Raw genomic sequence first — 114,847 nt, 5'->3', positions numbered from 1 at the left:
CAGCCGCGTCACGGTGCCCGGCAGCCGGCTGCTCGCCGAGGCGTGGGTGAACAACGCCGTCGGTATCGGCTCCACCGTACGGATCGACCTGGAACTGAACCGCACCGGCGCGGCCATCGGCACCATCTCCCTGACCCTCGACTTCACCAAGGGCACCATCCTGGCCACCTCGCTCAGCTCCGACCCGCAGGTCCCGGGCAGCGGCCTGCAGTGGGGCCAGAACGCCACCGCCATGCAGACGCAGCGTGGCATCTGGCACTTCGGCGCATACGTCGATGTCTACGCGTCGACGAACAACCAGGCCCTGCCCTCCGTGATCCCCCTGCTCACCGCCCCGAACGGCAGCACCTGGGTGGGCGGCGCCGCCGTCTTCACGGCCGCCACCGGCCCCCAGCCCGTCGCCGAGCTGCGCAAGGTCCGCCTGGTCACCTCCATGGCGACAGAAGGGGTCCAGGTGACCAGCGGTCTGACCGCGCTGCCGACCGTCGCCGAGTTCAGCCAGGCCGGCACCTGGACCAAGACCGCCGAGCTCGACGAGGCGATCCTGCCGCTGCGCACCATCCCCAAGATCTCGGGGTCGCAGTGGGACGCGATCGGACAGATCGCCAAGGCGAGCATGTCCACCGCCGAGATCGACGAACGCGGACGGTTCCGTTGGCGCAACTTCACCCGCTTCGCGACCGCGCCGACCGCCCCCGATCTGACCCTGACGTCGGTGCGCGACATCGCCGCACTCACGGTCACCGAGGAGATCGACGCCTGCCGCAACTTCTGTGTCCAGCCGGCCAAGGACTGGGGCGCGGTGCGCACGACCGCCGGGGACACGGTTGCCGACACCGTGGTGCGGGAGATCCCGGCGAACGGCTCGCTCACCATCTCGTACGTCTTCGGTGAGGAGGAGCTGGACGTGGGCCCGCCGGACACCGATGACGACTCGGTGGTCACCTCCGGTTCCTCCTTCCGCGTCGCCACGCAGAACGCGGCGGGCACGAAGGCCGTCAAGGGGGCGGTCGACGCGCTCGTCCGGCGCGAGGACGGCACGATCGTGCTGCGGCTGACCAACCGCACCGCGACCAAGCTCTACACCGTCGATCAGAGCGGCGGTCCTTCCATCCGCATCGTCCCGATCCGGCCCGACCGCGATCCTGTGGAGCGGCAGGGAGTCTCGTATGTCCCGGGGAGCGGCAGTGAGCGCTTCTACGGGCGCCAGGAGTTCTACGGCGAACAGTCCGACTGGGTCCAGGACCTCGGCGCGGCACAACAGTTGGCCCAGGCCATGCGCCTGGCCGGGGAGTACCCGGTGCCGGTTCTCGAGGATGTGCAGGTCCTGTACGACCCGCGGATCCAGCTCGGTGACGTGGTGCGGATTCTCGACACGACGGGCGCCACCCTCGACACGCTCGCCTGGGTCGTGGGCATCAGTACGTCCGCGTCCGCGGGCGGCGGGGTCCAGCAGACCCTGAGTCTGCGGGGCGTACGGGCGAACGGGGTGCCCGCCGACGCGGGGCTCACCCCGGACGCTCCCGCTCTGCCCCCGGTGCCGGACACCTCCGCGACCTACGCCGAGGTGGCGGCCGCGTATCCGACGCTCGCCACTCTGCTCACCGCGAATCCCACCTGGGGCGATGTGAAGGACGGCGCCCCGGCCTGACCGCCCCGCCCCCGCGCCGACGCGCCACCGATCCGCACCCCCCGCACGTCCCGACCCGAGACGGAGGTCCTCGCCATGTCCGAGCCCGCACCGGAACCCGTCGCCGTGCAGCCGTCCGAAGCGCTGCTGCGTGAACTCGCCGAGGCGATCGCCCGCGCATCCGACCCGTACCAGGACGATCCGCCCGCCCCCGCGCCGTCCGCCGCCGAGGAACTGCTGACCGTCACCCTCGACCCGGCCACCGCCCAGACCACGCTCCAGGAGGAGTCCGCATGACTACCCAGTACACGCCGATCAGCACGCTCCCCTACCCGCAGGCGACCGATCCCGCCGACCTGCCGGCCCATCTGAAGGCACTCGCCGACGCGGCGGACGGCCGCCTGGTGATGCGCTTCCCGGACTCGGCTACGCGCGATGCCAAGCTGACCGCGCCGGTTGCAGGCATGCTGGCCTGGATCGGCACTCCGGGCCGGATGATGTACTACACCGGGTCCGCCTGGGTGCCCGTGGCTCCGGTCCCGGTCTTCCGGGTCAACCTCGACGACGGTGACACCACGTCGACCGCGTACGTCGAAACTCTCAACAACGCCCTGGGTGACCCGATGGCCGCGACGTTCACCGTGCCCGCGTCCGGCCAGGTCATCGTCACCGTGGGCAGCTACATCCGGACCTCCACCACCGCCACGTCCTTCATGTCCGCCAACATCCGCAACTCTGCGGGCACGGTGCTGGTCCCGGCGGACGACAACCGCGCGGCCGCGGTGACCAGTACCAACCGGACCTCCGTCTCGGCGCAGTTCCTGGTCAGCGGGCTCGCCATCGGAACCACGCACACGGCCACGCCCGCATACCGCTCCAGCATCTCCACGAACACGTCGTTCTTCGACACGCGCTACATCCGCGTCGACCCCATCCCGTAGGAAACCAGAACCTCACCCGCCAAGGAGCCCCGGTGGCCACGCCCCTGACCCCCTACGCCTTCGCCCGCGCCCTGCGCGGCGAAGGCGTACGCATCTCCGAACACCCCAACTGGCAGACCCACAACCGCAACCACAAGGGCCCCTGGGGCCCGGTCCACGGCGTGATGCTGCACCACACCGCGGGCAGCAACAGTCTCACTCTGTGCCGCGACGGCACAGCCGTGCTCACCGGGCCGCTGTGCATCGGCCTGGTCGCGAAGGACGGCACGGTGCATCTGGTCGGCTACGGGCGCACGAATCACGCCGGCCTCGGTTCATCCGCGGTGCTCGATGCCGTACGTGCTGAGCGCACAGTCCCGCCCCCGGGCCCGGACGCCGAGGACGGCAATGCCCGCTTCTACGGCTTCGAGATCGAGAACCTCGGCAGCGGCAAAGACCCGTACCCCACCGCCCAACTCGCTGCTGCCGAACGCCTGTCGGCAGCGATCTGCCGAGCGCACGGCTGGTCGGCGGCGAGCGTCATCGGCCACAAGGAGTGGACGCGGCGCAAGATCGATCCGTCGTTCTCGATGGCGGGAATGCGGACGCGGATCGAGGCGCGGCTCGGCCTCAGACCCGTACCGCAGCCGGAGCCCCAGTCGTACGAGCCGTTTCCGGGCTCCGCGTACTTCACCCCTGGCCGTCGCAGCACACTCGTCACCGCCGTCGGCAAGCGTCTGGTCGCGGAAGGATGCGGGCGCTACCGCGTCGGACCCGGGCCCGTGTGGGGCGAGGCCGACGTCCTCTCGTACGCCGCCTGGCAGCGCAGGCTCGGCTATGTGGGAGCGGCCGCGGACGGCATTCCGGGACGCGCCAGCTGGGACAGGCTGCACGTGCCGCACGCCTGAGGAGGAGACGAGGATGAGTGATACGGGCACCGGGGGTGTCGCCGTCGAGCTGGAGCGGCTGCGGCGCAGCGTGGACGTCGGATTCGCCACCACCCGGGGCGACTTGGCGCTGCTTCTCCAACGCGCCGACCAGACCGACAAGACGCTCGTCGACCACGAGGAGCGGCTCGACGCCCTGGAGCGCACCCGCTGGCCCCTCCCGTCACTGGCCGCACTGACGTCGTGCACCGCGCTCGCCATCGCCCTGTGGGAGGCGACGGCAGGACGGTGAAGCGCAGGGGGACAGGCACGACAAAGGGGCCGGCAGGTTGAATCACTTCAACCTGCCGGCCCCTTCAGCCAGTTGTAAATACGCCTACTGCGCCGACGACCGTTGGGCCGCCAAACCACCAGCGCGCTCGCCTGCTGCACTTCCTGGTACGGCACCAGGTCCCTGCGGTACGACGCATGCACCGCTGCCTCGCGTTGCTGCATCGCCGCTGCCGCGCCTTCTACTGCCGAGGACAGTTCCGCCACGCGGGCCTGCAGCGCGGCGACCTGGTTTTCCAGTTCGATGATGCGCTTGATGCCCGCGAGGTTGACACAGCGGGTCTGTGCGAAGGGCTTCCAGGCAGCGGTGCGCGTTCGGCAGGGCCACCCGGCACAGCTCCTCCCAACCGGTCGCGGCCTCCGTGGTCCCGTGGATGACGTTCCAGCCGCTCAGCGGTGGGACGCTGACCCGATCGCCTTTCTTCGGGCTCACTCGTGCACGCTCCGCGTGTATGGCCGTGGTCAGCACCATGTCAGGCGCGTCGCGGTGCGTGACACGTAGACATCCCAGGGCGGCGGCCCTGGCAGCGACAGCCTTCGGATTCCGGGACAGATCGGTGAACGAGACGGATTCCGATTCGAATGCCAGCGCGGCACTCGCCGACGCCGGCTTCCGGGTCTTCCGGCCAGCCGGGACGTACTTCATCACGACCGACATCCGCCCGCTCGGCGAGAGCGACGGCGCCGCCTTCTGCCGCTCCCTCCCGCAGCGCGCGGGCGTGGTCGCAATCCCCAACGCGGTCTTCCACGACCACACGGAGGCGGGTGCCCCCTATGTCCGGTTCGCGTTCTGCAAACGCACCGAGGTACTGGTGGACGCGGCGGAACGGCTCCGCAAGGCATTCGCGCACTGACGTCGTACGGGGCTTCATCGTCGGCGCTGGGATCCGACTTTGGTTGCGGACCTGCGCAGCCGCTTGGCCAGCACCTTGTCCCGAGCCCTCAACTGTCGCCCTGCCGCTTCCAGGACGGCCCCGGTGGCGGGGTGGTCGCAGCGCCACAGATCGTCGGCAGCCTGCTCCAGGAGGGGCAGCACCAAGTCCTCCTCCTGGTCCAGAAACGCGGCAAGCGCCTCGTCCGCTACGCCCAGCGGGCCCCACAGATGGTCCACGAGCCCCCATAGCTGGAGTTCCCGACCGTGTCCCTCGAGGATCTCACCACGGCCGATCAGCGCGATCGCCGCGGTCTCGGCGCAGCCAGGGACCTGGGATGCCGCGGCTTTGCGCAGGACCGCGAGCGCTCTGGGTTCATCGAGCTCTGCCAGCACCGGTGCGGCGGCCAGGCGGCGGAGGGCCGCGTCGGCCTCCAACCCGGCGCAGGCGTCGATGAGCTGGACTGCGGCTGAGCCCTGACCCCGGTGGCTGATCCATCCGGCGATCTCGGCGTGGGCGGCGTCCTGGTCGTAGTCGAGCAGGGCGTCGAGCAGTGTCGGGGCGTCGGCGTCGGCCAGTTCGCCGATGAGCGGAGCGTGGACTCCCTCGGCGAGCAGGTACTCGCGCAGTCCGTGGCGTCCCAGTGGCGTGAGCCTGAGCCGTGCCCCGGCCGGCGGAGTGCCGTCGCTGTGTTCGGTGCTCGCCTCCATGCCGAGGCTTTCGAGGAGGATGTGATCGCGCCGCCGGCTCGTCTCCGGGCCGGTCTCGACCTCCGCTGCCCGGTACTCGGCGAGGGTAGGGGCCGCTTGGTCGAGGATCTGCAGGAGGAACAGCTCGACCAGTCGTGCCTCCTGCTTGGGGAGGCCCTCGCGGAGTGCACCGACGAGCAGCGCCGTGTCCAGCCATTCGCCGTCGGGAACCTCGTACAGCGCCCGCAGCACCACCGCTGCCAAGCCGTCGCCGTCCTCGTCCTGCATGCCCAGCGCGGCCAGCAGCACCGGAGGCAGGCCGAGGTTCCCGAGGTCGTTCAGGGCGTCGAGTTCGTCCTCGAGTGCCTGGCACCAGACATCCAGTACTCCCTCGTCTCCCACGGTGGCAGGCAGGTCAGTACCCGGACGGGCGGTGCCCGCGCTGATCTCCACCAGGTCCGCGTACAGAGCGAGCTGCCAGGGGTCGTCCAGGCAGGGCAGGTCGCCGGAGCTGCGCAGGCGGGCCAGCCGCTTGTCGCGCTCCGCGGGCCGGAGTGCGCTCAGCTCGTCGTCCTGGGCCCACAGTTGCAGTTCCTGGACGGCCTGGCGGCCCAGTGCGGGCTTGAGCACGTCCCGGGACGTGACGGCTCGTCCGCCCTGGCACCAGTGGGCCAGGCGGAGCGCGGAGGCGACCAGCGGCACCTGCCGCGCGGCCGCGGCGAGCTCCGCTCGCGGTGCCAGGGAGACGGGGCGCACGGGAACGGACTCCGCGTCCAGGTCCTCGTCGTCGTGGACCTCGCCACAGGAACAGCGCCACCCGCGGGGAGCGGCTTTGGCCGCGGCCCGGGCGGCCGTGGGCGGCCGCGGGTCCAGTCCGGCCAGTTCCTGGTCCAGGGCCTCGCGGTCGAAGCAGGCGGGGTCGAACCCCTCCTCACGCAGGGTTTCGACCAGGTCGGTCCACGGCTCGGGGGCCGGTGCGCCGCGGTCCGCGACGGCGTCGAGTACGGCCTGCAGCCCCCAGGCTCCGCCGGTGTCCTCGGCGTAGGGCATGGCGCGGCGTCCACCGGTGCAGCGGACGCGCCGGTCGGGGGTGGACGCGGGGAGGGTCTTCTCCAGGATGATCTGGTGCCGCCAGTCGTCGCCGAAGTCGTAGGTGTACTCCAGCCGACCGCCTTCGTAGGGCAGTACCTCGGCCACGGTCACGGACTCCTCGTCGGCATCGCGGAAAGGATCTCGGTCCAACGGTGCGTCGAAGTCGACGAACTGGCGGCCCGACCCTGGTTCGGTGAAGGAATGCAGGTGCGAGTCGTCCCAGCCGAAGCATGCCTGGATGATGTCGTGCAGGCAGCCGAGCGAGGTGTCGGCGGGCAGGGTTACCCTGCGCCAGACCGGCGGGCTGGTGTCTCGCAGGGCGATCTTCAACTGGTAGGTGGGCACGGGCTCGGCGGTCACGGTGAAAAAGTTCCCTCGAGGCGGAGACGGATTCCGGTCCGGCACGGGGCCCGCGACCACATATGCGTCGCAGCTGTCCGTGTCGAGTACCGGTGCCATCTTTCCGCACTGCGCCGAGTGAGTGAAGCCATTCCTGACACGTCCTGTCCGCCCGCGCGGATAACCTTGACCCGCCGAGGGCGCGCGGGGGACCCGCACCCTCCCGAACAGTCGCAGGAACGTGTGCCAGGAGTGGGTGTAGTGGCGAAGGTCTACCCGTCGGCAGAGTCCGCTGCCGCCCGCACGGCCGGATCCGGCGGGTCGGCTGCGACCGAGTTGGCAGTTCCGGACCGGGAACATCTGTTCGCCCGGTTGCCGGAGTTCACCACCGGCGAGGCGGTGTTCCTTCGCGCGGATCCGCCCCGGTCGGGACGGGTGGCGTTCTGGTCGCCCGGCGGTGAGCCGCCGGACCTCGGGGTGGAACCCGGGGAACTCACCGTGGTCCGCCCGCACGGCTCGTCCGTACGCCGGGCCAGGGTGGTCGCCGTACTGCTGCCGGTGGAGCAGGCGCTGCCGCTGCTGACCCGCTGCCGGGCGCTCTGTACGGACGGCAGCGGGCGGGCGTCGGCCAGCACGGCGTTCTGGGGTGCGGCGGCCATGCTCGGTCTGGCTCTGGTAGCCCGCGGCCGGGTGCTTCCAGGGGTGTCACCGGAAGGCTTCGACGCGTGGCGGGCCGGCCCGCTGGACGCCGAGGACCACGAGCGGCTGAGCTCCCTGGCAGCCGCCATGCCTCCCGAGGCCCGCGCGGTCGCGGTCCCCGGCTTCTCCCCCCTCATGCTTCCCCCGGCCGAGCCGCTGCTGCGGGCCTTCCTGGACGCCGTGGCCGATTCCCTCACCCGCCCTCCCGCCGCCCGCCAGGTGACCGGCGGACCGGCGTTCGCGGTCCGGGCTCCGCAGTCGGTGCCCGGGCAGCGCGCCTGGGCGGCGGAGGTCGCCGCCGGCCGCGACGCGGGTCTGGCGGTGTCGCTGCGGCTGGAACTGGGCCGCTCGGACTCCATCCGGGCCGTGGTCCAACTGCGCAGCCTGGCCGATCCCACGGTGCTCGCCGACGCCGCGGACCTGTGGTCCGGCAGGGCCACCGCTCCCGAACTGTTCGGCCCACGAGCCCAGGTGGACACGCTGCTGACGCTGCGCCGGGCCGCGCGCGCATGGCCCCCGGCTGGACGGCTGCTGGACGCGGCGGCCCCGACCGCCCTCGATCTGTCCGACGAGGAGGCCGAGGCGTTGCTGGGCGAGGCAGCCGAGAGTCTTGCCGCGGCCGGGGTCGCCGTGCACTGGCCCAAGGAGCTGGTTCGCGAGCTGACCGCCGCCGGGATCCTGGAACCCGCACGCCGCAAGGGGACGCAGTCCTCGGCCGAGTCCTTCCTGTCCTCCGGCGGGCTGTTGGAGTTCCGCTGGCGGGTCGCGCTCGGAGACCAGGAACTCACCGAGGAGGAACTGGAACGGTTGGTCCAGGCGCACCGGCCGATCGTGAGACTGCGCGACCAGTGGGTGGTCGTGGACCCGGAACTGGTCCGCCGCCTGCGACGGGCCGCACAGGCCAAGGCGCCCTCACTGACCGCTGTCGACGCCCTGGGTGCCGCGCTGACCGGCAGCGTCGAGGTGGACGGCGAAGAGATCGCGGTGACCGCGGGCGGCGTACTGGAGGAGCTGCGCTCCCGAATCACCGACCCCGAGGCCGGCACCGCGGGCGAGCCCCAGGGGCCGCCCAAGGCTCTTGTCGCGACCCTGCGCGACTACCAGCTGCGCGGCCTGAACTGGCTGCACCGGATGACCTCGCTCGGCCTGGGCGGCTGCCTCGCCGACGACATGGGCCTGGGTAAGACCGTCACCCTGATCGCACTCCACCTTCGCCGCCAGGAAGGACAGGAAGGACAGCCCACCGCCGGCCCGACCCTGGTGGTCTGCCCCGCCTCACTGCTCGGCAACTGGGAGCGCGAGATCCAACGCTTCGCACCGGGCACCCCGGTCCGCCGCTTCCACGGCCCCGGCCGCGACCTGGCCGGCCTCGACGACGGGGCAGGCGGCGGCTTCGTCCTGACCACCTACGGGACCATGCGCCGCGACGCCGAACGCCTCGCGGGGCAGCCCTGGGGACTGCTCGTCGCCGACGAGGCCCAGCACGTCAAGAACCCGCACGCGCACACCGCCCAGGCGCTGCGCAGGATCCCCTCGCAGGGGCGGGTCGCGCTGACCGGCACCCCCGTCGAGAACAACCTGTCCGAACTGTGGGCGCTGCTCGACTGGACCACCCCGGGCCTCCTCGGCACGCTCACCTCCTTCCGCGACCGCTACGCCAGGGCCGTCGAAGGCGACCGCGACGAGCAGGCCGCCCAGCGGCTGGGCGCCTTGGTCCGGCCCTTCCTGCTGCGGCGGCGCAAGTCCGACCCCGGCATCGCGCCCGAGCTGCCGCTCAAGACCGAGACCGACCAGCCTGTGTCACTGACGAAGGAACAGGTCTCGCTGTATGAGGCGCTGGTACGCGAGCTCATGGCCGAGATCGAGGAGAAGCAGGGCATCGCCCGACGCGGCCTGGTGATGAAGCTGCTCACCGGCCTGAAGCAGGTCTGCAACCACCCCGCGCAGTTCCTGAAGGAGCCTGCGAGCGCGAAGCTCCCGGGCCGCTCGGGGAAGCTGGAGCTGCTGGATGAACTCCTGGACACCGTCCTGGCAGAGGAGGGATCGGCCCTGGTCTTCACCCAGTACGTGGCCATGGGCAGGCTTATCGAGCGCCACTTGGCCGACCGCGGAGTGGACACTCTGTTCCTGCACGGAGGCACCACGGTCAAACGCCGCGAGGAGATGGTCGGTGCCTTCCAAGCCGGCGAGAAGAAGGTGTTCCTGCTGTCCCTCAAAGCCGCCGGGACCGGTCTGAACCTGACCCGGGCCGGACACGTCATCCACTACGACCGCTGGTGGAACCCGGCCGTGGAGGATCAGGCCACCGACCGCGCCTACCGGATCGGACAGACCCAGCCGGTACAGGTGCACAGGCTGATCGCCGAGGGGACCGTGGAGGACCGGATCGCCGAGATGCTCCGGCAGAAACGTGAGCTGGCCGACTCGGTGCTGGGTTCGGGCGAGGCGGCGTTCAGCGAGCTGAGCGACAGCGAACTGGCCGAGCTGGTCACGCTGCGAAGGACGGGCCAATGAGCAGGCGCATCCCGGCTCACAAGGAAGCCGCGCGCACCTTCGAGGCGCTCCCTCCGGCAAAGGGCAGTCGCGCACCCTTCGCTGCATCCTGGTGGGGCCGCGAATGGCTGCGCGCCCTGGAGGAGTCCTCCCTGGACTCCGGCCGGCTGCAGCGCGGCCGGACCTACGCGCGCGGCGGCGCGGTCGGCCAGGTCACTGTCGCCCCCGGCTCGGCCGCCGCCCCGGTGCAGGGCAGCCGCCGCACCCCGTACCGCTCCACGGTCCGGGTCGAACAGCTGACGGACCAGCAGTGGGACCAGCTGCTCGACATGATCGCCGAGCGGGCCGCCAACATCGCCGCGCTGCTCGACGGCGAGATGCCCGCAGGGCTCGCCGACGACGCCGCAGCCGCCGGCGTCCCGCTGCTGCCCGGTCCCCGGGACCTCGACCCCGAGTGCAGCTGCCCCGACTGGGGCTACCCCTGCAAACACGCCGCCGCCCTCTGCTACCAGGTCGCCCGGCTCCTGGACCGCGACCCCTTCGTGCTGCTGCTCCTGCGGGGGCGCGGCGAGCGGGAGCTGATGGACGAGCTCGGCCGCCGCAACACCGCCCGCGCCTCCGACGAAGCCGCGGTGTACGCGGCAACCGCGGGCGCGGGTCCGGACGCGTCCCCGGCCCGGACCGGCGATCCCGCCGGGCCCGCCTTCGCCTCACGCACCGAACTGCCGTCCCTGCCCGCCCCGCCGCCGCCGCCCGAACGGCCCGGCCGCGGCCCCGCGCTGGTGGACTCGGCCGTCCCGGAGCCCGGCGTGGACCCGGCCGCGCTCGAACTGCTCGCCGCCGACGCCGCGATGCGTGCCCACCACCTGCTCACCGGAGCTCTCGGCGCACAGCACGCCGACACGGCCCCACCCGTCCCGCTCACCGAATGGCAGGACGCCGTCCGCTTCGCCGCCGCTCACCCCACCCTGGAGGTCTTCGCCCGGATCGCCGCGAACTGCGGCCGCACCTCCCGCGAACTCGCCGCCGCCACCCGCGCGTGGCGGCACGGCGGCGCGGCATCCCTGGACGTGCTGGAGAGCTCCTGGAACCCACCCACCGCACGCATGGAACGCGACCGCGAGGCGCTGCGGGCGGACTGGGCCGACGGCGCACCACCCCGGCTCCGCTCCTGGCGCAACCGCTGGACCGTCGAGGGCCGCGATGCCCAACTGCGACTGGGCCGGGACGGACTGTGGTACCCGTACGCCAAGGACCGAGGCACCTGGTGGCCGGCGGGGCCACCGGACGCCGACCCCGCCGTCGTCCTGACCGCTCTCCTCGAAGGATGACACTCGGGTGCCCCGGCGATCCACCGGTTCCGTCCCGGCCGCACGGTGCGTTCGGTCGCGCGGCGGAGGTGCGCGGACTTCTCGGTCGGCGCCCCGACCGGCGACGGCTGACTCCGGTGGGCCCGGTGCGCCGCACGCGAATGAGTGTGTGAACAAGGCGTGGCCCGGGTGACCGCGGCCCCGGAGCTGGTGGCGGCGGTCCGCTCGGCGAAGCAGTTCCTGACCTACGTCTCCACGGGCCCGTTCCCGTACGCGGTCGCCGAGGCGCTGCGCCTGCCCGACAGCTACTTCGACGGGCTGCGCGCGGAATCTGCAGGCCAAGCGGGACCTGCTGAGCGCCGCGCTGGCCGAGGCCGGATTCGAGGTCTACCGGCCCGCCGGGACGTACTTCGTCACCACCGACATCCGTCCGCTCGGCGGCGAGACCGACGGATTCGCGTTCTGCCGCGCGCTGCCCGAGCGGTGCGGGGTCGTCGCCATCCCCAAACCGGTGTTCTACGACCATCAGAAGGCCGGCCGCAGCAAGATCCGCTTCGCCTTCTGCAAGCGGGAGGACGTGCTTCGCAAGGCCGTCGCTCGGCTCAAGGGGCTCTGCTCAACGGCCTGTCCGGCGCCGCCCGTCCGGCTCTGGCCTCTTCGGGTCCGAGCCGCGCTTCCTGCTGCCCGCGTTCGCGCTGCCGCCGGCGCACGCCCTGACAAAAACCCGGCCGAGGACGGCGGTCGTGTTGACCGTCGCCCCGGCCGGGCTGTCGTTCGCCTACGGGACGTATTCGCTGACGCCGTCCCGTAGGCGCTGTGAGCGGCTGTGCGCTCAGGCGCTCGGCGCGTCCGAGCCGTCGCCCGACTCCTTGTCGGCCGGCTCCAGGCCCAGACGCTCCCGCAGCCACTTGTCGAACTCGATCGAGGCCCGCACCCAGCTGACCGTCGACGAGACGAAGTGCTCCAGGCTGACGCCCGTACCGATGAGCATCTGCGCCTCACCGATCAGACGGACCGAGGTCTCGGTGTCCTCGGTGCCCTCCTCGGTCTCGTGGGTGTGGGTGTAGACCTTGGGCCACAGGGTGCGGCGGTTCCAGTCGTCGATCGCGTCGAGGAGAACCGGGCGCTGGTCCGCGGCGTGCGGGCGGTCGTAGAACGTACGGACCGAGAAGACCTGCTGCTCGTCCTCACCACGGAACATGAAGTACGTGCGGAAGTCCTCCCACGGCGCCGCGAGGTCACCCTCGTCGTCGACGACGTACTTCAGCTCCATCTGGTCGAGAAGCTGCTTGACGAGGTCCTGGTCAGGGACGACGGGGCCCTCCGGTCCTGCCGCCTGCGGTTCGGGCTGGCCCCCGAAATTCGGAATCGAGGACGGGTCGATGCTCACCGTGAATTTCCCTTCGTACGGTTGGCGCCATCCTCTCCCATCGCGGGCGGGGAATGGCAACCCCGGACTGGTCCGATCAGCTATCGGCTGACATGATCCCGCCTGTCGGGGAGGGGACCCGGGAGGGGATGTCATGGACGGAACACGCAGCAGGGCCGCCCGTCTGCGCTCCCCCTTGGCGCTTCCGGCACTGCCCGTGTTGGTGCTCCTGGCACTGCCCGTGCTCGTCGTCGCCTGGATCGGGTGGTCCGTCATCGGCTTCCTGACGAGCAACGATCCCCTCGACAGCGCGTCGAAGGTCCCCTGCGACGAGGCGACGGAATTCACCGGTGTCCCGTTGCCGGCCGGAGCGCGCGACCGGCAGTGCGTGAGGCGCGACTGGCTGGACACGACGTACGACGTCCGTTTCCGGATCACCCGTAAGGAGCTGGACGCCTGGCTGGAATCGGAGTTCCCCGGCACCGAGCTCGACCCGGAGTTCTGCGCCGACAAGGTCGACGCCTGCGCGGACATCCAGTTCGGCGACCCGAGGCCGAGCCGGGCGGTCGCGGCCGATGTGACAGTCGTGTACGAGGGCGGCGGCACCGCCCTCGTACACTTCATGCCTTTCGACGTCTGAGAACCACCCGGTGCGTTACCGCGCGGAACCCACGATCAGACCGCTCTCCTCGCCGTCCCCGAACGTGTCCACCCGCACGGTGTCCCCGTCCGTGACCTCGCCCGCGAGGATCTCCTTCGCGAGCCGGTCACCGATCGCGGTCTGGATGAGGCGACGCAGCGGCCGCGCCCCGTACGCCGGGTCGTTGCCCTCCTTCGCCAGCCAGGCCAGGGCGGCCGGGGTGACGTCAAGAGTGAGCCGCCGGTCGGCCAGCCGCTCGGCGAGCCGGCCGATCTGGAGCGCGGCGATGTGCGCGAGCTCCTCGCCGGAGAGGGCGGAGAAGACCACCAGGTCGTCGAGCCGGTTGAGGAACTCCGGCTTGAACGAGGCGCGTACGAGCTCCAGGACCCGCTCCTTCTTCTCCTCCGGCTTCATCAACGGATCGACCAGGAACTGGCTGCCCAGGTTCGACGTCAGGACCAGGATGGTGTTGCGGAAGTCCACCGTCCGGCCCTGGCCGTCGGTGAGCCGGCCGTCATCGAGCACCTGGAGCAGGATGTCGAAGACCTCGGGGTGGGCCTTCTCCACCTCGTCCAGCAGGATGACGCTGTACGGGCGGCGGCGGACCGCCTCCGTGAGCTGGCCGCCCTCCTCGTACCCCACATAGCCGGGCGGGGCACCGACCAGCCGGGCGACGTTGTGCTTCTCGCTGTACTCGCTCATGTCGATGCGGACCATGGCCCGCTCGTCGTCGAACAGGAAGTCGGCGAGCGCCTTCGCCAGTTCGGTCTTGCCGACACCGGTCGGGCCGAGGAAGAGGAACGATCCGGTGGGCCGGTCCGGGTCGGCGATACCGGCCCTGGTGCGGCGTACCGCGTCCGACACCGCCTGCACGGCCTCGGTCTGGCCGATCAGCCGCCTGCCCAGCTCCTCCTCCATGCGCAGCAGCTTCTGCGTCTCGCCCTCCAGGAGCCGGCCGGCCGGGATGCCGGTCCAGGCGCCGACGACATCGGCGATGTCGTCCGGGCCGACCTCGTCCTTGACCATCGTGTCCTTGGCGGCCTCCTGCTCGGCCTCGTCGGCCTCCGCGAGCTCCCGCTCGAGGCTCGGGATCTCCCCGTACAGCAGCTTGGAGGCGGTGTCGAAGTCGCCGTCGCGCTGGGCGCGCTCGGCCTGTCCGCGCAGGTCGTCGAGGCGCTCCTTCAGCTCACCGACGCGGTTGAGGCTCTGCTTCTCCTTCTCCCAGCGGGCGGTGAGGCCGCGCAGCTCCTCCTCCTTGTCGGCGAGGTCGCGGCGGAGCTTCTCCAGACGCTGGACGGAAGCGGCATCGGTCTCGTTCTTCAGCGCCAGCTCCTCCATCCGGAGGCGGTCGACGGCGCGCTGCAGTTCGTCGATCTCGACGGGTGAGGAGTCGATCTCCATGCGCAGCCGGGACGCCGCCTCGTCGACCAGGTCGATCGCCTTGTCGGGGAGGAAGCGGGAGGTGATGTAGCGGTCGGACAGGGTCGCGGCGGCGACCAGCGCGGAGTCCGCGATCTGCACCTTGTGGTGCGCCTCGTAACGGCCCTTGAGGCCGCGGAGGATCGCGATGGTGTCTTCCACGGACGGCTCGGCGACCAGGACCTGCTGGAAGCGGCGCTCCAGCGCGGCGTCCTTCTCAATGCGCTCGCGGTACTCGTCGAGCGTCGTCGCGCCGACCATCCGCAGCTCGCCACGGGCCAGCATCGGCTTGAGCATGTTGCCCGCGTCCATGGCGGAGTCCCCGCCGGCGCCCGCGCCCACGACGGTGTGGAGCTCGTCGATGAACGTGATGATCTGGCCGTCGCTCTCCTTGATCTCGGAGAGGACGGTCTTCAGGCGCTCCTCGAACTCGCCGCGGTACTTGGCGCCCGCGACCATGGCTCCCAGGTCCAGCGAGACGAGCCGCTTGTTCCGCAGACTCTCCGGCACATCGCCCTTGACGATGCGCTGGGCAAGCCCTTCGACGACGGCCGTCTTGCCGACGCCGGGCTCGCCGATGAGTACGGGGTTGTTCTTCGTACGCCGCGACAGGACCTGCACGACGCGCCGGATCTCGTGGTCACGCCCGATGACGGGGTCGAGCTTGCCCTCGCGCGCGGCCGCCGTGAAGTCGGTGCCGAACTTCTCCAGGGCCTTGTACTGACCCTCCGGGTCGGGTGTGCTCACCCGGCGCCCTCCCCTGCTCTTCTCGAATGCGTCCAGCAGCTTCTTCGTGCCGGCGCCCTGCCTGGTGAGGATCTCACCAACACGGCCGCCCTCGGCCGCGATGCCGATCAGCAGGTGTTCGGTGGAAAGGTAGTCGTCGCCGAGCTCCTTCGCGCGCTGCGCGGCGTCGGAGATGACGGCGAGCAGCTCACGGTTGGGCTGCGGCGGGGCGACGGTCGACCCGGTGACGCTGGGCAGCGACGCGAGCAGCTGCTCGGTCTCGCTGCGCACGGCGGCCTGGTCGGCCTCGACGGCGGCCAGCAGGTCGATGATGTTCTCGTTGTCCTCGCCCTGGAGCAGGGCGAGGAGCAGATGCCCAGGGGTCAGATCGGGGTGTCCGTCCTTCACGGCCCTGCTGGTTGCCGCGTTGATGGCGTCCCGGCTCCTGTTGGTCAGCTCGGCGTCCACGTGCGCTCTCTCCTCCTTGCGGTGACTGGCCTGTCCACAACTATGACCAGATCAACGTCCACAAAGTTGAGTCTATTCCACTCAAGGTGTGATCGGTTCCACGCCACACGGCCCACGCCCGGAACCCGGAGCGGAACAGGGCTCCCGACCGAGTGAACCGGCCGGACCGCTCCTCCGCCACCGCACCGCATCGGGGCACGGGCCCGCGGATGCCTACCCTTTCCCCATGGCCGTAGACGTACGCAACCCCAGCCCCGAGTACCTCACCTTCTGGCGCGAGTACCACGTGTGCACCCTGACCACGCCCCGCCCCGACGGCAGCCCGCACGTGGTGCCGGTCGGCGTGACGTACGACCCCGAGGCCGGACTCGCCCGCATCATCACCAACAAGAGCAGCAGAAAGGTCGCCAACGTCCTGGCCGCCGGTCCGGACGGGGCACGGGTGGCGGTCTGCCAGGTGGACCGGGGTCGCTGGGCGACGCTGGAGGGCCGCGCGACGATCCGTACGGAGCAGGACGTGGTCGACGACGCGGTACTCCGCTACGCGGAACGCTACGGGCGCACGCCGGCACCCAACCCGAACCGGGTCGTCATCGAGATCGCCCTCGAACGGGCGCTGGGCCGGGGCGCGCCGGTCCGCACGGCCTGACGGCCTCCCCCACTCCCTGTCGCGGGGGAGACCGTGAGCCCCGGCAGTACCCCACCATCCGCCCCCGGGCAGCACAGCGGCGCCACCGTGTTCAGGTCACGATGGCGCCGCTGTGTGGGGGAGTGTCCGAGCGACATGGAACGACGGGGGATCGCTCAGGCACTGCGGGGGGTGGCGGAGATGGTTTCTGGTTCGATCAGCTGGTGGTCACGCTGATCAAGATTGACGAAGATCATTCCGTACCGGATCGCACACCGGACGGGCTGCGGCGCCCCGCGGGGGCGACGGAGACACCGGTAGGCGCGGACCTCGTCGTCGTCCTCGAGGACGACGACGACAGGCTCTCCGAGCAAAGTGACCATCAACGAATCGCCATGGCGGGGGAGTGCCGTGAGCAGATCGATGAAGTGCCACCCTGAGCGATAGGCCGAGGCCATCTCCCGCCGGAAGACCCGGTCGTCCGGCGGGATGGTCACGCCTCCGCCAGATTCAGCGGAGAGCTGCCCCAGCCGACATCGGCCGGGTGGAGGTCGGTGACGGCGCCTGTCTGCACAATGCCCCAGCCGACATCGGCTTGGCGGAGGTCGGTGACAGCGCCTGCTTGCACACTGCCCCAACCGACATCGGCTTGGCGGAGGTCGACGACAGCGTCTGCCTGCACACTGCCCCATCCGACGTCCGGGGGAGAGACATTCGCCACGAGCAGCAGCGCAGCAGCGCCAAACACAGTGACAAGCACTGAGCGAAGCATTCGCTTGTACATAGTCGGCTTCGTCCTCACTTGATGGATTCCTCTCCCCCGCCCAACAAGACGATGGCTCATTCAGGCACGTCAATGCCACAGGAGCGATGCATCATGTTCCTGCATGTTCAGGACCCTGGGGGGTGGAGATTTGCCTACAAACAGCACCAAACCGACACATACTCACGCGGTCACGGACCTGTGCACGGAGGGGGCACGGCTGTACGCCAGCGCACTGAGCGTCGGACGCATCGCTCGCGCCGAGATGGGACCCGCACCCTGCCTCATCGAGTTCGGGCTCCTGCTTCCCGACCCGGACGACGCCTCGTGGCTCCGCCCGGTTCCGCCCTCCGCCGCCCTGGCGCAGCGGCTCCACCCGCTGGAACGTGAGATCCAGGACCGCAGACGGACGTCCGTGGAACTGACTGACGCCTTTGAACCGTTCATGGCCATCAGTGCCCAGAGTCCGGCACCCACGCATGCGATCACGGTGCTGGAAGGCATCGACCGGATCAACGCGGCGCTCGACCTGGCCATCGCCGAGAGCCGGACCGAGGTACTGACCATCCAGCCCGGAGGCGGACGCAGCGAGGAAGTCCTCAGCGAAGCCCTGACCCGCAGCAAGCCTCTAATAGATTCCGGTATCAGCGTCCGCACCCTCTACCAGCACACGGTCAGGCACAGCCAACGCACTTTCGCCTACGTGGAACTGATGGCCGGCGCCAGAATGGAGATCCGTACGCTCGAAGAGCTCATCGAGCGTCTCATCATCTGCGACGACACCGTCGCCTTCATCCCGGTCCGGGACACCCCCCCTATCGCCCTCGAACTGCGGCACCCCGGGCTGGTCGCGTACCTGACGAAGGTGTTCGAGCAATTCTGGCGCCGGGCGGTTCCGTTGAACGAAGCGGCCCCGTACGACCCGGCACGCGACGGCATCACCGGCGTCCAGCGCGCCATAGCCACGCTGTTGGTCGAGGGGTACGTCGACGAGGCCATAGCCCGCCGCCTCGGCATGAATGTCCGCACCTGCCGTGCGCATGTCGCCAAGCTCTCCTCCACCCTCGGCAGCAACAGCCGCGCCCAACTCGGATACCTGATAGCTCAGTCCGGGATACTGGACACCCCGGACGGCGGAACCCAGGATCTGGGCATGACGTCTTCCGGGACGCCCGACCAGGACGCCTGAAGGACACGCCGGGCCTCCCGGGCCCTGCCTTCCCGCCCCACTCAGCCGCGCGGCAGGCCGGTGATCGCCTCGGTGACGGCAAACCCCTTCGCGGGGCCTTCGAGGAGGGTGACCTCGGTGCCGTACGGGACGCGGAGCTCGCCCTCCCAGAGCACCTCCCGTGCCGTGGAGGGCGTGAAGGGGGCGGCCGCACAGGCCGCTCCCGCTCTCAATCGGGTCAAGACGGGGGCGGAATCGGCCGGTTCCTCGGTCGGCAAGCCGGCTTCGGCTTCAACATCCCGCAGATCCCGGTCCCCGCCCTCGCCCAGGGCGGCATCGTCCAGGCCCGCCGCGGCGGCACGCTCGCGCTGATCGGTGAGGCGGGCGAGCACGAAGCCGTCATCCCGCTGTCCAGGCTGGAGCGGATGCTCGGCCACCACCCCGGCGGCGGAGCCGCGCTGCACCGGCTCGCGCAGGCTGTGGAACGGCTCGCCGACCGTCCTCTACGCCTCCCTGCACGGCGGCGTCAACGCCAGCTACGGGCAGCCCGAGACGGCGCCGTGGATCGGCGACTACGACTGGATCCGTGACGGCGCGCCCTTCGAGATGGCGCTGATGCCGAAGGCGGCCGGGCTGAGCGCCTCCTGGACGCCGCGCTCGCGGTTCGTGGTGCCGGGCAAGGTCTTCCTGGTCGAATCCTGGGTCAACACCGCCATGGCAGGGGCAACAAGATCGAGCTCACGGCCCTGTTCGACCGCAGCGGAGGGGCGTACGGCCATGTGAGCGGCGTCTTCGACATCTCCGCGGGGACGATCAGGATCCATTCCGGCACCCAGGGCGGCGCGTACTGGTACTTCGAGTGGACCTCCAGCAAGCTGGCGGCCCTCAGGGGCAACTGGCACATCGGTTTCCTGGTCAACACCAAGTCGTCCGGGAGCAGTGTGCTGCCGACCGTGCAGCCGCTGATGACCGGGCCCGACGGCTCGTACTTCGTCGGCGGCATGAGCACCTACACGGATCCCTCGTCGAGCCAGCCTCGCGCCGAGCTCTACCGCATCGAGATGGTCACCGACATGGCGGTCGAGTGCCTCCAGGTGACCGACCGGATCGTGTGATGCTGCATCACACCGCGGGCACCGACAGCCTCGCCCTGTGCCGCACCGGCACACCGGACCTGCCCGGTCCGCTCTCGGCGCTGGCTCTCTCGCTCTGGCAATCCGCGGGGAAATGACCCGTGCACACCACGGAGGGCCGCCACCCGTTCCCGGGTGGCGGCCCTCCGTCATGCGCATCCGCGCCTATTCCTTGGGCCTCTTCGGCCGCCACACCACCAGCGCGCTCGCCTGCTGCACATCCGTGTACGGCACCAGATCGCGCCGGTACGACGCGCGCACCTGCGCCTCGCGCTGCTGCATCGCCGCCGCAGCGCCGTCCACCGCCGCGGAGAGTTCGGCGACGCGCTGCTGGAGCGCGGCGACCTGGTTCTCCAGTTCGATGATGCGCTTGATGCCCGCCAGGTTGATGCCCTCGTCCTGCGACAGCTGCTGCACCGTGCGCAGCAGCTCGATGTCGCGGGCCGAGTAGCGCCGGCCGCGGCCGGCCGTGCGGTCCGGGGAGACCAGACCGAGGCGGTCGTACTGGCGCAGTGTCTGCGGATGCAGGCCCGAGAGCTGGGCCGCGATCGAGATCACGTACACCGGTGAGTCATCGGTCAGTTCGTACGGATTACGTCGTCGGCCGTCCACCTCAAGCTCCCTTCGCAGCCTGGAACAGCTCCGCCCGCGGGTCCTCCCCCGCGGTCGCCTTCCGGTAGGCCTCCAGCGCGTCCTGGGCGTCGGAGGTGAGGCCCGTGGGGACCGCCACCTCGACGGTGACCAGGAGGTCGCCCCGGGTGCCGTCCTTGCGTACGGCGCCCTTGCCGCGGGCGCGCATCGTACGCCCATTGGGGGTGCCGGCCGGAAGTTTCAGGGTGACGGGCGGTCCGCCGAGCGTCGGAACCTTCACTTCGCCGCCGAGCGCCGCCTCCACGAAGGTGACGGGCACGGTGACCGTGAGGTTGTCGCCCTTGCGGCCGAAGACGGGGTGGGCGTCGACATGGACGACGACGTACAGGTCGCCGGCCGGTCCGCCGCGCTCGCCCGGGGCGCCCTTGCCGCGCAGCCGGATCCGCTGGTTGTCGGAGACGCCCGCCGGGATCCTGACCTGCATGGTGCGCGACGAACGGGCCCGCCCGCTGCCCTTGCAGACATCGCACGGGTCCTGGGCGATGAGGCCCCGGCCCTTGCACTCCACGCAGGGATCGGTGAGCGAGAAGCCGCCGCCGCTGCCGCGCGACACCTGTCCGGTGCCGACACAGGTCGGGCAGACCCTCGGGGTGCCGTTCTTGTCGCCGGTGCCCGAACACGCCTTGCAGGGCGCCTGGCTGGACATCCGCAGCGGGACCGTGGCCCCGTCGACCGCCTCGGTGAAGCTGAGCGTCACCTCGGACTCGATGTCCTGCCCGCGGCGCGGCTGCACGCGTGTCCCCGTACCGCCGCCCCGGTTGAACAGCCCGCCGAAGACATCGCCCAGACCGCCGCCGCCGCCGAATCCGCCGGGGCCGCCGGGACCTCCGCCCTGCGTGCCTCCGAAGAGGTCGCCCAGGTCGAAGTTGAAGTTGCCTCCCGCGCCGCCGGGACCGGCCCGGAAGCCGCCGTTGCCGAAGAGGGCGCGTGCCTCGTCGTACTCCTTGCGCTTCTTGGCGTCGCCGAGGATGTCATTGGCCTCGGAGATCTCCTTGAAGCGCTCCTCCGCCTTGTTGTCGCCCTTGTTCGCGTCCGGGTGGAACTCGCGGGCGAGCTTCCGGTACGACTTCTTGATCTCGGCTTCGGTGGCGTCCTTGGGGACGCCGAGGACCTTGTAGTAGTCCTTCTCGACGAAGTCCTTCGTGCTCATCGACGTCCCTCCTTCCGGACGATCGGCCGGGCGACCGGCCCGCAGGCCGGTCGCCGAACCGGGCGGTGGGTCCCGCGGTGGTCGGACGAAATGTCAGACCTCCTCGGTGCCACCGCTCTCCTCGTCGTCTGTCTTCTCTTCCTTTGCCGCCGCGGGGCTCGCGCCCGGCTGCGGCTCGGCCACTGCCACCCGCGCGGGGCGGATGGTGCGCTCGCCGATCCGATACCCCGGCTGCAGGATCGCCACGCAGGTCGTCTCGGTGACGTCCGGCGCGTACGAGTGCATCAGGGCTTCGTGGATCGTCGGGTCGAAGGGCTCGCCCTCCTTGCCGAACTGCTGCAGGCCCAGCTTGGCGACGACCGTCTCCAGCGATTCGGCCACCGACTTGAACCCGCCCACGAGCTCGCCGTGTTCCCTGGCGCGGCCGACGTCGTCGAGCACGGGCAGGAGCTCGCTCAGGAGACCCGCAACAGCGATCTCCTTGACCGTGACCCGGTCCCGCTCCACGCGGCGGCGGTAGTTCTGGTACTCGGCCTGGAGCCGCTGGAGGTCGCCGGTGCGCTCGGTGAGCGCACTGCGTGCCTGGTCCAGCTGTGCCGTCAGACCGGCGGTCTGGTTCACGTCCCCGGCCGGGGCCGCCCCCTCCTCCGTGGAGGGGGAGGCAGCCTTCGGATCGGCGTCGTCAGGGGTGGCGCCGGAGGGAACGTCGGGCTTCTCCTCGAAGCCCGGAGTCTCCTCGGTCACGCCGCACCGCCCTTGGCGTCCTTCTCGTCGTCCACGATCTCGGCGTCGACGACGTCGTCATCGGCCCTGGCCTGCTCGGCGCCCGGCTGGCCGTCGGCCTGCGGGCCACCCTCGGCCTGCGCATTGGCGTACATCGCCTGGCCCAGCTTCTGGGAGACGGCCGCGACCTTCTCGGTGGCGGTACGGATCTCGGCGGTGTCCTCGCCCTTGAGCTTCTCCTTCAGCTCGGTGAGCGCGGTCTCCACCTCCGTCTTCACGTCGCCGGGAACCTTGTCCTCGTTGTCCTTGAGGAACTTCTCCGTCTGGTAGACGAGCTGCTCGCCCTGGTTGCGGGACTCGGCGGCCTCGCGGCGGCGGTGGTCCTCCTCCGCGTACTGCTCGGCCTCCTCACGCATCCGGTTGACCTCGTCCTTCGGCAGCGAGGAGCCGCCGGTGACGGTCATCTTCTGCTCCTTGCCGGTGCCGAGGTCCTTGGCGGCGACGTGCATGATGCCGTTGGCGTCGATGTCGAACGCGACCTCGATCTGCGGGACACCACGCGGGGCCGGCGGCAGACCGGTCAGCTCGAACATGCCGAGCTTCTTGTTGTACGCCGCGATCTCGCGCTCGCCCTGGTAGACCTGGATCTGGACGGACGGCTGGTTGTCCTCGGCCGTCGTGAAGATCTCGGACCGCTTGGTCGGGATCGTCGTGTTGCGCTCGATGAGCTTCGTCATGATGCCGCCCTTGGTCTCGATACCGAGAGACAGCGGAGTGACATCGAGCAGCAGGACGTCCTTGACCTCGCCCTTGAGGACACCGGCCTGGAGCGAGGCGCCGATGGCGACGACCTCGTCCGGGTTCACGCCCTTGTTGGCCTCCTGGCCACCGGTGAGCTCCTTGACGAGCTCGGCGACGGCCGGCATACGGGTCGAGCCACCGACGAGAACGACGTGGTCGATCTCGGAGAGCTGGATGCCCGCGTCCTTGATGACGTTGTGGAACGGGGTCTTGCAGCGGTCCAGGAGGTCCGCGGTGAGCTGCTGGAACTGGGCGCGCGTGAGCTTCTCGTCCAGGTGCAGCGGGCCCTCGGCGGACGCCGTGATGTACGGCAGGTTGATCGTGGTCTCCGTCGAGGAGGACAGCTCGATCTTCGCCTTCTCCGCAGCTTCGCGGAGACGCTGGAGAGCCATCTTGTCCTTGGACAGGTCCACACCGTGACCGTTGGCGAACTGCTTCACCAGGTAGTCGACGACGCGCTGGTCCCAGTCGTCACCACCGAGGTGGTTGTCACCGTTGGTGGCCTTCACCTCGACGACGCCGTCACCGATCTCCAGGAGGGACACGTCGAAGGTGCCGCCACCGAGGTCGAAGACGAGGATCGTCTGGTCGTCCTTGTCGAGCCCGTACGCCAGCGCGGCGGCAGTCGGCTCGTTGACGATACGCAGGACGTTCAGACCCGCGATCTCGCCGGCCTCCTTCGTCGCCTGACGCTCGGAGTCGTTGAAGTACGCCGGAACGGTGATCACCGCGTCGGTGACCTTCTCGCCCAGGTACGCCTCGGCGTCGCGCTTCAGCTTCTGCAGGATGAAGGCGCTCATCTGCTGCGGGTTGAAGCTCTTGCCGTCGAGGTCGATCTTCCAGTCGGTGCCCATGTGGCGCTTGACCGACCGGATGGTCCTGTCGACGTTGGTCACCGCCTGGCGCTTGGCGACCTCGCCCACCAGAACCTCGCCGTTCTTCGCGAAGGCGACGACGGACGGCGTGGTCCTGGCGCCTTCGGCGTTGGTGATGACGGTGGGCTCGCCGCCTTCGAGAACGCTGACGACGGAGTTAGTCGTGCCCAGGTCGATGCCGACCGCACGTGCCATTTCAATTCCTCCAACTGACTACTTGAGCGGATCTGACTCAAGGATGCATGACACCCGCCTCAGAGTCAACAGAGGTGAGTCGGGTCGACTCAACTATCGTGCATGCATCCCGCGCCACCTGCACGCCATCGGACGACACCGGCCCGCCCGGCGGGCCACATACCCGGTCCATCATCATCGCGTGGGATCGTTCTGTCACAAAATGGCGAGAGCCGCATAAAACAGGCACTCGATCCGTCCGAGCCAGGCAGGTGTGAACGATGCGGATGCGCATGTGGATGCGGATGCGGATGCGGATGCAGGCACACGCGTGGACCGGACCGAGGGCACACATGACGACCAAGCGCACTCTGGATCTCGCCCTCGGCTCGGCCCTGCTGGCCCTGACCGCTCCCCTGCTCGCCGCCGGAGCCCTCACCCTCGCCGTACAGCGACGCCCCAGCTGTGTACTGACCCGCTCCACCCGGATCGGACTGGCCGGGCGCCCCTTCACGCTGCGCTCCCTGGGCACCCGCCGGCTGCGCCTCGACGTGCTGTCCCGGCTGCCCCACGTCGTACGGGGAGAGCTCTCGCTCGTCGGACCGGAACCGCTCACCCCTGACGACGAGCGGGCTGGCGCCTCGGCCGAGGCCGGTGCGCGACACTGGCGGCAGGAACTGAGACCCGGCCTCACCGGCCTGGCCCAGGTCCGCTCCCGCTCCGGAATGCCGTGGGACGAACCCGCCCTGCTCGACCAGCACTACGCCGAGCACCACTGGCTGGGACTCGACCTGGCGATCCTCGCGGAGGCCGTATATGCCCCAGTCCGCGCCACCCTCCGCGGACTCACCCACCACGGGAAGGCGCACCTGAGCGACACAGATCACCGGCTGCGCGGCTACAGCGCGGCGGAATAAGTGGATAGTGTCAGCACAGACCGATTAAGTTACTGCTTAGTAAGTGCTGGATCCCACCCTCGCAGGCCCGAGGAGCCCCCAAATGCAACTCGCCGCGATCATCGTGTCGCTGGTGCTGACTGTGGTCGGCGTTGCGCTCATCGCCCGAGCTGTCGCGCAGATCTACCGGTTCGTCAAGCTCGGACAGCCGGTCCCGGCAGGCAGCCGCACCGACAACCCGAAGCAGCGCACGATCACCCTGGTCAAGGAGTTCCTCGGCCATACCCGGATGAACCGGTGGGGGATCGTCGGCTTCGCACACTGGTTCGTCGCCATCGGCTTCCTGACGCTGCCGCCGACGCTGCTCCAGGCGTACGGACAGCTCTTCAAGGCCGACTGGGTGCTGCCGGTCATCGGCGACTGGCTGCCGTTCGAGTTCTACACCGAGTTCATCGGCCTGATGACGACGGTCGGCATCATCGTGCTGATCGCCATCCGGCTGCTGAACCTGCCCTCCCGGGCCGGCCGCAAGTCCCGGTTCGCGGGCTCCAAGGCCTGGCAGGCCTACTTCGTCGAGTACGTGATCCTCGTCATCGGCCTGGCGATCCTGACCCTGCGCGGTCTCGAGGGCGCGATCCACCACGTCGGGGGCTACGAGGCCGCGTACTTCGTCTCGTACCCCCTGGTCCTCGCCTTCAAGGGGCTCGGCCTCGGGGCCCTCCAGAACCTCATCTACCTCACCGCGATGATCAAGATCGGCGTCTCGCTGATCTGGATGATCACGGTCGCGCTCAACACCAACATGGGTGTCGCCTGGCACCGCTTCCTCGCCTTCCCCAACATCTGGTTCAAGCGGAACGCGGACGGCGACGTCGCGCTCGGCGCGCTGCAGCCGATGACATCCGGCGGCAAGGAGATCGACTTCGAGGACCCGGGCGAGGACGACGTCTTCGGCGTCTCCCAGGTCGAGCAGTTCTCCTGGAAGGGCATCCTCGACTTCTCCACGTGCACCGAGTGCGGTCGCTGCCAGTCGCAGTGCCCCGCCTGGAACACGGGCAAGCCGCTCTCCCCGAAGCTCCTGATCATGTCGCTGCGCGACCACGCGCACGCCAAGGCCCCGTACCTGCTCGCCGGTGGCGGCAAGGACATGGAGGGCAACGAGAAGGCGACCGAGGAGCAGCTGAAGGACGTACCGGCGGCCGCTCTCGCGGAGGCCGAGCGCCCGCTGATCGGCACCGTCGAGGAGAACGGCGTCATCGACCCGGACGTGCTCTGGTCCTGCACCACCTGCGGTGCGTGCGTGGAGCAGTGCCCGGTCGACATCGAGCACATCGACCACATCGTCGACATGCGCCGCTACCAGGTGATGATCGAGTCCGCGTTCCCGTCCGAGGCGGGCACGATGCTCAAGAACCTGGAGAAGAAGGGCAACCCCTGGGGCCTGGCCAAGAAGCAGCGCGTCGAGTGGACGAAGGAAGTCGACTTCGAGGTCCCGATCGTCGGCAAGGACGTCGAGGACCTGTCGGAGATCGACTACCTCTACTGGGTCGGCTGCGCGGGCGCTCTCGAGGACCGTGCCAAGAAGACCACCAAGGCCTTCGCCGAGCTGCTGCACATCGCGGGCGTGAAGTTCGCGATCATGGGCGGCGACGAGAAGTGCACGGGTGACTCGGCCCGCCGCCTGGGCAACGAACCGCTGTTCCAGCAGCTCGGCCAGGAGAACGTCGCGATGCTGAACATGGCGTTCGGCGAGGATGACGACGAGCCGGAGACGAAGAAGCCGAAGTCGTCGAAGAAGATCGTCGCGACCTGCCCGCACTGCTTCAACACCATCGCGAACGAGTACCCGCAGCTCGGCGGCGAGTACGAGGTCATCCACCACACGCAGCTGCTCCAGCACCTCATCGACGAGGGCAGGCTGATCCCGGTGACGCCGGTCGAGGGTCTGATCACGTACCACGACCCCTGCTACCTGGGCCGTCACAACAAGATCTACACGCCCCCGCGCGAGATCATCGCGAAGGTGCCGGGTCTGCGGAACGAGGAGATGCACCGCCACAAGGAGCGCGGCTTCTGCTGCGGCGCCGGTGGTGCCCGGATGTGGATGGAGGAGCGGATCGGCAAGCGCATCAACAACGAGCGCGTCGACGAGGCCCTCTCCCTCAACCCGGACATCGTCTCCACCGCCTGCCCGTTCTGCCTCGTGATGCTGACCGACTCGGTCAACGGCAAGAAGAACGACGGCCAGGCCAAGGAGTCGATCCAGGTGGTCGACGTCTCGCAGCTGCTGCTGGACTCGGTGAAGACCCCGTCGGACCCGGCCGGCGAGCCGGAGACGGCGGACGCTCCGGAGCCGGAACCGGTGAAGTAGCCGGTCTCAGCGGTACGAAGCGGTCGGACCTGCCTCGGGGGCAGGACCGGCCGCTTCTGCTGTTGCGCGGGCCGGACCGCGAACCACCCGGCCTGCGCATGCTCTCCGTGAGCGTCCCCTCCCCCTCGTCCTCCTCCGCCAGGAACGGCGACACGCCGTCTGACGCCTTCGCCGGCCGGGCGGGCACCGCGCACCGCGCGGTCCCGCACGGCACGGACAGCCAAACCCGGGACGCCCGGCCGTGAAGGTCTCCGCAACGGGCACACCGCGGCTGGGCGGCAGCATGGCGGGCTGGCACCTGCCACCGAACCGGGCCTGTTTCCCGTACAGCAGGCCCGGGTTCCGCGCCCACCGGCCGGCCCCCAGGGTCCCCCTAGGGGATGTCACAGCTCGGCCGCAAAGGGGGCCGGGTTCCCCGGCTCTCCCACCGCACACACGCGGACCAGGTACGTTCGATTACGTGGCTGGATTCAGGATCGGACGCGGCCGGGACAACCGCACCCCTCAACAAGGGCAACAACAACCGCAGCAGCAGCCGTACGGCACGCAGGCACCACCGCCGCCGTACGGACAGCAGCCATGGCCCCCGACGGGAGGCAACGGCGCCCCGTACGGAGCCCGGCACCCCAGCGGGCACCAGGGCTACAGTGGAACACCCGGCGAACCCGAATACTTCGGCGACCCGTACCACCAGCCGCACCAGCCCCACCAGGGCGACCCGTACGCCAACAACCCGGGTCACACCCAGGCGTTCAGCATCAACGCGGACCCGTACGGCGACGGCAACACCTACCGCGCCGGCCAGGCACCCGCCCAGCCCGCAGGCCCCCGCCTGCACTGGAAGCAGCTGCTGAGCGGCATCGTGCTGCGCCCCGGACCGACGTTCTGGCAGATGCGCGACTACCCCGTCTGGGGCCCGGCGCTCATCGTCACGTTCCTCTACGGCCTGCTGGCGCTCTTCGGCTTCGACCAGGCCCGCGACGACGCCATCCACGCAACGATCTCCACCGCCGTGCCGTACGTCCTCCTCACGGGCCTCGGCTTCATCATCGGCGGCCTGGTCCTCGGCGCGGTCACCCACACCCTCGCCCGCCAGCTCGGCGGCGACGGCGCCTGGCAGCCGACCGTGGGCCTCTCCATGCTGATCATGTCGATCACGGACGCCCCACGGCTGATCTTCGCGCTCTTCCTCGGTGGCGAGAACTCCCTGGTCCAGATCCTCGGCTGGATGACCTGGCTGGCGTCGGCCGCACTGTTCACGTCCATGGTGAGCAAGTCGCACGACCTGCCGTGGCCGAAGGCGCTGGGCGCGTCCGCGATCCAGCTCATCGCGCTGCTGTCGATCATCAAGCTGGGCACGATCTGACGACCGCGTCCCACGACCATGAAGAAACCCCCGGCACAAGGCACCGGGGGTGCGTTCAACGGAGGCGGTAGCGTCTACACCATGCCGGACGCTCTTGACGTGTCTGTGGCGCTGCGAGGCGCAGTGGATGGCCGCTCCCGCGCCTGGGACTTCGTGCGACGCTTCGCCGACGAATGGATGGGCCGCCCATTGCAGTCCGAGGACGGCTACACCACGGCCGAACTGGACGCTGCGGAGGCCGAGCTGGGATTCGAACTCCCCACCACGCTGCGGGAGGGATACACGCTCTTCGGTCGTCGGAACGACTTGACCAGACAGCAGGATCCCTTGGTCACGCCGGCAGGGCTCTACGTCGACGAGGGCCTCGGCGGCGTCTTGGTCTTCCGTCGCGAGAACCAGGACTGCGCGTCATGGGGGATCCCCTTGGACGAAATCGAGCAGGAGGATCCACCTGTGGTCGTGGAGTCGCACGAAGGCTGGCTCCCCTTCCTCGACCGCATGTCCGTGGCCTGGGTGGAGCTGGTACTGAGCGAGTCGCTGTTCGGGCCGGGAAGGCTCTACGACGCCTGTGAGCTGCCGAACAAGCTCCTGCCGGGCCTGCAAGCGCACTACACACGAGTCGACCTGCCTGACCATCCGATGTGGGCCAGCGCGGACGACTCACCCCTGCACTGGTACGCAGCCCCCGGCCGACTGCTGCGCCGTGACGGCCTGCTCGACCAGTGCTGGATCCACGCGCGCGGAAGGACGGCTGCTGACCTTGAGATGATCCGCGCCGACCTGCCAGGCCCGTGGGTCGGCTGATCGGTGGTTCGCCGCCAGACTGAGGAATCACGGCGAGCAGGTCTGGGGGACGAGCGAGCGGCACCTGGCCAGATTCAGAGCGCCACCACCAGGGCGCTGGCATGAGTCGGCTCAGGCACGGCGGGCACCCTTGCGGGTGGACTGCCGCAAGCACCGCGTGAAGCCCCCTGGATATCCCGGTATCGGGGGGCAACGACCGGATGGAGTCGCTGCCCCACAGATACGGGATTGACGCTTGAGAGCTACCGGTTCGTAGCGTGACGCCGCTTCTGCGGGGCCACAGCGGTTGCCACACTCAGCAGAAACTCAGCAGAGCGCCCGATTAAGCCTATTCGAACAAATATGAGCAAGTAAGAACGGAAGCCCAATGCCAGCCGCTTTGTGCAAACCTGAAGGCTTTGGTACGAGAGCCCGGACTAAATCTCGACGTTCACCAGATGAATGTTCTTGCAGTCCAGCGCGTACGCCGGCCCGCCGGCGACAAAGACCCCGCCCCGCGCGATGCTCAGCACCACATCCGGCTCCTAGCCGTCGTCGGCCACGGCCTGCGCCAGCTCGCGCACGGCGTGACCGAACCCGTCGTATGTCAGATTCTCTCGTACGTCAGGCATGGTCCGGCATCACACCTGGGTCCGGTGGAAATTCATGAACGAACGCGAAGCCGTCGGCCCGCGCTGCCCCTGGTAGCGCGAACCGTACCGCTCGGAGCCGTACGGGAACTCCGACGGCGAACTCAGCCGGAACATGCACAGCTGGCCGATCTTCATGCCCGGCCACAGCTTGATCGGCAGCGTCGCAAGATTCGACAGCTCCAGCGTCACATGCCCGGAGAACCCGGGATCGATGAACCCGGCCGTCGAATGCGTCACGAGCCCGAGCCGCCCGAGCGAACTCTTGCCCTCCAGCCGCGAGGCAAGATCGTCGGGCAGCGAAATGACCTCGTACGTCGAGGCAAGCACGAACTCGCCGGGGTGGAGGATGAACGCCTCATCCCCGTCCGGCTCGACCGTGCGCGTCAGATCCGCCTGCTCGACGGCTGGGTCGATATGCGGATAACGGTGGTTCTCGAACACCCGGAAGTAGCGGTCGAGCCGCACGTCGATGCTCGAGGGCTGCACCATCGACGGGTCGTACGGATCAATGCGGACCCGCCCGGCGTCGATCTCGGCCCGGATGTCCTTGTCTGAGAGAAGCACGCCCCGAGGATACGCAGAACGCGCGGGCCCGCCCCAACCGGACCGTCCCGCGCATTCCGCCACGACCGTCTGCCGCCGCTCCTGCCCCCTGCTTCTACCGCCGCTCGAACTCCACCGGAACTGCCTGCCGCAACCGGGCACATCGCGGACAACGGATAAGCCGCCCGGGACCGATCCGACCGGCCCCGAGCTGCTGCAGCGGGAACGAAGCGGTAGCGAAAATGTGCCCTTCGGCACAGCGGACGACGGTGCGCTCCATGGAGTCCATCAAGTCCCTTCCCCAACAAGCCTTGGACGAGAAAGCCACATTAGGGGATGAACAGGACGCCACTCCAGGCGGCGCTCCGACTACGTACGCTACGCCCCCAACTCCCGCCCACAGCAACCGCATCCGCCCTTGGCGCATGACAGACAGGCCCCCGGTTCGTACACCGGGGCCTGTCATGGGGTAGAGTGTGCGACGATGCATCGCTGATCATTCAGTGCGCTTTGCGGGTGTAGTTTAATGGTAGAACATGAGCTTCCCAAGCTCAGAGCGCGAGTTCGATTCTCGTCACCCGCTCTTTGAAGAAGGCCCAGGTCAATGACCGGGGCCTTTCTTGCGGCTTTGTTCGATTCCGATTCCGTAGTCGGGCCCAGACCAGCCGACTTCTCGACGCACACGAGCTCGCTCTCGGCGGCACCTCGTGACTGGGGCTCGGCACCGCCGCCCGCGATACGCCGCACCCACGCCCCCACAGTCCGACCGTGCCCGGTTCGCGCTCACGTTCCTGGCCGTCGCCGGCCTCGTCGGTCCTGCTTGGGCGCTGCGTGAGCACGCCGCACCGCTCCTCGACGGAGCCAGCCGTCGGTCCACCGTCGTCGCACCGGAGGCGAGCGCGCGCCCCGACCACTGAGACCGCTCAGGCACTGCGGCCGCCTGCTCGTGCTCGACCGCCGGAGGCTCCCACGCCGCTCTCTCGGCGAGCGGCGCTGACAAGACCGCCCTGCTCAGCGCGGCTTCAGCTGCCCCGGAGCAGGACGGCCTTGCATCCCCGTCAAGCATCTGGAACATCCACGCGTGATTCTTCAGGAGGGTTCGTGGACATCCCGTACATCGTCATCGACCAGCTCGTTCCCGAGCAGCAGCACGTCTGGAACACGCACTTCGGCGACGCCGACCGCCCCCGCTACCCCCACGAGCACATATGTCAACTATGATAGTTGTTATACGCTTCAGCACATGGAGACGAAGACGTACACAACCATCGACCTGCGCAAGGGGATGGGCGAGATCCTGGACCGGACACGGATCGCCGGTGAGGCCGCCGCCATCACCCGCAAGGGGAAGACGGTTGCCTACTTGGTGCCGGCCGAGTGGTTCGAGGAGATGGCCCGCCGGCACCAGTCGCACGAGGACCGGCACGAGGCGGCCTGACCCACCCTTCATACCAAGGAGCCCGAACCATGCCCGCCCATGCACTCCAATTCGATGGTTACGAGGGGGAACCCCTGCGGTTGCCACCCATGCCCGAGCGCACGCCTCAAGCACTCCGGTTGGCCATTCAGGAACACACCCCGCACCTCCTCCCGGACTTCGAGGCCCACTGGAAGCGCGTCATCGGCGACGCCTTCAGCATCACCCCCGTGCCGGCCTTCATGCGCCTGTGGTGGACGCAGTACGCCATCGCGCGAAATCCCGTTCTCGACTCACACCTTCGCGATCTCGAAGCCCGCGCAGCCGAGTCCGAGGACCCCGAGGAGTCCATCCGGCTCCTGGAGGAGTACAGCCGCCTCCGGCACGAAGCCGCCGAGAGGAAGCCCGGAGAGTGATCGACGAACCACTCCGGCCGCCTTGGCAGATGGACTGGACGAAGCAGGCACAGCACGACTTCCAGAACATGCCCGCCGAAGGCAGCGACCTGGTCATGAGTGCCCGTGCGGAACTGATCACCGCCGAAGACCCGTACTTCCGGGGAATCGACGCCGATGCCTCGCTCCCGCACTGGATGACCGTCCGGCCACTGGCCTCCACGAGTCCCGGCGGCCCCCACATCGTGGACCTGGCCGGCGGACGCGGCTGGCTCATCTACACCTTCATGCGCCGCCACGCCGACCCACAGATCGTCGTCACCGAAGCCTTCTGGGCCTGACGTCTGCGCCACCGCAGCGTCTGCACCACGGCGGCTTCCTTTTCCTGTCACCCGCTCCGGCAAGAAACCGCAGGTTGAGGACCTGCCGTCGGCGTGCCCCATCCGTGCCCTCCGGAGCGGAGAACAGCGGTCACGTACGGCTCCCAGGGGGCACAGACAACCACCCCGCTCCCGACAACCGTGCAGGTCAGAGCCGCCCCACCCACTCAAGCACCCGTGATTCCCAAGCTCAGAGCGCGAGTTCGATTCTCGTCACCCGCTCCATGCAAAAGCCCCAGGCCATCGGCCCGGGGCTTTCTTGTTGTCTAGACCGGTCTAAGCATCGCGCACCACCTCCGCACCACCTTGACCGTCTTTCCGCTGTTCAGCGCCCTTCCCCCGAGCGGCCCGGACCATCTTGTCCAGCCCGCTCGCCACCTCTTTCTGCCGCTCGTGATCCGAGTGCTGATAGATCAACGCGGCCTTCTCGGACGACTGTCCGGCCCGGACCATCGTGTCTTTGAGCGTCGCCCCTGAGCGCGTGGCCAGTGTGTGCCCGGTGTGACGAAGATCGTAGAAACGAAAGCTGTCGGGCATCCCGACCGCCCCTCGCGCCTTGCGCCACTTCCGCCCGAAGGATGAGCGGCGGAACGGCGCTCCCTGTTCCCCCACGAAGATCAGCCCCTCCGGTCCCTTCTCCGCGTACCAGTCGAGATGCCTCCGCAGATCCAGGTACAGAAAGGCCGGCAGAACCACGTACCGCTTACCTGCCTCGGACTTGGTGTCGCCCACGGCGCGCTCCCCGGTATTCAGCTCCGGCGCTGCCTTGCGAACCCGGACGGTCATGGCGTCGAGGTCCACGTCCTTGCGCCGGAGCTCCGCCTGTTCCTCCGGCCGCAGCGGTCCGTAGGCGCCGAGGTAGACCATCAGGCGCCACCGGATGCCGACAGCCGCCGCGAGCGCGTCCACCTGTTCCACCGTGGCAATCTCGCGCTCGGCAGGCGACTCCTTGCCTGCGCCACGGATGCGGCAGGGGTTGCGGCGGATCAGTTCATCGTCGGTGGCGGTTTCAAGGATCGCTTTCAGCAGCCTGTACGACTTGGCCACGGTCGTCGCCCCGGTGGCCTTGCGGCGCTCTGCCCGCCACTCTCTGACCTTTGGAGCGGTGATCTGATCGAGGTCGCTGCCCTCGAATCCCGGAAGGATGTGCAACCGCAGCAGCCGACGGTAGAGCTCATCTGTCGTCGCAACATCCGGGGATGTTGCAGCCCGGTGGCGAAGCCACCCCTCGTAGGTCGCGGGCGCCGGAGGCGCCTTCCTTCCCTCAGGATTGGCTCAACAATCTCGCGAGCAGTGCTCAGACTGCGCGTAGAGGCGTCGGGCGAACGAGCCTAGGGCTGTTCCGTAACTGAAGGTCTCGTCGCCACTGATGTTCACCGCGACGACACTGCCGGCCCCGGCCGCGTCGAGGCCGACGATGTAGGGGCCCCCGCTCGACCCGACGCCCATGACGCAGGGGATCCGCAGCAGGGCACTACCGCGGTATTCGCGCGAATTGCCGCCTTCGCAGTGCAGGAGCCGGTTCGTGTACGGGTAGCCGAAGAAGTGGGTGCGAGTGCCCGATTCAGCCGTGAACGAGATCCGCTGGACGCCGGTCACCTCGGAAATACTCCGCCCGTCGTCGCCGGAGTTCATCTCCAGCACGGCGACGTCCAGGCCCTCGTCCTGCCACTCCTCGGCCATCCGCACCCTGCGCACCGTGAAGCCGCCGTAGGGGCTCTTGCCGTCGCGGTACCCCGGCACGAAGTAGAGCTGCTGGTCCCACGTCGCCGACCGAGAGGGCTCCCCGGCATCCGACGTTCTGACACAGGGTGGATTCAACCGGTCGTCGCAACACCTCGATCATGGAGGTGTCCGATGGGGCGACCGGCAGGGTGGACGACGGCGGTGACGGGGCGCCCGGCGATGCGGTCTCCGGGCAGGCCGCCGGTCCGCCGGGATGTGGAGCGTGCCTTCTGGAAGAAGATCGCTGATGGGCTGACCAGCGAGGACGCGGCGATCGCGTGCGGTGTGTCGGGGCCGGTCGGCTCACGATGGTTCCGGGAACGTGGCGGTATGCCGTCGATCGAGCTGGGCCCGGTGTCGGGCAGGTATCTCTCCTTTGCAGAGCGCGAGGAGATCGCTGTGCTGAAGGCTCAGAACACCGGGGTCCGGGAGATCGCCCGTCGGCTGGGCAGGCACCCGTCCACTGTTTCGCGGGAACTGCGGCGCAATGCGGCCACCCGCAGCGGACAACTCGCCTACCGGGCGTCGATCGCGCAGTGGAAGGCCGAGCTGGCCGCGCGGCGGCCGAAGCCGTCCAAACTTGCCTGCAGCGAGCGGCTGCACGAGTACGTCCAGGACCGCCTGGCCGGAGAGATCCGCCGCCCGGACGGCATGCCGGCGCCGGGACCTGCGGCACCGCCGTGGAAGGGACGGAACAAGCCGAGGCGCCAGGACCGCCGTTGGGGCAACTCGTGGAGTCCGCAGCAGATCTCCCACCGGCTGAAGGTCGACTTCCCTGATGATGATTCCATGCGCATCTCTCACGAGGCGATCTACCAGGCCCTCTATATCCAGGGCCGGGGAGCACTCAAGCGCGAGCTGGTCGCCTGCCTGCGCACCGGCCGTGCGCTGCGGGTGCCCCGGGCTCGCACCGCCGGCCGGGGGAAGAAGTTCGTCACCGAGGACGTGCTGATCAGTCAGCGGCCGGCCGAGGCGGAGGACCGGGCGGTCCCCGGCCACTGGGAGGGCGACCTCATCATCGGCCTCAACAGCTCCGCGATCGGCACCCTGGTCGAACGCACCAGCAGGTTCACGATGCTGCTGCACCTACCGCCCATGCCCGGCCACGACGGCACACGGGCCAAGAACGGCCCCGCACTGGCCGGCCACGGAGCCGCAGCCGTACGTGACGCCCTGACGGAAGCGATCACCCGCCTACCCGCCCAACTACGCAAGTCCCTTACCTGGGACCAGGGTTCGGAAATGGCGCAGCACGCCGAACTCCGCATCGACACCGGCCTGGAGATCTACTTCGCCGACCCGCACAGCCCCTGGCAGCGCGGCACGAATGAGAACACCAACGGGCTGCTACGGCAGTACTTCCCGAAGGGCACCGACCTCAGCAGACACACCCGCGAGGATCTCGCTGCCGTCGCAGCTGCCCTCAACGGCCGCCCCCGCAAAACCTTGGGCTGGAGGACACCCTCCGAGACTCTCAACAGTCATCTACTATCAACATAAAACGGAAGTGTTGCGACGACTCCTTGAACCCGGGCAGTGCGCGGCGGTTATAACCGTGTTCGTTCCGACCACAGTCGCCGTACAGGCACCCAAGCCGCCCCCTGCGCCCTGGGCGTACAGGCGGCCGACAGTACGGGCGATGACACCGCCCTCCGCCCATTCGGGCTGCTCGGGGTCGCCAATGGCGTCCCCGTGGGCCACGTCCGCGATGCCCGTGCCGGTCCAGTACGCCTCCACCCGAGCGGGATCCTGCTTCGTGACCGCTGCGTCATGAACAACGATCTCCGGCCCGGCCGTCGACACACCATCACCCCTGTGACTGCAGCCGACCGTTCCCAGCGTGATCAGCACGGCTGCGACCGCACTAGCCCACGCGCGTCTGTTCCCCATACTCCTGCCCAGCAGGTTCATCGGTCTGTCCGCACCAGCCACAACAACCCCACAGGCCACGCCTCTGATCCCCGTGACCTGGCGGCTGACGGATCTTGCACCACCAGCCCGTCCCCAAGCAAGGAATTCACAAGCTCACCCACCGTCGCCCCACCACAAGAGGACGGTGTCTATGAACCCAGCACGACGAACAGCACGACTACGGGTGTCCCAGCTGTCCGACTGTCCGGTTAGCCTCGGGCTTTCACGTGGGTGGGTGTCCGAGGTGTGATCGGAAAAGCGAAGAGTGCTCCTGACCGGAAAACTCCACGGTGAGACGGGTACGGCGAGGTAGCCCCTGGTCGGTGAGGCCGACGGTCACTCGGCAACGATTGACGGACAAGACCGTACGCGGCTGACAGCGGTGTTACGGACCCCCGGGGTGCTGCGAGAGCCAATCCGGGTGGCACGCGCAGTGCATCCCGTTCGGCAGCGGTCGCGGTGATGACGTCGACCCCGCCGTCGTATGGGTGGAAAAGCCGTCCGAGACCCCTCGGCGCGGCTCCGCGCTCCCCAACGAACAGCAGCCCGGCCGGCGACACCGCGCCGCAGCGCTTTGTCAGGTGATGGTGACGACGCGCGCCCAGGGTGGCGGGGTGTCCGGGACGTAGTCGGGGTTCTCCTCTTCCGCAATGCGGACGGGACGGGGGAAGAGACCGACAACGGTGCGGCAGGGCGGCTGCGCGGCGGGCCACGGTGTCTGACCGTCAGTCAGAGCGACGATCACGTCCGGGCGGGGCCGGGAGCGGAGAGCCCGAGCGAAGCCGGAGCGCAGATCCGTTCCCCCGCCGCCGACCAGTTCGATGTTCTCGGCGCGGCAGAGCGGGACGGCGACCCCGGCCGCCGCGTCGCAGGAGATCACCGAGACCAGGTCACGCCGCCCGCCCACCGCCCGCGAGATCGCCGCCACCTCCAGCAGCGCGCTGCCCAGCTCGGCGTCGCTCACCGACCCGGAGGTGTCGATCACGACGCAGACCCGGGGCGGCGTATGGCGCAGGCTCGGCAGCAGCACTCCGGGGACACTGGCCGAGCGCCGGGACGGACGCCGGTAGCTATGGTCCTCGCCCACCCCCGGCGCACTTGCCGCGGAGCGGATCGCCGCCCCCAGCAACCGCCGCCACGGCTGCGGTGGATGGAACGCCTCGTCGGCCCACCGGCGCCATCCCTCCGGAGCGTCGCCCGGCCGCCCCCTGATCCCCTCGGCGACCCGGAAGCGGACCGCGTCCCGCTGCTGCTTGCTCAGCCCGTGTGCCCCGTCGGGCCCCAGCTCCCACGGTCGGCCCTGCCCGTCGGCACCACTGCCGCAGTCCAGCCAGGCCAGGTCCCCAGTGAGCCCTGACATCGACGCCGTCCGCAGGTACTCCTCCATCAACAGCCCGTCGGGCAGCCGCAGCAGAGATGGCAGCACTGCCCCAGCAGGCAGGGGCAGACCGTCACCGTAGATGTCGTCGTTGATCTCGAAGTCGGCGGCGATGTTCCGCCGCAGCCTCGCGCCCGGCCCGTACTCCTCGTGCTCCCGCGCATACCGCTCGCCCCGCCCGTGATGGTCCCGGAGCAGATGGGAGACCTCGTGCACCCAGACGCCCGCCAGCTCCTCCACCAGGGTGCGCGCCACGAAGCCGGGGGAGACGTAGCAGCGCCAATGTGCGTCCACCGCCATCGTCGGCACCGACCGGTCCTCCACCACGTGCAGCGCGAAGAGTGCGCTTGCCAGGTAAGGACGGACCTTCACCGCGTGCAGCCGGGCGGCCAGCAACTTCTCCATGTCCAGAGGGAGTCCGGGCGGGCCGTACGGCGCGCCTGAGCCGGCCGGCGGCGTCGGAACGGTGGCCCGCACCGGGCGCGGCGGCGCGGGCCGGGCCATCGGGCGCGGCAGCGGGCGCTTCGCGCCCCCCGTCATCGACGTACCCTCGTCGCACGCCGGGCGTCGGCCGCCGCTGCGACCCGCCCCACCGACCGGTCCGCCCTTCGGGCGAGACCGATCACCCCGACCAGCCGCTCCACCGCCGCCGGCACCTCCCAGTCGTCGCGCCGCAGTGCGGCCAGCGCCGTCGCGGGGGCGACCAGCAGGTCCGGGGCGCCGGTCTCCAGCGCCCGGCCCAGCACCGCCCAGCCCGCCTCCCACCGCGCCCGCTCGGGCCGCGCCCCGACGGCGGCCACCACCGCCTCCAGCGCAGCCTGACGCAGATCGCCCCGCACCGGCAGCTCTGCGGAGGCCGGATCGGCGAGCAGCAACTCCGGGTCCGGCAGGTCCATCCGGTCCAGATGGGCGAGGAGTTCGAGCCCCGGCCCGTCCCCCACCGTGCCCCGCACCAGCAGTGCCAGCACCTCCCGGGAGACGGAGGCCGCCGTGCCGAAGGCGAGCAGGGCCAACGCGGCCTCCCAACTCCGGGGCGAGGGCCAGGCACCGCCGCGCCGTGCCTCCGTGCTCGGCAGCCGGTGGATCAGCGTCGGCCGGGCTTCCAGGAATCCGCAGACTGCGCGCCGAGCGAAAGCCACCGCCTCCGGCAACCGCTCCGGCACCAGCCGGGGCAGCTCCGCCCGGGGCCAGACCCCGCCCAGCCCGCGCACCACCACCTCCCGGTCGTGCACCCAGTACAGATGCACGAACCGGTTGGCCAGCGGCGGGCTCAGCTCCCACCCGTCCGCCGCCGACGCGCTCGGATTGGCCGCGGCCACGATCCGTACCTCCGGCGGCAGTTGCAGCGCACCGACCCTCCGCTCCAGGACGACCCGGAGCAGCGCGGCCTGGACGGCTGGTGTGGCGGTGGAGAGTTCGTCCAGGAAGATCAGCCCCCGCCCGGCCCGCACCAGTTCCACGGCCCACTGCGGCGGCGCCATCGGCACCCCCTGCACCGCCGGGTCGTCGCCGACGATGGGCAGCCCTGAGAAGTCGGTCGGCTCGTGGACGCTGGCGATCACGGTCGTCAGCGGCAAGTTGAGGGACGCGGCGAGCTGCGTCAGGGCCGCGGTCTTGCCGATGCCCGGCTCACCCCAGAGCAGCACGGGCAGGTCGGCCGCGACGGCCAGGGTGAGGGCTTCGAGCTGCTCGTCGGGGCGCGGCTCGGTGGTGGTCGTGCGCAGGAGGGCCAGGAGGTCGTCGGCGACGGCGAGTTGGGTTCCGGTTCCGGATGCGCCGGCGGGGGTGGGCGCGGGCACACCGACAGGGGCAGGGGCGGGCACACCGACGGCCTGGACCGAGGCGGGCAGGAGGGTACTGGAGGTCATGGGCATCACCTTGGGTGGGATAAGGAAACGGGACGGCCCGTCCCGGATGTCGTGGGCGTGCCGCGCGCAATGCGCAGTGCGAGCACGGGACTCAGGTAAAGCAGCCGGTCAGCTGGTACTCAGGTTCAAACCGGTACGGGGCCGGGCCCGGCTGCTCTGCTTGAGGCGCATTGCGGGAGGCGTACGGCGGTCGCGTCGGGGGCGGTGGCCCGCCTCCGCGTGCCTCAGGTCCGAGGCCTTTCCGCCCGCTACCGAACCGGCACCGGGGTGCACGGCGACCAACCCCGAGCGGAAGAGCCCGTGGTCGATGCGGCGGGCCGCAGCCGACTCCAGCTCCTCCCGCAGCGGCCCGTCGCGCAGGACCGCACCGGGACCGAGCAGCCTCTCGACCACGGCCAGGGCCCCAGCGACGTCGCCATGGCCCAGCCGCTCCCGGACCGCAGGCAGTGCCTCCGGGTCACGGTGCACCTCGTCGATGGCACGCAGGCAGGGCAGCGCGGGCCCGCCGAGCGCCACCAGCAGCTCCTCCCGGCGCAGTTGTGCCGGGTCGTGATCGATCGCCGTAAGTGTCCCGTCCCGCAGCGCTATCCGGTGGACCCCACCCCGGCACTCCACCCGGTGTGGATCACCGGGCCGGGGGGCGGGGCCGGTCGCCGGTCCCGAGCTGGACGACGCTGCTGAGCCGAACGCCGCCAGTGCTGTGGCGACGAGCGGATGCAGCCGATCGGTCGCGACCAGCCCGGCCCGCAGCAGCTCCAGATCCGGAAGGACCCGGGCCGCCACCTCCGGCAGCACCGGAAGCGCCGCAACCTCCTGCGGCGGCAGCACCTCCCGCAGCGGCCGGAACGTCGGGGCATGGCTGTCATCGGGGGCGACGAGTTCGAGCACGGCGCGGCTCCGCGTACCGAGCCGCACGGTGAAGGCTCCGCGAGGGCAACCCTCGGCCTGCAACAGCAACTCCGCCTCGGCAGCCCAACTTGCCCACTCCCACGAGGAATCGTGGACGGCGGGCCGATCCGGCAAGTCCGGCACGTCTGGCCGAGCGGGTGCGTGGGGCCGGTCGGGCGGCACCAGGGATGGTGCCCCGCCCGCACCGCTCCGCACCGCCAGTTCGCCGCTCCGCTCGGAGTCCCAGAGATGCCGGTGCAGGTCGAGCCGGAAACGCGGGTTGGGATGCGGATGCGGATGCGGATGCGGAAGGCACCCTGGGCCGTTCCCGGACTCCTCCCACAGGGCCAGGGATATCCTCTGTCCGGCGTCCGCCCAGGCCGGCGGTGTCCGCACCACCAGCTGCAGCGGCGTGGCGCCGGAACTCCGGTAACGGGCAAGGGAGATGGTGAGGCCGGCGCGGAGCCGCCCGTCGGGGGCGATCCGGGGCATGTGCCAGCGGAGCAGATCCGGAGCCAGGCGGCGCAAATCTGCACGAAGGTGGGTGACAAGATCGGTGCCGTGGCGGTCACGCACGGCGCGCAGATCGAAATCGATGTCGACCCGGGCGGCGGCGCATGCCCCGGCCCAGTCGCCAACCGCACGCCGTGCGGTCGCAGTCTCGATCATGGACGGTGGCACGGCGTACTCGCGCACGCGATGCCACATCAACAGGTGGGCCGGAATCGGATTCGCGAAGTGATGTGCCATCAGCACTCACCTTGCGCGAACGATTCCCCCGATCCGTACGAGGAGTAGTTCTTCATCCCCGGCATCATAAGCACCACGATGAGGATCTGTCAGTCCCGCTCGACCGCCCGTCGACCTTCCTCGACGCATGCCGCAACTCCCGGAGTCGCGTGGCGAGTACCGCCCTCGCCGCCCGTTACGGACAGCGCGGACCGGCATGGAGGGAAAGAGCAGCGGCCGAGCCCGAGCCCTGCACGGTGGCGGACCGGACGCGCACAACGCACATTTGCCCGGCCCCGTGGTGCGGGCCATTTGTCGTCCGCGGTAAACAACCCGACCGTGCCATGACGTGCCAGTCGGAGCGGTAAACAGCGGTCACCAGCAGCACCTACAAGGCAACCCAAACTACTCTTGGATCGACTGTTTCAGCAGCTCAGAGGCCTTACGGCAGCCCAGTGCCGGTTGATTCCCAAGCTCAGAGCGCAAGTTCGATTCTCGTCACCCGCTCTTTGATGAAGGCCCTGGTCAGCGACCTGGGCCTTCATTGTTGTCTAGACCTCCCGCGCCCTCCGCGTGCCCCAACTCCCGCGAATGCCCTGACCCGAGCCCCCTCCGGCGCTAGGCGTATCGCACAGGTAGGTCTCTGCCCCGAACAGCGAGACGCACGTCACGTGCCCTACGTCACAAGTCGCCGTGGATTCCTCGCCCACTTCGAACTGCGGAAGGTCGCCCTCGGCGTCTGCGCACGCAGGAGGCGGGCGCGGTGTTCCTCAGCGAGCAGGGATGCGGCTATGCGTCGCTGATGGTGATGACGGGCCCGCACCGAGGTGCCATCCAAGAGGATCTGAGATCGATGGACCGAGGGATCGAGCCGACCGGGGATGACTTCGCGTACTGATACCGAAGTTGGCTCGAGCGCACCGAGCAACGGCTCGAAACCTGACAGGGTGAGGACCATGCAGTACTGCGAACGCCATGAAATGCACAACTGCGCAGACTGCGCTCCGCACGCACCCCGCGGCAGCGCACCCACGGGCGACTGGGACGACTGGCCGGTGGCTGCGATCATCATCCACGCCAGCGGCAAGGCCCACCTTCCCGGCTGCATGCACATCGTCCCGGCCGACATCCGGCCACCCCTTTACGGCTGGGTGCTCACCCCCTCACCCGGAGCATGGCGTCGTCTCGCGCCCTCCAGCCCGCTCCGCGCCACCCAGGGCAACCTCGAGCGGGCGGCTGTGAGCCGCTGCAAGAGCTGCGACGCGACGCAATAGGGACGCCGCTCGACTCCTTGGCGGGGAAGCACCTGCCCATTCAAGCTGAGCCGACCGTGCCCCAACCACGCCCTTCGGAGCGGTGAACAGCGGTCAGAACGAGTACGACCGGATCACCGCCAAGCGCCGCCAATGAGAGCATTCCCACAGCTCAGAGCGCGAGTTCGATTCTCGTCATCCGCTCCATGCATTCCATGCGAAAGCCCCAGGTCAGCAACCTGGAGCTTTCGTGTTGCCCAGAACCTGCAGGAGCACTTGAGGCGGTACGGGGGCGGCGGCGGAGCCGTTGCGGAAGGCTATCGCCGACTTCGCCGCATCCGTGGCCTGAGGATCCCCGTCGACCGGGCTCAGCCGCGCGGACGGCCGGTCCGGGTCAGCTCTGTCGTTTGAGTTCGCGCACGGCCGCGGGCAGTGCGAGGCACAGGGCGAAGGAGGTCGCGAAGCCGCCTCCCCCTGCCAGAACGACATCAGTGGTGCCAACGCCTGACCGGAGTACCAACAGGCTCACGACGAGGCCGACCACCATGGAGCAGGCAACGTACAGCGCCAGCCACAGTTGCCACGTACGTCCGGAACGGGCTGTCGATTCGGGCATGGACTCGATCCTTTCGAGGGTCACGGGCGAGAAGGAGGAAGGACGGGTAGGGGAGATCAGCGGTGGCAGGCCGTCACAGCGGCTCGACCGAGCCGTGCAGCAGGTGTTCGGCGAGTTCGGCCCGCAGCCAACCAAGTGCCGAGACGTACGAGGCGTACGCATCGGCGCGTCGGCCGAGCTCACCGAGAAGATCCACGCTCCGCCGCTGCTGCCCGATCGGCGGAAAGCGCACGGGAAGGTGGCCCAGAGCCGCAGAGCTCAGCGAGGGGGCTGCCGTGGCCGCGGCGCGGTGGGACATCCACTCGCGCGCGTACCGGAGGCCCAGGTAGGCATGGAGGTACAGGGGGTCGATCTCGGCATTCGGGCGTACGCGCAGACGCATCACGTTCGAGCTGAGCAGCCATCCGGCCTGCGGGCCGGAGACCAGCGCGGGTTGCTGTTGGGCCCCCGTACGCACGCAGACGATGTCGTTGGGGAGCAACTCGAACTTCTTGAAGCGCTCGGCCGTCCGCCACGGCACGCGGTTCTGGGGTTCGTCCGCGATCTTCCCTCCGACGAGATCCTGCGGGAAGACAAGAGGAATACCGGCGTCCGCCGTGCGTGCCTCCGCTGGAAGGCGGGTGTATGACGGACCGGGCCGGATCTCGCACAGGTCCTTGAGGACTGCCTCGTTCCAGCCGACGGGTCCCGAGCCCGTGCGGTAGCCGTTGCCCGTTTCCACGGATCGCTGCTCCAGCAGGCGGAGCATGTCCGTATGCCCTGCCGCCTCCTCACTGGCTGCGCGCAGCTGGGCCGCAACGGGAACAGCGCCGTAGTTTCCGCCCCCCAAGTAATCGGCGGGGCGCAGCGAACACTCCTCGTCGGCGATGACCGCGCGGGCCACGACGACAGCCGACAAGCCCCGGTCGGCAGCGCGCGCCGTGTACTCCTCACCGTCCGGGCACTGCTCTCCGTCGAGCCACGGGCGGACCACGGCCGTGATCGCATCGCAGTCTGTGTCGCGCAGCACTCGCCGGCGCCGAACCTTTGTCCCCAACTCCTGGGCATCGACGAACAAGACGTCCTCTCTCACCGGATGCTCCACACGTCGCAGCAACCACAGGGAAACCGGCACGGGCGTCGCGGAGAACAGATGGGACGGCAGCGTGATGACGCACTCCACAGCCCCACTGCGGACAAGGGCGCGGCGGATCTCGCGCTCGGCGATGTTCACCGAGTTGCCTGCCTTCACCGGCACGACCACCACGGCTCGACCGCCGAGTATCAGCGCACCGAGGACGTACTGCACCCAGGCGAAATTGTCATTGCCCCGCGGTGGTGATCCGTACGGCCAGTTTCCCGTCCGGCGCCCGGGGCCGGGTGCGTCGCTCATGTTGAACGGAGGGTTCGTCAGCACCACGTCGACGCCGTGTTCGCGGTTCGGTGGCCATCGGTCGGACCGGGTGCTGGTCAGCTTCGGCCGCACGCCGAGGTGGAGAAGGTACAGACTCGCGACCGCTTGCAGCCGGCCGTCGAGAGTCTCGCCGTGCACGGTCCCCCGCGCGCCTCCGATGTGCCGGTACGCAGCCGCCAGCATCTCTCCGCCCCTCATGTAGGGGTCGAGCACCGTGGTCTTCTGCCCCGGGGTCAGTACGAGTGCCGCGGACAACGAGGCCAGGCCCACCGGGCTGCAGAACTCCGAGCTCTGCAGTCCTTCCCGGGCGCTGAACGACTCCCACACCAGCTGGAACGCACCAACGCCTGTGCCTGCCGCCGTCCTTACTGCCGTGGTGAGGTCGTCCCAGCTCCGCGGTTCCAGTTGCAGCAAGCTGCTGCGCATGTCGGTGCGGTCGCCGTTCCGGCGCAGCGTGTCCTGGGCCATGTCGCCGAGGGAACGGAGCAGCGATTGCACGTCCCGGGCCCCTTGACCTGCCGACATGACGTCCTCGATCCGGCGCCACTGCTCCGGTTCCGCATGTCGTACGTACATCACGATGAGACAGAGATTCACGAAGTCCGCCATCGTCGCCGGGCCTCGGACCCGGTCCGCGAGTCGGCCCATCAGCTGATCGACGGCCTTCTTGTCCTCGGTCCCGATGCGCTGAGCGCCGCTCCCCACGGCTTTCGGTTCCGCAGACGGTCGGTCACCGCTGGTCCGGCGGAATCGGTCGGCGTAGGTGGTTCCCGCCTGCTCCCCGTCGAGCAACTGTGATTGAGGAATGGTGCGGTTCATCAGCCACCGCGCGATCTCGGCCTCGTGGAAGAGCTCCGTATCGCCGGAGCGCACAGGGGTGGGAAAGTCTTTGTGCCGCCGGGCCCAGTTCGACACCGCCGGGCGCCTCACGCCCGCGCGCTCCGCGATCTGCGTTCGGGTGACAAGACCGGTTTGTTCATCGTGTGCCAACTGCATGGTGTCTCCTGGCGGTTGGGCCGGTTGAGCTTCCGATGTGAGGACCGTACGAGGAAGAAGACACACGAGCCAAACGCGCATTCACAGTGCTCACTCTGTCTGCCCTGGCGGAGTGGTAGGCAACCCACCCCGCCACGACCACGGCAGAGACGAAAAAAGCACGTGAATACGGGCCCAGCAACGTTCCTGCGACCGAACCCTCCACCCGGGTTCATCGATTACATGGGTTAACAGAATTCTCGGGTCGGCCTCCTCGCACGTCAGTTGCGTGCAGGGTTACCGAGGAGGGCTACAGCCACTTCGGCATCGAGCAGGACACCTTCGAGGCCACTTTCGATGGCCGAGTACAGGTGATTCCTCCGTACCGCGCATCGCGGTAGCGAGAGGTGGAGACGGCTGCGCGGCTGGTTCCTTCTTGTTCCGTATACCCCTCGGGGCGCAGGGCGTTGAAGGCATCGGCGGCGACTCAGCACTGTCGGGGGCCGACAGGGAGTCAGGGGAGATTCTTGTGACGACACTCCGCAATCGCGCAGGGGGCCAGGTGCCCGGATCTCAACGCGGGCGACGCTCGCAGGTCTGGTCGGTGCGGTGGCCGGTATCGTCGCGTACTCCATCAGCCAGGCCGGTGGCCAGACGCTCTCGATCGTCGTGAGCAGTCTGGTGGGCATCACGCTGGTGCTGGGGGCCGAGTTCTACCGCCGGTCCCCGAGCGCGAAGCGGAACCCGTCCGCGCGCTGCGCGCGGAGGGGAACGGGTCGCGGTCGTCGGGGGACGGCGTCAACGAAACGGCGGCGCTCGCCGGGCCGACCTCGGCACCGCGATAGGCACCGGCACCGTTGTCGCCATCGGCGCCGCCGACGTCGCCCTCGTCCGCGACGACATCGAAGCCCTCGCCCGCCGCGCCCTCGCCACCATCCGCGGCAACCTGCTGTGGGCCTTCGGCTACAACGTCGTGATCATCCCACTCGCCGTGGTGGGCCTGCTCAACCCGATGCGCGCCGCCGGCGGGGCAGCGGGCCGGTCTCCTGCTCGCAGGAGTGGTGTCTGCGGCCCGAGCGGCTCATCGTCGGCTCTTCCTGGATAATCGATGTATGGCATCACAGCCTCGTCTTTCCGATCTCCGTCGTGCCAAGTTCACCCGGCGCCTGCCCGCAGCGCTCTCCGAGCTTGCCGGTCCCAAGCACGGCCCGGTACGCCTGCCGCTCCACCTTGCGTGGTCAGGGCTGACCACGTTCGACCTCGACCGGCCCCGGCTGCGGATGAGCTACTACCGCATCGTCCTGGCCGAGGGCCAGCACGACGACCTGGTCCAGTACCTCGACCAGGACCTTCTCGTCGGCCTGTGGCCCACACTGCGCACACTGGTCAGCCGGGATGTCCGCGAGGTCTGGGAGAGCGCCTTCGGCGAGCTGGCCGACAGCGTCCGGACCGCTGCGTGAACCTCACGGGCCTGCACCACCGCTTGCTTGCAGACGTGCTCGCCGTGGGCGGCGCATACCCTCTCGCGCTCACCGGCGGCTACGCGGTCCAGGCACACGGCCTGGTCGACCGGCTCAGCCAGGACCTCGATGTCGCGACCGAGAACCCAGATCCCATGGAGGACATCGCGACCGTCGTGCGCACCGGACTGGAGCAGCGCGGATGGCGCGTAAGAGCCCTGGAAACAGACCCGCTGTCCGCACGTCTGATCGTCACCGATCCTGCCAGCCGTGAAGAGTGCGAGGTCGACATCCTCAAGGAGGCACTCTGGCGACCACCCGTACACACCGAGCACGGCTTGGTGCTGTCCCTCGAAGATGTCGTCGGCACCAAGGTCCGCGCCTTGGCCGACCGTGGACTCGCCAGGGATCTGATCGATGTACAGGCCGCCACGGACCGCTGGAACCCCGTCGAACTCGAAGAGCTCGGCCGGCGCCATGCCCGCGGCTCCTTCGACCTCAGCGAGCTTCAAGCTCGGCTGGGCGGAGCCGACTGGATCGACGACACGGAATTCGCCGCCTACGGACTCGACGAGCAGGCGATCACCGGGCTGCGGCAGTGGGCACAGACATGGGCCGACGACATCGGGGAACGGCTCCAGGAGCTGGAGACTCCGCACGAGGACTGACGCCCTCACGGATACCGACCACTCGACAGGAATACTTCGCGGCAGTTGCCCGCCCCTCGGCCGCCGTGCCCCATCCGTGCCCTTCGGAGCGGACAACAGCGGTCAAGCACGGCCACCAGAGCCCACACCATCCCCACCTCTGAGCACCAAACAAGCAGGTCAGCGACCTGCCCACTGAGCAAGCGCCGTTGATTCCCAAGCTCAGAGCGCGAGTTCGATTCTCGTCACCCGCTCCACACAAAAGCCCCAGGCCAGCGGCCCGGGGCTTCTTTGTTGTCTGGACCGACCTAAGCCTCACGCACCACCTCCGCACCAGAGGCATCCTCCCGGCCCTGCTCAGCGCCCTTACGGCGCTCGGCACGGACGCTTCTCCCCCACGAACAGCAACCCGTCCGGCCGCTTCTCGGCGTACCAGTCGAGATGCCGCCGCAGGTCGGTCCGGAGGAAGCCCGGCAGCACGAGGAAATGCTTGCCCGCCTCCGACTTGGTGTCGCCCGGTGCGCGCCCTCCCGTGGTCAGCTCGGGCGCGGCCATCCGGACGCGGATGGTCATGGTGTCCAGATCCACATCCTTGCGGCGCAGTTCGGCCTGTTCCTCCGGGCGCATCGGCCCGTACGCGCCCAGGTAGACCATCAGTCGCCAGCGGGGTCCTACGGCGTTGGAGAGCGCGTCGACCTGGGCGGCGGTGACTATCTGCCCGTTCGGCCGAGGACTCCTTGCCCGCGCCCTTGTCCCAGCCGCCGAGGGTCGGCGGGACGTGCAGCTGCCCGTTGAGTCGGCGGCGGCTTGGTCGGCGCCTGGAACGAGGATCGGACGCAGTTAATAAGAGGTCGCTGATGCCGACGCTGGGGAGGGCATCGCGCCCAGAGTGCGGAAGGGCCTCCCTGGGTGGCTTGTCGCTGCTCCGTCCGGGCGGCTTTCGTCAGTGGTTGGGTTCTGCTGTTCGTGTCTGCTGTTCATGTCTGTCTGCTGGTGCCGGGGGTCCGGGTCTGGGTGTCAGTGCGGGCGAGCCTCACTCACCGCACGGGGAAGCCGAAGGAGTATCCCTGCTGCTTCAGCCAGGGCAGCACCTCGCGCAGAGCGGCCACGGTCTGGGAGCGATCCCCTCCCGCGTCGTGGAAGAGGACGGTCGGCCCGTCGGAGATCTCGCTCTTGACGGTGGCGACCATGGTGTCCACGCCGGGACGCTCGAAGTCTTTGGAGTCGACGTTCCAGCCCAGCGGCCGCATCCCCCGGGACGCGGCAAGCTGTCGGCTGTACGGGGTGAAAGCACCGCCCGGGGCCCGGTAATACTGCGGCCGGACGCCTCCGGACGCCTTGGTGATCATGCGTTCGGCATCCAGGATCTGCTGGGACTGGTAGGCCTCGGACTGGGTGTCCATGGTGGTGTCGTGCGAGACCGTGTGGTTGCACAGCCTGTGCCCGGCTGCCACGACCGCCTTGACCAGGTCCGGGTACGCCTGGGCCTGCGTGCCCACCATGCAGAACGTAGCCTTCACGCCGTTGTCCTTCAGCAGTTGCAGCACCTGCGGCGTCCAGACCGGGTCCGGTCCATCGTCGATGGTGATGTTGACGCCCCGGGCGCCGCGGTCCGAGGCGTGCGCGATGTCCGCCGCCACCTTGGCCGCTGCCCGGTCCTGGGGCCGGGCGTCCGGCGCTGAGACACGCGCTTGCGGCTGCCGCCCTCCGACGGGGTCGGCCTGCGCGGTCCACACTGAGGTGGCAGCGGCCACTGCTGTCACCCCGAGCGCCGCCGCGAGAAGCCGGCCGTGCCATCCCCTTCCCTTGTGCCTTGCCATGTCCGCCCGCCCCTTTGCCGTCTCCGCCGATGCCGTGCACCCACGAAGACATACGAACGCCCGTACAAGATCCCTCTGTTGCCGATCACGGACGAATCCGCAGGGGACCAGCGACAAACGCAGGAGTTCCGCGACAGATGAGGGGGCGCAACGGCCTCGAAATGGTACCGGCGAGGGCGGCAGACGCTGATCCGCACGGATTCCGGCGGAGGCACCCACGCATTCATCGAATGGCTCGCGAAGCAGGGCCGATGGCTGTCCTACTCGGTCGGCATGACCATCACCGAGCAGATTCACCCGTCCGTGCTGACAGTCCCGCCCTGCGCCTGGACGCCCGCTGTCGAACCCGGCGGCGAAATCCGCGACGGCGCCTGGGTCGCCGAGCTCGACGGAGACTGTCCGACCGGCCGGCCGAAGGGCATGCGGCTGATCGTCCGCGAGGAACGGCCGCACCTCGGCGCCCAGTTGCGCTTCACCGACGCCGACGGCCAGCGGACTGCCCACACGCCCCAGCAAACGAAGAAGAGCCCGTCAGCAAGCTGACGGGCTCCCGCGAAAGATCGAGGCTAACCTGCCATCAGGTCAGATCGTCGGTGTGTCATCGACGACCTCCTTGTGTGGTTCGACAATGAACCTCCAGCCATCGCTGGGCTCCAGGAATCGCACTCGGGTCGGGTAGATGTCCAAGGCGCGGCGGTCACGGTTCTGGCTGCTCGTGTTCTTCCGCCCCCGGGCCGGCTCCTCGAACAGGTCGACCTTGACGTCCGGCACCGCGACGACTTCCTCGCTCCAGCGCTGAACGATCCCCGCGCCGAAGGCGTCCCGGGCGGCGGAGTAGAGCGACTCCAGAGATTCCTTGCTCCCGTTGGGCACGAAGAGGGCGAGATTCAGGAGGACGCCAGCACTCTGAAGAACCTCGATTTCCTCCCCCGCCTCGTCGGAAATCCAGATCCCACTTTCTTCAGCATTGTCCGGGAGAACATGAATTTCCTCACCGAAGATCGTCCTCGCAATGAAGGACCCTCCCTCAAAATTCTTACCCGGCTGCGTAAGGAAAGCCGGGGCGTAGCAGTCGAGAGGAAGGCCATCCATCTCTGCCGAGACGAAGATTCCGTCCTGGAGACCCAACTCCGAAACCTCTTCGGCCGCAAGACGTCGAGCCGTAACCTTCTCGGTATTCACGCCATTCCCCTTTTTTTCGTGGCGTCCTGTGAATTCATTGAGACTCTACCACGAAAACGATCAGTTAGTTCCCGTTTAATTTCTTCTGGGAGAACAGCAGAAGAATCCTCCCACGTCACCTGCGAATCGCGGCAAGCGTAGAGAAATACTGCGAGATTCAAGAGGTTGCCTACTCGCTTCAACGAACTTTTCGGCAACCAAGCCAGTCGTCAGGTGGAATGCGAGCAAACTTAGCCGAATGGAAACAAGCAGACAGGAGGCGCCTTGATGCTGGGCATTGCGCTGTGCTTGCGCCCCATCGCGATGGGCCAGATCCCAGTGACCCAACCGAGCGAACCGCGGCGGTCCCCTCTCTGGTCGGGCGCTTCGCGCCCTGCCCCGACAGTCGCCTGTCGCGGCGCCGCCATCCGGTGGGCACAGACGTGGGCGGACAACATCGGGGAACGGCTTCAGGAGCTTGAGGCTCCGCACGAGGACTGATGGCCTCACGGATGCCGATCACTCGACAAGAATGCGGTTCGCGACAGGTCGCCCTGCCCCATCCGTGCCCTTCGGAGCGGACAACAGCGGTCAAGCACGGCGCCCAGAGACCACTTCGGCCTCGTACCGCCAGGCCGAACGTGCAGGCCAGAGGTACTTGAAGGTGGCTACGCGCTGGGGCGACCGTGTCACCGCAGCGGGCCCGACACCGCTCGGTGTCGGGCCCGTTGGGCGGTCAGCGCATGGGCCGGGGTGCTTGGTCCGCACCCCGCCTCATGCGTCAGACGTGGGAGCCGGCCTTGCGACGGCGTACGACGAAGACCGCGCCCGCGCCGATCGCCAGGGCCGCGCCGCTCGCGAGGGCGAGCTGCGACGTCGCGGAGGACGAGCCCGTGGCGGCGAGGCTGCCGCTCACGGGACTGGCCGACGCGCCGCCCTGCGGCTTGACGTCCGAAGTGGTCGGCTCGGTCGTGCTGGGCTTGGCGTCGTCGACCTTGCCGGGCTTGCTGCCCGCGGCGGCGATCAGGAACTCGTAGCCCTTGAGGTCCGGGTTCCCGCCGCAGGTGCCGTTGTCGTTGAAGTAGTCACCGGCGACGAAGGTGACGCCGTTGCCCGCGGGAGCCGAGGCGTCCACCGTGAGGCGCATCTTGACGTCGGCGTGGGCGCCGGCCTTCAGCGGACTGATGGCGTCCATGTAGTGCTCGTTGTCGACGGTCTTCCACGTCGAGGACGAGGCGGACGACCACTGCAGGTGCACCAGGTCGTCGATGTCCTTGAGCCCGCTCTTGTCGGTCGCGTGGACGTAGGCGAACGGAAGCACCTCGTCCATCGTCTTGTCGGTGCCGTTGGTCACCCGGAGATTGAAGTTGACCTTCGTGCCGGCGACGACTGTGGACGGCAGACCCGTGACGACCGTGGTGAGCTTGGCCTCGGGGACGCAGTCCTCGCCGCCCTCACCCGCCTCCTCCTTCGCCTTGGCCAGCGCCTCGTCGGCGGCGGTCTTGTCAGCGAGCGCCGCTTTGGTGGCCTTCTGCGCCTGGTCCAGCGTCCTGGCTGCGGCGACCCGCTCGTCGTCACGCGCGTCCAGGGCTTCCACGACCTTGGCGTCGGCGGCGGCCTTGACCTCACCGGCAGCTGCGGCGGCGCCTTCCGCCTCGGTGAGAGTCGTCGCCGCGGCGGTCTTCTCCTCCTCGGTGGCCGTCTCCGGGAGGGCGTCGACCGCCGCCTTGGCGTCGACGACCGCCTGGTCGGCGTCGGTCTTCGCGGTGGCGGCGTCGGCCGCCGCGGCCTCGGCGGCCTTGGCTGCCACGGTCAGGGGAGCGGTGTCGGACAGGAGCGCTTCCAGAGCCGCGTAGGCGGCACTCTCGGCCGCTACGGCGTCGTCGTACGCCGCCTGAGCTGCGGCGGCGGCCTTTTCCAGCTCCGCGATGGACGGCTTCTCCTGCGTCTGCGCTGCCGGCTTGTCGTCGGCGAACGCGGGGGTAACCGACAGCAGGAGGGCAGGCGTGGTCACTGCGGCGGCAACAGCTGTGGCAAGAATCCGGCGAATCTTCACAAGAGCCCTTCGGGGTCCGAAAAAGAGAAGAAGGGGTCGCAGCAAAATGGGACACGCAGACGCGACTTGAGGTGATCGTATGACCGGGGCGACGGTCGACCGTCACGAGTTTTTCACCTGTTCCCGCCAATACCACAACACCGGGACAGACAGAAAAGACGAAAGGGTGCAGTTGCTTTCACTGCCTGTACTTTCACTGTGAGGAATGCCACATGACCCTGGACGCGTCGTTCTACGCCTCTCCGGCGCCGCCCCATCCGACGAGCGCCTGCACCTCCACGTACGCGACCCTGCCGCCGGAGCGCATCTCATTTGGGCAGACATCGCCTATGACCTCGACTATCCCGAAGACCTGGAGGCACTGGTCCACTGCGCTCACAACCTGGACGGCCTGGGGGGGAGAGCTGGGGCGTTTCCGTCGAGGACCTCAACAGGGAAGCGATCGAGGCCGCGAAGCAACTCCTGGGCAAGAGGCCAGTGGAAGTGCCCTACGACTGACCATCGACTTGCCGCAACGGGGTGGCCCACCCAAGCACGCCCAGCGGCCACGTCGCGTCTTCCGTGCCCCAAGCGTGCCCTTCAGAGGGGTACAACGCGGTCAACAGCGGCGCGGTCCGGTCACACCCAGACCCTTCAGATCAGGCGTTTCCCCAGGTCAAAGACTTCTGGGCTCAGCAGGACCCGGTGATTCCCAAGCTCAGAGCGCAAGTTCGATTCTCCTTCCACGTCTACCGCTCCACGTCCCTGCCCGTGGACACCACCGGCGAGCCGGTGCGGTGCGATGTGCGGTCCATCGCTCGCGCCGACGGCCAGAATCAGTACGGCTGCACTGACATCACGACGGCCGCCGAGACCACATACCACTACGCGGTGAAGGGCTACGACAACGGCGGCCGCGAGTCGGTCGCCTCCAACACCGCGTCCGTCACCACGCTCGTCCCCGACCTCACCCCGCCGGCCGCCGTCAGCGGGGTCACCGCCAAGGCGACCGAGTACGGCATCGCGCTGGACTGGAAGGCGAATACCGAGTCCGACCTCGGCTGGTATGTGGTCTACGTCGGGGAGGTACTGCGCGGCGACGACGGCAAGACCGTGTGCAGCGGCACGGACTACGCCTACCCCAACAAGTCCACCACGCACTACCTGTACCCGGCGAAGCCCGACGGCGGCGAGTACTGCTTCTGGATCGACGCCGTCGACACCCGCGGCAACTCGAACTACCGACGGACCAAGCTGGCCGACGTCCAAATCGTCACCGCGCTGGACCTGACGCCGACGGTCCCCACTCCCCCGGGTTCGCCCCTGTACCTGAGCGTCAGGACGGACAGGCAGAGCGGGGTGGAGCTGGCCTGGAACGCGGTCGAGGGCGCGACGGGCTACCGCGTGTACCGCTGGGACCGGGCCGCGGGCCGGTACGCGCCGCTGGCCGATCCCGACCCGCGCGCGTTCACGTGGTACACGGACACAACAGCGGCCTCCGGCACGACCCACTACTACTGGGTGACGGCCGTCCTCGCCGACGGCACGGAGACCGCCCCCGGCGCGGGCTGGGCCCGGATACCGCCGGCGGCGGGCTGACGGTTCGAGGCCTCACGGGCGGGGCGGGGGCCGACACGGATTCCCGCCCCGCCGACTTCTGCGAGACGGTGGGAGCGGCAACCCGAAGGGCTCATCGGCGTGATCGATGAGCCCTTCGCACGGCGCCTGCCCGCAGCACTCTCCGAGCTTGCCGGCGCCGAGCACGGCACAGTGAGCCTGCCGCTCCACCCGGCATGGTCAGGGCTGACCACCTTCGAGCTCGATCAGCCCCGGCTGCGGATGAGCTACTACCGCATCGTCCTGGCCGAGGGCCGGCACGATGATCTGGTCCAATACCTCAACCGCGACCTGCTCGTCGGCATGTGGCCCACGCTGCGCACACTGATCAGTCGCGATATCCGTGAGGTCTGGGAGAGCTCCTTCGACGAGCTGGCTCACAGCGCCCAGGCCGCTGCGTGAACCTCACGGAACTGCACCGCCGCTTGCTCGCAGACGTGCTCGCCGTGGGCGGTGCCTACCCTCTGGCGCTCACCGCGGTGGCTACGCGGTCCAGGCACACGGCCTGGTCGACCGGCTCAGCCAGAACCTCGACGTCGCGACCGAGAACCCAGGCCGTATGGAGGACATCGCTACTGCCGTGCGCACTGGACTGGAGCAGCGCGGGTGGCGCGTAAGAGCTTTGGAGACAGACCCGCCCGCAACGTGCCGACGGCGTCCTCGCCGAACTCACCCTGGCCTACGAACGCGCCGCTTCCACAAGCTAAACGTCACGATCGCGGATCGGCCGACCCGGCCCTGATCCATCGGGCACCCCATCGGGGCGGGACGGTCGGCAGAAAGACACGCTCCCGTCGCCGAGGGAGACGCGTGCCCCTACGTGCCAGTCAGGGCGGTAAACAGCGGTCGACAGACGGCTTCACCCGACCCACGGACGCGCCACCCGAAAGCACGTATCCGCAGGTCAGGCCCGTGTTTGGGGCCCACGTCCCGAGTGGTTCCAAAGCTCAGAGCGCGAGTTCGATTCTCGTCACCCGCTCTTCCGACAGGGCCCAGGTCACTGCCCTGGGGCGACCGCGCTCCCCCGCAGCAGGGGCGGAAGCGGCGCCACAAACCTACGATGGCTCGAGAGGCGCCATCAAGCCGAACCGGCGTTCCAGAGGAGGCCGCGATGATGGAGCACTTTGTCTGGGTGACGACACGCCGCATCAAGCCGGGCGCGTTGGAGGAGTTCGAGAGGGCCTGGCGCCCGGACCGGTACCCGCAGGCGCTGCGCCGCGCCTACGCGTACTGGTCCGAGGACGGGCAAGAGATCACCGGGGTGTCGTTCTGGGACACCAAGGAAGCGTGCGACTCCTGGCGGGCCTCCGCGGCGGAGACGCAGCGGCGTGAGGCCATGGCCCCCTACATCGTCGAGGAGCGGGAAGGCTTCTACCGCGGCCGCGAACTCGGAGTCGGGCCCACCTGAAGCCGCCGCGGTCCTTGTGCTCACGTCCCGGAACGCCGAGCGAGGACGGACAGCACCGGCCCGCCGGCCCCGCGGACACCGACGCCGGCCCCCATCGACCCTCCGGGGGCGACACTGGAGTCATGGCCCCGTAAACGGTGAACGAGTTTTGAGGTGGTCCGATGAGCACTCTCGAAGAACAGATCGACGTTGACGTTCCGATCGCTCTGGCCTGGGAACGCCTCCACCAGGTGGAGACCTATCCGCGATTCGTCGAAGGAGTACGCGAGGCCCGTTCGGAGGACGGGCACCGGGCACACCTGGACGTCGACGCGGGCGGCCGAGCTCAGGAGTTCGAGGCCGAGATCACCGACCGTGGCAAGGAACACAGGATGGAGTGGCAGACCACGAGCGGTCCCGACCTGGCGGGAACCTTCTCACTGCTGCCCATCGACCGGGAGCACACCCGAGTCCAGGCCCGGATCGAGTACGACCCGGGCGCCGTCAAGGAGGCGTTCGGCGGGCCGAAGGGATTCGCCCAGGCGACCGCGATCGAACGGCTTGTACGGGACGACCTCGAGCACTTCAAGGAGTTGGTGGAACGGGAACGGTGAGGCGCCCCCACCGAGTACGACGGCAGTACGGTCCACGGCCGCCGTGCCCATCCGTGCCCTGCAGCACGGCAAACAGCGGTGCCCCGCGCACCCGCGTACGGGTCGCCCGGGCAGTGTCTGACCTGGTCAGCCCCATGTCGGCCTCGCAGGCGGCGTTGAACCGCGCTCAGAGCGCGATGTCCCTTCGGGTCGCCGCGAGGTAGCCGACGAGGCCGAGGATCGCGATCGTCCAGTACAGGGTGACCGGCCCGAGCCCCAGCGCCAGTCCGCCCCGCGCGGAGGACACCGCCATCCAGTCGGCGAAGGAGGCGCCCAGCGGCCGGGTCACGATGTACGCGGACCAGAAGGCCGCGATCGCGCCCAGGCCGAGCCGCCAGTGGGCGAGCGCGGGCACGGCGATGACCACGGCGAACATCACGCCCGAGCCCAGGTAGCCCAGCCCCAGGGGGATGGCGGTCAGATCACCGGCAGCGGTGCCCAGCGCGAAGGTGGCCAGCACCGTGGCCCAGTAGAACGCCTCGCGGCGACGCGTGTGGATGCTGTGGATGGACAGCGTCCGCTCGCTCGCGTACCAGAGGGCGAAGACCACGCCCAGGGCCAGCAGGAAGAACGGGGCGGACACCAGGTACGGCACGCCGAGGCCGACATGCAGGATGTCGGCGGCCATCGTGCCGAAGACGCTGACCATGACGACGGCGGTCCAGTAGATCCAGGCCACGTACCGACGCACGGACAGCTGGAGGACCAGGGCTGCCACCAGACCGATAGCGCCGAGTCCGACGGCCGGGACGGGGCCGAGCAGATGGGCCAGGAAGTCCGAGGCGGTCTCGCCCATACCGGTGGTGAGCACCTTGATGATCCAGAACCAGATGGTGACCTCCGGTACCTTGCTCATCGCGCGCCGGACCGTGGGCACAGCGTGGGAGGGGTCGCGGCCGTTCAGGTGTTGATCTGTCGCCATGGGCGGCAGCCCCGGCATGGGATCTCGCGTGCGCCCCATGCCCCTTTGCCCCATATTGACCTCTCTCACCACAGCTTTGCCCTCGCTTTGACGTTCTGCACGATCGGGCCGCGCACCGAGGCAGCAGTGTCCCCGCCCGAACCTGTACGCAGCCTGAACAGGCGGCCCGGCCGGCCGGGCCGCCGCCATGTGCGCACCGGCACCGACGGGCAACCGACTGCGCAGCAGACCGGCCGGCACCACCGTGAGCTCCTCCAAGCTGCGGCGGACGGGATACAGGCCGTGAACAGCGAGTCAGCACTGAGCGTCTGCCCGAACGGGTCCGAGCTGATCGGCCCACCTCCCGCTCTCCCCGTAGGACCGTGCGCCGGATCATCCTCCGGAATCGGGGTGACGGACCGTGAAACCGATGACGGCGCCGCCGCCGGACCGGTTGTGAGCGAAGACCGCGCCGCCGTGGGCGTGGGCGACCTCCCGCACGATGGCCAGGCCGAGCCCGGAGCCGGGGAGGCTGCGTGCGGTCGGGGCGCGGTAGAAGCGGTCGAAGATCCGGAGCAGATCCGGCACGGGGATGCCGGGGCCGCGGTCGCGCACCTCCACGCGCGGGCCGCTGATCACGACCTCGATCGGGGCGTCGCCCCCGGGATCGAACTTGGCGGCGTTCTCCAGGAGGTTGGACACCGCGCGTTGCAGGGCGGCGGGCCGGCCCCGTACGACGCCGCTGTCGGCACGTACGACGATCTCACGACCCGTGCGGCGGCCGACGAGGGCGGCCGCCCGGTCCGCCACGTCGCCGAGCAGGAGGTCCACCGGATCCTCGCCGTCGCGGTGCCCGGCGGCCAGTTCGACCAGTTCGTTGACGAGGTCGGTGAGCTCGCGGGTCTCGTCGGCCATGTCCTCGATCAGTTCCGCCCTGGCGTGCGGCGGCAGTTCGCCGAGCCGACGCAGCAGTGAGACGTTGGTACGCAGTGAGGTGAGCGGCGTGCGCAGTTCGTGTCCGGCGTCCTGGACGAGCCGGCGCTGGTCCTCCTCGGAATGTGCGAGGCGGCCGAGCATGTCGTCGAACGCACGGCCCAGGCGTCCGACTTCGTCCCCGCCGGTGACCGGTACCTCCACATCGAGCCGCCCGGTCCGTGCCACGTCCTCCGCGATGCCGGTCAGCCGCACCAGTCGTCCGGTGATCCGGCGGGCCAGCCACCAGCCGACCATGCCCGCCCCGAGCACGACCACTGCCATGACCGCGATGGTGCGCCGCTGCAGACTGCGCAACAGGTCCTCGGTGTCGCTGAGTCGCCGGCCGATCTGGACCGCGCCACGGCCGCCACCCAGGGCCACGGTCGCCACGCGGTAGCGATCGTCGCCGATCCCGGTCTCGTACAGCCGGGTGTGACCCGCCGTGCCATGGCCGGCGGTGGCCCGGTCTGCGGCGGACACCGGCAGGGCGGGGCTGCCCCGGTCCATGACGCTTCCCGCAGGACCCAGCACCTGGACGTCGGTCCGGCTGCTGCGGATCAGGTCGTCGCGCGGGCTGTCATGGGCCAGGTCGTTTCTGGCGAATTCCTTCGCGGTCAGCGGGTGCTGCGTGACCTGGCGGTGCAGATCGTCCACAACGCCCGTGAAGACCCTCTGCTCGTCGAGTCTCACCAGCCGGGCCGCCGCGTCATAGCTGAGGAATCCGGCCAGGACGGTGACGGTCGCGGCCATCACCGCGAAGAACACGGCAAGCGCGGTGCGCAGGCTGGCGTACGGTGCGGGCCGGAGGATGCGGCCGGCCCGCTCGCGCCAGGGCAGCATCACGGCTCCCTGACGGTATAGCCGACACCGCGCACCGTGTGGATCAGCTGCGGCTGGCCAGGGAGGTCGACCTTGCGCCGGAGATAGCCGATATAGACGGCGAGGTTCTTCGAGCCGGACTCGAAGTCGTAGCCCCAGATGCGGTGGTAGATGGTGCTGTGGTCGAGTACGATCCCCGCGTTCCGGGCCAGCAGCGCCAGCAGGTCGAACTCGGTGCGGGTCAGGTCCAGTTCCCGCTCACCCCGCCAGCCGCGCCGCGCCGCGGGGTCCAGGCGCAGGTCGGCGGCCTCGACCAGCTCGTCCTCGGCCGGACCGGCCGGGTCGGGGACGGTCCTGCGCAGCAGCGCGCGCAACCGGGCGAAGACCTCCCGGACCTCGAAGGGCTTGGCCACGTAGTCGTCCGCGCCCGCGTCGAGCCCGGCGATCCGGTCGGCGATCTCCACCCGCGCGGTCAGCATCAGCACCGGCGTACGGTCGCCCTCGGCGCGCAGCACCCGGCATACGGCCAGGCCGTCGATGCCGGGCATCATCACGTCGAGCACGACCACGTCGGGCCGGTCCTGATGGATGGCCGCCAGCGCCTCGACGCCGTCGGGCACGGCCCTGACCCGGTAGCCCTCCAGGGTGAGGGCGCGTTCGAGCGACTTACGGATCGCACGGTCGTCCTCGGCCAGCAGCACAGTGTTCCTCACCCCGCCAGTGTGCACGGCGCCGCGCGGCCCCGCCGAGCCTCCCGAGGCCGTGACCGGCGCTCTTACCGTCGTCTCACCTTCGTCACGCCGTCGGCTTACCTCGCTGCCCCAGGCTGGCGGCCATGCCTGGAGACCACGTATGAAGATCGCGTTCCTGCTGCACGACGTCTACGGGATCGGCGGGACCATCCGCACCACGCTCAACCTCGCCGCCGCGCTCGCCGACCGCCACGACGTGGAGATCGTCTCCATGAGACGGCACCGCGCGCAGCCCCGGTTCGCGATCGACCCGCGCATCCGGCTGGTCCCGCTGGTCGACGTACGGCCGGGCAGCCCGGACCTGGACGATCCGCTGTACGACCGGCCCTCCCGGGTCTTCCCCTCCGCCGAGAACCGCTACCACCAGTACAGCGCCCTCGTCGACGCCCGTGCCGAGGAGTATCTGCGCCACAGCGACGCCTGCGTCCTGATCGGCACCCGGCCCGGGGTGAACGTCTACCTCGCCGAGTTCGGCCCCCGCCGCGCGCTGCGCATGGCCCAGGAGCACCTCAGCCACGACGTCCACAGCAAGCGACTGCGCGCCCAGCTCGCCCCCTACTACCGGCGCCTGGACGCGCTCGTCACCATGACCGACGCCGACGCGGCCGTCTATCCCAAGCGAATGCCGCTGCCGGGGGTCCGTGTCCTGTCGGTGCCCAACAGCGTCCCCCGGCCCACCGGACCGCCCTCGGACGGCACGGCCAAGGTCGTCGCCGCGGCCGGCCGGCTGGCCCGCGGCAAGCGTTACGACCTGCTCATCGAGGCGTACGCCACCGTCGCCGCCAAGCATCCCGACTGGCGGCTGCGCCTCTACGGCGACGGCCCCGAACGCGGACGCCTCACCCGGCTCATCGCCGACGCCGGGCTGCAGGACACCGTCGAGCTGATGGGTGTGCGCTCGCCGATCGAGCCGGAGTTCGCGCGGGCGTCGATCGTGACGGTGACCTCGGACGCCGAGTCCTTCGGCATGACGATCGTCGAGGCCATGCGCTGCGGGGTGCCCGTGGTCAGCACGGACTGCCCACTCGGCCCGGCCGAGATCATCCGCCACGGAGCCGACGGCCTGCTTGTCCCGGTGCGGGACGCCGCGGCGCTGACGGAGGCGCTTCTGCGGCTCATCGAGGACGAGTCCGGCCGGCGGCGGATGGCCGCGACCGCCCTGGAGAACGCCGCCCGCTTCGACCCGGAGCACATCGCCGGCCGGTATGAGCTGCTCTTCGCAGAGCTGGCCGCTACGCGCGGCGACCGCGCCCGCACCCGGCTGCGCGCCGCCCTCCGCGCCGGCCTGGCGGACGCGCTGCGCCGGGTCAAACTGCTGAGGGTCGCGCGCAGGTCGGCCGCGCGCCTGCGTGAACTCAGGCCTGTCCGCACCGGGCACTGACCCCACTGTTCTCCGACTGCGTACGACGGACGGGTCGCCTGCGCACGCAAGGGGGCGCTCACCGCGAGTCCGTCCACCGCGCAGCTCCACCGGTCGGCCGCTCCCCGCAGGGGCGGCGTGAGCGGCCTGGCCCCAGCCGCGCCCCGGCGGGGCCACGTCCATCGAACCGTCGGCCCGCGGGAGCGGCTCGCGTACGTCGTGCACCGCGGTGGCGACCCGCTCGGCCACGCCCTGGGCGCCGGCAGTTTCGCGCAACTGCTCCAGGCCGACCGGGCTGAAGTCGGTGGCCCGGACGGTGAAGCCCTCGCGCGCGAAGTACAGGGCGTCGCGGCCGTGCCCGGCTCCCGGCTCCAGCCCCTGGCGTGCCCCGGCCGCCCGGAACACCCGGGCGGCCCGGCGCAGCGGTCCTCACCGCCGACTACGTCATACGGCGGCATGTGAATATGTCACGGCTTGCCGAAGTTGCCCGATATGGTCAAAGTTGTCGGAAAGGTGAGAAGCGTCACGACCTCGGCGCCGTATGCCTCACCTCCCCTACAGAGGGAGAGCGACCATGACTGACAGTTCCCATGCGCTTGGCTCAGGGGACACGAAGGTGCACCATCCCGTCCAGGAGACGCTGGCGCACCCCATGCAGACGATGACGACAGCAATGGAGAAGGTCCCTGGCGCCGAGAGGGCCAAGGAGATCGTCGACGGTGTTCTGGACTCCGTCGGGATCGTCTCGCCCCATGCACGGCGTGTCGCGGCGTACACCGGTGCCGGGCTGCTCGGCGTGGCCGGTGTGGTCGAGTGGCCAGTAGTCGCGGCGGGCGCCGCCGTGGTGTGGCTCACGCAGCCACGTCCCAAGGATGTCGCGGCGGCCCAGACAGCCGACGAGGCCCGCGCCGAAGCATTGCAGGCGAAGCACGCCGCCGGGTCGGCCAAGGCGTCGACGGCCACCGGGAAGGCGAAGACCCGTCCGGGCAAGGCCACGTCGGGGACGGCGAAGACCCGCGCGCCCAAGAAGACGAGCACCCCGGGCACGGCGAAGGCCCGCTCGTCCAAGCGCGCCGCCACGAACACCTCGCACGCCAAGGCAGGTGGGCGGAAGAAGCCTTGACACCGGCCCTCCACCCGCTCTGACGACCGTTCCGCCGCCGACCCGTGCGGCAGGCCCGCGAAGGTGAGACATGTTGCTCCGCTTGCTGACCGGGCTGCCCGCCGTGGTCCTCCAGAACGCCTTGGCCGCCCCCGTCGAGGCCACGCGCCGGATCGCCCCGCCGACCACCGACGCTGCACGGACGGTCGCTGAGCTGGTGAGCACCGGTGCGCGTGGCGCTGTGAGCGGCGCGGCGGCGGTGGCGGCGACCGCACTGCGGGTCGGCAGGGTCGCTCGCAACGCCGTGACCCCTCAAGTCGGTTACTGGCACGCCGGCTCCCGGATGCACCTCGCACTGCGGCAACATCCGGACGCGCAGGAACCCACCGTGGAGCGACTCGAGGCCGCCGCCGAGAAAGTGGCCGTCGAGCTGGCCGAGCACCCTGACGTGCTGATCGCCTACTGGGACGGCGGCCTGGGGCGGCTGGTCATGCAGACCACCGAGGGTGCGATCTGCGAGCAACTGGTGGACTGGGCGTCCGAACTTGCCGCCGAACACGGGCTGGTGCACGTCGGTGAGCAGACGCTGGAACACGCCCACCCGGGAGCATCCGGGGGCGTGCGCGCCAATGCTGTCGCCGTGGCGTGCGACGCGGCGGGCATCGCCACCTCCCTCGCGGCACGGACACTCTTTCTGAAGCCCGTGCCGGAGGTCGCCGTGGCCGCGGTCGTCGTGATGCGTGAGGACTCCCGGGTACGGACGGTGCTGAGCCGCGCGCTGGGCCCGGACATGGCCGATCTGGTGCTCGCCGCGGCCCATGCGGCTGTCTGTGGGATCGGGCAGTCGCCGAGTCCGCTGCTGCTCGACGCGGCATTGCGGACCGCCCAGTTGGTGGAGTCCGTTGCCCAGCTCGCGACATTCGACGCCCTGCACGACACGCTGTGCGCTCCGGACAGGCTGACCGTGGCCGGAGACGACGTCGTACGTCCGCCGCTGCGTGCGTGCCCTGGCGAACAGTATGCCGACGCCGCGATCAACGGGATGCTGGGCGGCGCCCTCGCCACGCTCCTGTTCACCCGCAACCTCGATGGGGCGGCCGAGACCGTACTGGCCGGTTCGCCCAAGGCTGCGCGCTACGGCCCGGCGGCCTTCACCGCGGCGCTCGGCAGTGCCCTGGCGCGCGAGGACGTGCTGGTCCGCAACCCGGAGCGGCTGCGCCGACTGGAGCTTGTGGACACCGTGGTGCTGCATCCTGAAGCGCTGCGCGGCACTCGGCGCACCGTGCTCGAGGTCCATCCCAGCATGGCCGGCTGGGATCACCGTCGGCTGTGGCAGGAGTCCACCGCAGCCCTGAGTGCGCCCGGGGACGGGGCAATGCCGTCCGGGGAGCCGGGACTCGGCCTGCGACCGGTGCCCGACGAGTTGGCGTCGGACACAGCGCGGTCGGACGCGGGACTGATGATCGCGTCGGTGCGCGGCGAAGATGTCGGTACCGTCCTGGTCGGCTGGGAGGTCGACCCGATGGCCGAGGCCGCGCTGGACGCGGCGCGCCGGGCAGGCCTGCACGTCGTTGTGCTGGACGACCACTCGCTCGGCGAGTTCGGGACGCTGACCGACCAACTCGCCCCTGCCGAGATCCCCTTGGCCGAGGTGGTGGCCGGCCTCCAGAGCGACGGGCGGACGGTCCTCACGGTGGCGCGCGTGCCGGACGACCGGGCTGCGGCGGAACGGGCGTTGACCGCGGCCGCCCGCGACGTACTCAACGGGCTGCTCCGCAGTGACATCGCCGTCGCCGTCGCCGACGAGCGCAGCGCGGTCGTCTGGGGCGCGGACATTCTGCCGCTGCGCGGGCTGGAGGGCACGTGGCGGTTGCTGTCCGCCGTGCCCGCTGCGCGGGCGGCCAGCCGGCGGTCCAAGTTCCTCGCCGAGGCGGGCGCCACGCTCTCCGAACTCCTGGTACTCACCCGCGGGGCCCGGACGCAACGGGTCCCCTTCCCCCTCGAACTGCGGATCAGCCCTGTCAACATCGCCACCGCCGCGTCTCTGGTGTCGGGCTGGTTCACCGCGCTGGGTGTCGCCGCCCGTACGACCCCGCACCCCGGGCAGCGGGTGCCTTGGCACGCTCTGCATCCGGAGGAGGTCATGGCCCGGCTGGCGAAGGCGCCGCGGGCCGCGCCCACCGCATGGGCGGTGGTGCGGACCCGGGCCGACCACGTCATGGGCGCCGCAGCCACTCACCCGGCCTTCGCGCCGGCGCGGGTCGGCGCACGTCTGGCAGGCGCCGTGTGGGCCGAACTCGACGACCCGTTCACCCCCATCCTGCTGGTCGGTGCCACCGCGTCGGCACTGCTGGGATCAGCAGTGGACGCATTCCTCGTCATCGGCGCCGTCGCGGGGAACGCCTTGGTCGGCGGAGTACAGCGGCTGCGCGCGGAGCAGGCACTGTCCGAACTCGTCACCGGGCAACGGCGAACAGCCCGGCGCCTCCCCGGCGTGTCAGCAGATGAGGCGACCCTCGTCGAGGCCGAACGGCTGACGCCCGGCGACGTGATCGAGCTGCGCACCAACGACGTCGTGCCGGCCGACGCACGCCTGCTGGAGGTCAGCGGCTTCGAGGTCGACGAGTCCTCGTTGACCGGCGAGTCACTGCCCACCCGCAAACAGGTGGCCGCCGTACCACAGGCGCCCGTCGCCGACCGCAGTTGCATGGTGTTCGAGGGCACCACGGTGGTGGCCGGCCACGCCCGCGCCGTGGTGGTGGGCACCGGCGACCAGACCGAAGCCGGCCGCGCGGCGTCCCTCGCCGCCCGGGTCCCCACCTCGGCGGGGGTCCAGGCACGACTGCACCGGCTGACCCGCCGGGTCCTGCCCCTCACCCTCGCCGGCGGCGCCGCGGTGGCCGGTCTGTCCCTGCTGCGCGGCCGTCCGGTGCGCACCGCGCTCCAGGGCGGGCTGGCCGTCGCGGTGGCCGCCGTCCCCGAAGGCATGCCCTTGGTGGCGACGGTGGCGCAGATGGCCGCGGCGCGCCGGCTCAGCAGGCTGGGTGTGCTGGTCCGCACGCCGCGCAGTCTGGAGGCCCTGGGACGCGTGGACACCATGTGCTTCGACAAGACCGGGACCCTCACCGAGAACCGGTTGCGGGTCGTCCGCCTGATCACTGCCGCCGGCGCCGAGCACCCGGCGTTCGGCCCCGAAGCGGAACCGATCCTTCGCATCGCCGCCCGGGCCTGCCCGCGCGTCGCTGAGCAGCCGGGTGCCCACGCCCACGCCACCGACGAGGCCGTCCTGGCAGCCGCCCCGCGCGAGACCGGGTGGACCACCGTGCGGGCACAGCCCTTCGAGGCGAGCCGGGGCTACGCGGCCGCCGTCGGAAGGGGCGACGACGGCGAGGACATGCTGGTCGTCAAGGGGGCGCCCGAAGTCATGTTGCCCTGCTGCCCCGCTGCGGATCCGACAGCCGTCGACACGGCACATGCCCTTGCCGCCCAGGGCCTGCGGCTGCTGGCCGTCGCCCAGCGCCGCCTCGCGGCGGAAGAAGCGACGGAGGCCCTGGACAAGCCCCTTGAACTGCTGGAACTCATCGGGTTCGTGGCACTGGCCGACACCCCTCGCGCCAGTTCGGCTCCGCTCGTGGCCGGTCTCGGCGAGGTCGGCGTACGACCCGTCATGCTCACCGGCGACCACCCTCAGACCGCCCGTTCCGTGGCGGTCGCTCTGGGCTGGCCATCGGATGTCACGGTCGTCACCGGTGACGAGCTGGCCGCACTCGACCGGGCGGGGCGGGCGCGCCTGCTCCGGGACTGCGGCGTCGTGGCTCGCGTCGCACCCGAGCAGAAGCTGCAGGTGGTCGAGGCGCTCCGGGAGGCGGGACGCGTCGTGGGCATGGTCGGGGACGGCGCCAACGACGCCGCCGCCATCCGCGCCGCCGATGTCGGGATCGGCATCGCGGCGCGCGGATCGGCCGCCGCGCGCAACGCCGCGGACCTCGTGATCACCAACGACGAGCTGTCGGTTCTCATCGACGCCATCGGCGAGGGCCGCGCCCTGTGGCGAAGCGTGGCCGACGCGATCAGCATTCTGCTCGGAGGGAACGCCGGCGAGGTCGGCTTCTCCGTACTGGGCACCTTGCTGTCCGGCACGTCGCCACTGACGACGCGTCAGCTACTGCTGGTCAACCTGCTCACCGACATGTTCCCGGCGATGGCGGTCGCGGTCACCCCTCACGATCCGGAACCCGAGGGTGAGCCCACCGCAGACGACGACGCACCCGTAGGCCTCGCCGTCCTCGGCCGGCCGCTGACCCGCCAGATCCGCGATCGTGGCCTGATCACCGGAATCGGCGGGACCGTCGCATGGCTGATCGGCAGCCTCACTCCGGGCTCGGTGCGGCGCACCAGCACGATGGCCCTGTGCGGTGTGGTCGGCGCCCAGCTCACCCAGACCGTCGTCGGACGCCGCCACAGCCCACTGGTCCTGGCCACCGTCCTCGGCACCGCTGCCGTGCTCATCGCCCTCGTCCAGACGCCCGTCGTCAGCCACTTCTTCGGGTGCACGCCGCTGGGCCCACTGGCGTGGGCCGGCGTGGCCGTGGCCGTCGGCGCCGCCGCCCTCGGACCCCGCGTACTGCCGCAGGCCGACCGGCTGCTGGCCGACCTCACCTCGCGAGTGCGTCCCCTGGTGCGGCTCGCCCACTGACGACCTGAAGGTGATTCAGCGCGGCGCCGGGAGTCGCGGTGACCCCGTCCGACCGGCCGCAGGGAGCTGCCGCGGCACCGGATCGGTTCGTGGCCTGCGCACTGTGGCACTTCCCTCCGGGCTGCCACAACGGCACCGAACTGATCCGGGACGGTTTCGTCCCTGTGCTGCGAGAAACAGGGCCTGCACCACTCGCCGTACTCACGACGGAGCCGGCGGCCAACACATTCCCCAGGCTCCCGGTCCGCACCGGGGAGAACGTCGTCGCAGTCTTCACCTCGTACCCGGACGAGAGCGCGCACCGCCGCCACCTCGCCCGCGCCATGGCTCATCCCCTCGTACGGGAGGAGCTTCTTCCGGACATCGAGCAGGCGCAGACCGCAGCCCCCGAACTCCTGAGGCTGGCCCCCACAGACCGCTCACTCATAAGCTGAGAGGCGGGGCGCCCTCTCGCGCCCCCGCGGGACGACACCCCCAGCCTCCTGAACGGGGCGTGCCAGTACGTGCCGGTCCGGTGGTGAACGCCCCCGGTCGGCCGGGTGGTCTCGGCGACTGAGCCCTCGCCCCTTCGGTGTTAGCGTCGTGTCCATGTCCAAGACCGAGATCGACGCAGTGACCGCCGAGTTCTTCGGCGCCTTTGACAATCGGGGCGGCAAGGCTGCCGACGTGGCCCGGATCCGGCGGCTGGTTCTTCCAAGCGGCGTGATCGTCACCACCGCCCCGGAGCTCACGGTCTACACCGTGGACGAGTTCATCGAGCCTCGCCGACGGCTGCTGTCCGATGGCCGACTGGTCGAGTTCTCCGAGTGGGAGACCTCCGAGCGGACCGAGGTCGCGGGCGATATCGCGTCGCGGTTCAGCGAATACCGCAAGTCCGGGGTCTTGGACGGTGAGCCGTTCGAGGGTGTCGGGACCAAGACCTTCCAGTTCGTCCGCACCTCGGACGGCTGGCGGATCACGGCATTCGCCTGGCACGACCGGCCCTGATTCGTCGGGCACCTGTCGGGGCGGGACGACCGGCAGAGAGACAGACTCGGTCGCCGAGGGAGGCGCGTGCCCCTACGTGCCGGTCAGGGCGGTGAACAGCGGTCAGCAGGCAGCTCCGCAACCCACGGACGTACCACCTTAATGCGCGTTTCCGCAGGTCAGACCCGCGTTCGGGGCCCAAGTCCCGAGTGTTCCCAGGCTCGGAACGCGAGTTCGACTCTCGTCACCCGCTCCATGAAGAAGCCCCCGGCCAACGGCCGGAGGCTCCTTGTTGTTCAGACCGGTCGCGGGTGGCGTGCTTTCTCTGTGCACCAACAGTGCGGCAAGGGCCCATCGACGCACGAGACGAGCCGCCCACCCCGGCTGCCCTTCTTCTGGATTACGGGGTCATCGGGTCCGGTAGGCGTCGACGATGGTTTGGGTGAGGGTGTTCCCGCCGGTGTCGGTCAGCTCCGCGCGCAAGGAGACGCCGGTGTCAGCGTGCGGGTTGTGGATCGTGACAGCGCCGTTCTCGACCGGAACCCGGGTCCACGAGGCGCCGTTGTCCACGGATACCGAGACCGTCAGCGAGCGCGCGCGTCCGTTCGCGGCGGCGCCCAGCACGGTGACCGGGACGCGGAGCGTCTCGTTCGCCACCGCGGTGCCGGTCGGGCTGAGTTCGGGCGAGAACCGCACGGCACTCACCGGCACCGGGACCGGACCCGTCGTCGTGTCCGAGGTGAAGGTCCACGACGTGGTCACCCGCGTGGCGACGCCGGGCGCACCGCCGCGCCTCACCGTGCTGGAGAGCCGATACGCCGCGCGCCCCGGCTCCACGGTGAACTCGGCCTTTCCGGGGGTGCCGGTCTTCGCTCCGACGCGCACACCGTTGCGGTGCAGAGTGGTCGAGGCCATGTCGTACGACGGTGACGACGGCACGTGGCCGTCGCCGTCGGCGAGCAGCGGGACATCGACGGCGAGCCGGTCGCCGTCGCGCACGACGCCTGGGCGGTCGGTGAGATCGGGGCCGAAGACGGCGTTGTCGAAGGTGTGGGTGGTCGTACCTCCGGCGCGCACGGCGATGCCGTTGGCGCTGTAGCGGTTCGCTGCCGCGCCGGGCGCAGCGGGGGCCCAGTAATTGATGTCCCAGGTGCCGCGTTCAGGCGTCACGAAGTAGGTGGCGGTCGCGGGGGTCGACAGTGCCTGGGTGACGCCGACGGTCGGTCCGGCAGTGGGTTGCAGTTCGACGGTCGCCCTCCCCTCGGTGCCCGGCCGGGCCGCGCCGCGGATCTGCACAGTGGCCAGGTCCTTCGCGGCGGGGTGCCGGACGAGCCCGGTCAGGGCGTGGCTGCCGGTGAAGGTGTGGCCGAGCGCGTAGCCGGCGGTGTCGGTCGTCCAGTAGGAGTCGAACCACTGCTTCACCGATCCGGGTTCGCTGTCGGGGCCCAGGTGCGCGACGCGCAGGTTCGGTGAGCCGTTGACCAGGTTGGCGCTCCGGACCGCGCCGTCGTGCTCGACCTGGACGAACATCGCGCTGTGCAGGAAACCTGCGGAGCGGTCGGGCGGTCGTACGTCGACGGGGGCGGTGGTCCGCGCGTCGACGGTGATGGTGGTGTCGCGGTCGAGGTCGAGGCGCGGCTGGACGACCCAGTCCGTGCCGTCCGCTGCCTTGACGGTGGCCAGCTCACTGTCCAGGAGGTACCGGCCCTTGGGCAGACGCACGGTGGTCGTGCCGGAGGCGTCGTACGGATGGACGGCCTCGCCGGCACCCGGCCCGGAGATTCCGGTGACGTGGGTGGTGTAGTCCGCCGTCTTGTGGCCGGTGCGGTCGAGGTGATGGATCGTGAGGGTGTACGTCGCCGGTTCTGCGGCGAAGGCGGCGGCGTTCCATGCGGGCGTCGTGCTGCCGGCCAGGGCGACGGCGAGAGCAAGCGTCCGGAGCGCGCTCCGGCGGGGTACGGAAGAACTGTTCATGACTTGCACTGCACTGCCGGGCGTCGGCGTTCCCGTGAGCCGGGTCACACAGGGCACGGGAACGTGGCCCCGAGGCACAAGGGGACGTAGCCCCGGGACGGCATGTGTGTGGCGCACGTCACCGGAACCGGTGCAACGGACACGGCAGAGCAGAGTGTGGAATCACTCATGAGGAATCGTTTCCGCCGCGGAGACCGCGACGCCCTGGGAGAGCTGTACGACGAGCACGCCCAAGTGCTGTACCGCTATGCCCTGCGGGTGACGGGCGACTGGGCGGAGGCCGAAGACGTCGTCTCGGCGACCTTCCTGGAAGCATGGCGCAGCCGGGAGAAGCTGCGCCCCGACGGGGACGGTCTGCGCCCGTGGCTGCTGGGCATCGCCACCAACATCATGCGCCGCAACGCACGCGCACGCCGATGCCGCGAGATCGCCCTCGCCCGCGTCCCGGAACGCGGCTCGGTCCCGGACTTCGCCGACGATCTCGTCACGCACCTCGCGGACAGCGAGCAACTGCGTGCCGCGCACGCCGCTCTCGCCCGCCTGCGCCGCCGAGACAGGGAGGTCTTCACCCTCGTGGTGTGGGCCGGCCTGGACTACGCGGCAGCGGCCGAGGCACTCGGCGTGCCGGTCGGCACCGTCCGGTCGCGCCTGTCCCGCGCCCGTACCCGACTGCGCGAGCTCACCGACGCCGAAGCCCGCGCCACACGCTCGCAGGGCACGCCGGCCGGAACCGAACGGCCACCCGCGGCAGGAAACAGAGCCCCCGTCACTAGCACCCCCGCCACCACCACCCCCGCCAAGCCACTGCCGGGCCGCACCGTGGCCCCGTTGCTGCCCCAGGAGAACCACGGATGAACTTCACCTCGCGGCGCCGTACGCACCACCGGTCCGAGGAGACCGAACGCCCCGGCCTCACCGCACTGCTGCCCCCGCCGCCGGTCCCCGGCCTGGACCCCGACCGTGAACTGCTGCTGAAGGAAACCCTGCTGCGCAAGGCCGCCGTCGCCGAACCACGTGGCGGCCTCACCCCCCGGGCCTCGCGCCCGCGTCGGCGTCTGGTCCGGGTCATGGTGCCCGCCGTCGCCTGCGCCCTGGCGGTCGGCGGCATCGTGGTGGCCGACCTCGCGGACACACCGGGGCACGGCACCACCGCCGTCACGGGTGGCCGCGCCCCCGGCGCGTCCGAAGCGGCACAACTCCTCGACCGCATCGCACTCGCGGCCGCAGGGAAGAATCAACCGACGGTCGGCGCCGACCAGTTCGTGTACATCGAGAGCAAGGTCGCCTACGCCGGGCAGAGCGCCGGGGGCGGCAAGGTGACCATGCCTCCTGCGCACACCCGGCAGGTGTGGCTGTCCGCCGACGGCAGCCGCCCCGGCCTGCTGCGCGAGGAGGGCGAGCCCGACTCCTCGCTCGGCGGCGACGCACCCGTCTACGACCTCGACAGCCGAGGGGCAACACCCAAGCCGCGCACCTCGCAGAAGAAGGCCGCGTCGATCAGCGACCCGACACACGCGTACGTCGCGTCGCTGCCCACCGACCCGGACACCCTGCTGAAACTGATCCGGGACGAGACCCGCGGACAGGGCCAGGACCCGGACCAGCGAGCATTCACCGCGATCGGCGAACTGCTGGCCGAGACCTGGGCACCACCGCAGGTCAGCGCCGCGCTCTACAAGGCCGCCGCGAAGATCCCCGGGGTCACGGTGATCCATGCGGTCGCCGACGCCACGGGACGCGAGGGCGTTGCCGTCGCCCGTACGGCACACGGGCAGCAGACGCAGTGGGTCTTCGACCGGACCACGTACGCGTTCCTCGGTGAACGCACGGTCCTCACCGAAGCCGACGAAGCCGGCCCGGCCGGGACCGTTGTCGGCACCTCCGCGGTCCTCACCAAGGCCGCGGTCGACCGCGCCGGCGAGACTCCCGCGCCGATGACCACGTAGCGGGGCAGCCATCCACACGGTCGCCCCGGATCGCGGTTCCACCGGGGCGGCAGCTACCGGCTCCCATCCGTTCAGGAAGCCTGTGCGTGGACGGACTGCGCCGTTCGGCGGCCTCGTCCCCCAGCGGGTCCGGTCCCGGGCGGCGCCGGCCCCGCAACGTCCTGGTGGCCCGCTCGTGAGAGACCGGGCCCGGCTGCCGGGCTGGACGGGGCAGGGGGCTGATGCATGATGATATTGCCCAGCTCAGTGGGTAGTTGGTCAAAAGAGCCGGTTGGGGGCCCTGCTTGTGAATGATGCGGTCGAGTTGGCGGACATGATCGCGCAGCTGCGCCAGGAACTGAGCCGGGCGATGTCAGCCGGGGAGGACGCCGACCTGCGGTTCAAGGCGGAGCGGGTGGAGCTGGAGCTGACGGTGGGGGTGGAGCGGACCCATGAGCCGGGGGTGAAGGTGAGGTTCTGGGTATTCGACGCGAGTGCGACGGCGAAGCGGTCGGCCACGGTCACTCAGAAGCTCACGCTGACGTTGCAGCCGGTGAGCGCGGACACCCCGGATCAGATGGCGTTGATCTCCGGGGACGAGCTGCTCGGTGAGGACTGAGGGGGCGGCCGTGAGCGGCGGACTGGACCCGCACCGCATCGCGGAGGTCATCGTCACCACCACCGCCGGCAGCGGGCGGCGCGGGTCGGGGTACCGGATCGGCGACACGGCAGTGCTGACGGCGTTCCATGTGGTGGCCGAGGCCGCGGACGTGCAGGTGCGTTTCGACGCCGACCGACCGGGGCAGTGGGTCGCGGCCGCGGTGGTGGCCTGGTCGGACACCGGCACCGATGTGGCTGTGCTGACCGTCGCGCCCCAGCCGGGTGCCACTCCCGTCGCGCCCGCACGGTTCGGGCGTATCGGCGACGACCGTCATGCCGTCATCGGTGTGCATGCAGCGGGATTCCCGCTGTGGAAGCGGCGACGCGGCCCCGATGGGAGGCAGTTCCGGGAACTGCACCAGGCGGACGGGACCGTGGCGGCACTGTCCAACCTGAGGACCGGCACCTTGGAGATCACCGTTCCGGTGGCGGCGGCCGACCCCGACCCCAAGGTGTCGCCATGGTCGGGGATGTCGGGCGCCGCCGTATGGGCCGGGAGCCGCATCGTCGGAGTGGTCGCCGAACACCACCGATGGGAGGGGCTGGGCCGGCTGGCAGCGGCCCGCATCGACCACACCCTGCGCCGGGTCGGTGAGCCACTCCGGAGTGAGCTGGCCGAACTGTTGGTGATCGCCGACCCGCAGGCGCTGCCTGACGTGGGTGCCGAGCCGCCCGTCCCGGATTCTCCGCCTCCGCAGGCGGGCTCGAAGGTCATCGGGCTGCCGGTCACGCATGGGCTCGAGTTGTTCAAGGACCGCGCCGAGGCACGCGAGATGATCGGCCGTCACCTCGCGGATCCGGCCATCCGCATGGTGACCGTCACGGGCCGACGGGGCATGGGCAAGAGCGCGGTCGCCGCCAAGGTCGTGGAGATGCTGGAGCAGGGCGAGTGGCCGGGCCACGCCCAGGCACAGCTTCCTTCGGGACTCGTCAATCTGAGCACCCGTACGTCCGGTGTCTCCCTGGAGCGCCTCTACGTCGACTGCGCCCGCGCGCTCGGCTCCGATCACGAGACGCGTCTGCTCGACATCTGGGCCACGAACCGCCCCGTACAGGACAAGATCGGTGAGCTGTTCGCCGCGATGGGGGACCGGCTCTTCATCATCCTGATCGACAACCTCGAGGACCGGCTTCAGGACGACGGCCGGCTCGACGACGACGAACTCGCGATCTTCCTCGACTGCCTCTTCCGGGCAAGATCCACGCCACGGCTGATGGTCACGTCGCAGATACCGTTGCGGCTCGCACCCGAGTTGCGCCGTTTCGCCGCGGAAGTCGAGCTGTCCGACGGTCTGCCGCCCACCGAGTCCGTCGCGCTGCTGCGCGAACTCGACCAGGACGGCAGCCTTGGCGTGGCGCAGCTGTCCGACGCTCAGCTGCTGCAGGCGGCGGTCCATGTCCACGGGGTTCCGCGCGCACTGGAGCTGTTGGTGGGCGCCATGGCCGACGACACTCTGGTGCTGCCGACGCTGCAGGACGTACTGGAGGACTTCACCCTGCGCGGTGACGTGGTCGCCGGCCTCGCCGAGGACCGGTACCAGCAGCTCGGCCCTGAGGGCCGCACGGTGTTGAACGTCCTCGCGGTGCTGCGCACGCCCGTGCCACGGGAGGCGATCGAGTGGATCGCGGGCGGCCTCGATCCCGGCCTCGACGTCATGCCGGTCCTGTCCCACCTGCTCCGGACGCGCATGCTGTCGGTGGACCGGGCCAGCCGCACCTTCGCACTGCACCCGATGGACGCCGACCTCGCGTGCGGCGCCATGCCATGGGACGGCGCGCTGGGACGGCGATCCGTGGAGCGGCGGGCGGCCGACTGGTACGCGAGTGTCGCCCCGCCCCGCCCGGACTGGCACGGTCTGGACGACATACAGCCGTACCGACGCGAATTCGACCACCGTGTGCGCGCCGGGGACATGGACGATGCCGCACTGGTCCTCGGCACGATCAGCGAATGGATGGTCTGGCATGGCTCGGTGCTTGCGGCGAACTCGATGCACTTGGCACTGGAGGAACAGTTGACCGACGACCGGGCACGTCTCACCCATCTGATCAGCTTCGGGCACGTCCGGTTGAGCGGAGGCCCGTTGGCACACGCGGCGGACCTGTTCACCGAGGCGGCCGACCTGGCCGAGAGCCTCGATGACCGCCATGCGCTGCAGAACGCCATGTTCGGCCTGGGCGATGCCTACCGTCAGCTGGGCCGCCTCGACGCCGCCATCGGCCCGCTGGCCCGGGCCGGCGATCTGGCACATGCGAACAGCGATGCCGAAGCCGAGGTGCATGCCATCCTCAGCCTCAGCCTCGCCCACAGCACCCTGGGCGACGGGGCGGCCGCCCTTGCCGGTGCCGACCGGCTGCGCGAACTCGCACATACGTCAGGGGACCTGCTCACCGAGGCCCGTTCGTGGAACGCCCGCTTCACCGCCCTGCTGACCATGGGCCGCTGGGAGGAGACCATCGCAGCGGGCGACAGGGCCGTACGCGCCTATCAGGACGCGGGCATCCGGGAAGCCACGGACTACGCGCTGAACGCCAAGGGCGTGGCCATGCTCGCGCTGGGGCGGGTGGCGGAAGCTCTGGCATCGCTGGGGGCGGCGCTCCAAGCGGCGTCGGCAATGGAGAATCCGCGCACCGAGGGTGTCTGCCTCTACAACATGGCGTGGGCCCACTGGACCGACGGCGGGTACGGACAGGCCGCCGAGACAGCCGAGCGAGCAGCTGCCTCCCTGCAGCTCGCCGGGGCCACGGAAGCCGCCGCGGCCGAGGCGCTCGCCGAGGCGGCCCGCGCCCGGACGGTGCCCGACCCGCAGGCGGCCGCCGACGCACTGGCCCGGTCCGCCGACGGCGTCGGAGGCAATGTCGAGATGGTCCGTCCGGCCTGGCTCATCGAGGAGGCAGGGCGGTTGCGCGGCGAAGCCTGACGCTGCGCGGCCCGGATACCCCGGTAGTGACCGGGTGCCGTGAGCGCCGTGCTCAGGTTCTTGCTCCTGAGCTGCGGACGTCATTGATTCCCGAGCGCGGAGCGGGTGACGTGTTCGGCTCTCGTCCCCCGCTCCGAGCAAGGGCCCGGGCCGACGGCCCGGGGCTGTTGCGACGGCCCACTCGCCACTACTCGCCGATGCGCACCATCGCGAGCGTGATGTTGTCGGGGCCTCCCGCCTCGATAGCGGCCTTCCACAGCTCGAAAGCGGCCCTGCCGTCGTTGTGCACGCGCAGCAGACTGTCGAGTGCGTCCTCCGTCACCGGGTCGGTCAGCCCGTCGGTGCAGACCAGGTAGCGATCACCTGCGGACAGCGGCGCCGTCGTGACGTGGGGCGTGATGGCGCTGAACCGGCGGGCGCCGCCGAGCGCCTGTGTGACAAGTGACGTGGTGCGCCGGCCCGGCGGCAACGGCGGGCTGTCGTCCACGCTCACCTGGCGGAGTCCGTCCCGAGTCGCGTCGAGCACCCTGCTGTCGCCGACGTTGAAGGCGAGCAGCGACTCCGCCAGCACGACGGCGCCCGCGACCGTGGTCCCCATGGTGACCAGTTCCGGATTGCCGTCGGCGGCTGCGTACACCGCGTCGTTGCAGACGTTCAGAGCGTCACGAACGGCTTCCTCGCTGTCCAATGAAGGACCGAACGACGCGAGTTGGCGGACGACCAGCGCACTGGCCACTTCGCCGGCGGGCTGCCCGCCGATCCCGTCGGCGACCGCGACGACGAGCGGCGTGCCGAGAGGGAACAGCAGCGTCTGCGGATTCTCGGTCACGGTGCCGCACAGCGTCCACGGTCCGACAACGAGGCTGTCCTCGTTGTGATCGCGAATGAGCCCGGTGTGGCTCAATGCAGTGACGGCTATGTACGGCATCGAAGGGCCCCGCTCTCCGCAACGGCAGGCGCGTCCCGCACCTCCATTGTGCCGCCGTGGGCACGCTGATGACGCAGCCCCGCCCAGCAGACTGTCGCGCATGCGCGGCGACACCACCGCGCGCTGCCGGATACGCCGCGCCGCTGACGCCGGCCCTGCCCGTCCGTGCCTCCACCACGGCGCACTCGCCGGGCGAGGCGTTACGGCCTTCGGCCTCAGGGGCAGGGATCGGATCATGCCCATGCTCGTCGGAACCTCAGGGTGGCAGTACAAGGACTGGCGCGGTGTTCTCTATCCCCCCGGGCACCCGCAGCGGCTGTGGCTGGAGGAGTACGCCCGGCACTTCGCCACCGTGGAGAACAACAACGCCTTCTACCGGCTCCCCACGGCGGAGATCTTCGCCTCCTGGCGGGAGCGGACGCCGCAGGGGTTCGTCATGGCGGTCAAGGCCAGCCGCTACTTGACCCATCTGAAGCGGCTGCGTGATCCCGCGGAGCCGGTGCTCCGGCTGATGGATCACGCCGAGGGCCTCGGCGACCGCCTGGGACCCGTGCTGCTCCAACTACCTTCGAACTTTCGTGCGGACATCGGGGCTCTGGACGCCTGCCTGAACTGCTTTCCCGACGGGGTTCGGGTGGCCGTCGAACTCCGGCACACCTCGTGGTGGGAGGCGGAGCGGGAGCTCCGGGCGGTGCTGGAACGGCATGGCAGCGCGCTGTGCTGGGCAGATCGCTGGTCCCGCCCGGTGACGCCGCTGTGGCGTACCGCGTCATGGGGGTACGTACGGTTCCACGGCGGCATCGCGGAGCCGCCGCCGCGCTACGGCCGCCAGGCGTTGACGTCCTGGGCCCGTCGCATCGTCGACGCCTGGCCCGACGAGGACGATGTGTATGTGTACTTCAACAACGACCTGGGTGGTGCGGCCGTCGTGGACGCCGTGAAATTCGCCCGCGCAGCGGCCGCGTTGGGCCGGACGGTGAGCCGTACGCCTCCCGGAGCCCTGCCGGGGCAGTCCACGTCCTGAGGGTTTTCCTGCCGGGCTCTGCTTGTTCCGGGTGCGGCGGAATCGGCTCGGCTCGCCTCGCAGGTGGCCGGATCTCCCCCACCGCGCCGCGCCGGACAGCCATCCGCTCCGCATCCGGCCGCGCGGCACCGGGCGCGGGGGGCGAATTCCCGTACGCGGGACGTTGCTTGAAGCAGCAGTCACCTCGCCCGTCACGATGAGGTAGGCCGCACCGGTGGGCCCTTCGCCCGGCGCCCCGGTGCGACCGTATGCCGTTGATTGGCGACCGTACCGGACCTGGCTGATGATGGAAGTTCAAGGAGCGACGTCCAAGGGCTGGGCCATGGCTGTGTGGCATGTGCGGGACTTCACGCCGGACGATCTCGAATCGGTGGTGCGGCTCGACGCCGAGAGCGCCACGACCGACCGGCCCGCTGTTTTCCGCCTGTCCGAGGTCGTCGCCGCGGTGCAGGCGCAGAATCCCGGTGTCGTCGCGGTGGCCGACGGGCATCTCGTGGGCGCGGCGGTGGGGCGGGTGGACGGCGACCGGGCCTGGGTTCTGCGTATCGCCCTGCATCCGGCCTGGCGGAACCTGGGGCTGGGCACCGCGCTGCTCTCCGCCCTGGAGCGCCGCCTGCAGAGCGCCGGAGCCAAGATCGTCGCCGCGGTTCTGCCCGAGGAGGAGACGGGCGCCGCCGCGCTCGGCCATTCCGGGTTCCGCCAGCATCGGGGGCTGACGTACTTCGAGAAGGTGCAGTCGGTGACCGCCCAGGACTCCGCGATCCTGTCCTCGCTCGGGGCGACGGTGCCCGCGGCCGGGCTCTGGGAGAAGCTCTCAGGTATGGCGGACGAGAAGCGGCTCGTCGAACGCCGGCTGGTGCTTCCCCTGGCCAACCCCGAGCTTGCTGACGCGCACGGCGTCGAACCACCCCAGGCCGTCGTACTGTTCGGTCCCCCGGGTACGGGCAAGAGCACCTTCGCCAAGGCTGTGGCCAGTCGGCTCGGCTGGCCGTTCGTCGAGCTCTTCCCCTCCCGGCTCGCGCTGGAGGGCGGGCTCGCGCACGGACTCAGCCGCCGCTTCGAGGAGATCGCACAACTCGACCATGCGCTGGTCTTCATCGACGAGGTGGAGGAAGTCGCCGGCACCCGCAACCTCGCCGACCCCATGTCTGTCGGCGTGGTCAATGAGCTCCTCAAATCGATCGTGCGGTTCCGCGACCGCGACGGCAGACTGCTCATCTGCGCCACCAATACGGTCGCCGCCCTGGATCCGGCCTTCCTGCGCCATGGCCGATTCGATTACGTCCTGCCCGTCGGGCCGCCCGACCACGAGGCCCGTAAGGCCCTGTGGACCAGCTATATCGCCAAGACCGGGACCGAAGCCGACACGGCCGTGCTGGCCGAGGCCAGCGAGGGATTCACCCCCGCCGACATCAAGCAAGCCGCCCGTACGGTCGCCCAGTCCGTCTTCGAACGCACCCTCGACACCGGAGAGAGGGCCCAGCCGACCACCGAGGACTTTCTCCACACGATCAGGCACACCCGTCCCACTGTCACCACCGACATGGCCCTGGAGTTCGCCGACCACACCATCCGCTACGGCCGCACCTGAAGGCCCGCGGCGGCATTTGATCCGCTCCGGCGGGCCCATGCCCGCGCGCGATCTCCGAACGGCTCCGGCAGGCGTTTCCGGATGATCGCGGGGAGGAGTACAAAACCGGGCGCCGCAGGAGAACACACCGAGTTCGGTGAGCTCCGCCGCGGGACAGGTGCGCCCCGGGCGTCCGCGGATGCGGTGCCCCACCGCATCCGCGGTGATCCTTTTGCCCGCCCGACCCAGGTGATCTTCTTTATCGCCTTTCGGGCGCCATTCCCTTCCTTGCCCACTCATGAACCGCAAGTTGCACAGCGTGAAACGAAAAGAGATGGCACATTCATTCGCCGGTGACATCTCCCACATCGATGTTCGGCAATGCAGTCACCGAATAGTAGATATCACGACGGCGACTTGATGAGATTTGTCCGACTTGATGTCACATGCCCCGCGCAGGGTGGGTCGAAATCCGAACGGGCGGGTGGTCGCGCCCGTTCATCCGGCATGCAGGGAACCCTGACGACGCAACAGGACTTCTCGCGCCCCCAGGAGCCGGACAAGCACGGCCGGACGGCCGTGGCAAGGGCCGGCCGTCACTACGAAGCTTGATAGTAATGGGGCCTGTTGCCCCGCCTCGCGGCAGTTCCAAGAATGACGGCCGCACAGCATCTCCAATGCTCAAGCCCAGGAACTGCGCGGAACCCTGCCCTACCGGGAGCGCTCCGCGATTACCGAGCGAGGTCACGCATGAGGAAGCACCGCAGGAAGACGTCCTACCGGCCGATAGCCATCGCTGTCGTCGCAGCGGGAGCCGTGGGTATCCCCTCTGCGGCCATGGCCTGTCTGGGCTCTCCGGAGGACGCGGGCAGCCGGCCCACCGCCCACTGGACGAACGTGAGCTCTGCGCACCACTGGAAGACCCCGAGCTCCGCGCACCGCTGGACGGCTGGTTCCTGGGGGCAGAAGCCGACTGCGAGTGCGCCCACGAGCCCTGCGGCGTCTGCGAGCGCATCGGCAGCACCTGCCCCGACCACCGCCCCCGCGTCCGCGGACACGGCCCGCGTGCTGGCGCTCGTCAACAGCGAGCGCGGCAAGGTCGGATGCTCGCCGCTCGCCTTCAACGCCAAGCTGACCAAGGCCGCGCAGGACCACAGCAAGGACATGGCCGACCACCGGAACATGTCCCACACGGGCTCCGACGGATCGTCGCCCGCCGACCGGATCACGCGAGCCGGTTACACCTGGAGTGCCTACGGCGAGAACGTCGCCTACGGCTACTCCACACCCGAGTCGGTGATGAAGGCCTGGATGACCAGCCCGGGCCACAAGCGCAACATCCTCGACTGCACGTACAAGGAAATCGGCATCGGACTCGCGCAGCCCGGCCACTACTGGACGCAGGATTTCGGAACGGCCCGATAACCGACCAGGAAATCCTCGGTGGCCGCCGCGTGGCTCCCGGTCGCGATGCCGGCGCCGAGGCACAGAATGACGAACAGGAGCCAACCGGCGATGGCACTCCATGGGTGCCGTGCGCTCCAACCGGCCATACGTACTCGGCGATTTCTCATACCCCGAATGCCGGTCCGCGGGACGGTGCTCCCGGCAGCCTCGACCGGTTGAACCCCCGTGTCCACCGGCCGGTGGACACGAAGGGCCCGCCGGCATCTCCGTGGCCCGTGGCGGCGTGCGTGGCTCAGGAACTGCCGCTCGCGTTCTCCTGAAGGATCGCGGCGATGTCGGCCACATCGTTCCCGATGGTCAGCACGCCGTTGATGTCGGGCGTCGAGGCGCCGTTCACCCCGATGAAGAACACGTCGTAGTGCCCCTGACTCGTCTCCAGATACCCGGCCGTCGTCTCCGCGCCCACCGCCAGCCGGCCGTTGAGGAGGTCGCCGCCGACGACGACGGTGCCTGTCTTGGCGGAGACCTTGCCTCGGGCGGGGCAGTCGCGGCACTTGCCCGCGAGGGTGCCGTCGACGCCCAGGGTCGGCAGAGCCTCCCGGAAGCGGTCCGCATCGGGGGTGCCCTGCCAGTACGTCAGGATCCGGGTGACGGCGCGGGGCGTGGTGCGGTCGGCGGGGTTGCCGCCGCGGCGGTCGGCCAGCTGCACCGCCTTGCGGTCCACCTTCGCCTCGTCCAGGAACTTCGCCAGTGCGGGGAATCCGTCCGGGCACTGATGACTTCCCGTACTGACGGCCATGAGGCAGATACCGAGGTTCGCCCCGAGGTTGTGGCTCACCTTGAAGATGAGGCGGGCGTACTGCTCGAACGGCGGGGACGTGAACCGGGCCACCTCGGGCGCGCCCCGGTAGGAGTCGGGCAGCTTGCCGGCCGGATTGGCTCCGACCGCGGCCGCGGTGACCTCGACCCCGGCGCGCTTCAGTGCCTCGATCAAGGCGGTGCGGCCGAAGGCGTTCGGATCCCGGATGTCCGACACCCGCAGGACCGGGGCGGAATCGGCGGCGATGGTGCCGGAGAGCTGGATGCGGGTGCCGTCGGCGGAGGGCGCCACCGTGATGTCGGCGGGCTTGCCCGCCTCGACGGTTCGGACGGAGGACGTGACGCGGTACGGCGCCACCTTCGGGCGCCAGTCCAGCTTGGCGGGCGCGCCCGGTGCGTCGCCGGGGGTGGTGAGCAGGTCGATGAGGTTGTCGTTGATGATCAGCGGCGTCGGCGTCGGGACGAATTCCGGGTCGGGACGGAACAGCCGGGCGTCCACGACCACGTCGCCGTCCACCTTGGTGATCCCCGAGGCGCGTACCTGCCGGGCCAGTTGGTCGATGCCGGCCAGCGGGTTCTGCGGAGTGAGGGACGCTCCGGGGATGTCGTCGGCGTAGGTGTGGTCAATGGTGGTGAAGGCGACGGTGCCGTCCGCACGCGTACGGCCGCCGAGGGTCAGGTCGCCCTGCGCGACGAGGCTCAGATTCCCGGTGAGGGTCGCGCCCCGGCGCTCTCCGACGGCATGGACCGGCGTGACGAAACGGTGATCGCTGCCGAGGGTGTGCCAGGCGCCGCTGACGCCGAACAGTTCGGCCACGGAACCGGGGATGAAGAACTGGTCCGCGTAGCGCGACTGCACCACCTTGCCGGTCTCCGGGTTCTGCTCGAACAGACCCCACTGGGCGTGCGGGTAGTCGGACTTGCCCATGATCGAGGAGATGCGCGGGTCGAGCTCGTCCGGGTCTTTCGACGGCATCACCCAGTCCATGCCGAACGCGGCGACAGTGGCGACCAGCACGAGTCCGAGGAGTGTGAAGACGCGCCGATGCCTCCGGTTCCGGCGTCGGTTTCCGGTGACGGCTGATGACATGCGGACTCCACCGGTGTGTGTGGTGCACGAGGACCGGGAAAGGGGCGTTCCGAGGGTATGTCTCGCGGGCGGCGGAGGCGGGTGGAGAGGCGCGGCGCGGCGGGCACATCCCTCGGACGGTGGCGGGAGGCGGTGGGGCGGGTGTGTCCGTACGGTCGTGGCACGGGGCTCATCGGTCCAGGAGGGCCGGGAGGTCGGCGAAGGAGTCGAGGACGTGGTCCGGGGTGCCGGTGGCGGAGCGGTGTGTCTCGGGCAGGTACTTGCCTGTTCTGACGAGGACGCCCGTGATGCCGTACCGCTGGGCCGCGAGTACGTCGGTCTCGATGTCGTCGCCCACCATCAGCGTGGCGGACGCGGTGGCGCCGAGGTGGGCCAGGGCGGTGGCGTAGAACGCCTCGGCGGGTTTGCCGGTGATTTCCGCCTCGGTCCGGGCAGCCCGTTCCAGCCCCGGGAGGAAGGCCCCGGTGTCGAGGGCGAGACCTTCCGCCGTACGCCAGTACAGGTTGCGGTGCATGGCGATCAGCCGGGCGCCGTGCTGGAGGTGGCGGAACGCGGCGTTGAGCGACGCGTAGTCGAATGCGTCGCCCGCTCCTCCCAGGACGACCACGTCCGCGGGGGCGCTCTCCCCCACGTCGACGAGGGTCACGCCCGTCAGGTCCTCGCTGACGTCGCCGCTGTTGAGCAGCGCGCACCGGGCCCCCGGGCAGTGGGCGCGCAGGTACGCGGCGGTGACGGCGGGCGCGGTGAGGATGTCGTCCTCGCCGACGGGGAAGCCCGCCGCGGCCAGCTTCGCGGCGATCCGGGTACGGGTGCGTGAGGTGGTGTTGGTGACCAGGGCAAACGGGAGTCCGGCGGCACGCAGCCGCTCCAGGGCGGCCATCGCGCCGGGCAGCGGTTCCCAGTCGACGGTGAGCACGCCGTCGATGTCGATCAGTACCGCTCCGATCCGTTCCATGGATCGACCGTCGCCGACTTGCGCAGGCGCCGCAAATGGGGTTGCTTCGAAGTAGGTGCGTACGTGCCTCTGTCTCCCCTGGGTCGGAGGTGAACCACCGTGTTGTTCACCGATCGCACGGATGCGGGCAAGCAGCTCGCCGAAGCGCTCCGGCATCTGCAGGGGGAGGAAAAGGGGGAGAGACCCGTCGTTCTGGGGCTGCCCCGTGGCGGGGTCCCGGTCGCCGCGGCGGTGGCGACCGCGCTCGGCGCACCTCTCGATGTGATCGTGGTCCGCAAGCTCGGTGTTCCTTACCACCGTGAGCTGGCGTTCGGTGCCATCGGGGAGGGCGGGGTGCGGGTGATCAATGAAGACGTCGTACGCCGCGGCGGGATCAGCCGCGGGGACATCGCGTCCGTGGAGCGCGCCGAGAAGGCGGAACTCACCCGGCAGGCACGGCAGTTCCGGGGCGACCGGCCGCGGTTGGAGCTGGCCGGCCGTACCGCGATCGTGGTCGACGACGGGGTGGCGACCGGCGCCACGGCCTCGGCCGCCTGCGAGGTCGTACGGGCGCAGGGCGCGGCCCGGGTGGTGCTCGCGGTTCCGGTGGCGCCCGCGGACACGGTCGCCTGGCTGCGTACACAGGTGGACGAGGTGGTCTGTCTCTCCACGCCGGCCCTCTTCTCGGCCGTCGGCGAGTGGTACCGGGACTTCTCCCAGACGCCCGACGAGGAAGTTCTCGCCCTGTTGAAGGCTTAGCGGGTGTCAGGCGGATCAGGCGCGGCCCCGCCCGTGGTCCGCCGGACCTGTCTCAGGGGGTGCCCGTACCGCCGCGCACCACGCCTGAGCCGGCCGGCCCCTCGGTTCGGCCGTACGTGTCCCGGCCGGTTCGCGCCGTACGTTCCCCGGCCCGGGCGCCGGTGCCCCCCCTTCGGGGTCCCGGGTCCGGTGTCCGGACCCGGGGCACTGCCGCAGTTGCTCAGTCCTGCTTGCCGAACCGCAGCTTCCACGGCGCCACCGCCGACTCGATCTGCACGCGCAGTCCGAGCTTCGACTCGCCGTTCACCCGCTCCTCGAATCGGATCGGGACCTCGACGATCCGCAATCCGCGCCTGACCGTGCGGTAGTTCATCTCCACCTGAAAGGAATATCCATTGCTGCGGACGGACGGCAGATCGATCGATTTCAGGGTGTCCGCCCGCCATGCCTTGAACCCGGCGGTGGCGTCCTTCACGTGCAGTCGCAGAATGGCATTGACATAGAAATTGGCCCAGGCGGAGAGCGCCTTGCGGTGCCATGGCCACTCGGTGGCCAGCGAACCGCCTTCCACATAGCGGGACCCAATGACGACTGCCGCATTCTCGGCGAACAGTTTCTCCACCATGACCGGAACCACGGACGCCGGATGGGAGAGGTCCGCATCCATCTGAATGACAACTTCCGCTTTCTCTGCGAGCGCACGCATCATCCCGGCCACGTAGGCGCGCCCGAGCCCGTCCTTCTCGGTGCGGTGCAATACCCCGACCAGGCCTGACGTCTCGGCCGCGAGCCGGTCCGCAACCTGCCCCGTGCCGTCGGGCGAATTGTCGTCCACCACCAGAATGTGCAGGTTCGGCAGATGCAGATCCTTGAGCAGATCGACGAGGATCGGCAGATTCGTCCGTTCGTTGTAGGTGGGGACGACCACCACAATCCTCGGGGAAGTCTTCTCCACGGCCATTCCCTTGCGCTCGCTCGTGTTCTCGGGGCTCCCAGACGTTCTCGGGCGTTCTCCAGTGTTCCGCGCTCCCGATCCGCGCGAGCCTAGCACCCGCCCCGTGCCCCTAAGACCGACCGGCAATTGGGGGGCGGTCTAAATGCGCGAAACAGCGTTCTCCGGATTTCCCTCCCTCCTTCGCGACACCGACCGTGTTCTCGCGGCCCGGCAGCTGCTGACCCGCGGCGGGCGGAGCGTTCGGCCGGGCGATAGTCTGGTGCGAGCAGGGACTGGTGACGGTTGCTGCGCGGCGGTGGGGCCCGCCGCACCCGAACCGCGGCAGCAGTGCCGCCAACGGTCCCTACTTGCGGTGGAACGTGCTCGTGTCCGGGCACCCAGCAGGTAGGAGACATGCGCCCATGGGAGCCCAGCAGCCCCGAGCGACACCCGTGACGGATCGTCCCGACGGCACCGGGCGTGTCGTACCCGGGCAGCGCAGCCGGCAGCCGGGCGGGCAGTGGCCCGTCCTCGGCGTCATCGCCCTCGGCGGCGCCGCCGGAGCCACCGCCCGTTACGGGGCGTCACTGATCTGGGGCACCCCACCGGGCGGCTTTCCCTGGACGACGCTGGTCGTGAATGTCCTCGGGTGCGCGGTGATCGGCGTTTTCATGGTCCTGATCAGCGACGTATGGGCGGCGCACCGGCTGGTGCGCCCATTCTTCGGCACGGGGGTGCTGGGCGGGTTCACCACGTTCTCCACGTACGCCGCGGACATCGAACGGCTGGTGGACGGCGGCCGGGCCCGCACCGGCATCGCGTATCTCGGGCTGACGCTGCTGGCGGCGCTCGCCGCGGTGTGGAGTGCGGTGTGGGTGACCCGCCGCGTGCTGGCATGGAGGCAGCCATGACGAGGGAGACGGAGCCGTCCGGGGCGGCCGAGCGGGGGCTGCGCCTGACGGTCCTGGTCGGGGAGTCCGACGTCTGGCACCACCGCCCCGTCTATGCGGAGATCGTGCACCGGGCGCACCGTGCCGGGCTGGCGGGTGCGAGTGCGTTCCGTGGCATCGAGGGGTTCGGCGCCTCGTCGCGGATCCACACCCAGCGACTGCTGTCGCTGAGCGAGGACCTGCCGGTGGCGGTCGTGATCGTGGACACCGAGGACCGGATCCGCGCGTTCCTGCCCCTCATCGACGAACTGACCGGGGACGGCGTCGTCGTCCTCGACGCGTGCGAGATCGTCCGCCGCCGCGACCGGGAGGACGGGCGGTGACCTGGCTGCTGGTGATCGTCGGCGCCGCGATCGGCGCCCCGCTCCGCTATCTGACCGACCGTGCGGTCCAGGCCCGGCACGACACGGTCTTCCCGTGGGGGACGTTCGCGGTGAACGTGGCGGGATCCCTGCTGCTGGGGCTGCTGACCGGCGCGGTGGCGGCCGGTGCCGCCTCGTCACAGGTGCAGCTGTTCGTCGGTACGGGGCTGTGCGGGGCGCTGACGACGTATTCGACGTTCGGTTACGAGACGCTGCGGCTGGCCGAGGACGGGGCGAAGTTCTACGCGGCGGCCAATGTCGTGGCGAGCGTGGTGGCGGCGCTGGGCGCGGTGTTCGCCGGGGTCGCGGTCGCCGAGGCGCTCTGGCAGTGACACGCGATCACTCTTCCCGTGTACGCCAACGGGTGTGCCGTCGCCCGCAACCCCGCCACCCGCACCGCCGAGCAGCCACGACAGGGCTGCCGTGGCTGCTCGGCGGATACGCGTACGGACGGTCGGCGCGATCCGCCGATGCACGACGGGCCCGGCGACACGCGGATCGTCGAACGAGCGTTGCGGGTCGGTCCAAGGGACTTCATGATTCCTTCGACCCGGCCCGCCCGGCTCCGGTCAGGCGGTGCGGCGCACCGGTGCCGGGCGGCGGTTGCGGCGGCCGCGGGACGACGAGCCGCCGCTCCTGGGACGCTCCGTCGCCGGTGCCGTGATGGTGACGGGCACACCCGAGGGCGCCTGCGCGCCGGTGATCCGGCTCAGCTCGGCCTCGCCGGAGCGGACCTGGGCGATCTTCGGGATGATGCCGGCGTCGGCCATCAGACGCGTCATCTCGCGGCGCTGGCCCGGCAGCACCAGCGTGACGACGGAGCCGGACTCACCGGCCCGGGCGGTGCGGCCGCCGCGGTGCAGGTAGTCCTTGTGATCGCTCGGCGGGTCGACGTTGACGACGAGGTCGAGGTTGTCGACATGGATGCCGCGCGCCGCCACGTTCGTGGCGACCAGCACCGTGACATGTCCGGTCTTGAACCGGCTGAGGGTGCGGGTGCGCTGCGGCTGCGACTTGCCGCCGTGCAGGGCGGCGGCCCGCACGCCGCTGTTCAGGAGGTGGTCGGTGAGCTTGTCCACGGCGTGCTTGGTGTCCAGGAACATGATCACCCGGCCGTCGCGGGCCGCGATCTCCGTCGTGGTGGCGTACTTGTCCGCGCCGTGGACGTACAGCACGTGGTGTTCCATCGTCGTCACCGCACCGGCCGCCGGGTCGACGGAGTGGACCACCGGGTCGTGCAGATAGCGGCGGACCAGCAGGTCCACGTTGCGGTCCAGGGTGGCCGAGAACAGCATCCGCTGCCCCTCCGGCTGCACCTGGTCGAGCAGCTCGGTGACCTGCGGCATGAACCCCATGTCGGCCATCTGGTCGGCCTCGTCGAGAACGGTGATGGAGACCTGGTCCAGCCGGCAGTCGCCGCGCTCGATGAGGTCCTTGAGCCGGCCCGGCGTGGCGACGACGACTTCGGCGCCACCGCGCAGTGCGCCGGCCTGCCGGCCGATCGACATGCCGCCGACGACGGTCGCGAGGCGCAGCCTCAGCGACTTGGCATACGGGGTGAGCGCGTCGGTGACCTGCTGGGCCAGCTCCCGGGTCGGGACGAGGACCAGGGCAAGCGGGTGCCGGGCCTCGGCGCGCCGTCCTGCGGTACGGGCCAGCAGGGCGAGGCCGAAGGCGAGCGTCTTGCCGGAGCCGGTGCGGCCGCGGCCGAGCACGTCGCGCCCGGCGAGCGAGTTCGGCAGGGTGGCGGCCTGGATCGGGAACGGCTCGGTCACGCCCTCGGCGGCGAGCGCCGCCAGCAGGGGCGCGGGCAGGTCCAGGTCGGCGAAGGCCTCGACTGCGGGCAGCGCCGGAGTAATGGTCTTCGGCAGGGCGAACTCGCCCTGTTTGGCGGCGGGCCGGCGGCCGTAGCCACCGGAACCGGAGCGATATCCGGAACCGGAACCGGAACCGGAACGGTAGCCGGAACCGGAACGGCTCGGGGCTCCGCCGCGGTTGCCGGAGTAGCGGTCGTTCGTGCGAGTTGAGCGGTTCAAGGAGAACCCTTCCTCGATATGGCGCGTATCGAGGAATTCCGCGCGGCAGTGAAGCGGCGCAGGAATCGCAAGAACGGGCCGATGAAATGCGTGGACGAAGCCCGGCTGCGAAAAGTGAGCCGTGTCCGACACGGAAGATGGTGAACCGTGTCCGTCACAGGGACGGGGGCCGGCACACGGGTGCGGGCCCGGAAAAGCAACGAGCTGGGGCCGGCGCACGGCGGGTGCGGGCCCGGAAAAAGCAACGAGCTGGGGCCCGCACCCGAAGGTGCGGGCCCCAGCTGCGCAAGTGCGTCTCAGCGCGTCAGGCGCCGGAGCATCTGCAGGATCACGCGGGGGTGATGTTCTCCGCCTGCGGGCCCTTCTGGCCCTGCGTGACGTCGAAGTTCACCTTCTGGCCCTCCTGCAGCTCACGGAAGCCACTCGCGGCGATGTTCGAGTAGTGGGCGAAGACGTCAGCGCCGCCACCGTCCTGCTCGATGAAGCCGAAGCCCTTTTCCGCGTTGAACCACTTGACGGTGCCAGTAGCCATGTTTTATCTCCTTCTGGGGCAGTGCCCGGGGACCCGCACTGTGCCGGTCCCGCGTCGCCGCAATGATTACCCCGTCCGGAATCATGATGCCGGAAATACAAAAGCGCGCTCATCAGCCAATTGTGGTGACAAGAGCACTTGGAGTTTTGGGAACCACAACTGCAACTGGCATCCACCGTAGCACGATGCAAGCGACCGCGCGCGGCGCGTAATTACACTCCGCCCGGCACGCCATAAACCCTCATCGCACATTGCATAAAATTCTGTGCTTGCGACAACAGATATGCGCCCCCGGCGCGGAGCCCCGGCGTCGGGACCCGGCCTCAGGACCCCGAACCCGCCACCGGCCGGCGCAGCTCCGCGTTGAGGCGCAGGGCCTCTTCGAGCTGGTCCTCCAGGATGACGATGCGACAGGCGGCCTCGATCGGCGTGCCGCCGTCGACGAGTTCGCGAGCACGGGCGGCAATGCGCAACTGGTAGCGGGAGTAGCGGCGGTGGCCGCCCTCGGACCGCAGGGGCGTGATCAGGCGCGCTTCGCCGATCGCCCGGAGGAAGCCGGGCGTGGCGCCGATCATCTCCGCAGCTCGACCCATGGTGTAGGCGGGGTAGTCGTCGTCATCGAGCCGGTCGGTGGCATGCGGAGGGGTTCCTGGGGGCATTTGCACCTCTTCCGGGCCCGCGGCGAGAAGCGACTGGAGGTTTCTCTGACGTCGTTGACCGAAAAAGAAACTCTCATGGTGCGAGCCATCATCTCTATGGTAGCCGCGAGAGATTTCCCGGACCGGGCAGGGGAGATCACCCGCTACACCCGAACGTGAGTGCGACCCGGGTGCGGGCGGCGGACACACTGATCAGCCGGTCAGTTGATGGCGGCGTGATCAATGGTCATAACGTACGAGCAGCCCTTCACGCATCCCCCGTCGTGAAGGGCTACGAATCGTTGCGGGCCCGACGGGCGGCCGGACACGCGGGCGCACGGCGGCTTCATGGGCAAGGGACTCCCCTCGTGGTCCCTTGCCCATGTTTTTTCGAGTTAACAGTGACGTAGAGTGTTTATGCAAGCCCACTCCTGACAGCGGAGCAGGATGTTCCGCTACGTCTCGCCCGCCTCCCCACGCTGCGGACCCTTCATCCGGGTGGTTACAGTACGAGCCCGTTGACCGGATCCAGGCAGGCGCAGCGTCTCAGGGGCGCGCGTGCCGCACGGACGTGAACGTGGGGGCCCGATGGACAACGGCGAAAAGCGCGCGCCGGAGCTGCGGACGCTGCAGCAGAAGGTCGAATACATGGTGGAGGAGACCTTCCCCGGCCAGAAGATCTCGGGGCGGGTCTTCGCGGACCTGGTCAGGGAACGCGGCGGTTCGCTGTCGCACAGCTACTTTTCCAACATCCTCGCCGGGAAGGTCACCCAGCCGTCCGAGGACATCCTCAAGGCCCTCGGACTGGGCTTCGGCGTCGACTGGCGCTTCTTCAAGGAGGAGTCCGAGGTCGTCGACGACGTCGTCGCCGGACTGCGGTTCCTCGCGAAGCGGCGTACCGGGGAGATCAGCGGGCTCGCCGGACGCGGCCTGGCCGACGACGGTCTGCCGCCGGAACTGCTGCAGTTCGCGTTCTCGCTCCTGGAGGACGCGAAGAACCGGCCCGGCCCCCCCGCCGACGGCGAGGGCAGCCGTTCCGCCGCCGACGGCCCATCGGCGCAGTAGGCCGCCATGTCCCTGCGCAAGCTGCGGAAGGAGTGCGAGGCCGGACTGGCCGACCTCCCCATCCCCGCACCGTTCTCGATCGCCGGCCTGGTGGCCAACATGGAAGCGGCCCGCGGCCGCACCATCGTGCTGCACGAAATGCCCGACCGGCTGGCGCGCGTCAATGCCGCCTGCGGTCTGCGGCTCGCCTCCGGCTCGACCAGCTTCGTGCTCTACCGGCGGCGCCCGACCGCGTACCAGACCCAGCACGTCATCCTGCACGAGCTGTGCCACGAGTGGTTCGACCACGGCACCTCGCTCGACGCGGACCAGCTCCAGCGGCTGCTGCCCGTCTTCGACACGTCCCTGATCTCGCGGGTCGTGGACTCCGGCGTCGCCGACGCGCTGCGCGCGGGCGACTCCACCGTCCAGGCCCGCGCCCAGTACGACACGCACGACGAGCGGATCGCCGAGTTCGGCGCCTCGCTCATCCCCCGGATGGCCAGGGACGTGACCAGCGACGACATGGTGGGACGCCTCGCCAATTCGCTGTCGCGCCCGGTCGCGCACCGCCGCCGCGGGCTGTTCCGCCGTACGTGACCCCGTCCCCTTCCCCCCACCCGGAGGAATCCCGCCGTGACCCCGCTCGACCTCGCCGGCTATCTCATAGCCGTCCTGATGACGGCTGTCGCCGTGTGGCGCATGCCGGCCGCCCTGTGGGGCGACGAGGAGGACAAGCGTCGCCGCGCCCTGTGGGGCTGCTACGCCGGATTCGCCGCCGCCCTGTGGACCAAGACCCAGGTGGTGCGGATCGGGCTCAACGACAGCCCGGTCACCGACCTCTCGGTTCTGATCAAGCACTACACGGCGACGATCGCGATCCTGGCGATCCTCAGCTACATCGTCGCCATCTACGGCCAGTACCCCGACGCCGGTGACGTCCCGCGGCACGTCCGGTTCGCCCGCTTGGTCCAGCAGGTGGCGGCCAAGGCGTCCGTCGCCACGCTGATCCTGCTGACGGTGCTCTTCTTCACCGTCGTCGACCGTTCCGTGCCGTCCGACCGCTTCGTCGCCGACCATGCGGGCCAGTGGGGCGCCACGCTGTACATGACCGTGTTCTACCTCTACCTCGGCGCCGCGTCCGCGGTCTGTGCCTACCAGTGGGCGCTGGCCACCGCCGGTGCCGGGCTGCGCCATCTGCGGGTGGGGCTCGCGATGATGACGTTCGCGATGTTCATCGGGGTCGCCTACACGGTCAGCCGCACCCTGTTCCTGTGGGTCAGCGTCGTCGATCAGCCGAGTGCCGCCTTCGCGCTGGAGTTCGACGAGGTCACCGAGGCCGCGCAGGTCGTGCTGTTCGCGTTCTTCGCGGTCGGCGCTTCCGTCCCCGCCCTCAGCAAGGGACGGCGCCGGGCGAAGCTGTGGCGGGCCCAGACCCGACTGCACGCGCTCTGGTACGAGTTGATGACGGCGTTCCCCGACCAGCCGTTCGAGCCCCCGGCCTCGCTCCGCCGCGAACTGACCCGGTTCGACACCCCCGCGGATCTCCGGATCGACCGGTGGGCCGCCGATATCGCGGACGCGGTCGAGAAGCTGCGCCACTACGTACCGGACAGCCTGCTCCCGGCCACCGCGGCAGCTGCCGCGGCCGACTCCCCTGCCCCCGCGAAGGCCGGTCCGCTCGCCGACGCGTACTGGATCAAGGCCGCCCTCACCGCGATGAACACCGGTGCTCCCGCCGGGAGCGCCGCGGCGGTCGGCACCCAGCACGCCATCGACCAGGACGGTGAGGTGGCGTGGCTGGTGCAGGTGGCGACGGCCTACCGGACCGTCACCGAGGACCGGGCCCGGGACGTACTGGCGGCTTCGGCGGGCATGGAGAGGACGGCATGACGACCACCGATTCGGCCACCGGCCCCGACACGACGACGGCCTCGACCGCCCGCGCGGTCACGGACGTGCTGCAGCCCCGCAACCTTCTGCTGGCCGGCATGCTCGCCATCGGGCTCGCCGCCGCCGACCACTGGACCGGGCTGCTGTGGGGCCTGCTCGGCGCCCTGTGCGCGGGGATCGTCCCGGCCGGATACATCGAGTGGGAGCGGGGGCGCGGCACCTGGGGCGACCGGCATGTGGTCGACCGTACGAAGCGCGCACCGATCTTCCTCGTCATCCTCGGCTCGGTCGGCGCGGGCTCGGTCGTCATGGTCCTCGGCCACGCGCCCACCGGGATCTTGGTGGCGATGCTGGCGCTGTGGGCGATGACGGTCGTGCTGCTGGCCGTCAACACCGTCTGGAAGATCTCGGTGGACGCGTCGGTCGCCTCGGCGGTTGTCGCGCTGCTGGCCGCGGTCCACTCGCCGTGGTGGCTGCTCGCGTATGCGATGACGGTCGCCGTGTGCTGGTCACGGGTGGCGCTCGGGTACCACAGCGTCGCCCAGACGGTGGCGGGCTCGGCGCTGGGTGCGGGGACGGCAGCCGCGTTCCTGCTCGTCTGACGGCCACTCGGTTCCGCCGTCGCGTACTCCGGTTGCACAACGCCGTCCCGCGTTCCGGACCCCGGTGCCGGTCCCGGACACCGAGAACCCGGACTTCGCCACCGTGATGTCCCGACCCGCCGCCGCCCGTCCGGTCTGACGATTCCGAGACGTGCCCGCACGATGCCGGGCCTGAGCCGGTGCCGGGACCTAAGGGCCGTCCCGTAATCCCTGGTGGGCGCACGACGACAGCTCCGGCGCCTCGCTGCGTTGCCGGAGCATCCGAATACGCCCAGTATGAGGACGCTCCTCCGCCTTGCGATGCACCGCATCCGACGCCGTGCGCTGATCCACCAGGGATTGCGGGACAGCCCTTAGCGTGACGGACATGCGTGTACTGCTCACCGGCGGAGCCGGTTTCATCGGGGGACACATCGCCGGGGCGCTGGCAGCGCGGAGGCACGAGGTGGTGGTGTTCGACGCGCTGCTGGAGTCGGCGCACGGCGTGGGCGCCGGAGGCGGCCGGGACGGGCTGATCGTTGCCGATGTCCGGGACCGGGCGGCGGTGGCCGATGCGCTGCGGGGCGTCGACGCGGTCTGCCATCAGGCCGCGATGGTCGGTCTGGGCAAGGATTTCACGGACGCCCCGGAGTACGTCGGCTGCAACGACCTCGGGACCGCCGTCCTGCTGGCGGAGATGGCCGCGGCCGGTGTGCGGAATCTGGTGCTCGCCGGTTCGATGGTCGTCTACGGCGAGGGGCGGTACGACTGCCCCCGGCACGGGCGGGTCCGGCCCGGGCCGCGGGCCGTCAACGATCTGGCGGCGGGCCGGTTCGAGCCGCGCTGCCCGGACTGCGGGGCGGAGCTGACGCCGGGGCTGGTGGGCGAGGACGCGCCCACCGACCCGCGCAATGTGTACGCGGCGACGAAGCTCGCCCAGGAACATCTGGCCGCCGCGTGGGCGCGGGCGACGGGCGGCCGGGCGGTGGCCCTGCGCTACCACAACGTGTACGGGCCGGGGATGCCGCGCGACACCCCGTACGCGGGGGTCGCCTCCTTCTTCCGCTCCTCGCTGGAGCGGGGCGAGGCGCCGCAGGTCTTCGAGGACGGCGGTCAGCGGCGGGACTTCGTCCATGTACGGGATGTGGCGGCCGCGAACGCGGTGGCACTGGAGGCCGTGGGAGGACGCGGGGCGGGAAGTTTCGCCGCGTACAACACGGGGAGCGGGGATCCGCACACGATCGGCGAGATGGCGACGGCGCTGGCGTCCGCGCACGGCGGTCCGGCACCGGAGATCACCGGCGGGTACCGGCTCGGAGACGTACGCCATGTGACGGCGGACTCGCGACGGCTGAAGGAGGAACTGGGCTGGCGCCCGGAGGTGGGGTTCGCGGAGGGGATGGAGGAGTTCGCCGGGGCGGCGTTGAGGGGGGCGGTCGCCACCGGTTGGCCGGCGGCCGCTTCGGCTCCGGACGGCCCGCCCGGCCTGCCCGGCCTGCCCGGCCTGCCCGGCCTGCCACCGGAAGCATGACCTCGAAGCAGCAGCCGCCCGTCACATGACGGACCTCCGCCCGGCCCTCGTGCGCCTCCACGATCCCCTGGCCGCGCGGTCCGCCGGGGGCGGGTCCGGGACCCGGGGTGTCCGGGATGTTCTCCATACGGTCACCTTGGCATCCCGGGTCGGGCAGTCGGCGGTCCGCCGAAGGGTCGACGTCCGTCTTCCGTAAGAACCTGAAGCCCGAAATGCCGGTTTTCGCTCCGTAGTGTGAGCGAGGTGACCGACTCCTACCCCACCCACTCCCCCCACGCCGACGTGGTCCTCCCCTGTCTGGACGAGGCCGCCGCGCTGCCCCGGGTGCTGGGCCGTATCCCGGACGGCTGGCGCGCCCTCGTCGTCGACAACGGCTCCACCGACGGATCGGCGGAGCTCGCCCGCTCGCTCGGGGCGACCGTCGTACATGAGCCGCGACGCGGCTTCGGCGCCGCGTGCCAAGCCGGACTGCTCGCCGCCGAGGCGGAGTTCGTCTGCTTCTGCGACTGCGACGGTTCCCTCGACCCGGGTCTGCTGCCCGGCTTCGTACGCCGGATCGCCGACGGCGAGACCGATCTGCTGCTGGGGCGCCGCCGCCCCGAGGGCCGTGGCGCGTGGCCGCTGCACGCCCGCGCCGGGAATCTGGCGCTGGCCCGGATGGTGCGCCGCCGGACGGGACTGCGCCTGCACGACCTCGGCCCGATGCGGGCGGGGCGCCGGGCGGACCTGCTGGCACTGGAGCTCACCGACCGGCGCAGCGGCTACCCGCTGGAGATGGTGGTGCGTGCGTCGGACGCCGGGCTGCGGGTCGCCGAGACCGATGTCCCGTACCTGCCGCGTACGGGCAGGTCCAAGGTGACCGGCACCTGGCGGGGGACCTGGCATGCGGTACGGGACATGCGCGCTGTCCTGCACAGGCCGCCGGAACGGACGAGCGCGGGGACGGCCCGACAGGAGGCGTCCCGATGAGCGTGCCCGGCCCGACCACCCTCCTCGTCATCGCCAAGGAACCGCTGCCGGGACTGGTCAAAACCCGGCTCACCCCGCCGTTCACGCCCGCCGAGGCCGCACAGCTCGCCGAGGCGGCGCTCCGGGACACGCTGCGCACGATGCTCTCGCTGCCCGCCCGGCGGCGCGTACTCGTGCTGGACGGGCGGCCGGGGCCCTGGCTGCCGGCCGGCGTCGACGTAGTGGCGCAGAGCTCCGGCGGACTCGACGAGCGGCTCGCGGCGGCGTTCGCCGGCTGCACCGGTCCGGCCCTGCTCATCGGCATGGACACCCCGCAGATCTCCGCCGCCCAGCTGGCGCCCGCGCTCTCCCCGGACGCCTGGAACGACTGCGACGCCTGGTTCGGCCCCGCCGACGACGGCGGCTTCTGGGCACTCGGCCTGGCCGCCCCCGACCCGGACCTGGTGCGCGGCGTGCCCATGTCCGTCCCGCAGACCGGTGCGGTCCAGCGGCGGCGTCTCGTCGACGCCGGACTGACCGTGCGCGATCTGCCGCAGCTGCGGGACGTGGACACAGCGGCGGACGCCGCGCACGTCGCCGCCGCGGCACCGCACGGGGAGTTCGCCGCGGCGCTGGCCCGGCTGACCGCGGCGGCGGCCCGATGAGCAGTACGGTTCCGGACCGCTCCGCCACGAGCACGGCAGGTTCCGAAAGAGAGGACCTCGCCCCGTGGTCCACCGACCCCTACACCGACGCGCTGCGCAACGGCCACGGTCCGCTCTTCCTCCGCCGTACGGACGGCTGGCTGCTGCCCCTGGACGTCGAGCGCTGGTGTGCGGAGGCCGACGCCGCCGACCTGTCGGCGCTGCGCCGCTGCGAAGGGCCGGTCCTCGACATCGGGTGCGGTCCCGGCCGCCTCGTCGCGGAACTGGCCTCCCGCGGCCATCGCGCACTCGGCATCGACGTCAGCGCCGCCGCTGTCGCCCACACGCTCCGGATCGGCGGCTCGGCGCTGCACCGTTCCGTCTTCGACCCGCTTCCCGGCGAGGGCCGTTGGGGCACCGTGCTGCTGATCGACGGCAACATCGGCATCGGCGGCGACCCGCACGGTCTCCTGCTGCGCACCGCAGACCTCCTCGCCCCCGGCGGGCTCCTCATCGCGGAGACGTCGCCACTGGACATCGACGAACGGGTCCAGGTCCGGTTGCACGACGGTCGCCTCGCACCGGAAGGGACCGGCGCGGAGGACCGGGCCGCCACCGGGGGCGCGCTCTTCGCCTGGGCCCGGCTCGGCACCCCGGCCCTGCTCCGATATGTGCAGCCGAACGCCTGGCGGGCCGTCGATCAGTGGGTGTCGGACGGCCGCCCCTTCATCGCCCTGCGCCGCACCCGGAGGGTCCGGACGCCCAGCCAGAACGCCGACACCGCGAACAACGCCGCCGTGATCAACAGCCAGTTCCCGAGGAACACATCGGGGGAGAGCCCGCTCGCCGGCTTGTAATGGGTCGCGTGCCTGCTGATCAGCGGGAACCACATCAGCAGGAGCAGCCCGGAGAGAAAGACGGGTACGCGGACGAAGTTGACCAGGGAGCGCGGTCCCAGCACCGCGCGTACGGCCCGGTCCCCCGTCGCGTACACCGGCAGCAGCACGAGGTCGTGCACCAGCGCGGAGCCGACGAACCACACCGCGACACCGAACGTGTCCCCCTCCAGCAGCCGCACACCCGCGTAGCCCGCGAGGGCGAAGGTGGCGGCCAGGAGCAGGAGATGCAGCGGCCCTTCCCCGTACCAGCGCCTGAAGACCGCCGCGGACCGCGGGCCACTCGTCCTCCGCATCACAGCTCTCCTCACAGCTCTCCGAATGTCAGCCGGGTCACCCATTTGGTGTTGAGCACGCCGGGCGCGGCCGGGACGATGATCCGCGCCGGGTACCCGTGGTCCGGCGACAGCGTCTCGCCATTGACCTCCAACGCCAGCAGCGAACGCGGGTCGCGCACCTGGTTGTCGCGGAGCGCAACCTTCCGGAACGGCCCGCTGCGCTGCACGGACTCCACGAACACCCCCGGCGGCCGGTCCGGATACCCGGCGAGCGCCGCCAGATCCCGCAGCCGCACCCCGCGCCACCACTGGTCCGCGGTCGACCAGCCCTCCACGCACGCGATCGGCAACGCAGCGCTGTACTGGTCCATGGCCAGCAGCTGTTCCCGGGTGAACGCGAGATCCCCGACGGGTCCGCTGACGGTCAGCCGCCACCGTTCACCCGTGTCGGCCGGGGTGATCCGGACGGACGCGGCTGTCTTGTTGATCTGGAAGCCGTTGGGCCCCGTCCCGGGGTCGGCGACCCCGCGCGGGGTGAGGAGTGCGGTGCTGCGCAGCACATCGAAGCTCCGGCCCACCGAGGTGACCAGCAGGAGGAGCGACCCGGCGCCCACCATGGCGAAGGCGCCGCGCCGGGAGATGGTCGGCGTATGCGGGGCGGGGGACGCCAGCTCATCGGTCTCACCCCGCAGTTCACCGCTGCGCAGCACCCGTACGGCCCGCGGGAGCTTCAGCCCGACGTGGGCGACGAACCCGGCGAAGAACACCCACGCACCGTAGAAGTGCAGCGGGTAGAACGACCCCGGGAACACGTACTCCACCTGGATGTTGAGCAGCCCGGTGATGAACTCGAACAGCGCCCCGCCGACGAGCAGCAGCAACGACACCCGTTCCAGGGCATGCCCCACCGACCGGGCCGGCGGCAGCGCGAAAAACTTCGGGATCACCGACCACAGCTTCGCCAGCAGTACCGGTACGAGCACGATGCCGCCCGTGACGTGCAGCCCCTGTGTCAGCCGGTACAGCCAGTGCGGTCCGGTCGGCCAGGCGAACAGGTAGAACCCCAGCAGTCCCTTGCCCGGCGTCTTGTCGTTGACCGGCGCAAGATCCGGGTTGTACGCGGCGTACGACAGCAGCCCCGTCACGAACACCAGCGTCAGCCCGACGAGGAGGACGAGCCCGAGCACCGCCGTGAACCGGACGCTGCGCACGGGGCTGCGCCAGAACCCGGGGGAGGAGGGCAGCCGATCCGTGGTCCGGAGCCGTTCGAGAACGGCCGGGACCCGCCCCGCGGACGGTCCGTCATCCGATGGCCCGGCACGGCCCGTCCCACCGAAGCGGAACGGAAACCGGAACGCTCTGTCGTGACGTCTGTCGCCCATGTCCCGACGCTAAGCCCGAGGTCTCGGGCCGCAGCGCGTACGACTCCTGACGAAACTCCGATGTCACTCCCGATGACCGCCAACCGGGCCAAGATCTGACAGTTCGATGACGCGCCCCGGTGGCACCGCCCGTCATCGCCCCGCCCTGCATAGCGTGCCTGTGTGAAGACCGAGGAGCACGTGAAACGTGAGCAGCGCACCGCTGGCCGCAACCACCGCGCCATGGGCCGACGCTTCGACCTGATCGCCGCCGCCGCCGGTGTCCTGCTGGTCACCGCCGCCGTGCTGATCGGCCGGGCGATCCAGGACGCCGACGGCAGCCTCTTCGTCCACTGGCCGCCCCTGCTGGCGTCCTGGTACCCGCACACCGGCCCCGGCACCCCGGCCGCCGTGGTCGTCGCCGCGGCCGTCGTCGCGTACGGGCCGGTCCTCGCCGACCGGCTGCCCTGGCGGGGTCTGCTCGCGACCGCGTGGGCAGCCTCCCTCGGCTGGATCTTCTCCCTGGCGATGATCGACGGCTGGGGGCGGGGCATCGCCGAGCGGCTCACCACGAAGCATGAATACCTGCAGGTCATCAGCCGTTTCGACGATATCGGCGCAGCGCTGCGCGGATTCGACACGCACATCCTGATCGGCCCCCCGGGCAACTGGCCCGCCCATGTCGCCGGTCATCCGCCGGGCGCCACGCTCACCTTCGTGCTGCTGGACCGGATCGGACTGGGCGGCGGCGGCTGGGCCGGTGTCTGGTGCATCGTGCTCGGCGGCTCCGCCGTCGTCGCCGCCCTGATCACGGTGCGCGCCCTCGCCGACGAACACCTCGCCCGCCGCGCCGCCCCGTTCCTCGTCCTCGCGCCGATGGCGGTCTGGACCGGCGCCTCGGCGGACGCCTGGTTCGCCGCGGTCGCCGCGTGGTCGGTCGCCCTCCTCGCCCTGGCCGCAACCCGCCGGACCCGGCCGGGCCGTGCCACCGCGGCCGCCCTCGCCTCCGGCCTCCTCTACGGCCTGACCTGCTATCTCTCGTACGGCCTGACGCTCATCGCACTCCTGCTCCTCGCCGTCCTTCTCCTCGCCCGCACCGCGCGCCCCCTTCCGCTTCTCCTGCTCGGGGCGCTCGTCGTCCCGGTCGCGTTCACCCTGGCGGGCTTCAACTGGTGGGAGGCGTACCGGCTGCTGGTCGAGCGCTACTACCAGGGGGCCGGCGGGATCCGCCCGTACGCCTACTGGGTCTGGGGGAACCTCGCGGCCACCACGATCGCCGCCGGTCTCGCCACCGTCGCCGGTCTCCGCCGGGCCGCGGCCGGTGCCCCCTCCGCCGTCCGCGCCGTCCGCACCGGCGCCACCTCCGCACCGCAGCGGCTGAGCCTCCTCGCCCTGGCCGCGCTCCTCGCCCTCCTCGTCGCGGATATGTCCGGAATGAGCAAGGCAGAGACGGAACGCATCTGGCAGCCGTTCGTCCTCTGGCTGCTGCCCGCCGCCGCACTGCTCCCCCCGTCCGCCCGCCGCGGCTGGCTGACCGCGCAGGCGGTCGTCGCCCTGCTCGTCAACCACCTGCTCTGGACCGGGTGGTGAGTTCGGGAAGCACATTGAACCGATCACGCACGGGTACAGGTTGCCCCGTGCCGACATTCGAGATCACCACCGCAAGCGCCGCCGACATCGACATGCTGGGCGAGTGGGCCCACGCCGAGGGCTGGAATCCGGGCCGCACCGACAGCCACGCCTTCTTCGCCACCGACCCGCGCGGCTTTCTGATCGGCAGACTCGACGGCGAGCCCGTCTCCTCCGTCTCCGTCATCCGTTACGGCTCCGGCTTCGGCTTCCTGGGCTTCTATCTCACCCGCCCGGAACTGCGCGGCCGGGGTTACGGGATCCAGGTCTGGCACGCCGGAATGAACCGGCTCGCCGGGCGCAACGTCGGACTCGACGGCGTCGTCGCCCAGCAGTCCAACTACCGTGAATCCGGCTTCCGTCCGGCGTGGACGAACATGCGCTGGGTCGGGCTGCCGCCGACGGACATCACCGCACCGCCCGGCGTCTCCCTCGTCGACGCCCGGTCGCTCCCCTTCGACCGGCTGGCCGCCTTCGACCGCCGCTACTTCCCCGCCGAGCGCGACAGTTTTCTGGCCCCGTGGATCGCCGCCCCCATGCGCACCGCTCTCGCCGCCGTGGCCGACGGGGAGGTGCAGGGCTTCGCCGTGCTGCGCCCGTGCCGTACGTCGTCGCGCATCGGCCCGCTGCACGCCACGTCGCCCGAGGTGGCCGCCGCCCTGGTGAGCGCCCTCTCGGCCACTGACCCGGAGACGGAGATCGCCGTCGACGTACCCGACATCAATCCGACGGCGGTCCGACTCGCCGAACAGCTGGGGCTCACCCCGTCGTTCGAGACAGCGCGCATGTACACGGGTCCGACGCCGGACGTCGACCACACCGGGCTGTTCGGCATCACCAGCCTGGAACTCGGCTGACCGACGGACGCCCTGACCGCCGCCCCCTGGCCCCTGTCCGCCCCCTACCGCCCCAGCCGGTCCAGCACCCGGCCGCGGAGCAGCTCGTACTCCTCGCGCAGCCGTACGATCTCCGGCGGCCGGGGTATCACCGTGCCACCGGTGACGATCTCCTCCGGCCCGAACCGCTCCCGCGTGAGGTCGATCTCCACGCCCATGCCCAGCCGGTTCCACCAGTGGAAGTCGGTGCGCTCACCGTCGACCCGGACCTCGCCGCGGATCAGCTCGCCGCCCGGCAGATCGCCCGGCACCAAGGCGGTGACCCCGCACTGGTCCCGGGCCGGGTTGTCCGCAGTCCAGTGCGGCCGGTGGCCGGGCGTGGTCGTGTCGGCACCCCAACCTGCGCGGACAGCGGCTTCGACATCGGCGAGCAGCAACGGCTTCGAGGTCTCCATGACACCGATCCTCGCAGCGCCCACCGACAACGCGGCTGCTACCCGCTCTCCTCCCGGGTCCGGGTCCGTCTCCGCGAGGCAAGCACCGCGATGTCGTCCTCCGCGCCCGGACCGAACCTCTCCAGCACCTCGTCCAGCAGATCGTCGAGGCTTCCGCTCGCCGGCAGGGTCAGTTGCTCCAGCCGACGCACCGATACGTCGATGTCCTCGTCCCGCCGCTCCACGAGACCGTCGGTGTACATGAACAGCACCGTGTCCGGACCGACCTTCACGGCCGTCGTCGTGTACCCGCCGAACCCGGTGCCGAGCGGCGGCCCCACCGGTACGTCGCCCACCCGGGTCCCCGCCTCGCCCGGGTCGATGAACACCGGCGGCAGATGCCCCGCGCTCGCCACCTCGTACGTCCCGCCGAAGTGGTCGACGACCGCCAGCAGACATGTCGCCGCCCGGTCCGGGCCCGACCGCTCCACCATCCGGTCGAGCTGTTCCAGGATGCGGTGCGGCGGGAGGTCGTCGTCGGCGAGCAGCCGCAGCAGGGAGCGGTAGTGGCTCATCGCGACCGCCGCCTCCACCCCGTGCCCCATCACGTCGCCGATCGCCTTCAGATGACGTCCGTCCCGCAGCGGGATGACGTCGAACCAGTCGCCGCCGACCATCACGCTCCGGTCGGCCGGCAGATAGCGGGTGGCGATCTCGATGTGCGGGTGCGGCGGGCGCGGCTCGGACAGCAGGGAGCGCTGGAGCTCCAGGGCGATGGTGTGCTCGTGGGCGTAACGGCGGGCATGGTCCAGACCGACCGCGGCCCGTCCGGCGAGTTCCCGGGCGACGACGACGTCCTCGTCCGAGAACGCCGGCGAGTCCCCCGCCCTGACCAGGCTGAGGACGCCGAGCGGCCGGCTGCGTACGGCGACCGGCACGATGACCGACGAATGCATGCCGAGGGCGCGGTAGGCGGCGACCCGTCCCGGACTGGCTGCCGAGCGGCCGAGCAGATCGTCGGCGGTGAGGTTCCGGACGACGGGCTGGTTGGTCGCCAGGCAGCGCTGTACGGCCGCGCCGTCCTGGTAGTCGATGTACTCGCCGGCCAGCCCGAACTCCGCCATCCCCTCCCGCAGCCCGGGGACCGCCGCCAGTGCGGCCCGGCGCAGCCGCAGCATGCCGGGAGGGGCGGGGCGTACGGGAGGTGCCACGTCGGGCGGGAAGACCTCGGCCGCTGCGACGTCGGCCAGCGCGGGGACGACAAGGTCGACGAGCTCCGCGCAGGTGGTGTCCATGTCGAGCGTGGTACCGATCCGGGTGACCGCGGAGTCGAGAAGGTTGAGGTGGCGTCGCGCCTGTTCCAGTTCGCGCTGCTCCTTGTCCAACCCCATCACCTCCAGCACGATCCCGGCGACGCCCACCACCTGTCCTTCGACCTCCAGCCGGTGGTACGCGCCGTGCCAGTACCGCCGGGCCGTGCCGGACGCCGCGGGCGTGAAGCCGCTGGACGTGATCTCGCGGGGTTTCCCGTCGGCGAGGACCGCCCGCATCATGTCCTCCCGGGCGTCGACGTAGGGCAGGACGTCGGAGACGGTGCGGCCGAGGTGTTCGGCGGCGGGGATGCCGTTGAGCCGTTCGAGGGCCGGGTTCACGTACAGGTAGCGCAGCCGGGTGTCGAGGACCCCCACTCCTGCCGTGGTGCCGTCGAGCAGCACCGCCAGGACCGCGAGGTCGAGCGGTGGCGGGCTGCCGGCATGCGCATCGGTCTGCAAGGGAACCTCCTGGGGCGGGGCCCGGACCACCCGACTACCCGGTCTTCATCGTCGGCCGCCGCGCCCCGCCCCGCATCCGCACAGCGGGCTTCAGTGCACGTGCGGCCCGGCCGCCGTCTCCGGCTTCCCCCGCGGCACCAGTCCCACCGCGACGACCGCACCGGCCGCGGCCGCCGCCGCGCAGACCGTGAACGCGTCGGCGAACCCGCCCACCGCACCCCTTTCGATCCCGGCTGCCGCGACCGTGGAGACGACCGCCACCCCGATCGCGCCGCCCACCTCGTGGAACGTGTTGATCACCCCGGACGCAAGCCCTGCCTCCCGGTGTCCGACCATGCCCAGCGCCGTCGTGGTCGCGGTGACGAAGACCGCGCCGAGCCCGAGCGCGGCGACGGAGAGACCGGGCAGCAGCGCCCCGTACACGCTGCTGTCCGCTCCCAGCCGGGTCAGCGGTACGGAACCGGCGGCGGCGATCACCATCCCGGCGACCGCTGTCCCGCGGCTGCCGACCGTCCCGACCAGCCGCGAGCCCAGATGGGCGCCGAGCCCGACCGCGACGGCCACCGGCAGGAACACCAGCCCGGTCCGCATCGGGGTGAACCCGCGCGCATGCTGCAGATAGACCGACCCGAGGAAGAAGAAGGCGATCAGCAGCGCCGTCGCGACCAGCATCAGGAACGCGCCCGCGAGCACCGGCCGCCGGGTGAACATCCGCAGATCCATCAGCGGCTGCTTCGCCGCCCGCTCGACGCCCGCGAACGCCCCGTACAGGAGCACGGCCCCCACGACCGGCACGAGGACGGCGGCCGATCCCCACCCGGCGTCCCCCGCCTCGACCAGTCCGTGGATGAGCGCACCGGTCCCGGCCGTGACCAGCAGCGCGCCGGGCAGTTCGAGCCGGGCGGAGGGCTGGGGGGCGCGCGCCGGGACGAGGGCGGGTACGGCGGCGAGCAGGGCGATCCCGACGGGCACATTGATGTAGAAGACCCACTGCCACCCGGGACCGCCGGTCAGCGCACCGCCGAGCAGCACCCCGATCGCCGACCCGGTCCCGCCGATCGCCGCCCACACCCCGAGCGCCTTGTTGCGCTCCGCGCCGTGGAACGAGGTGGTGCCGAGGGACAGGGCGGCGGGCGACAGCAGCGCCGCCCCCACTCCTTGGGCGATCCGGCCCCCGATCAGCACCGGGGCACTGTCGGCGAGCCCGGTGCCCAGCGAGGCGACGGTGAAGAGGGCCAGCCCCGCCAGGAGGGTGCGGCGCGCGCCGAGGGCGTCGGCGAGCCGGCCGCCGAGCAGTATCAGCCCGCCGAAGCAGAGGGTGTAGGCGGTGACGACCCAGGTCAGGGCGGCGCGGCCGAGGTTCAGGTCGGCGGCCATGTCGGGCAGTGCGACGTTCACGACGGTGACGTCGAGGACGAGCATGAACTGCGCGACGCAGACGAGGGCGAGCGTCGCCCATCGACGCGGGTGGGCGGGCGGATGCCCGGCCTGATGCTCGGCCGGATGCTGTACGTGCGTCTCATGCGGACTCATGAACTGAACTGTACGGATCAGTTCACATGAACTCAACTGTTCAGTTCAACTGGCTGTTAGCCTTGCCCCATGACCATGCAGAGCAGCCGCCGGGGGAACGCCAAGCAGCCCCCCGGCGGACCGCGCGCCGAGGCCAAGCGGCGGGCCATCGTCGAGGCCGCCCGTGAGGCGTTCCTGCGGGAGGGGTTCGGCGTCGGGATGGACGCCATCGCCGCCGAGGCGGGCGTGTCGAAGGTGACCGTCTACAACCACTTCGGCAGCAAGGAAGCGCTGTTCACGGCCGTCATCGCGGGCGCACTGGACGAGCCCCTGGGCGGCCCTTCGGCCGCCGCACTGGCCGGACTCGCCGACGCCGACGACCTGCGCACCGCCTTCGTCGAGGCGGCCCGCACCTGGGTGGCCGCCGTCCGCGACAACGCCGACGTCATCGCCCTGCGCAACCTCGTCGCCGCCGAACTGCACCGCTTCCCGGAGCTGGCGGACGCCTGGCAGGGCCACGGCCCCGAGGGCCACCACCCCGCCGTCGCCGACGCCCTGCGCGCCCTCGCCGACCGGGGCCGCCTGACCATTCCGGACCTGGAGACGGCGATCATCCAGCTGTACGCGCTGCTGGTCTTCCCGCACCTGGTCTTCAGCTCGTACGGCACGGCCATCGACGACCCGGTCACGGACCGCCTGATCACCAGCGGCGTCGACATGTTCCTGGGCCACTACGCCCCGGCGGGGCCCACCGGCTGAACGCCCCCGCTGTCAGAGGCCCCGGCAGAATGCGGCGACGGCCCGGGAGGCATCTGGGGTGCGGGGTTCGAACGCCGCGACCACACGCTCTCGGACGCCCGCGGCCGTACCGTCGTCCTCGCTTTCCACCCCGGCGACAACACGGCCGTCCGCACCAAGCAGCTCTGCTCGTACTCCTCCGGCATGGAGACCTTCACCGGTCTCGACGCGGAGGTCCGGGGAATCAGTCCACAGGGTGTGGACAGTCACGAGCCGTTCGCCCGCACCTACGGTCTGCGGATGCCGCTGCTCGCGGACACCGGGCGGGAGGTCGCCCGGGCGCACGGGATCATGGCGCCCGGGATCGGGGTGTGCCGCGCCGTGTTCCTGATCGGGCCGGACTGGGTGCTGCGGTGGAAGCATGTCGCGGTCCTCGGGGCCACCTTCCAGTCGCTGGACACGCTCGCCGACCACATCTCCGGCATCAAGAGCGAGTAAAAGATTGCCGGACCCCGGCAATGTCACGGCCCGAGTGTGTATGGCATCATCCAGCCAGCTCGACGGACACATCCGGGGGATTCCGCAGATCGGGAAAGGTGATCACATGACCTTGTTTCTCGGTCTGGGCATTGCGGGGGTCGTACTCCTCGCCCTCTCCCTGATCTTCGACGGAATCCTCGAAGGGCTCTTCGGGGGCGTACTCGACGGGCTCTTCGACGGCCTCCTGTCCCTCCCCGTCATTGCCGGATTCCTCTCGATGCTCGGCTTCGGCGGCGCGATCGTGCTCGGCACCACGGGTGCCGGTACGGTCGCCGCGACCGCGGCCGGGCTGTTCGCCGGACTGGTCGCGGCTTGGCTGACCTGGAAGTTCAGCCGCGCCCTGATGCGCGACCAGACCGCCGCCACACCGCGGGGCGCCGATCTGGTCGGCACGTCCGGGTCCGTCGTCACGGCCATCCCGGCCGACGGCTACGGCGAGGTCCTGCTGCGGCTCGCGGGCCAGCCCGTGAAACTCGCGGCGAAGAGCCCGGTGCCGGTCGAACGCGGCACCGAGATCTGGGTGGAGGCCGCACTCTCGACCACCTCGGTCGCGGTCCGCCCCGTCGAGCGCTGACCACCCACTGAACCGAGCTGCCGTCCCCGTTCGGGAGGCAGGGGGGACCTCTTATGAGCCCAGTTGTGACCGCCGTCGTCGGAGTCGTCGTACTCCTCGTACTCCTCGGCCTCGTGGTGATCACCCGCTACAAGGTCGCCGGGCCCAGCGAGGCCTTCATCATCACCGGCCGGCGCGGCAAGAAGTCGACCGACCCGGTGACCGGACGCACCAGCATCGACAACAGCGGGCAGAAGGTCGTCGTCGGCGGCGGCGTCTTCGTCGTCCCGTTCGTGCAGCAGAAGTTCACCCTGGACCTCTCCAGCCGGCACATCCCGGTCGCCGTGCGCGGAGCCGTCACCCTGCGCGGTGTGAAGTCCCACCTCGAAGGCGTCGCGATCGTCAAGGTCGGGGGCAACGAGGATGCGATCCGGGCCGCCGCCCAGCGGTTCCTGCAGCAGCAGGACGGCATCGTCGGCTTCACCCAGGAGGTACTCTCCGGCGCGCTGCGCGCCATCGTCGGCCGGATGTCGGTCGAGGACATCATCCGCGACCGCGCCGCGTTCGCCGGCCAGGTCGCCGAGGAGGCCGAGGCCAGCCTCTCCGGCCAGGGCCTGATCCTGGACGCCTTCCAGATCCAGGACATCACCACCGAGGGCTCCTACCTCGAAGACCTCGGCCGCCCCGAGGCCGCCCGCGCCAAGCAGGAGGCGGACATCGCCGAGGCGATCGCCAAGCGCGCGTCCGAGCAGGCCCGCCTGAAGGCCGCCGAGGAAATCGCCATCGCCGAGCGGACGTTCTACCTCAAGCAGGCCGAGATCAAGGCCGAGACGGAAGCGGCGGCGGCCAAGGCCAACGCCGCCGGCCCGCTCGCCGAGGCCGCCCGCCAGCAGGAAGTCCTGGAGGAGCAGGAGAAGGTCGCCCAGCGCCAGGCGGCCCTGACCGACCGTGAGCTCGACACCAAGGTCCGCAAGCCCGCCGACGCCGCCCGCTACCAGGCCGAGCAGGAGGCAGAGGCCCGCCGCATCGCCCAGGTCAAGGAGGCCGAGGCGGACGCGGAACGCTCCCGCCTCACCGGTCAGGGCGAGAAGCTCCACCGCTCGGCGCTCGCCGACGCCGTCCGCATCGAGGGCGAGGCGGAAGCCGCCGCCATCGCCGCGAAGGGCGCGGCCGAGGCCGAGGCCATGCAGAAGAAGGCGGACGCGTTCGCCCAGTACGGCGACGCGGCGGTGCTCCAGATGCTGGTCGAGGTACTCCCGCACGTCGTCGCCAAGGCCGCCGAACCACTCAGCGCCATCGACAAGATGACGGTCATCTCGACGGACGGCGCGAGCCAGCTGTCGCGCACGGTCGCGGACAACGTCGCGCAGGGCATGGAACTGCTCAACGCCACGACGGGCGTCGACCTGGCGGCACTGCTGAAGAACCTGAAGGGCGGGTCGACTTCGGACGCCGCAGCGGAGATCCCGGCGCAGGCCCCGGCCACGGCATCGACATCGGCCAACGGCACGATCGAGATCACCGACTGACGCCGTTCCCGATCCCCACGTGCCCGGCGGTGAGCAGCGGACCGCCGGGCACAGCTGCGTCCGGACCTCGGCCGCCTCCCGGGGGCCACGCACCGATCACGCCGTATCCGCAGGTGAGCCGGGTCTCCGTGCGCGCGGACACCAGGCGGCGGAAGCCTCCGGTTAAGGTAATGGAAGGTTAAAGAGATCACCAAGTGCGTCGCCCTGTCGCCGCGCGCCTCGGGAGGAAGCCATGGGAACCCACCGGACCACGCTGCCCGGAGTCGGTGTGCAGTACGACTACATCACCGAGTCGGGACAGCACATCTCCGTCGTCGTCCACCACGACGGGCGCCGGTTCATCGGGTTCTACGAGCGCGACGATCCCGATTCGTGTCAGCTCTCCGTGGCCCTGACTCCGCAGGAGGCGACCGGACTCGCCCACCTCATCGACGCCGCGCCCATCGACGCCGTACGGACCGAGGGCATCGATCTCGTCACCGAGCACATACCGCTCGGGTCGCGCTCCCCGTACGGGGGCCGGCTGCTCGGGGACACCCGGGCCCGGACGCGGACCGGGGCGTCGGTCGTGGCCGTGCTGCGGACGCACAGTGCGCATCCGTCGCCCGGGCCGGACTTCCGGCTGGCGATCGGGGACACGCTGGTCGTCGTCGGTACGCGTGAGGGCGTCGACGCGTTCTCCGAGATCATTGCGGAGGGCTGACCGTGCACGACACGACCGCACTGCTGGTGGAGCTCGGCTCCGTCATCTTGGGGCTCGGGATCATCGGACGGTTCGCCGGGCGGATAGGGCTTTCGCCGATTCCGCTCTACCTGCTGGCCGGGCTGGCGTTCGGGGACGGGGGGCTGCTGCCCCTCGGTGCCAGTGAGGAGTTCACCGCCGTCGGCGCCGAGATCGGCGTCATCCTGCTGCTGCTCCTGCTGGGGCTGGAGTACAGCGCGTCCGAGCTGGTGACCAGCCTGAAGACGCAATACCCGTCCGGGGCCGTCGACTTCGTGCTCAATGCGACGCCCGGCGCGGTGGCCGCGCTGCTGCTCGGGTGGGGGCCCGTGGGGGCCGTCGCGCTGGCCGGGGTCACCTGGATCTCCTCGTCCGGGGTCATCGCGAAGGTGCTCACCGATCTGGGGCGGCTCGGGAACCGGGAGACGCCCGTCATTCTCGGGGTTCTCGTCATCGAGGACCTGTCGATGGCCGTCTATCTGCCGCTGCTCACCGCGATGGTGGCCGGCGCCGGCCTGGCCGGGGGCGGCATCGCCCTGCTGGTCGCCCTCGGTACCGTCGGTCTGGTTCTCTACGTGGCGCTGCGGCACGGCCGGCTCATCAGCCGGGCCGTGTCCTCCGACAATCCGGAGATGCTACTCCTCGTGGTCCTCGGGCTGACCGTCCTGGTGGCCGGTGTGGCACAGCAGTTGCAGGTGTCCGCGGCCGTGGGGGCGTTTCTCGTCGGGATCGCGCTCTCGGGGGAGGTCGCGGAGGGGGCCCGTAAGCTGCTGACGCCGTTGCGCGATCTGTTCGCCGCCGTCTTCTTCGTGTTCTTCGGTCTCTCCACCGATCCGTCCGACATTCCGCCGGTGCTGCTGCCCGCGCTGCTGCTGGCCGTCGTCACCGTCTTCACCAAGATCGGCACCGGGTGGTACGCCGCCCGGCGCGCCGGGATCGGGTCACGCGGACGGTGGCGGGCGGGTGGGACGCTGGTCGCGCGCGGCGAGTTCTCCATCGTCATCGCCGGTCTGGCCGTGGCGACCGAGCCCCGTATCGGGCCGATCGCCACCGCGTACGTCCTGATTCTCGTCATCGTCGGTCCGCTCACCGCCCGTTGGACCCAGCCCGTCGTCACCAGGATCCGGACGTGGCGGGGCGGCGGCGGGGGCGGTGCGCCCGGGGGCACTGTGCCCGTCGCCCGCACGGAGATGCCTGTCGTCGAACACGTCTCGGCCGCCGACTGAGACCGACCGGCCATTGGGAGGTGCGTGCCCCAGCCCCGTGACGCCGCCCCCCCAATTGCCGGTCGGTCTGAACCGCTCTCAGAGCGGGGTCGCCTCGTGCAGGATCCGCACCAGCGTCACCGTCGCGTTCAGCGACGACAGCGCCGACACCGTGGTTCCGACGGTGGCCACCAGTCCCGCCAAGGCGACATGCGCGGACGACGGGGGCCACAGCCGGGTCGGCGGGACCGGCTCCAGGAGGGCTGCGACCCGGCGCGGGATCGGGCCCACCGCCGCGAACGCGGCGAACGCGGGCGGGGCGGTCCGGGAACGGTGCGCGAAGAGCGCCGCCTTGCCGACCGCGCCCGCCACCGCCCGCCGGTCACCGACCGCCTGCGCCGCCTCCTCGTCCGCCCACCGTTCCGTGCTGTACGCCACCGCCGTACGCAGCGGCAGCAGGAACGGGTTGGCGCGCGCGGCGAGTTGGGTGGCCAGGAGGTAGCGGTGGTGACGGGCGGCCAGATGGGCCTGCTCGTGGGCGACGAGCGCCCGGCGTTCGCGGGCGTTCAGACACTCCATCATCGCCGTCGACACGACCACCCGGCCGGGGGCGCCGGGAAGTGCGTACGCGTACGGCTCCGGGTCCGGCAGCACGGCGACCGCGGACGGCTGCTCCGGGAGGGACTGCAGGGCCCGTGTGGCGCGGACGCGTTGGCGTACGTGGCGGTGGACTGCCGACCCGCAGGCCACGACCACCGCCGCCAGCACCCCGATCGCGACGATGCCCGCCTTCTCCTCGTACGGCACCGCCGCACGCACCTCGGGGTCCGACCAGCCGTCCGGCAGCGGGTTGCCGGGGAGTTGGGCCGTGCCCACCACCATCAGCAGCGCCAGGCACACCGTGCTGCACAGGGCGAGCGTCGTGCCGACGGCCGCCAGCAGGCGGGTGGCGCTGCGCGGGTGCAGATGCTGTTCGGCGAGGCGCGCGATCGGCAGCGCGGTCAGCGGCAGTACGAGGGGCAGGTAGACAAAGACGCCCATGGGTCAGTCCTCGTCCTTCTCCGTCGTCTGCGCCAGCAGCGTGCGCAGGCGTTCCTCGTCGCCCGGGGACAGCGCCGAGACGAACCGGGCGAGTACGGCCTCGCGGTCCGGTTCGCCGTCCAGGACCCGGCGCATCCGCAGCGCGGCGAGACCGGCCTCGTCGGAGGCGGGCGTCCAGGTGTAGGAGCGGCCCTGGCGGGCACGGGTCACGCACTTCTTCCCGTACAGACGGGACAGGATCGTGATGACGGTGGTGTACGCGAGGTCGCCGTCGAGGTGTTCCTGCACCCAGCCCGCCGTCGCGGGGCCGTTCGCCGAGCGCAGAACGGCGAGGACCTGGGCCTCCAGCTCGCCCTGTCCGCGCTTGCGGGGGCGCCGGCCGTCGGAGGCGGGGCCCGCCGGGGGCACGTTGTCGTCGGGCAGTTCGTTGTGCGGGTGGTGGCTGGCCCCGGCCGTGTCCATCGTGGTGACTGCCCTTCGTGCGATGCCGCGTCGCCCACGGCGTCGCAGCATCGTACTGAAGGCCGGTTCCCGGGCACAGCGGGCGATCATCCTGCTAACTTCTACACGTCTGTAGAGTTGGATCTCGTTCCGGCAACGCAACGCAAGCAACGTATGGAGACGTCATGGCACTGTGGGATCGGATCAAGGAATCCGCGACGACGATGCAGTCGCAGCTCGAGGCGAAGAAGAACGACCTGAAGAGCGGTGCGTTCCGCGACGCGAGCATGGCCATGTGCGCCCTGGTCGCCGCCGCCGACGGTTCCATCGACCCGTCCGAGCGCCAGCGCGTCGCCTCGCTCATCGCCTCCAACGAGGTGCTCCAGAACTTCCCTGCGGACGATCTGCAGCGGCGTTTCAACGAGTACGTGAACAAGCTCACCGCCGACTTCGCCTTCGGCAAGGTCAGCGTGCTCCAGGAGATCGGCAAGGCGAAGAAGAAGCCGGCCGAGGCGCGTGCCGTCATCCAGATCGGCATCGTCATCGGCGGCGCCGACGGCGACTTCGACAAGTCGGAGCAGGCCGTCGTCCGGGAGGCGTGCTTCGCGCTCGACCTTCCGCCGCACGAGTTCGACCTCTAGGGCCTCAGCGGCCCCACCGACCGCCGGGAGCACCCCGCGGCCCGACTGACCATCGGACCGCACCCGGCCAGGCCGAGGAACGCAACTCCCCCGTGCGATTCCCCGGCCGCCCACCCAGGACCCCGCCTCCGTGTTTCCTACGCATCGCGTCACGGAGGCGGGGTCCTGCGTCAAGTCGGCGTCGGACGGGACCGCGCGGATCCTCGTACGGCGTGAGTCGCCGGACGAAATGCGGCGGCGGGACGTCGGCGTGCAGGGCGAGGTCCGGGGCAGCCGGCCCGGTCGTCAGGCGCGGACCGGGGCCGACTCCTCCACCACCTGGGTCCGGGGTGCGCCCCTGGGGTACAGGACCGCCGTCACCACCAGCCCGATGAGGAAGAAGCCCGCCGACCACCAGTACGCGGTGGAGTAGCTCTGCAGCTGGGCCCGGGCGGCATTGGCAGGAGTCACCGGGCGGTCGGACAGGTAGTTCATGGCGGCGCTGGTGGCGAGGGTGTTCAGCAGCGCCGTGCCGATCGAGCCGCCCACCTGCTGGCTGGTGCTGACCATCGCCGAGGCCACACCCGCGTCGCGGGCGGCCACCCCGTACGTGGCCAGGTTCATCACCGTGGCGAAGATCGCGCCGAGACCCAGGCCGAGGACGAGCAGGGCGGGCAGCACATAGGTGGGGTAGCTGCTCGTCAGGTCCAGGCCGGTCATCCACACCATGGCGGCCGCGGCGATGCCCATGCCGAGCGGCACGATCGGCTTCGCACCGAAGCGCGGCACCAGCACATTGGTCGTCGTCATCGACGTCGCGATCATCAAGCAGACCATCGGGATGAAAGCGAGACCGGTGGTCACCGGCGAGTAGTACAGAGTCCTCTGCAGGTAGTACGTGAGGAACAGGAAGACGCCGAACATGCCGCCGCCGGCGATGAACATCGCCAGGTACGACGCCCCCCGGTTCCTGTCCAGCACCACCCGCAGCGGCAGCAGTGGATGCGCGGCCCGCGTCAGCCACCAGGCGAACGCCGCCAGGAGCACACCGCCCGCCAGCAGGAAGCCCCAGGTGTCCGGTGAACCCCATGGGTGCGACTCGGCGTTGGAGAATCCGTACACGATGCAGAAGAGTCCCGCCGAGACCAGGACGGTGCCCGGGACGTCGAGCTTGGGGCGGTCGGCGGGGGCACCGGCGGCGAGCAGCCGGATGCCGCCGAGGAAGGCGACCAGGGCGAACAGCAGATTCACGTACAGGCACCAGCGCCAGTTCAGGTACTGGGTGAGAACCCCGCCGAGCAGCAGCCCCACCGCGCCGCCCGTCCCCGCGATCGCGCCGTAGATCCCGAACGCCTTGGCGCGCTCCTTCGGGACGGTGAACGTCGTGGTGAGGAGGGAGAGCGCGGCCGGGGCGAGGAGCGCGCCGAACATGCCCTGGAGTGCCCGGGCGAAGACCAGGACCTCGAAGCTCGGGGCGGCGCCGCCGATCGCCGACGCGACCGCGAAGCCGACGAGACCGGTCAGGAAGGCGATCCTGCGGCCCACCAGGTCGGCCATCCGGCCGCCGAGCAGCAGCAGCGAGCCGAAGGCCAGGGCATACGCGGTCACGATCCACTGGCGGTTGCCGTCGGAGAAGCCGAGGTCCTGCTGGGCCGAGGGCAGGGCGATGTTCACGATGGTGGCGTCCAGCACCACCATCAGCTGGGCCAGACCGATCACCGCCAGCACCCACCACCGGCGCGACGGGCCGCGCTCACGGTCGGATACGGGGCGCGGCGGCGGGGAGGTGGCGGTCCCTCTCGCGCCGCTCGCGGAGGGCTCCCCCTCGACAGGCTCCCGCGCATGACGTGAGTGACGAGCCATGGTCCGGGTCTCCCTCGGTGCTCACCCCCGAAATCCCCCGGACCCACGCTAAGGGCAGGTCCGCATCCCCGCATGCGGGGAGGGGCGCCGGGGCCAAGGGCTGTCCCGTCATCCCCGATGGCGGATCAGCGCGCGCCGTCGGATGCGGTGCGTCGCAAAGGGCTGTCCCGTAATCCCTGGCGGGACAGCGCGCGGCGTCAGATGCGGTGCATCGCAAGGCGGAGGGGCGTCCGCATACTGGATGTATTCGGACGTTCCGACAACGCGGCGAGGTGCCGTAGCTGTCGTCGTGCGCCCGTCAGGAATTACGGGACAGCCCTAAGGCGGAGGGGCGTCCTCGTACGAGGCGTATCCGGGCGTTCCGACAACGCGGCGAGGTGCCGCAGCTGTCGTCGTGCGCCCGCCAGGGATGACGGGACACCCCATAGGACCTGGCTGGTCCCGGCTGGGCCGTCAGAGTTCCTTGGCGGGCCAGTCCAGCAGCCGGGCACCGATCACCGCGGTCTGCAGCGTGTAGCGGTGCATCGGATCGGACGGGTCGGAGCCGGTCAGCTGATGGATGCGCTCCAGCCGGTAGGTGAGTGCCCGCACGCTCAACGCCAGCCGACGGGCCGTCTCGGCGGCGACACAGCCCGCGTCGAAGTAGGCGGCGAGCGTCTTCAGCAAGGGCTCCGCGCCGCCTCGCGCCTTCTGGAGCGGGCCGAGCTCACTGCGCACCAGATCGGCCATCGCCTGCCGGTCCCGGGTCAGCACCGGATAGACCAGCAGGTCGGCGGCGTACAGCACCGGTTCCCCCAGGTCCATCCGGTCCGCCAGATCGAGCGCGTCGAGCGCCTCGTCGTACGACTGGACGACGCCGCCCGGACCCCGGTGCGGGCGGCCGACCGCGACCATGCCGCCGTCCGTCGCCGCATGCGCCTGCTTGGCGAAATAG

General features: G+C 70.3%; 100 protein-coding genes, 1 tRNA gene and 11 pseudogenes (2 of these 112 only partly in view). 67 read left to right on the top strand and 45 right to left on the bottom strand.

The features are described from left to right. From OH809_RS22680 to OH809_RS22660, 5 genes are all read left to right on the top strand, one after another. On the top strand, positions 1-1,651 hold the 3' portion of the coding sequence (locus OH809_RS22680; RefSeq protein WP_406420663.1) for a hypothetical protein. The gene continues 746 nt to the left of window position 1, outside the view; the window shows 1,651 of its 2,397 coding nt (coding positions 747-2,397); the start codon falls outside the window, past its left edge; its stop codon occupies positions 1,649-1,651. 75 nt (positions 1,652-1,726) lie between these two features. After that, positions 1,727-1,927: a hypothetical protein gene (locus tag OH809_RS22675; RefSeq protein WP_406420664.1), complete on the top strand. Its 201-nt coding sequence runs from the start codon at positions 1,727-1,729 to the stop codon at positions 1,925-1,927. After that, complete coding sequence (locus OH809_RS22670; protein WP_406420665.1) at positions 1,924-2,571, top strand: hypothetical protein; 648 nt, start codon at positions 1,924-1,926, stop codon at positions 2,569-2,571. The genes OH809_RS22675 and OH809_RS22670 overlap by 4 nt, the downstream gene beginning before the upstream one ends. A gap of 32 nt (positions 2,572-2,603) precedes the next feature. Continuing rightward, positions 2,604-3,458: a peptidoglycan-binding protein gene (locus tag OH809_RS22665; protein WP_406420666.1), complete on the top strand. Its 855-nt coding sequence runs from the start codon at positions 2,604-2,606 to the stop codon at positions 3,456-3,458. Between the two features lie 13 nt (positions 3,459-3,471). Further along, positions 3,472-3,729, top strand: a complete 258-nt coding sequence (locus tag OH809_RS22660; protein ID WP_359115637.1) for a hypothetical protein — start codon at positions 3,472-3,474, stop codon at positions 3,727-3,729. 47 nt (positions 3,730-3,776) lie between these two features. Here the strand turns inward: OH809_RS22660 and OH809_RS22655 are convergent. Beyond that, positions 3,777-4,043, bottom strand: a pseudogene (locus OH809_RS22655) (hypothetical protein); the annotation flags it as partial. A 314-nt stretch (positions 4,044-4,357) separates the two neighbouring features. Here OH809_RS22655 and OH809_RS22650 point away from each other — a divergent pair. Then, positions 4,358-4,621: pseudogene (locus OH809_RS22650) on the top strand (aminotransferase); the annotation flags it as partial. 14 nt (positions 4,622-4,635) lie between these two features. On the opposite strand, the gene OH809_RS22645 reads toward OH809_RS22650, so the two are convergent. Beyond that, the gene (locus OH809_RS22645) at positions 4,636-6,780 is read right to left on the bottom strand and encodes an IS1096 element passenger TnpR family protein (protein ID WP_406420667.1); all 2,145 of its coding nucleotides are present in this window, start codon (positions 6,778-6,780) and stop codon (positions 4,636-4,638) included. 231 nt (positions 6,781-7,011) lie between these two features. Here OH809_RS22645 and OH809_RS22640 point away from each other — a divergent pair, with 231 nt between their 5' ends. The 3 genes and pseudogenes from OH809_RS22640 to OH809_RS22630 form a co-directional block, all read left to right on the top strand. Next, a complete protein-coding gene (locus OH809_RS22640) occupies positions 7,012-9,972 on the top strand; it encodes a DEAD/DEAH box helicase (protein ID WP_406420668.1) in 2,961 nt (986 codons plus the stop codon). Continuing rightward, a complete protein-coding gene (locus OH809_RS22635) occupies positions 9,969-11,282 on the top strand; it encodes an SWIM zinc finger family protein (RefSeq protein WP_406420669.1) in 1,314 nt (437 codons plus the stop codon). The genes OH809_RS22640 and OH809_RS22635 overlap by 4 nt, the downstream gene beginning before the upstream one ends. Positions 11,283-11,441: 159 nt before the next feature. Then, a pseudogene (locus OH809_RS22630) lies at positions 11,442-11,874 on the top strand (aminotransferase class I/II-fold pyridoxal phosphate-dependent enzyme); the annotation flags it as partial. A 219-nt stretch (positions 11,875-12,093) separates the two neighbouring features. On the opposite strand, the gene OH809_RS22625 reads toward OH809_RS22630, so the two are convergent. Then, positions 12,094-12,651, bottom strand: a complete 558-nt coding sequence (locus OH809_RS22625; RefSeq protein ID WP_406420670.1) for a YbjN domain-containing protein — start codon at positions 12,649-12,651, stop codon at positions 12,094-12,096. Between the two features lie 133 nt (positions 12,652-12,784). Here OH809_RS22625 and OH809_RS22620 point away from each other — a divergent pair, with 133 nt between their 5' ends. Further along, the gene (locus OH809_RS22620; protein WP_406420671.1) at positions 12,785-13,270 is read left to right on the top strand and encodes a hypothetical protein; all 486 of its coding nucleotides are present in this window, start codon (positions 12,785-12,787) and stop codon (positions 13,268-13,270) included. A 15-nt stretch (positions 13,271-13,285) separates the two neighbouring features. Here the strand turns inward: OH809_RS22620 and clpB are convergent, their stop codons facing one another. Then, positions 13,286-15,883 (bottom strand): ATP-dependent chaperone ClpB, encoded by a 2,598-nt coding sequence (gene clpB, locus OH809_RS22615; protein ID WP_406420672.1) that lies wholly within the window; start codon positions 15,881-15,883, stop codon positions 13,286-13,288. Positions 15,884-16,109: 226 nt separating this feature from the next. On the opposite strand from clpB, the gene OH809_RS22610 reads away from it, so the two are divergent. After that, positions 16,110-16,532, top strand: coding sequence for a pyridoxamine 5'-phosphate oxidase family protein (locus OH809_RS22610; RefSeq protein WP_406420673.1), 423 nt, complete (start codon positions 16,110-16,112; stop codon positions 16,530-16,532). A gap of 155 nt (positions 16,533-16,687) precedes the next feature. Here OH809_RS22610 and OH809_RS22605 read toward each other — a convergent pair whose 3' ends face one another. Then, entirely contained in the window at positions 16,688-17,008 is a 321-nt protein-coding gene (locus OH809_RS22605; RefSeq protein ID WP_266984108.1) for a (2Fe-2S)-binding protein, read from the bottom strand. Further along, complete coding sequence (locus OH809_RS22600) at positions 17,005-17,271, bottom strand: hypothetical protein (RefSeq protein ID WP_406420674.1); 267 nt, start codon at positions 17,269-17,271, stop codon at positions 17,005-17,007. Before OH809_RS22600 ends, OH809_RS22605 begins: the two co-directional genes overlap by 4 nt. 127 nt (positions 17,272-17,398) lie before the next feature. Here OH809_RS22600 and OH809_RS22595 point away from each other — a divergent pair, with 127 nt between their 5' ends. Further along, positions 17,399-18,463, top strand: coding sequence for a helix-turn-helix transcriptional regulator (locus OH809_RS22595; RefSeq protein WP_406420675.1), 1,065 nt, complete (start codon positions 17,399-17,401; stop codon positions 18,461-18,463). 41 nt (positions 18,464-18,504) lie between these two features. Here OH809_RS22595 and OH809_RS22590 read toward each other — a convergent pair whose 3' ends face one another. After that, positions 18,505-18,834, bottom strand: a complete 330-nt coding sequence (locus tag OH809_RS22590) for a hypothetical protein (protein WP_406420676.1) — start codon at positions 18,832-18,834, stop codon at positions 18,505-18,507. Between OH809_RS22590 and OH809_RS22585 the strand changes: the two genes are divergently transcribed. Together OH809_RS22585 and OH809_RS22580 are read left to right on the top strand one after the other, a co-directional pair. Beyond that, a complete protein-coding gene (locus tag OH809_RS22585; protein WP_406420677.1) occupies positions 18,818-19,225 on the top strand; it encodes a hypothetical protein in 408 nt (135 codons plus the stop codon). The two genes, OH809_RS22590 and OH809_RS22585, sit on opposite strands and share 17 nt — an antisense overlap. Continuing rightward, a complete protein-coding gene (locus OH809_RS22580) occupies positions 19,222-19,557 on the top strand; it encodes a hypothetical protein (RefSeq protein ID WP_406420678.1) in 336 nt (111 codons plus the stop codon). Before OH809_RS22585 ends, OH809_RS22580 begins: the two co-directional genes overlap by 4 nt. A 183-nt stretch (positions 19,558-19,740) precedes the next feature. On the opposite strand, the gene OH809_RS22575 is transcribed toward OH809_RS22580, so the two are convergent. The 4 genes from OH809_RS22575 to dnaK form a co-directional block, all read right to left on the bottom strand. Beyond that, complete coding sequence (locus tag OH809_RS22575) at positions 19,741-20,187, bottom strand: heat shock protein transcriptional repressor HspR (protein WP_366135233.1); 447 nt, start codon at positions 20,185-20,187, stop codon at positions 19,741-19,743. Position 20,188: 1 nt separating this feature from the next. After that, complete coding sequence (gene dnaJ / locus OH809_RS22570) at positions 20,189-21,376, bottom strand: molecular chaperone DnaJ (protein ID WP_406420679.1); 1,188 nt, start codon at positions 21,374-21,376, stop codon at positions 20,189-20,191. Between the two features lie 93 nt (positions 21,377-21,469). Further along, the gene (gene grpE / locus OH809_RS22565; protein ID WP_406420680.1) at positions 21,470-22,120 is read right to left on the bottom strand and encodes a nucleotide exchange factor GrpE; all 651 of its coding nucleotides are present in this window, start codon (positions 22,118-22,120) and stop codon (positions 21,470-21,472) included. Continuing rightward, entirely contained in the window at positions 22,117-23,970 is a 1,854-nt protein-coding gene (gene dnaK, locus OH809_RS22560) for a molecular chaperone DnaK (RefSeq protein WP_406420681.1), read from the bottom strand. The genes grpE and dnaK overlap by 4 nt, the downstream gene beginning before the upstream one ends. 332 nt (positions 23,971-24,302) lie before the next feature. On the opposite strand from dnaK, the gene OH809_RS22555 reads away from it, so the two are divergent. From OH809_RS22555 to OH809_RS22540, 4 genes are all read left to right on the top strand, one after another. After that, positions 24,303-24,866: a sugar transferase gene (locus OH809_RS22555; protein WP_406420682.1), complete on the top strand. Its 564-nt coding sequence runs from the start codon at positions 24,303-24,305 to the stop codon at positions 24,864-24,866. An 82-nt stretch (positions 24,867-24,948) separates the two neighbouring features. Then, on the top strand, positions 24,949-27,216 hold the full coding sequence (locus OH809_RS22550) for a (Fe-S)-binding protein (protein ID WP_406420683.1): 2,268 nt from the start codon (positions 24,949-24,951) through the stop codon (positions 27,214-27,216). Positions 27,217-27,676: 460 nt separating this feature from the next. Then, positions 27,677-28,582, top strand: coding sequence for a YIP1 family protein (locus tag OH809_RS22545; protein WP_406420684.1), 906 nt, complete (start codon positions 27,677-27,679; stop codon positions 28,580-28,582). An 81-nt stretch (positions 28,583-28,663) separates the two neighbouring features. Further along, positions 28,664-29,386 carry an SMI1/KNR4 family protein gene (locus tag OH809_RS22540; RefSeq protein WP_406420685.1) on the top strand — a complete coding sequence of 241 codons (723 nt, stop codon included), beginning with the start codon at positions 28,664-28,666 and terminating at the stop codon, positions 29,384-29,386. Positions 29,387-29,808: 422 nt separating this feature from the next. Here OH809_RS22540 and OH809_RS22535 read toward each other — a convergent pair. Together OH809_RS22535 and dcd are read right to left on the bottom strand one after the other, a co-directional pair. Then, positions 29,809-29,997, bottom strand: a pseudogene (locus OH809_RS22535) (phosphoribosyltransferase); the annotation flags it as partial. Between the two features lie 9 nt (positions 29,998-30,006). Further along, positions 30,007-30,582: a dCTP deaminase gene (gene dcd, locus OH809_RS22530; RefSeq protein ID WP_037695496.1), complete on the bottom strand. Its 576-nt coding sequence runs from the start codon at positions 30,580-30,582 to the stop codon at positions 30,007-30,009. Between the two features lie 491 nt (positions 30,583-31,073). Between dcd and OH809_RS22525 the strand changes: the two genes are divergently transcribed. The 5 genes from OH809_RS22525 to OH809_RS22505 all read left to right on the top strand — a co-directional run bounded on the left by OH809_RS22525 (position 31,074) and on the right by OH809_RS22505 (position 32,714). After that, a tRNA-Gly gene (locus tag OH809_RS22525) sits at positions 31,074-31,144 on the top strand. A gap of 124 nt (positions 31,145-31,268) precedes the next feature. After that, positions 31,269-31,478: a hypothetical protein gene (locus OH809_RS22520; RefSeq protein ID WP_406420686.1), complete on the top strand. Its 210-nt coding sequence runs from the start codon at positions 31,269-31,271 to the stop codon at positions 31,476-31,478. Positions 31,479-31,804: 326 nt separating this feature from the next. Beyond that, positions 31,805-31,999, top strand: coding sequence for a type II toxin-antitoxin system Phd/YefM family antitoxin (locus OH809_RS22515; RefSeq protein WP_073728184.1), 195 nt, complete (start codon positions 31,805-31,807; stop codon positions 31,997-31,999). A gap of 29 nt (positions 32,000-32,028) precedes the next feature. Continuing rightward, a complete protein-coding gene (locus OH809_RS22510) occupies positions 32,029-32,394 on the top strand; it encodes a hypothetical protein (protein ID WP_406420687.1) in 366 nt (121 codons plus the stop codon). Beyond that, entirely contained in the window at positions 32,391-32,714 is a 324-nt protein-coding gene (locus OH809_RS22505; RefSeq protein WP_359555184.1) for a hypothetical protein, read from the top strand. Before OH809_RS22510 ends, OH809_RS22505 begins: the two co-directional genes overlap by 4 nt. Before the next feature lie 315 nt (positions 32,715-33,029). Here OH809_RS22505 and OH809_RS22500 read toward each other — a convergent pair. Further along, positions 33,030-33,941 (bottom strand): annotated as a pseudogene (locus OH809_RS22500) (tyrosine-type recombinase/integrase); the annotation flags it as partial. Between the two features lie 87 nt (positions 33,942-34,028). Next, on the bottom strand, positions 34,029-34,496 hold the full coding sequence (locus tag OH809_RS22495) for a trypsin-like serine peptidase (protein WP_406420688.1): 468 nt from the start codon (positions 34,494-34,496) through the stop codon (positions 34,029-34,031). A gap of 114 nt (positions 34,497-34,610) precedes the next feature. Here OH809_RS22495 and OH809_RS22490 point away from each other — a divergent pair, with 114 nt between their 5' ends. Then, entirely contained in the window at positions 34,611-35,978 is a 1,368-nt protein-coding gene (locus OH809_RS22490; RefSeq protein WP_406416556.1) for an IS30 family transposase, read from the top strand. A gap of 988 nt (positions 35,979-36,966) precedes the next feature. On the opposite strand, the gene OH809_RS22485 is transcribed toward OH809_RS22490, so the two are convergent. From OH809_RS22485 to OH809_RS22475, 3 genes are all read right to left on the bottom strand, one after another. After that, the gene (locus tag OH809_RS22485; RefSeq protein ID WP_406425044.1) at positions 36,967-38,172 is read right to left on the bottom strand and encodes a DUF2201 family putative metallopeptidase; all 1,206 of its coding nucleotides are present in this window, start codon (positions 38,170-38,172) and stop codon (positions 36,967-36,969) included. A 131-nt stretch (positions 38,173-38,303) separates the two neighbouring features. After that, on the bottom strand, positions 38,304-39,635 hold the full coding sequence (locus OH809_RS22480; RefSeq protein ID WP_406420689.1) for an AAA family ATPase: 1,332 nt from the start codon (positions 39,633-39,635) through the stop codon (positions 38,304-38,306). A 108-nt stretch (positions 39,636-39,743) separates the two neighbouring features. Continuing rightward, on the bottom strand, positions 39,744-41,273 hold the full coding sequence (locus tag OH809_RS22475; protein ID WP_406515485.1) for a hypothetical protein: 1,530 nt from the start codon (positions 41,271-41,273) through the stop codon (positions 39,744-39,746). 935 nt (positions 41,274-42,208) lie between these two features. On the opposite strand from OH809_RS22475, the gene OH809_RS22470 reads away from it, so the two are divergent. Continuing rightward, positions 42,209-42,526 carry a hypothetical protein gene (locus OH809_RS22470; RefSeq protein WP_406420691.1) on the top strand — a complete coding sequence of 106 codons (318 nt, stop codon included), beginning with the start codon at positions 42,209-42,211 and terminating at the stop codon, positions 42,524-42,526. A 373-nt stretch (positions 42,527-42,899) separates the two neighbouring features. Here OH809_RS22470 and OH809_RS22465 read toward each other — a convergent pair whose 3' ends face one another. Together OH809_RS22465 and OH809_RS22460 are read right to left on the bottom strand one after the other, a co-directional pair. Then, positions 42,900-43,121: a hypothetical protein gene (locus OH809_RS22465; protein WP_327274320.1), complete on the bottom strand. Its 222-nt coding sequence runs from the start codon at positions 43,119-43,121 to the stop codon at positions 42,900-42,902. 73 nt (positions 43,122-43,194) lie between these two features. Beyond that, a complete protein-coding gene (locus OH809_RS22460) occupies positions 43,195-45,510 on the bottom strand; it encodes an N-6 DNA methylase (protein ID WP_406420692.1) in 2,316 nt (771 codons plus the stop codon). 704 nt (positions 45,511-46,214) lie between these two features. On the opposite strand from OH809_RS22460, the pseudogene OH809_RS22455 reads away from it, so the two are divergent. From OH809_RS22455 to OH809_RS22445, 3 genes and pseudogenes are all read left to right on the top strand, one after another. Further along, a pseudogene (locus OH809_RS22455) lies at positions 46,215-46,513 on the top strand (hypothetical protein); the annotation flags it as partial. A gap of 88 nt (positions 46,514-46,601) precedes the next feature. Then, complete coding sequence (locus OH809_RS22450) at positions 46,602-46,949, top strand: transcriptional regulator (protein ID WP_406420693.1); 348 nt, start codon at positions 46,602-46,604, stop codon at positions 46,947-46,949. Beyond that, a complete protein-coding gene (locus OH809_RS22445) occupies positions 46,946-47,617 on the top strand; it encodes a nucleotidyl transferase AbiEii/AbiGii toxin family protein (protein ID WP_406420694.1) in 672 nt (223 codons plus the stop codon). The genes OH809_RS22450 and OH809_RS22445 overlap by 4 nt, the downstream gene beginning before the upstream one ends. Before the next feature lie 366 nt (positions 47,618-47,983). Here OH809_RS22445 and OH809_RS22440 read toward each other — a convergent pair. Both OH809_RS22440 and OH809_RS22435 read right to left on the bottom strand, forming a co-directional pair. Then, positions 47,984-48,347 (bottom strand): annotated as a pseudogene (locus tag OH809_RS22440) (site-specific integrase); the annotation flags it as partial. A 286-nt stretch (positions 48,348-48,633) separates the two neighbouring features. Next, the gene (locus tag OH809_RS22435; protein ID WP_406420695.1) at positions 48,634-49,416 is read right to left on the bottom strand and encodes a polysaccharide deacetylase family protein; all 783 of its coding nucleotides are present in this window, start codon (positions 49,414-49,416) and stop codon (positions 48,634-48,636) included. 147 nt (positions 49,417-49,563) lie between these two features. Between OH809_RS22435 and OH809_RS22430 the strand changes: the two are divergent. Beyond that, positions 49,564-49,953, top strand: a pseudogene (locus OH809_RS22430) (transposase); the annotation flags it as partial. Between the two features lie 45 nt (positions 49,954-49,998). Here OH809_RS22430 and OH809_RS22425 read toward each other — a convergent pair. The 3 genes from OH809_RS22425 to OH809_RS22415 all read right to left on the bottom strand — a co-directional run bounded on the left by OH809_RS22425 (position 49,999) and on the right by OH809_RS22415 (position 53,012). Beyond that, positions 49,999-50,598, bottom strand: a complete 600-nt coding sequence (locus OH809_RS22425) for a hypothetical protein (protein ID WP_406420696.1) — start codon at positions 50,596-50,598, stop codon at positions 49,999-50,001. A 760-nt stretch (positions 50,599-51,358) separates the two neighbouring features. Further along, positions 51,359-52,633, bottom strand: a complete 1,275-nt coding sequence (locus OH809_RS22420; RefSeq protein WP_406420697.1) for an LAETG motif-containing sortase-dependent surface protein — start codon at positions 52,631-52,633, stop codon at positions 51,359-51,361. A gap of 232 nt (positions 52,634-52,865) precedes the next feature. Then, positions 52,866-53,012, bottom strand: coding sequence for a hypothetical protein (locus OH809_RS22415; protein WP_406420698.1), 147 nt, complete (start codon positions 53,010-53,012; stop codon positions 52,866-52,868). 305 nt (positions 53,013-53,317) lie between these two features. On the opposite strand from OH809_RS22415, the gene OH809_RS22410 reads away from it, so the two are divergent. From OH809_RS22410 to OH809_RS22390, 5 genes and pseudogenes are all read left to right on the top strand, one after another. Continuing rightward, a complete protein-coding gene (locus OH809_RS22410; RefSeq protein WP_406420699.1) occupies positions 53,318-54,211 on the top strand; it encodes a fibronectin type III domain-containing protein in 894 nt (297 codons plus the stop codon). A 99-nt stretch (positions 54,212-54,310) separates the two neighbouring features. Beyond that, positions 54,311-54,631, top strand: a complete 321-nt coding sequence (locus OH809_RS22405) for a transcriptional regulator (RefSeq protein WP_406420700.1) — start codon at positions 54,311-54,313, stop codon at positions 54,629-54,631. Further along, a pseudogene (locus OH809_RS22400) lies at positions 54,628-54,866 on the top strand (hypothetical protein); the annotation flags it as partial. The gene OH809_RS22405 and the pseudogene OH809_RS22400, both read left to right, overlap by 4 nt. Positions 54,867-55,340: 474 nt before the next feature. After that, the gene (locus tag OH809_RS22395; RefSeq protein ID WP_406420701.1) at positions 55,341-55,637 is read left to right on the top strand and encodes a hypothetical protein; all 297 of its coding nucleotides are present in this window, start codon (positions 55,341-55,343) and stop codon (positions 55,635-55,637) included. 161 nt (positions 55,638-55,798) lie between these two features. Next, positions 55,799-56,230: an SRPBCC family protein gene (locus tag OH809_RS22390; protein WP_406420702.1), complete on the top strand. Its 432-nt coding sequence runs from the start codon at positions 55,799-55,801 to the stop codon at positions 56,228-56,230. 166 nt (positions 56,231-56,396) lie between these two features. Here the strand turns inward: OH809_RS22390 and OH809_RS22385 are convergent, their stop codons facing one another. From OH809_RS22385 to OH809_RS22375, 3 genes are all read right to left on the bottom strand, one after another. Next, positions 56,397-57,125 carry a hypothetical protein gene (locus tag OH809_RS22385; protein WP_406420703.1) on the bottom strand — a complete coding sequence of 243 codons (729 nt, stop codon included), beginning with the start codon at positions 57,123-57,125 and terminating at the stop codon, positions 56,397-56,399. Between the two features lie 438 nt (positions 57,126-57,563). After that, entirely contained in the window at positions 57,564-58,985 is a 1,422-nt protein-coding gene (locus OH809_RS22380; protein ID WP_406420704.1) for an ATP-binding protein, read from the bottom strand. Then, complete coding sequence (locus OH809_RS22375; protein WP_406420705.1) at positions 58,985-59,677, bottom strand: response regulator transcription factor; 693 nt, start codon at positions 59,675-59,677, stop codon at positions 58,985-58,987. Before OH809_RS22375 ends, OH809_RS22380 begins: the two co-directional genes overlap by 1 nt. Positions 59,678-59,816: 139 nt before the next feature. On the opposite strand from OH809_RS22375, the gene OH809_RS22370 reads away from it, so the two are divergent. Beyond that, positions 59,817-61,097, top strand: coding sequence for a glycosyltransferase family 4 protein (locus OH809_RS22370; protein ID WP_406420706.1), 1,281 nt, complete (start codon positions 59,817-59,819; stop codon positions 61,095-61,097). A gap of 213 nt (positions 61,098-61,310) precedes the next feature. Here the strand turns inward: OH809_RS22370 and OH809_RS22365 are convergent. Then, positions 61,311-61,481 (bottom strand): annotated as a pseudogene (locus OH809_RS22365) (SAM-dependent methyltransferase); the annotation flags it as partial. A 169-nt stretch (positions 61,482-61,650) separates the two neighbouring features. On the opposite strand from OH809_RS22365, the gene OH809_RS22360 reads away from it, so the two are divergent. The 4 genes from OH809_RS22360 (at position 61,651) to OH809_RS22345 (ending at position 67,861) form a co-directional block, all read left to right on the top strand. Next, on the top strand, positions 61,651-62,199 hold the full coding sequence (locus OH809_RS22360; RefSeq protein ID WP_406420707.1) for a hypothetical protein: 549 nt from the start codon (positions 61,651-61,653) through the stop codon (positions 62,197-62,199). A 70-nt stretch (positions 62,200-62,269) separates the two neighbouring features. Further along, positions 62,270-66,874, top strand: a complete 4,605-nt coding sequence (locus tag OH809_RS22355; RefSeq protein WP_406420708.1) for an HAD-IC family P-type ATPase — start codon at positions 62,270-62,272, stop codon at positions 66,872-66,874. Between the two features lie 89 nt (positions 66,875-66,963). Continuing rightward, on the top strand, positions 66,964-67,308 hold the full coding sequence (locus OH809_RS22350; RefSeq protein WP_406420709.1) for a hypothetical protein: 345 nt from the start codon (positions 66,964-66,966) through the stop codon (positions 67,306-67,308). Between the two features lie 154 nt (positions 67,309-67,462). Next, complete coding sequence (locus tag OH809_RS22345; protein WP_406420710.1) at positions 67,463-67,861, top strand: DUF4440 domain-containing protein; 399 nt, start codon at positions 67,463-67,465, stop codon at positions 67,859-67,861. Positions 67,862-68,248: 387 nt separating this feature from the next. Here the strand turns inward: OH809_RS22345 and OH809_RS22340 are convergent, their stop codons facing one another. Continuing rightward, positions 68,249-69,814, bottom strand: coding sequence for a serine protease (locus OH809_RS22340; RefSeq protein ID WP_406420711.1), 1,566 nt, complete (start codon positions 69,812-69,814; stop codon positions 68,249-68,251). A gap of 168 nt (positions 69,815-69,982) precedes the next feature. Between OH809_RS22340 and OH809_RS22335 the strand changes: the two genes are divergently transcribed. From OH809_RS22335 to OH809_RS22320, 4 genes are all read left to right on the top strand, one after another. Further along, positions 69,983-70,669: an RNA polymerase sigma factor gene (locus OH809_RS22335; RefSeq protein WP_406420712.1), complete on the top strand. Its 687-nt coding sequence runs from the start codon at positions 69,983-69,985 to the stop codon at positions 70,667-70,669. Then, positions 70,666-71,760: a CU044_5270 family protein gene (locus tag OH809_RS22330; protein ID WP_406420713.1), complete on the top strand. Its 1,095-nt coding sequence runs from the start codon at positions 70,666-70,668 to the stop codon at positions 71,758-71,760. Before OH809_RS22335 ends, OH809_RS22330 begins: the two co-directional genes overlap by 4 nt. A gap of 286 nt (positions 71,761-72,046) precedes the next feature. Then, positions 72,047-72,358, top strand: coding sequence for a trypco2 family protein (locus OH809_RS22325; protein WP_406420714.1), 312 nt, complete (start codon positions 72,047-72,049; stop codon positions 72,356-72,358). Positions 72,359-72,368: 10 nt separating this feature from the next. Further along, positions 72,369-75,320 (top strand): trypsin-like peptidase domain-containing protein, encoded by a 2,952-nt coding sequence (locus OH809_RS22320; RefSeq protein WP_406515484.1) that lies wholly within the window; start codon positions 72,369-72,371, stop codon positions 75,318-75,320. A 187-nt stretch (positions 75,321-75,507) separates the two neighbouring features. Here OH809_RS22320 and OH809_RS22315 read toward each other — a convergent pair whose 3' ends face one another. Then, complete coding sequence (locus tag OH809_RS22315; RefSeq protein ID WP_366691475.1) at positions 75,508-76,248, bottom strand: PP2C family serine/threonine-protein phosphatase; 741 nt, start codon at positions 76,246-76,248, stop codon at positions 75,508-75,510. Between the two features lie 235 nt (positions 76,249-76,483). Here OH809_RS22315 and OH809_RS22310 point away from each other — a divergent pair, with 235 nt between their 5' ends. The 3 genes from OH809_RS22310 to OH809_RS22300 all read left to right on the top strand — a co-directional run bounded on the left by OH809_RS22310 (position 76,484) and on the right by OH809_RS22300 (position 80,267). After that, positions 76,484-77,272: a DUF72 domain-containing protein gene (locus tag OH809_RS22310; protein WP_406420716.1), complete on the top strand. Its 789-nt coding sequence runs from the start codon at positions 76,484-76,486 to the stop codon at positions 77,270-77,272. A gap of 322 nt (positions 77,273-77,594) precedes the next feature. Further along, positions 77,595-78,863, top strand: a complete 1,269-nt coding sequence (locus OH809_RS22305) for an ATP-binding protein (protein ID WP_406515483.1) — start codon at positions 77,595-77,597, stop codon at positions 78,861-78,863. A 729-nt stretch (positions 78,864-79,592) separates the two neighbouring features. Then, entirely contained in the window at positions 79,593-80,267 is a 675-nt protein-coding gene (locus OH809_RS22300) for a CAP domain-containing protein (protein WP_406420718.1), read from the top strand. A gap of 274 nt (positions 80,268-80,541) precedes the next feature. Here the strand turns inward: OH809_RS22300 and dacB are convergent, their stop codons facing one another. Further along, a complete protein-coding gene (gene dacB, locus OH809_RS22295) occupies positions 80,542-82,158 on the bottom strand; it encodes a D-alanyl-D-alanine carboxypeptidase/D-alanyl-D-alanine-endopeptidase (protein ID WP_406515482.1) in 1,617 nt (538 codons plus the stop codon). Between the two features lie 169 nt (positions 82,159-82,327). Next, entirely contained in the window at positions 82,328-83,113 is a 786-nt protein-coding gene (locus tag OH809_RS22290; RefSeq protein ID WP_406420720.1) for an HAD-IIA family hydrolase, read from the bottom strand. Positions 83,114-83,212: 99 nt separating this feature from the next. Between OH809_RS22290 and OH809_RS22285 the strand changes: the two are divergent. Next, positions 83,213-83,842: pseudogene (locus tag OH809_RS22285) on the top strand (phosphoribosyltransferase); the annotation flags it as partial. A 229-nt stretch (positions 83,843-84,071) separates the two neighbouring features. Here the strand turns inward: OH809_RS22285 and OH809_RS22280 are convergent. Further along, entirely contained in the window at positions 84,072-84,812 is a 741-nt protein-coding gene (locus OH809_RS22280) for a polyprenol monophosphomannose synthase (protein WP_406515481.1), read from the bottom strand. A 395-nt stretch (positions 84,813-85,207) separates the two neighbouring features. Between OH809_RS22280 and OH809_RS22275 the strand changes: the two genes are divergently transcribed. The 3 genes from OH809_RS22275 to crcB are packed head-to-tail and all read left to right on the top strand — an operon-like array spanning position 85,208 to position 86,429. Continuing rightward, positions 85,208-85,696 carry a fluoride efflux transporter FluC gene (locus OH809_RS22275; protein ID WP_406420722.1) on the top strand — a complete coding sequence of 163 codons (489 nt, stop codon included), beginning with the start codon at positions 85,208-85,210 and terminating at the stop codon, positions 85,694-85,696. Next, the gene (locus tag OH809_RS22270) at positions 85,693-86,058 is read left to right on the top strand and encodes a DUF190 domain-containing protein (RefSeq protein WP_406420723.1); all 366 of its coding nucleotides are present in this window, start codon (positions 85,693-85,695) and stop codon (positions 86,056-86,058) included. Before OH809_RS22275 ends, OH809_RS22270 begins: the two co-directional genes overlap by 4 nt. Continuing rightward, the gene (crcB, locus tag OH809_RS22265; RefSeq protein ID WP_366135196.1) at positions 86,055-86,429 is read left to right on the top strand and encodes a fluoride efflux transporter CrcB; all 375 of its coding nucleotides are present in this window, start codon (positions 86,055-86,057) and stop codon (positions 86,427-86,429) included. The genes OH809_RS22270 and crcB overlap by 4 nt, the downstream gene beginning before the upstream one ends. A 237-nt stretch (positions 86,430-86,666) precedes the next feature. Here crcB and OH809_RS22260 read toward each other — a convergent pair whose 3' ends face one another. From OH809_RS22260 to OH809_RS22250, 3 genes are all read right to left on the bottom strand, one after another. Then, positions 86,667-88,133, bottom strand: coding sequence for a DEAD/DEAH box helicase (locus tag OH809_RS22260; RefSeq protein ID WP_406420724.1), 1,467 nt, complete (start codon positions 88,131-88,133; stop codon positions 86,667-86,669). A gap of 328 nt (positions 88,134-88,461) precedes the next feature. Next, on the bottom strand, positions 88,462-88,665 hold the full coding sequence (locus OH809_RS22255) for a cold-shock protein (RefSeq protein ID WP_015609674.1): 204 nt from the start codon (positions 88,663-88,665) through the stop codon (positions 88,462-88,464). Positions 88,666-88,988: 323 nt separating this feature from the next. Beyond that, entirely contained in the window at positions 88,989-89,324 is a 336-nt protein-coding gene (locus OH809_RS22250; protein WP_406420725.1) for a MerR family transcriptional regulator, read from the bottom strand. A 567-nt stretch (positions 89,325-89,891) separates the two neighbouring features. On the opposite strand from OH809_RS22250, the gene OH809_RS22245 reads away from it, so the two are divergent. From OH809_RS22245 to OH809_RS22210, 8 genes are all read left to right on the top strand, one after another. Continuing rightward, a complete protein-coding gene (locus tag OH809_RS22245; protein WP_406420726.1) occupies positions 89,892-90,368 on the top strand; it encodes a hypothetical protein in 477 nt (158 codons plus the stop codon). A 6-nt stretch (positions 90,369-90,374) separates the two neighbouring features. Then, complete coding sequence (locus OH809_RS22240) at positions 90,375-90,947, top strand: toxin (protein ID WP_366135194.1); 573 nt, start codon at positions 90,375-90,377, stop codon at positions 90,945-90,947. A 36-nt stretch (positions 90,948-90,983) separates the two neighbouring features. Further along, entirely contained in the window at positions 90,984-92,240 is a 1,257-nt protein-coding gene (locus OH809_RS22235; RefSeq protein ID WP_406420727.1) for an MAB_1171c family putative transporter, read from the top strand. After that, a complete protein-coding gene (locus tag OH809_RS22230) occupies positions 92,237-92,842 on the top strand; it encodes a hypothetical protein (protein ID WP_406420728.1) in 606 nt (201 codons plus the stop codon). Before OH809_RS22235 ends, OH809_RS22230 begins: the two co-directional genes overlap by 4 nt. A gap of 367 nt (positions 92,843-93,209) precedes the next feature. Further along, entirely contained in the window at positions 93,210-94,352 is a 1,143-nt protein-coding gene (locus OH809_RS22225) for an NAD-dependent epimerase/dehydratase family protein (protein WP_406420729.1), read from the top strand. Positions 94,353-94,586: 234 nt separating this feature from the next. Then, positions 94,587-95,321, top strand: coding sequence for a glycosyltransferase family 2 protein (locus OH809_RS22220; protein ID WP_406420730.1), 735 nt, complete (start codon positions 94,587-94,589; stop codon positions 95,319-95,321). Beyond that, positions 95,318-95,965, top strand: a complete 648-nt coding sequence (locus OH809_RS22215) for a DUF2064 domain-containing protein (RefSeq protein WP_406420731.1) — start codon at positions 95,318-95,320, stop codon at positions 95,963-95,965. The genes OH809_RS22220 and OH809_RS22215 overlap by 4 nt, the downstream gene beginning before the upstream one ends. Further along, positions 95,962-96,801, top strand: coding sequence for a class I SAM-dependent methyltransferase (locus tag OH809_RS22210; protein WP_406420732.1), 840 nt, complete (start codon positions 95,962-95,964; stop codon positions 96,799-96,801). The genes OH809_RS22215 and OH809_RS22210 overlap by 4 nt, the downstream gene beginning before the upstream one ends. A gap of 346 nt (positions 96,802-97,147) precedes the next feature. Here the strand turns inward: OH809_RS22210 and OH809_RS22205 are convergent, their stop codons facing one another. Then, entirely contained in the window at positions 97,148-98,500 is a 1,353-nt protein-coding gene (locus tag OH809_RS22205; protein WP_406420733.1) for a molybdopterin-dependent oxidoreductase, read from the bottom strand. A 222-nt stretch (positions 98,501-98,722) separates the two neighbouring features. Between OH809_RS22205 and OH809_RS22200 the strand changes: the two genes are divergently transcribed. Together OH809_RS22200 and OH809_RS22195 are read left to right on the top strand one after the other, a co-directional pair. Then, positions 98,723-100,069 (top strand): hypothetical protein, encoded by a 1,347-nt coding sequence (locus OH809_RS22200; protein ID WP_406425046.1) that lies wholly within the window; start codon positions 98,723-98,725, stop codon positions 100,067-100,069. 47 nt (positions 100,070-100,116) lie between these two features. Beyond that, positions 100,117-100,965 carry a GNAT family N-acetyltransferase gene (locus OH809_RS22195; RefSeq protein ID WP_406420734.1) on the top strand — a complete coding sequence of 283 codons (849 nt, stop codon included), beginning with the start codon at positions 100,117-100,119 and terminating at the stop codon, positions 100,963-100,965. 44 nt (positions 100,966-101,009) lie between these two features. Here the strand turns inward: OH809_RS22195 and OH809_RS22190 are convergent, their stop codons facing one another. The 3 genes from OH809_RS22190 to OH809_RS22180 form a co-directional block, all read right to left on the bottom strand. Further along, positions 101,010-101,399 (bottom strand): hypothetical protein, encoded by a 390-nt coding sequence (locus OH809_RS22190; protein WP_406420735.1) that lies wholly within the window; start codon positions 101,397-101,399, stop codon positions 101,010-101,012. Positions 101,400-101,437: 38 nt separating this feature from the next. Continuing rightward, a complete protein-coding gene (locus OH809_RS22185) occupies positions 101,438-103,150 on the bottom strand; it encodes a SpoIIE family protein phosphatase (protein WP_406420736.1) in 1,713 nt (570 codons plus the stop codon). Between the two features lie 90 nt (positions 103,151-103,240). Then, positions 103,241-104,683: an MFS transporter gene (locus OH809_RS22180; protein WP_406420737.1), complete on the bottom strand. Its 1,443-nt coding sequence runs from the start codon at positions 104,681-104,683 to the stop codon at positions 103,241-103,243. A 69-nt stretch (positions 104,684-104,752) separates the two neighbouring features. Here OH809_RS22180 and OH809_RS22175 point away from each other — a divergent pair, with 69 nt between their 5' ends. The 6 genes from OH809_RS22175 (at position 104,753) to OH809_RS22150 (ending at position 109,969) form a co-directional block, all read left to right on the top strand. Next, positions 104,753-105,421: a TetR/AcrR family transcriptional regulator gene (locus tag OH809_RS22175; RefSeq protein WP_406420738.1), complete on the top strand. Its 669-nt coding sequence runs from the start codon at positions 104,753-104,755 to the stop codon at positions 105,419-105,421. 9 nt (positions 105,422-105,430) lie between these two features. Next, the gene (locus tag OH809_RS22170) at positions 105,431-105,898 is read left to right on the top strand and encodes a peroxiredoxin family protein (protein WP_406425049.1); all 468 of its coding nucleotides are present in this window, start codon (positions 105,431-105,433) and stop codon (positions 105,896-105,898) included. A 106-nt stretch (positions 105,899-106,004) separates the two neighbouring features. After that, positions 106,005-106,514 (top strand): hypothetical protein, encoded by a 510-nt coding sequence (locus OH809_RS22165; protein WP_406420739.1) that lies wholly within the window; start codon positions 106,005-106,007, stop codon positions 106,512-106,514. A gap of 53 nt (positions 106,515-106,567) precedes the next feature. Beyond that, complete coding sequence (locus OH809_RS22160) at positions 106,568-108,022, top strand: flotillin family protein (RefSeq protein ID WP_406420740.1); 1,455 nt, start codon at positions 106,568-106,570, stop codon at positions 108,020-108,022. A 232-nt stretch (positions 108,023-108,254) separates the two neighbouring features. Beyond that, positions 108,255-108,725: a cation:proton antiporter regulatory subunit gene (locus OH809_RS22155; protein WP_406420741.1), complete on the top strand. Its 471-nt coding sequence runs from the start codon at positions 108,255-108,257 to the stop codon at positions 108,723-108,725. 2 nt (positions 108,726-108,727) lie between these two features. After that, positions 108,728-109,969, top strand: coding sequence for a cation:proton antiporter (locus OH809_RS22150; protein WP_406420742.1), 1,242 nt, complete (start codon positions 108,728-108,730; stop codon positions 109,967-109,969). A gap of 78 nt (positions 109,970-110,047) precedes the next feature. Here the strand turns inward: OH809_RS22150 and OH809_RS22145 are convergent, their stop codons facing one another. Both OH809_RS22145 and OH809_RS22140 read right to left on the bottom strand, forming a co-directional pair. Further along, on the bottom strand, positions 110,048-110,989 hold the full coding sequence (locus OH809_RS22145) for a M48 family metalloprotease (protein WP_406420743.1): 942 nt from the start codon (positions 110,987-110,989) through the stop codon (positions 110,048-110,050). 3 nt (positions 110,990-110,992) lie between these two features. After that, positions 110,993-111,451, bottom strand: coding sequence for a BlaI/MecI/CopY family transcriptional regulator (locus OH809_RS22140; protein WP_406420744.1), 459 nt, complete (start codon positions 111,449-111,451; stop codon positions 110,993-110,995). Between the two features lie 164 nt (positions 111,452-111,615). Here OH809_RS22140 and OH809_RS22135 point away from each other — a divergent pair, with 164 nt between their 5' ends. Beyond that, positions 111,616-112,071 (top strand): tellurite resistance TerB family protein, encoded by a 456-nt coding sequence (locus tag OH809_RS22135; protein WP_030931413.1) that lies wholly within the window; start codon positions 111,616-111,618, stop codon positions 112,069-112,071. A 285-nt stretch (positions 112,072-112,356) separates the two neighbouring features. On the opposite strand, the gene OH809_RS22130 is transcribed toward OH809_RS22135, so the two are convergent. Then, positions 112,357-113,913, bottom strand: a complete 1,557-nt coding sequence (locus OH809_RS22130) for an MFS transporter (protein WP_406420745.1) — start codon at positions 113,911-113,913, stop codon at positions 112,357-112,359. Positions 113,914-114,366: 453 nt separating this feature from the next. After that, a protein-coding gene (locus tag OH809_RS22125) for a PucR family transcriptional regulator (RefSeq protein ID WP_406425051.1) crosses the window boundary here: on the bottom strand, positions 114,367-114,847 show its final stretch. Its footprint extends 590 nt past the window's final position; the window shows 481 of its 1,071 coding nt (coding positions 591-1,071); its start codon lies off the right edge, out of view; its stop codon occupies positions 114,367-114,369.

It is taken from the genome of Streptomyces sp. NBC_00873 (genome assembly GCF_045207415.1).
In the GTDB taxonomy this organism is placed as follows: domain Bacteria; phylum Actinomycetota; class Actinomycetes; order Streptomycetales; family Streptomycetaceae; genus Streptomyces.
The sequence above is the reverse complement of the archived record's forward strand: the minus strand, read 5'-3'. Positions and strand labels throughout refer to the sequence as shown.

Excerpts from the sequence above, each read along its gene's own strand:
- OH809_RS22675 (WP_406420664.1), top strand. The coding sequence starts at position 1,727 with ATGTCCGAGCCCGCACCGGAACCCGTCGCCGTGCAGCCGTCCGAAGCG.
- OH809_RS22670 (WP_406420665.1), top strand. The coding sequence starts at position 1,924 with ATGACTACCCAGTACACGCCGATCAGCACGCTCCCCTACCCGCAGGCG.
- OH809_RS22660 (WP_359115637.1), top strand. The coding sequence starts at position 3,472 with ATGAGTGATACGGGCACCGGGGGTGTCGCCGTCGAGCTGGAGCGGCTG.
- OH809_RS22635 (WP_406420669.1), top strand. The coding sequence starts at position 9,969 with ATGAGCAGGCGCATCCCGGCTCACAAGGAAGCCGCGCGCACCTTCGAG.
- OH809_RS22620 (WP_406420671.1), top strand. The coding sequence starts at position 12,785 with ATGGACGGAACACGCAGCAGGGCCGCCCGTCTGCGCTCCCCCTTGGCG.
- OH809_RS22610 (WP_406420673.1), top strand. The coding sequence starts at position 16,110 with ATGGCCGTAGACGTACGCAACCCCAGCCCCGAGTACCTCACCTTCTGG.
- OH809_RS22595 (WP_406420675.1), top strand. The coding sequence starts at position 17,399 with ATGTTCAGGACCCTGGGGGGTGGAGATTTGCCTACAAACAGCACCAAA.
- dnaJ (WP_406420679.1), bottom strand. The coding sequence starts at position 21,376 with ATGAGCACGAAGGACTTCGTCGAGAAGGACTACTACAAGGTCCTCGGC.
- dnaK (WP_406420681.1), bottom strand. The coding sequence starts at position 23,970 with ATGGCACGTGCGGTCGGCATCGACCTGGGCACGACTAACTCCGTCGTC.
- OH809_RS22555 (WP_406420682.1), top strand. The coding sequence starts at position 24,303 with ATGACGACCAAGCGCACTCTGGATCTCGCCCTCGGCTCGGCCCTGCTG.
- OH809_RS22550 (WP_406420683.1), top strand. The coding sequence starts at position 24,949 with ATGCAACTCGCCGCGATCATCGTGTCGCTGGTGCTGACTGTGGTCGGC.
- OH809_RS22540 (WP_406420685.1), top strand. The coding sequence starts at position 28,664 with ATGCCGGACGCTCTTGACGTGTCTGTGGCGCTGCGAGGCGCAGTGGAT.
- OH809_RS22515 (WP_073728184.1), top strand. The coding sequence starts at position 31,805 with ATGGAGACGAAGACGTACACAACCATCGACCTGCGCAAGGGGATGGGC.
- OH809_RS22510 (WP_406420687.1), top strand. The coding sequence starts at position 32,029 with ATGCCCGCCCATGCACTCCAATTCGATGGTTACGAGGGGGAACCCCTG.
- OH809_RS22490 (WP_406416556.1), top strand. The coding sequence starts at position 34,611 with ATGGGGCGACCGGCAGGGTGGACGACGGCGGTGACGGGGCGCCCGGCG.
- OH809_RS22485 (WP_406425044.1), bottom strand. The coding sequence starts at position 38,172 with ATGGAGAAGTTGCTGGCCGCCCGGCTGCACGCGGTGAAGGTCCGTCCT.
- OH809_RS22480 (WP_406420689.1), bottom strand. The coding sequence starts at position 39,635 with ATGACCTCCAGTACCCTCCTGCCCGCCTCGGTCCAGGCCGTCGGTGTG.
- OH809_RS22475 (WP_406515485.1), bottom strand. The coding sequence starts at position 41,273 with ATGGCACATCACTTCGCGAATCCGATTCCGGCCCACCTGTTGATGTGG.
- OH809_RS22470 (WP_406420691.1), top strand. The coding sequence starts at position 42,209 with ATGCAGTACTGCGAACGCCATGAAATGCACAACTGCGCAGACTGCGCT.
- OH809_RS22465 (WP_327274320.1), bottom strand. The coding sequence starts at position 43,121 with ATGCCCGAATCGACAGCCCGTTCCGGACGTACGTGGCAACTGTGGCTG.
- OH809_RS22460 (WP_406420692.1), bottom strand. The coding sequence starts at position 45,510 with ATGCAGTTGGCACACGATGAACAAACCGGTCTTGTCACCCGAACGCAG.
- OH809_RS22450 (WP_406420693.1), top strand. The coding sequence starts at position 46,602 with ATGGCATCACAGCCTCGTCTTTCCGATCTCCGTCGTGCCAAGTTCACC.
- OH809_RS22435 (WP_406420695.1), bottom strand. The coding sequence starts at position 49,416 with ATGGCAAGGCACAAGGGAAGGGGATGGCACGGCCGGCTTCTCGCGGCG.
- OH809_RS22395 (WP_406420701.1), top strand. The coding sequence starts at position 55,341 with ATGATGGAGCACTTTGTCTGGGTGACGACACGCCGCATCAAGCCGGGC.
- OH809_RS22390 (WP_406420702.1), top strand. The coding sequence starts at position 55,799 with ATGAGCACTCTCGAAGAACAGATCGACGTTGACGTTCCGATCGCTCTG.
- OH809_RS22385 (WP_406420703.1), bottom strand. The coding sequence starts at position 57,125 with ATGAGCAAGGTACCGGAGGTCACCATCTGGTTCTGGATCATCAAGGTG.
- OH809_RS22380 (WP_406420704.1), bottom strand. The coding sequence starts at position 58,985 with ATGCTGCCCTGGCGCGAGCGGGCCGGCCGCATCCTCCGGCCCGCACCG.
- OH809_RS22370 (WP_406420706.1), top strand. The coding sequence starts at position 59,817 with ATGAAGATCGCGTTCCTGCTGCACGACGTCTACGGGATCGGCGGGACC.
- OH809_RS22360 (WP_406420707.1), top strand. The coding sequence starts at position 61,651 with ATGACTGACAGTTCCCATGCGCTTGGCTCAGGGGACACGAAGGTGCAC.
- OH809_RS22355 (WP_406420708.1), top strand. The coding sequence starts at position 62,270 with ATGTTGCTCCGCTTGCTGACCGGGCTGCCCGCCGTGGTCCTCCAGAAC.
- OH809_RS22345 (WP_406420710.1), top strand. The coding sequence starts at position 67,463 with ATGTCCAAGACCGAGATCGACGCAGTGACCGCCGAGTTCTTCGGCGCC.
- OH809_RS22340 (WP_406420711.1), bottom strand. The coding sequence starts at position 69,814 with ATGAACAGTTCTTCCGTACCCCGCCGGAGCGCGCTCCGGACGCTTGCT.
- OH809_RS22335 (WP_406420712.1), top strand. The coding sequence starts at position 69,983 with ATGAGGAATCGTTTCCGCCGCGGAGACCGCGACGCCCTGGGAGAGCTG.
- OH809_RS22330 (WP_406420713.1), top strand. The coding sequence starts at position 70,666 with ATGAACTTCACCTCGCGGCGCCGTACGCACCACCGGTCCGAGGAGACC.
- OH809_RS22315 (WP_366691475.1), bottom strand. The coding sequence starts at position 76,248 with ATGCCGTACATAGCCGTCACTGCATTGAGCCACACCGGGCTCATTCGC.
- OH809_RS22310 (WP_406420716.1), top strand. The coding sequence starts at position 76,484 with ATGCCCATGCTCGTCGGAACCTCAGGGTGGCAGTACAAGGACTGGCGC.
- OH809_RS22305 (WP_406515483.1), top strand. The coding sequence starts at position 77,595 with ATGGCTGTGTGGCATGTGCGGGACTTCACGCCGGACGATCTCGAATCG.
- OH809_RS22300 (WP_406420718.1), top strand. The coding sequence starts at position 79,593 with ATGAGGAAGCACCGCAGGAAGACGTCCTACCGGCCGATAGCCATCGCT.
- dacB (WP_406515482.1), bottom strand. The coding sequence starts at position 82,158 with ATGTCATCAGCCGTCACCGGAAACCGACGCCGGAACCGGAGGCATCGG.
- OH809_RS22290 (WP_406420720.1), bottom strand. The coding sequence starts at position 83,113 with ATGGAACGGATCGGAGCGGTACTGATCGACATCGACGGCGTGCTCACC.
- OH809_RS22280 (WP_406515481.1), bottom strand. The coding sequence starts at position 84,812 with ATGGCCGTGGAGAAGACTTCCCCGAGGATTGTGGTGGTCGTCCCCACC.
- OH809_RS22275 (WP_406420722.1), top strand. The coding sequence starts at position 85,208 with ATGGGAGCCCAGCAGCCCCGAGCGACACCCGTGACGGATCGTCCCGAC.
- OH809_RS22270 (WP_406420723.1), top strand. The coding sequence starts at position 85,693 with ATGACGAGGGAGACGGAGCCGTCCGGGGCGGCCGAGCGGGGGCTGCGC.
- OH809_RS22255 (WP_015609674.1), bottom strand. The coding sequence starts at position 88,665 with ATGGCTACTGGCACCGTCAAGTGGTTCAACGCGGAAAAGGGCTTCGGC.
- OH809_RS22250 (WP_406420725.1), bottom strand. The coding sequence starts at position 89,324 with ATGCCCCCAGGAACCCCTCCGCATGCCACCGACCGGCTCGATGACGAC.
- OH809_RS22245 (WP_406420726.1), top strand. The coding sequence starts at position 89,892 with ATGGACAACGGCGAAAAGCGCGCGCCGGAGCTGCGGACGCTGCAGCAG.
- OH809_RS22240 (WP_366135194.1), top strand. The coding sequence starts at position 90,375 with ATGTCCCTGCGCAAGCTGCGGAAGGAGTGCGAGGCCGGACTGGCCGAC.
- OH809_RS22230 (WP_406420728.1), top strand. The coding sequence starts at position 92,237 with ATGACGACCACCGATTCGGCCACCGGCCCCGACACGACGACGGCCTCG.
- OH809_RS22225 (WP_406420729.1), top strand. The coding sequence starts at position 93,210 with ATGCGTGTACTGCTCACCGGCGGAGCCGGTTTCATCGGGGGACACATC.
- OH809_RS22215 (WP_406420731.1), top strand. The coding sequence starts at position 95,318 with ATGAGCGTGCCCGGCCCGACCACCCTCCTCGTCATCGCCAAGGAACCG.
- OH809_RS22210 (WP_406420732.1), top strand. The coding sequence starts at position 95,962 with ATGAGCAGTACGGTTCCGGACCGCTCCGCCACGAGCACGGCAGGTTCC.
- OH809_RS22205 (WP_406420733.1), bottom strand. The coding sequence starts at position 98,500 with ATGGGCGACAGACGTCACGACAGAGCGTTCCGGTTTCCGTTCCGCTTC.
- OH809_RS22200 (WP_406425046.1), top strand. The coding sequence starts at position 98,723 with ATGGGCCGACGCTTCGACCTGATCGCCGCCGCCGCCGGTGTCCTGCTG.
- OH809_RS22190 (WP_406420735.1), bottom strand. The coding sequence starts at position 101,399 with ATGGAGACCTCGAAGCCGTTGCTGCTCGCCGATGTCGAAGCCGCTGTC.
- OH809_RS22180 (WP_406420737.1), bottom strand. The coding sequence starts at position 104,683 with ATGAGTCCGCATGAGACGCACGTACAGCATCCGGCCGAGCATCAGGCC.
- OH809_RS22175 (WP_406420738.1), top strand. The coding sequence starts at position 104,753 with ATGACCATGCAGAGCAGCCGCCGGGGGAACGCCAAGCAGCCCCCCGGC.
- OH809_RS22165 (WP_406420739.1), top strand. The coding sequence starts at position 106,005 with ATGACCTTGTTTCTCGGTCTGGGCATTGCGGGGGTCGTACTCCTCGCC.
- OH809_RS22160 (WP_406420740.1), top strand. The coding sequence starts at position 106,568 with ATGAGCCCAGTTGTGACCGCCGTCGTCGGAGTCGTCGTACTCCTCGTA.
- OH809_RS22155 (WP_406420741.1), top strand. The coding sequence starts at position 108,255 with ATGGGAACCCACCGGACCACGCTGCCCGGAGTCGGTGTGCAGTACGAC.
- OH809_RS22145 (WP_406420743.1), bottom strand. The coding sequence starts at position 110,989 with ATGGGCGTCTTTGTCTACCTGCCCCTCGTACTGCCGCTGACCGCGCTG.
- OH809_RS22140 (WP_406420744.1), bottom strand. The coding sequence starts at position 111,451 with ATGGACACGGCCGGGGCCAGCCACCACCCGCACAACGAACTGCCCGAC.
- OH809_RS22135 (WP_030931413.1), top strand. The coding sequence starts at position 111,616 with ATGGCACTGTGGGATCGGATCAAGGAATCCGCGACGACGATGCAGTCG.
- OH809_RS22130 (WP_406420745.1), bottom strand. The coding sequence starts at position 113,913 with ATGGCTCGTCACTCACGTCATGCGCGGGAGCCTGTCGAGGGGGAGCCC.